The sequence below is a fragment of the Bradyrhizobium sp. S3.7.6 genome, assembly GCF_054061875.1.
The window spans coordinates 1-114,762 of sequence record NZ_JBSSEQ010000002.1 but is presented as its reverse complement, the minus strand read 5'-3'; the positions used below and the strand labels follow the sequence as shown (position 1 = coordinate 114,762).

Here is a 114,762-nt window from a genome sequence, read left to right as displayed (position 1 = left end):
CTGGTGATGATCGCCAAGATCGGTTCCGACGCCTTGCTGAACCTCGCCAACCAGACGGGCACCGGCAACGACGCCTTCGTCGGGACACTTGCGATCGGTGGCATCTCCGTCGTCGTCTTCATCATCTCGATCTATGTGCCGAACATCGTGCAAGGCGTCGTGCAGGGCGTCTCGGTCGGCAGCGGCATGGAAGTGGTGAAGCATGCGGGACAGGCGGCGAGCTTCGCGGCCGGCGGCGCCACCCTCGCCATGGGAGGCGCAAGGGCGGGCGCAGCCGGGTTCAGTGCCGCGCGTGCCGACGGCGCCTCGTTTGGCGCAGCCGCCCTCAAGGCCATGACGCAAGGCATCGGCACGGCGGGCGGCGCGCTCGCCTCCGCCGCGCGCGACCAGGCGATCGGCGCGCCCGGCTCCTTTGGCACGTCGACGCTCGGCCTCGCCAACGCCAAGCTCGACCAGCGGCGCTCGCAGCAACAATCGACTGGAAAGACTTGAGCCGATTCAACCCGACAGATGAAGAATGGAAAGACTTTCTCAAATGGCCGCGCGTAATCCGCCCGACAATCCCTATCTCGCCGCCCGTCAGGAATGGAACGAGCGCTACGGCTCATATGTGAAGGCGGCCGCGACGTGGCGCACCATCGGCCTGATCGCCATGGTGATGGCCGTGATCGGCTTTGCCTATGCGCTGTTCCAGAGCACGCGGGTCAAGCTGGTGCCGTACATCGTCGAGGTCGACAAGCTCGGCACCGCCGCGAGCGCAGGCTATCCGCAGCAGATCGAATATGCGGATCCGCGGGTGGTGCGCGCGACGCTCGGCAGCTTCGTCTCGAACTTCCGATCGGTGACGCCCGATGCGGTCGTGCAGAAGCAATATATCGATCGGACCTATGCACTGCTGCGGACCTCCGATCCCGCCACGCAAAAGATCAATGACTGGTTTCGGAGCAACTCGCCGTTCGAGCGAGCCAAGACGCTGACGGTCGGCGTCGAGGTCAACAACATCGTCGCTCTATCCAACCAGTCCTATCAGATCGACTGGACCGAATTCGAGCGTGACAGAAAAGGAAAGGAAACCGGCGAGCACCGCTTTCGCGGCATCGCCACCGTCACGCTGACTCCACCCCAGGACGAGCAGACCATCCGGCTCAATCCGATCGGCCTCTACCTGCGTGATTTCGACTGGACGGCGCAACTATGAAAGGGGCGGGGACACCGATGCACCCAAACATGATCAGACTTCATACATGCATTGTTCTAGGGGCATCCGCCTTCGGCTTGCTGCTTGCCGATGTCAGCGCGCACGCGCAGGCGATGAACGCCAAGGAGCGAAAGGGCACGAGCATCTCGAGCCAGTGGCGCGGATCGACCGGCCTTGTGACGCGCGGAGTGGACGGCAAGGTCGTCTTCCTGTTCGGTGAGGTCCAGCCCTCCGTCGTCTGCTCGCCGCTCGAGGTCTGCGACATCGAGCTCGAGGCCGGTGAGGTCGTGCGCGACGTGCTGGTTGGCGACACCGTACGCTGGAAGGTCGAACCGGCGACGTCTGGAGCGGTCGGCGGACAGGCCATCCACCTGATCGTCAAACCGTCGGAGCCAGGACTCGTCACCTCGATGGTGGTGACGACCTCGCGGCGGACCTATCATATCCAGCTCAAGTCCAATGCGACCCAATACATGGCGCGCGTCGGCTTCGAATATCCGGCGGATGTCGGCAGCCGGCTCGCGGACGTCAACGCGCGTATTGGCACTGAGGTGATTCCGGGCACCGGTGTTCCCGCCGAGCAGTTGAGCTTCGCCTATAGCGTGAGCGGCAGCGCGTCCTGGCGGCCCACGCGCGTCTACAGCGATGGCGTGAAGACCTACATCCAGTTTCCGTCGGCGCTCTCTGGGCAGGATGCGCCTGTTCTCTTCGTGGAGTCGGGTGGTCAGAACCGCATCGTCAACTACCGGCTGAAGGGCGATATGATGGTGGTCGACTATCAGATCGACACCGCCATTCTGGTCTCCGGCGTTGGCTTTTGGAACCAGGACAAGGTGACGATTCGGAGGGGAGGCTGATCATGCGGCAGGTCTCCTCGATGCCTCGGCTCGTCCTTCTCTCCGTGCTCGGCCTGCCGCTCGCCGGCTGCGCGTCGATCGGCGGCGGCGCTCTGGTGGCGAGCTCGGCGCCGGCCGATCTGTCCGGACCCGCGGCTTCTGCGATCGCCGGCGACATGGTGACGAAATTCGCCGAACAGGTCGGGCCCGGCTCTGGCACGATCATCCTGAAGCCCGACGGCACGCCCTTCGGCCAGGCGCTGGAGACGTCGCTCAAGAGCTGGGGATATGCGGTTGCGACCGATCAGAAGACCAAGGGCGAGAAGACCATTCCACTCGCCTATGTGATCGAGTCCTACAACGGCCAGGTCCTGGCACGCTTGTCGACCGGCAGTGTCGAGCTCGGCCGCGCGTATAGCGCAACCGCCGCTGGAGCATCGCCGGCCAGCCCGCTCTCCGTCATGCAGCGCGGGTAAGGGGGTCATATGGCGCAATCCCTGAAGCTTGGCGGCGCTCCGGATGAAGCGGAAGGCAGAGGAATCCGTCGCCTGAACCGGCTGCCGATCATCGTCGCCATCGTGCTGGTGATCGTGTTCTTCGCCGTCATCTTCTACGGCCTGACGTCGCGCGGACTCCGTCGCGAGGCCGGCATCGACACTGCCTCTTCCAACTCAGCTTCGACCTATGCGGATCAACTCAAGAAGGGAGTTTCCAACGGCATCATCGGCGACCAACAGGAGGCACAGACATTCCAGCCAGCGCCGGCGCAGTCCGAAACCCAAAAGCCGGCAAACAATCCTTTTTCCGGCCGTCAACACACCGAGGCACCCACCGGCTCGCAACTCGAATCCGAAGCGCTGTGGCGGGCGCGCCTCGAGCGGGAGGCACATGAGCAATATCTCCGGGAGCAGCAGCGCGAGCGCATGGCCCGCGTGCAGGCGAACGATGCGGCCTATGACTCCCCGCTCGCCATCAATCTCGGCAAGCTGCAAACATCGAGCGCACCGATGAGCAATGCAGCACCATCGAAAACGACAACACCAGGTCTTACAGGCGGTGCCTCCGACCTTTATGCGGCGGCGCTTCGCGCCGGCCTCAGTACGCAGAGCATCGATCCGAACGGTCAAATGGCGAAAGAGGATTTCTTCAACGCGGACCTCAAGAAGCTCGGCTATCTTCCCAACAAGGTGGTTGCGCCGACATCCGCCTACGAACTGAAACGCGGCTCCGTCATTCCAGCGACGCTGATCACCGGCATCAATTCCGATCTTCCCGGTCGCATCACCGCCCAGGTCAGCCAGGACGTCTATGACAGCGCCACAGGCCACCAGCTGCTGATCCCGCAGGGCGCCAAACTCTTGGGACGGTACGATTCCAAGATTTCATTCGGGCAAAGCCGCATCCTTGTCGTCTGGACTGACATCATCTTCCCGAACGGCTCGACGTTGCAGATCGGAGGCATGGCAGGCACGGACGCGGAAGGCTATGGTGGCTTCAATGATCAAGTTGATAATCATTATTTCCAGGTATTCGGCTCCGCGATCCTGATTGCCGCGATCGGCGCGGGCATCAATATGTCCGTGCCGGCGAGTTCGCCGTATGGGTATCGGCAGACACCGTCTGACGCCGCACGAAACAGCTTTGCCGAGACGTTTGGCCGAGTCGCCGAACAGACGATCGGCAAGAACCTGAACGTCCAGCCCACACTGGAGATTCGACCGGGCTATATGTTCAACGTCCTCGTCGACCAGGACATGGTCTTTCCCAGCGTCTACCGCTGATAAGGTTTCGAGGATGGACGATAAGTTACCGTCGGTACCGGAGAACAATACGGGCGGCACCTCTCGCAGTGGTTCAACATGCGTTGCAAGAATGCGGACGATCTAGCTAGCTAACTAATGCCCCTAAATACTGACATTACGAGTAAGCCGGCTTTTTCAACGAAGGACGCCCTAGCTACTTTCCGGCGCAAAATTCGGCGGCCTTGTGAGGCAGCCAGAATCGCTTGGTGTAGCGAAAACTGCAAGGTCGAACGGATTGGCGCTGACTTGAAGCGGCAGTATTGATTCCTTCTTATGAATGATTCGTAAGCGAGCCCTTCAAACGCGTGAGAAGCTTGTCGGCAAGCTGCCGGTCACCGGCGAACTGCTGCGCGGTTCGTTGCTGGAGCGCACCGTTCGTCACAAGAGCGGCTGCCCGAAATGCGCGCGCGGCGAAGGGCACCAGGTGCATGTCCTGACGGTGAGCTATGCGGGTGGACGCGTGCGCCAGTTCAGTGTGCGGCGTGAGCGCGTTGCCGAGGTGCGCCGCTGGCTGGAGAATTACCAGAAGCTGAAAGACGCGATCGAGGCGATCTGCGAGTTCAATCACGACCTGTTGCGCCCTGATGCGGCGCCGCGGGAGAGGAAGAAACGTGATTGAGATGCGCAGAGCGCAACTGAGCTTCGGCGACGGCTTGATCGCCGGGGAGGTGAGCGATCTTCGCGAAGGTTGGATGACCCATGCTGACCGGGTTCTGGCGGATGAACAGATCGTCGGTGCGGTGTACGAGGCGCTGGCGAGACGACGTCCCAAGAGCCGCAGTCGTGGTCGGCTGGGCGCGCCGGCCGAGGTGGTGTTGCGGTTGTTGATCCTCAAGCATGTTCGCAACTGGAGCTATCACGTGCTGGAACGCGAAGTGCGCGCCAATCTGGTGTATCGCGACTTCACCCGTGTGGGCGGCGGCAAGATGCCGGACGCCAAGACGATGGGGCGCTGGGGCCTGGCTGTGGATCCGGAGACAATCAGACAGATCCACGACCGGATCGTGCAAATCGCGCAGCAACAAGGGGTGACGCAGGGACGCAGAATGCGTCTGGATACGACGGTGGTGGAGACCAACATCCATTACCCGACCGACAGCACGTTGCTGGGTGACGGGGTTAGGGTGCTGATCCGCACCATGAAGAAGGTCACCGAGATCGCGGGCGCGGCCGGAACCAAGCTGCGCGACCAAACGCGAAGCGTAAAACTGCGGCTGCTCGATATCTCGCGGATTGCGCGTGCCAAAGGACCGCTCAATCACGAGAGGCTCAAGCAAGGCTACCGTAAGTTATTGAACTCAACGAGCCGAGTGGTGGGTCAAGCGAAGCGCTTCTCCCATGAGATATCCACCGGCGTGAAGCGGGCCAGGGGCATCTTGAAACGGCTGGCGCTGCAAGGCTTGCGGCAGGAGCTGGAAGCGATGATGCCGCTGGTGCGGCAGGTGATGCGGCAGACCCGGCAACGCATCTTCCACGGCAACACGCGGACAGAGGACAAGCTCGAGCCCTCGACGGGGATCATTCGCAAGGGCAAGGCCGGCAAGCCCAACGAGTTCGGCAAGATGGTCAAGCTGCAGGAAGCCGAAAACCAGATCGTGATCGACTACGAAGTCTACGATCGGCGGCCGAGCGATTCGGACCTCTTGATCCCGGCCATCGAAATCCACCAAGCCAAGCTCGGTCGCACGCCACGTCTGGTCGCGGCAGATGCCGGGTTCTATTCCGCCAGGAATGAAGCCGCCGCGAAGGCGAGCGGCGTCAAGCGCGTCTGCATCCCCAATCGTTCCACCAAGAGCGTCGCCCGCAAGCGCGAGCAGAAGAAGCGTTGGTTCCGCAACGGCCAGAGATGGCGGACCGGATGCGAGGGGCGCATCAGCGTCGCCAAACGGCGGCACGGGCTCGATCGCTGCCGCTACAAAGCCAGCGCCGGAATGAAGCGCTGGGTCGGGCTCGGCGTTGTCGCAGACAACCTCATCAGCATCGGTCGCGTGATGGAACAGCAGTCACTCCAAAGGTAGTCCACTTCCAGCGCAATCTTGGCCTCACATCGCCCCGCCGCCCCCGGCAGGGCTTCTTATTGTCTGCATGGTTGATCGCGCCCTTCAGAACCGCGATTTTTGCGCCGGAAAGTAGCTACTAGCTTAGCTATGGCTAGATGAAGGAACTCGACCGGTTCTCTACAAATTCCTGCAAGGAAATCGACAAAAACGCGCGACACCGCCTAGCCGCAAGCTATGAAGAATTGCTATCCGATTGAAATTTAAGCCTCAGCATAGGCTGCTCCTCCGAATTGGGGGAGCCTCAAACAGCGCCCGCTCCTTGGCACTCTCGTGCCCGGAGGAGCCGTCCACAGCATAGCGTGTCCCGACAGAGGAGCTTGCGGCGCTCGACCAGAAAGATCATCGCGACACACTCAAACCGCTGGAACGATCGAATTGCTCGACTCGATCGACAGCCTACCCGCTGGAAGTGCAGCCTGCCTCAATCAGGTTGAGGCAGTTACTCGACCCCGAGGAGCAGTCGCTCAGCGGCAAATGAGACTAGGATCTGGCATATCGATATCGCCTCTCAATTCGAAGATGTCACGACTGATTGGAGAATCATCGGTACGAATGCGTCACAGTGACACGATCTGTAATGGCACTGTCTCTCATGCGCTGTTGATTGCTGATAGAATCTAACCGGAAACATAGGAAATGGGCATCGCGGACGAATCATGCGGCGACTTCTCAGACGAACATTGCATCCTAATCGCCGCTCGATTGAAGAGAGGCTTCGTTGGCCGCGAATGTCGTAACGCAGTCGGCGTGCTTCAACGGAAAACTTCAAATTGTCGACCCCACAGCATCCGACCCCACCGCTTCGCTCGACGGCGCCAACCGCAAGAACTTTGGCCGGCCTCATCAACTTGGGCACAGCATCGGTACTGCGATCATCGCCTTATCAATCGCGATGAGGGTAGGAGTAATGCCGCTGACAAGCCTTTCAGCTTAAGAGACGCGCCGCAATTAAAGTACGCTTGACTGTGAGTGAGCTAGGAAGCCGTTATCTGATGTCGGATAATCCTCGGTACGCGATCTACTACACGCCGGCTCCGGAACACCCGCTAACCGTGGCGGCGAGGGCCTGGCTTGGGCGCGACGCCTTCGCTGGATGCTCGCCCATGGCGTCAGGTGGATTCGTTGCCACCGCAACGAACCAAATTCGCGGCGCTCTCACCAGAGCGCCCCGCCGCTACGGCTTCCACGCAACGCTCAAGGCGCCGTTCCGGCTCAAGAAGGAGTGTTCCGTCGAGGTACTGGAGCGGGCGCTCCGCAAGTTCGTGGCAGCTTGGCCTTCATGCCCGATCGGTCCTTTGAAAATCGATCTGCTAGGTGGCTTCTTTGCGCTGGCTCCTGTGAATCCGGCTCCCACTCTGCAGGGCCTTGCCTCGTGCATCGTTGAAGAGTTCGACCGTTTTCGAGCGCCGCTGAGCCAAGTCGAGTTTCAACGGCGTTTATGCAGTCAGCTCAACGAGATCGAGACCACCCATCTTGTGCAATGGGGCTACCCGTACGTTTTCGATTGCTTTCGCTTCCACATGACCCTGACCGATCGCCTTCCCGCCGAAGACCAACCTGTAGTGCGGCGGGACTTGGATACGGTGTTCGGGTCCTTGCTCTGTGAAGACTACAGCGTCGATGCCCTTTCCCTTTTCGTTCAAGAACATTCCGGGGCCGATTTTGTCGTGCGATCTCAGTTCGCGTTGAGGGGCCCTACCCTCCTCAGAGAGGCGGTATGAGCCGATGACCTTTGGGCGCGGCCATCTGGTTCTCGTGGTTGGACCCAGCGGTGCGGGCAAGGACACCCTGATCGACTATGCTCGCGTACAATTGCAGTCCGATCCCAGTTTTCATTTTGTCCGCCGGATCATCACCAGGCCTCCTTCCATCGGAGAGAATCACGAATCAATTGGTGTTGAGGAATTTCAACGCCGAGCCAGCGCCGGCAGGTTCGCCCTGCATTGGCACGCGCATGGGCTTTTCTACGGGATTCCTGCGGTAGTCGAAGACCACCTCGATCGCGGTATAGTCGTCGTCGCGAACGGCTCCCGAGCAGTCGTGCCCCTCGCCCGTCAGCGCTATCCGCAACTATGTGTCATCAATGTCACCGCACCTGTTGAAGTCTTGTCCGAGCGCCTTAAGGGACGCGGACGGGAAAGCGAATCCTCATTGAAGCAGCGTCTTGCGCGGGACGTTACTCCGATCGAAGGAATTAACGTTTTGCAAATAGAGAACGCCGGTTGCGTGCACGTCGCGGGCGATCGGTTCGTCGATGCGCTGCGCGCCTGCGGACAATTGAGGACCATCACGAGCAGTCCTCACGTATGACGGCACATCGATTCGTGCAGCAGAAATGAGAAACATAACTTTGAGACCGCCCGCCCATCCAGGCAGTTCATCATCCCAGATGACATAGTCATTATTGTCCTGCTTCTGCGACATCTACGATCCCCTCATTGAGCTTTGCGCTAGCCTCGATCGCGTCATGCACCTTGGTAAGCTAATTCCCAACAGCGAGAGAACCAAACATAGCGATGGAGGACACATCGATACTCATGACTCTGGACGGGCCCGCCGTTCGAAAACGTAAAGCGTTTCCCGTCACGGCGTCCGGCCAATACCGAAGGTACGAATTCCCGATTCATCTGCATGAAAATCGCACTGGCCTGCACCGCGCAAGCAATGTAGAATCGGCGTCCGTTCAACCGCGATAGAAACTGAATCCAGCCTTGGAGAACGCGGTTTGGCCTGCGGCCGGATCAGAACTGCGTGGAGCTATGCGCAGGACCATCGGGTGGGTGGAGAGATCAATAGGTAAGGGAGGTTGAATTCCAGGTCACTCGAAATTAGTCAGAAGGATGAGCGCATCGTGATGCTCGTCCGAGCATGGTCGGCAACGCGCTGACGCTCGGAATAAAGAATAAGAAGACGGGGAGATTTCTGTTGGACGGGCAGTTGCAGGGGTTGATCGACGCTATCGATCTGGCAAACGACGAGCGCTCCATTCGCAATGCGCTCAAGAAGTTTACTGTCTCCTCCGGTTTCGATCGCTATGCCTACATTCATGTTCACGCTGATGATGGGGTTGCTTTCAGCGACTATCCTGCGGAATGGCTGAACCTCTATTTTGCAAAGCGATACACGATCATCGACCCTGTCGTGACGACCGCCAAGCGCAGCATGCGGATGTTCGCCTGGTCGGAGGAGGAGCGCGGCGCGCGCAGGAGCTCGCGCGAGATCAAGCAATTCTATTCGGAGGCAACTGATTTCGGCATCCGCTCCGGCGTTTCCGTTCCGATCAGGACAAGCTATGGCCGCACCGCGATGATCACGCTCGCATCTGATCGGCGGCTGGTCGAGGTCCCGCCATGGGATCCGATGCACGCGGCATTGGCGCTCGCCTACATTCACGTTCGTCTCAGCCTGGTGTCTGGGTCGTCCTTCAAAACAGGAGATGTGACGCTGTCGACGCAGGAAGCGACCTCCCTCAGCTGGTCGTCACACGGCAAGTCGATGAACGTGATCGCGGACTTGCTTGGGATCAAGCCGCGAACAGTCCAGTTCTATCTGGATAACGCGCGCGACAAACTCGGCGCCAGCAATCTTCAGCAGGCCGTCCGCATCGCTATGGAGAAGAAGTTGATCTAGCCCAGCGTGAACGGCCGTAGGCCGCACTCACTCTCGCATTGGGCACCGCCCCGAGTGAGACAAGACGGAATCCACGACGCACAGCGCGGTGCACGCTGATCCGTGACGTCTACGAGTTGCCGCGTTGATTATCCGGCCGGGACCTTCGGAACGAAGCCGAGCCGGTTGATCAGGTTGTTCAAGACGAGCTGACGCGCCCGATGCTCGGTCTCCGCATGTGCATAGATTTGTTGGAGCTCCGCCCGGCGTTCGGGACAACAGCCTGTGTCAGCCTCTGCGGCTACCCGCTGCAATCGGGCCGTCTCGGCAAGCGCGACGCTGGCACGGTATTCGCGCATGGCGTCGATGGCCAGGCGCTCAAGCTCAGGTTGTGCCATTCCCTCGAAGATCTGCTCAAAATCGCAGTTGAGCCCAACGCCGGGCGATTCATCATCACTGTTCGATGCCACAATTCTCACACAGACTTGGTCCGCGGTGCGCCCCCGCCGACGATAATCCCTTGATCCCAAGCCGGGGGTTAGAAAACCGCGATTAGACGGTCCCTATGACCTTTAGCACCGAGGCGCCTGGACATACGTCACAGGCCCCCGGCCGTTAGGTCAGAGGATCCCGGTGCCGTCACGGCCGGCACCAACCGCTAATCGAGGGGTTTCTAAGCCCCAGGGCAGCGCGTACTGCCCTGCGGTGCCTTATAGATTGAAGAGGGATTCGACGCCAGCCGGGGAGAATGCGGCGAATTCAACCAGCTTGGTGTCGTCTGAGCGGCCAAAAGCCTAGTGACAGAGGTCGCGCGGGTGATTGGTGACGCCCGACACCTGCCAATCATGGCATTAGCGCGTCGAATATGGCTCATTCAGCTTAAAGCAATCGCCCCCGAACACGCAGCAATCCGGCGCCAAAGAGGTCCTCGTCAGTGCAATTCTGCTGCGGGTACCGGTAGCATACGTGATGAGGTAGAATCGGTCGGGCCTCGAAGGGGGCCTCCGGAAGGCAGACCGTTCGTGTGTCCAGATAATTCACTTTGTTCATTGAGCCGTCACGCCCCGGCTCCAGGTGATCCGATAGACCGGCCGAAGATGGATGGTACAGAGCCGGGCGCGCGAGACCGTGCAGGTCCCCTCGGCTCCGCCAAGGCCGATCGCATTACCGCTCCCCTGCGCCACCGCACGTTCCGGCGCATCTGGATTGCCAGCCTGGTCTCAAATCTCGGCAGTCTGGTGCAGGGAGTAGGAGTGGCGTGGGGTGACCGAAATGTCTTCATCGGTGGACAAGGTCGCGCTGGTGCAAACTGCTCTGGGATTGCCAGTGATGCTGATCGCAATTCCGGCGGGCGCGATTGCGGATCTGCATGACCGACGCATCGTGGCCTTGATTTCACTCGGCATTGCCTTGGCGGCTACTACTACGTTGACGACGCTCGCCTCGCTAGGGCTGCTCACACCGGACCTCTTGCTCGCGCTCTGCTTTGCAGCGGGCTGTGGCGCCGCGATGTGGGGCCCCGCTTGGCAGGCGGCCGTCAGCGAGCAGGTGCCAGCGCAAGCTCTGCCAGCCGCCGTCGCGCTGAATGGAATCAGCTACAACATTGCACGAAGCGTAGGTCCGGCAATCGGTGGCATCATTGTGGCCACTGCAGGGACCGTTGCGGCGTTCGCACTCAATGCGGTGTCCTATCTGCCGCTCATCGCCGCGCTCTATCTGTGGAAGCGCGCGGCCGGACGGTCGCGCCTGCCGCCGGAACGGCTCGACCGCGCGATTCTTTTAGGCGTCCGATACATCGCGAACTCACCCTCGGTCATGATCGTGTTGATCCGCACGATCATTGTGGGCTTGATCAGTGGAGTGATTCTCGCGCTCTTGCCGCTGGTGGCGCGCGATCTCCTCCTTGGTAGCGCACCAACATACGGTCTGATGCTAGGAGCCTTTGGTGTGGGAGCCGTCATCGGAGCGGCAAATATCGGGCTGGTGCGCAAGCACTTGACCGGTGAAGCAGCTATGCGCTGCTGCGCGCTCGCTATGGGCACGGGCATTGCTGTTGTGGCGTTCAGCCGAAATCCAGTGATCGCTGGACTGGGACTGGTCGACTGGTCGTGGCCGGCGCTGGGTGGACCTCTGTTGGACGTTGTTGAATATTGGCGTACAGCTTTCGGCGCCGCGCTGGGTCGCAGCACGATCTCTGGCTGCCTATCAGGCGGCCTCAGCAGGTGGGCTGGCCCTCGGCAGCTGGGGTTGGGGGCATTTGGCGGACATCGCCGGTGTTGAAATTGCCCTCCTCGTCGCAGCCGCACTGATGGTTGCATCGCCACTGGTTGGCCTATGGCTACGAATGCCTCCTGTGAGTGCGCGTGCGGAAGAGGGAAGCCTTCTCGAGGATCCAGAGGTACGGGTGCCCATCACCGGGCGCGATGGACCTGTGGTGATCGAGATCGAATATCAGGTTATGCAGAGAAACTCGCCTGGGTTTCGGGACATTATGCAGGAACTTCGGCTCATCCGGCAGCGTAACGGCGCCTACGGCTGGTCGATCGCGCGAAACATGGCGGATCCAGACATGTGGATCGAGCGCTATCACTTCCACACATGGCACGACTACCTACGCCAGCGCAACCGTTCCACTCAGGCTGAGCGAGCAATGGAAGGCCGCGTCATAAAAGAGTACCACGTCGGTCCAGGCAAGGTGCGTGTGCGCCGCACGATCGAGCGCTCGTTCGGATGAATCGCAGTGGCTCAACTAGGAGTGTCGCGCGGGCTACCGGCGACGGGGTCGCGCTGCCGCCTATCCACCAGACCCTGGCTTACGTGCCGAGGTCGTTGCAATCCGAAGGCCTATTTCGGCTTGCGGACGCCAATGCCGGTCAGATCGATCCGGATGCCGGCCCTGTTCGGATCGCCCGGCTCCTTGTCCTGCTTGGTCCCATCTTCCGGACGGCTCACAGGTCTCGCCGCGTCACCGTCCGCGGGCTTGTCGCCGGCATCCGACGCCCCCTTACGGGCTGGCAGGCTGCCAGGATCGGGCTCGTCGAACACATACTTTCCGTCGAAATAGCCGGTCTTCCAGGCGTCGATCGCATCGCCGAACACCTCGTCGACCGGCGCGCCGTACCATTTCGTGACGATACGATAGACCTTGCCGAACAGCGCCGTCCCCATCCTGATATTGGCGCAGGCGTCGACGAGATCAGGCTTGAGCTCGGCCATGTCGGTGACGCCAAGCCCGGCCGGATATTGGGTCACGCCGACGCGGACCATGGCCTGGCCGACGTAACGGCGAACCAGCTCTATGGCGGCGTCCGCGGTCTTTGGCGGCGTCACCAGGATGACGCGGTTTCCGGTCCGGACGGTGACGGCGAGCGGATCGGGTGCCCCGACCGCGCGGATGAATTTCTCGACGATCGCAGGCTTCAAGCCCGGATCGGCGCATTGATGAATGGTGGCGGCATCGATCATGATGATCCCTTCAGCTGTTGAACGCGAGCACGAGCGGCAGCCCGAACAGGCGCGCCCAGGCTTCGGTGCTGGCTCGCTGAATCGCGACGACGTTGGTTCCGGCGGTCCACCAGTCATTGCCGATCGCGACAAGCACGTCGGGCGCGTGGAGCATCGACTGCAGGACGGGCCAGACGAGCAACTGCTCGTAACAGATCAGCGGCGCGACGCGCCGGCCGGCGGACTCCACGACGGGATTGCCGAAGAAGGTGGCCCTGGCGCCTCCGCTCTGCCCCGTCCATGCGAGCCAGGGTTGCCACATCGAGACCGGGACCGGCATGCGCTCGCCATAGAGCCGGCGCGTGCGACCAGCGCTGATCTCCATCATGGCGTTGTCGTAGCTTTCGCGATCGACGATCGCCGCACCAGCGATCACCGTGATGTCGGTGTCGCGAAGGGCGTCCATCCAGAAGCCGTTCACGGTCGGCGTCCATAGCCCGACCGCACTCTCGGGAAGCACAACAACACGCGCTCCGGCCGCGCCCGCTTCGCGCACGCGCTGGAGAAGCGCCTGGGATTGATCGAGGCTAGGGGCCCGGCCCAGCGCGCTCCCAAGCGTGGTATCGAGACCAACCCATCCGTCTGGTTGCGACGGCGCGATCCAGTGTGCCGCCGACCAGGCCCAGAAGCCGGCCGCGACCATCGCCGCGATGGGCCAGTTGCTGGTCGTCATGGTCAGCAGGATGGCCGCGGTCGCGCCCAATCCCCACCACCCCCATCCGGGAAACAAAATGCCTGCCGCGGTGATCGGTTGTGCCCATCCGACGATCCCGAAGGGCGGCACGCTCATCAGGAGCGCCGCAACCCCAAAGCAAAGCGCCCTCTCCCGTCCCGGGCGCCTTCGCCACAGCACGGCGTGGACAAGGACGAAGATGGCCGCTGCGCCGATCCATAAGGCAATCCCGACGCCGAAATCAGTGCCGTAGAAATTGACGACGCCCTGCGGCAGTCCGCGCGATGCCGCGAGGAAATAGGCCGCGCTCACGCCCGCTGAGATCACCCGCGACGGCGCGAACGCCCACAGCGTCGGGAAGGCGCAGGCAAGCGGCAGGGCGAGCGCGTGACCGCACCAGGCGGCAGCCCCAACTGCGGCCGCGGCGACGACCATCGCCACGCCACGCCAGGCGCTAGGGACCGAAGGTGAACACGGGCCGGGCGAGGCCGAGAACGCCCGATGATGGAATCGGGCCGAAGTAGCGGGAATCATAGGAGCCTGCGAAATCGGAGTGGAGATAGAGCTCGCCGGCGGGAACGACGCCGCCGGCAAACGGCGTGAGAGGACGGCCGGCGGCATCGGACTGCCGGACATCGGAATCGGGGAGCGGACGGCCGTCGATCGAGACCTGATCAGTCACATCGACCTGTTGGCCGCCGATGGCGGCGACGGTCTTGATGAGCGGGCTTAAGCCCCCGGCGCAAAGTCCGCGCCGGATGTAACCGCGCGCAAACGCGCGTTCGAACTCGGCCGTGACCGGCGGGCAGATGAGGACGAGATCGCCGGCGGTGGCGGCCCGATCCAGCGGCGCGATCCGCCACAGGCCGCGCGGATAGCTCGGCGTCATGTTGATGCGCAGTCCGGCGCACCAGCCGGCGCCCGCCACGGCGGCGACGAGGCCGGCGCCAGCCACCAGGATCACCAAGGGGGAGCGCCGAATGCTCATTTCAGGGTCTGTCCCTGGCTCTGGGTCAGACGCTGCGCCTCAGCCTGCTTGAGGGCCTGCGCGGTGCGCTCCTGGGCTGCGAGTTGCTGTGCCGCACGCATGGCCGGCCAGGCTTCTTTCAGCTGCTCGCGCCGCGCGGGATCCATGCCGGCCGCTGCCTTCTCGAAGGCTTGACCATTGGGCTCCCTGGCTGCGTTCGGCAGGAATGTGCGATCGCCAAAGCGCTCGGCGATGGCCTTGTTGAAACCGTCGATCTCGGCTTTCACCATCCTGTCCGCAAGCGCGTACTCGAGCGCGCTCGGCAGGTCATTGCGGTCGATGGCACCCCGGACACGCTCGAGCACGCGACGCGCGTCGCGCGACAAAGCGGGGACGTCGATCGCGACACGATGCCGGATCGCACGTTCCTCGGCTTCATGCTTGTGCTCGGCCTCGGCGCGAAGACGTAAGTAGCGCTCGACGTCGCGCTTGAGCGCCGACACATTGGCCTCGGCGCGTTGGCGCTCCTGCTTGTCGGCCTTGCCCGCCAGCAGACCGGTCTTGCCGCGCAGCGCCCCGAAGGATCCCGGGCTCGCGGCAAGACGCGCGAGCGTCGAGCTTGCAGCGGCCGGGTCCTTCAGCATGGCGTCAATGTTTGTCACCCTGAACGCGCGCTCGGGATCGGCAAAGACGAGGCGGAAGCGGGTGGAGACATCCTCCCACTGCTTCTTGATGGCGGGGTCGGCGAGGATCCTGTCCTCGACCGTGTCGATGAGGGATTTGGGGAACGTCATCACCCCAGTGACCATGGGCTTCGCCTCCTTGTGCGCGGTGCTGATGGTGGGTTTGCGGGCATCGACGAGACCGAGTTTTGCGCCGAGCGCACGCAGTCGCCGCGCCACGTCGGCGAGGCGCTGCTTCTGGCGAACCGTCCAGCGCAGACGGTCGCTCATGAGCGTGCGCGCCACCTTGACGATATGCAGTCCACGGGTCGCGGCGAAGCGCAGCGCATCGCGATAGAGGCAGCCGCGTTCGTAGTCGAGGGTGGTCTCCTTCGCCCGCCGCTGCGACAGGATCGGAATCAGGCCCCCGGCCTTCTGGAACGAACGCCGGCCGTAATAGAGCGCCACATCCTCGCGATGGCGGGTCAGCGCGACATAGGTCAGGTGCTTGTCGAGGGACAGCGTTGCCAGCACCTTGACCCGGTCGACTGTCGCTCCTTGCGCCTTATGCACGGTCGTCGCGTAGCCGTGGTCGATATTGCGATAGAAGCGCTGATCGACCTCGACGCGGCGGCGGTCCTTGCCCTCACCGATCTCGGCGACCAGGTGCGCCGGCGCGGCTTCGACGACCTTGCCGATCATGCCGTTCTTGACGCCGAGCGAGCCCTCGTTCTTCAGGAAGACGATCTGGTCGCCGGGCGCAAACCGGCGCTCGCCGTCCTCGGTCCGGAAGGCATGTCCCGTTTCGACGAGACCGCGCTCGACGAGTTTGGCCCGCGCCATCTCATTCAGCGCGCGGACGTCCAGGCGCAGATGCGCCAGGATCAAAGTCGATTTGGACGGATCGTAGTCGCGGTTCCAATCGGCGATGAGATTGTCGATCGCCTGTGCCTTCAACTCCGAGCCGAACACACGTCCCTGATGGCGATAGGCGGACAGGGCCTGCGCCGTCCGGCCACGGGCAAGATCGAGCGAGGCGTCGCGCATCCATTGCTGACGCTGGCGATAGATCGTCTCGAGCTCGGCATAGCCCACGCGCTCGACGATCGCGCGAAACGCCGCGCCTGCTTCGATCGGCTGGAGCTGCTCCGGATCGCCGACCAGGACAAGCTTCGCTCCGGCTTTCGAGGCTGTTTCGACGAACAGCGCCGTCTGCCGTGACGCCACCATGCCGGCCTCGTCCAGGACAAAAACCGTTCTATCGTCGAGACCGTCACGGCCGCTCTTCCATCGCAATTCCCAGGAGGCGAGCGTGCGGGATTCGATGCCCGCCTCCTTCTCCAATCCCTCGGCCGCCTTGCCCGCCAAGGCGCCGCCAACCACGCGGTAGCCTGCGGCCTCCCACATATCGCGCGCGGCCCGCATCATGGTGGTCTTGCCCGCCCCGGCCCGTCCGACAACCGCGGCGATCCTTTCTCCGGACGCTAAGTGCTCGATGGCGGAGCGCTGCTCGGCCGAGAGGTTGGCGTGCCGCGCGGAGACGGCCGCGATGACCGGTGCCTTCACCGCGAAAGCCGCACTGCCCGACAGGTGGACCGCGCGGCGCGCCATCTCCGCTTCGAGCCGGATCAGCTCGCGCGTCGTGTATTTCGCGGGCGCCCGCGCGCCTGTGGCGAAATCGACCGACTCGCCTTCCAGCCGTAGCACATCGGGGCTTTGCAGCACCCGCGCCATCAAGTGCTGGAAGGCTCCACCATCGTCGACATAGCGATGCAGCAGCTTGCCGATATCCCGCTCATCGAAGACGCTCTTTTCCCGCGAAATCATGTCGAGCACGATCTCTGGACGACGCTGGATTCGTCTTAGCGTCTCGGCCCGGTTCTCGTCGAAGACACGCAGCCGTTCGAGCTCGGGATCGCGTCCCTCGCGCTCCGCCCGGCGCTGGATGGCCTTGGCCGCAACGCCGATATGGGTGGTCGGCACGACATCGATGCCGCGCTCGGCGTAGGACCGCCCATCGACGCGAATCTCGTGGCCGTTCAGGGCGAGGTGCTGATTCTGCAGGTCGAGCCAACCGTTGCGCTGCTCGAGGAACTCCTGCTTGTCGCCGGCCCAAAGCCGATAGGCGATCTTGCCGGATTTCATGCGCAGCGGCTGTCCGTCTTCGGCGACGACCGCGACCCGCTTTGGCCCGAATCCGTCCTCGGTGAGGGGCCGCAGCGTCGTCATGAGGTGGACATGCGGATTGCCCGGCTCGTCGTGATAGACCCAATCTGCGACTTGCCCGCGCGACAGCACCTGCTCGACCACGAACTGGCGCATCAGCGCGACGTTTTGTTCGGTCGTCAGCTCGACGGGCAGCGCGATGATGAACTCCTTGGCGAACTGCGCATCCGCCCGCTTCTCGAAGGCCTCGACCTTGTTCCAGAAGGCCTCCGAGGCACCCGCAACGGAGCGATCGGCGATCATGGTCCGGAGCCAGGCGGGCGCGTCGGCCGGCACCAGGAACTCCTCGTGGATCATCCCGCGCTTGTTGGAATAGTCGACGGTGCGGCCCTCGGCCTCGAACTCCATCCTCGCGCAATGCCGGTAGGCGGCAGCCAGCACGGCGCTGCGGCCATCGCCGCGTCCGATGAGCTGGGGCGTGAAATGGGTGATGGCCACGGCTGGAGCGATCCTTAAGACAGATGCACATGCTGTCCGTCTGGAACGGCCCGCCCATTCGGGGCGGAAAGCAGGACGTCGCGTCAACGACGTATTACTGCGCCCTTGGAGCCGCTCCTTCGGAACGGCGGGATGATCTTCCAAAGCGTCGGCTTCGCCGACCCCGTTAATTACCCGGGTCGCGCTTCGCGCTCACCCCGGCTTTCCTGTCGGCGCTTCGCGCAAGTCATGACAGGAAAGGTCTTCCGGAATGAAAAAGCCCTCGCGGCAGATCAGGGATGAAATCGCCCGGCTCCAGGAGCAGCTGAAGCAGGCTGAAACGCGGGAAGCCGAGCGCATCGGCCGCATCGCGCTCAAGGCCGGGATGGGAGAGATCGAGATCGACGAGGACGCGCTGCTGTCGGCCTTCGAGGAGGTCGCCAGCCGGTTTCGCAAAGGCGGGAGCCGAACCACGAAGGCGGCGGCGGGCGTCGCGTCTGGCGCGTCTTCGGGCGTGGCTGAACAGGGCTGAACGCATGCGCCGTTCTGACGCCACAGAGTCCCGCAAGAAGGACACGCGGGAGAAGATCGAGCTCGGCGGCCTGATCGCGAAGGCGGGGCTTCGCTATGAGAAGCGCGCGCTGCTGCTCGGCCTGTTGATCGATGCCGCCGACCGTTTGCGGGGCAACGAGACGGAACGCGAGCGGCTGATGGCGATCGGCGTGCAAGCGTTCGGTCATGAGAGCAAATAAGATTGCGCTGACGCTCGCGCCGGCCGTGCTGATGGCGGGCTTATGCCTTGCCCTCACCGGCGTCGAAGCGTGGCTTTCCAAGTTCGGGGCGAGCCCGAACGCGCGCCTGATGCTCGGCCGGATCGGCATCGCCCTGCCCTACCTCATGGCTGCGGCGATCGGCGTGGTCTTCCTGTTCGCGGCGGCCGGTGCGACGGCGATCCGCTTCGCCGGCTGGAGCGTCGTGTACGGTGGTTTCGTTGTGGTCGCGATCGCCACCTCGCGCGAGATCGCACGGCTCCATTCCTTCGCCAACGCCCTGCCTTCTGGAGACCGGCTTTTGAGTTATGCCGATCCCTCCACCATCATCGGAGCGACGTTCGCTGCGATCGTGGCCGTGTTCGGGTTGAGGGTGGCCATGAGGGGCAATGCCGCCTTCGCGGCCGCTGAGCCGCGCCGCATCCGGGGGCAACGCGCCATCCATGGCGAGTCCGACTGGATGGCGATGACTGCGGCTGCGCGGCTGTTTCCGGATGCAGGTGGCATCGTGGTCGGGGAGCGCTATCGCGTCGATCGGGATGCGGTCGTCGAGCAGTCCTTTCGCGCCGAAGACGACGAGACATGGGGTGCCGGGGGCAAGTCTCCTTTGCTCTGTTTCGATGCGTCCTTCGGCTCGTCGCACGGCATCGTGTTCGCCGGTTCCGGCGGCTTCAAGACGACATCCGTCACGGTGCCGACAGCGCTTAAATGGGGCAGTGGGCTGGTCGTCCTCGACCCCTCCAACGAGGTCGCGCCCATGGTGACCGCGCACCGGCACGGGGCCGGTCGGCTGGTTTTCGTGCTTGACCCGCGCTCGCCAGAGATCGGCTTCAATGTGCTCGACTGGATCGGCCAGCACGGCGCGACAAAGGAAGAGGACATTGCCGCGGTGGCGTCGTGGATCATGACCGACAATCCGCGCCAGGGTTCGGCGCGGGACGACTTCTTTCGTGCCTCGGCGTTGCAGCTGCTGACGGCGCTGATCGCCGATGTCTGCCTGTCCGGTCATACGGAAAAGAAGGACCAGCACCTGCGCCAGGTCCGCGCCAACCTGTCCGAGCCGGAGCCGAAGCTGCGCCAGCGGCTTCAGACGATCTACGACCATTCGGAGTCGGGGTTCGTGAAGGAGAATGTCGCGCCCTTCATCGCCATGACGCCGGAAACGTTCAGCGGCGTCTACGCCAATGCCGTGAAGGAAACCCACTGGCTCTCCTATGCCAACTATGCCGCGCTGGTGTCTGGGTCGAGCTTCACGACGGCCGAGATCGCGGAGGGCCGGACGGACGTCTTCATCAATCTCGACCTGAAGACGCTGGAGAACCATGCCGGCCTCGCCCGCGTCATCATCGGCTCGCTGCTCAACGCCATCTACAATCGCAATGGCGAAGTGACCGGCCGCACCCTGTTCCTGCTCGATGAGGTCGCTCGCCTCGGGTACTTGCGCATTCTCGAAACTGCACGCGATGCGGGACGCAAATACGGCATCACCCTGCTGATGCTTTACCAATCGATCGGCCAAATGCGCGAGGCCTATGGCGGACGTGACGCCACCAGCAAGTGGTTCGAGAGCGCGTCCTGGATCTCCTTCTCGGCGATCAACGATCCCGAGACGGCAGACTACATCTCAAAGCGCTGTGGCGACACGACGGTCGAGGTTGATCAACTGACCCGGTCCTCGCAGATGTCGGGTTCCTCCCGGACGAGGTCCAAGCAGCTCGCGCGCCGGCCGCTCATGCTGCCGCATGAGGTCCTGCGGATGCGGACCGACGAGCAGGTCATCTTCACGGCCGGCAACCCGCCGCTGCGGTGCGGACGGGCCATCTGGTTCCGGCGCCCCGACATGCGAGCCTGCGTCGGTGAGAACAGGTTCTACCGGAGAGAAGCTGGTGGGCGTAGCTGACGATCGTGAAACGCGGTGATGACCCGCAAGAGGATCGTCACGCGAATACTCGGGAGACCGGTCGAGGGCTCCGGAGAGCCGTTCAGCGGCACGAGGAAAGCCGTCCCCGAAGGGGCTCGCACGATCCCTCATTTGATCGCAGGAGACATTCTGTGCACCAAATTGGACAGGGGGAGCAAGCCAGCTGCTCCGCGATGTCCCCAATAAGCCGCTGGGGCGGCCTTCATTCTCATCGAGGAAGTCGAAATGGAAAATTGGGTCTAGGGCTGGCATGCCCGTGCCGATATCGGAAGAAGCTCGCAAAGTCGTCCAGCGTCTGATGTTTTCTCAATTTCTGGCCGCTGGCGGGCGTCTAGCCCGCCGTGCTGGCATGCATTCAGCGCCCAGAACCTAGCGCCGGGTTCCCTGTTGCCGTATTGTGATAGCCTTCCGGGAGCGGAATTATGATTGAACGGAAAGGGATTGCGAGAACGCCGCGCGAGCATTTCAGGCGAACCGCAGAAGACGAACTAGAGAAGTTTGTACGCAGAGAGATTGCATTTCAGCAAGCCGAGCGCATCAAGCGCGCAAGGGAGCTGCGCCTTCCTGTTCAGAAGGAGATCGTGCCTTCTTGGTCTGGGCCGAATTCGAAACCGGTTACACGGCGATTTCCCTGATTGCGTCCCAACTCAAGCGCTCGTGACGATGGGCGCCCGGCAGCGTCCGTGATCGCCGCGACACGGCGTGTCTTGCGGGTGTCGGACTCGGCCGTCGGCTGCTCAATATCGGGATAGAGCTGGCGCGGGTGGGCCATAGTGGGCCAATCAGGCTTGAGGCGGTGCCGTCGCAGGGTTGGTAGGAATTAGGGTTGGCGTAGTCTCCGGGGTGATCAACCTCGAATCGTCCGGCGTTGAAGCGTCGGACTGGAGACTACGCCATGACCAAGTTTACTACGAAGCCTGATTCCATGCAGCCTGCGACCGAAATGGCTGTTGATCTTTTCGACAACTGGTTCGATCCGATCGAGACCGAGGTGCGGGCTCGGGCGCGTCAGTTCATCGAAGAGCTGATCCGCGGCGAACTCGATACCGCGCTGGCACGGCCGCGTTACGAACGAAGCAAGATGGCCGGCAATGAAGCAGGAGCCTGCGTCAAGGCCCACCGTCATGGCAGCCGGACGCGCTCGCTGACGGGCACGTTCGGGCCGATCGAGATCGCGGTGCCGCGGGCCCGGCTGACCACGCCGGAGGGCGGGACGGCGGAATGGAAGAGCCAGGCGCTGCGGGCCTATCAACGACGCACGCTTGCCGCCGACGCGCTGATCGCCAGCAGCTATCTCGCCGGCACCAATACCAGGCGGGTGCGTCGCGCGCTGGCGGCCTTGTTCGGCGGGACGGTCGGCAAGGACACGGTGAGCCGGACCTGGCGCAAGGTAAAGGGCGACTGGGACGCCTGGAACAGCCGCTCGCTGGCCGCGGAGCCGATCGTGCGCCTGATCCTCGACGGCACCGTCGTTCGGGTGCGCCTCGACCGCAAGGCGACCTCGATTTCACTGCTCGTTGTGCTGGGCGTGCGAGCGGACGGCCAGAAGGTTCTGCTCGCGATCAAGAGCATGGGCGGCGAAAGCGCCGAGGCCTGGCGCACGGTGCTGGACGATCTCATCAAGCGCGGGCTGCGGCGTCCCGAATTCCTCATCGTCGACGGCGCACCAGGGCTCGACAAGGCCATTGCAGTCGTCTGGGACGGCGTGCCGGTGCAACGCTGCACGGTTCACAAACACAGAAACCTGCTGGCCCATGCCCCCGAGCGCCTGCACGACGAGATCACCGCAGAGTACAACGACATGATCTATGCGACGACGCCTGAGGAGATCACCGTTCGCCGCAAGGCCTTCATCCGCAAATGGCGGCTCAAGCATCGTGCCGTTGCCGACAGCCTGGAGGAAGCGGGAGACCGCTTGTTCACCTTCGCGCGCCTGCCGCCGAGCCAATGGCGCAGCCTACGCACGACCAATGCGATCGAGCGATTGCACGAGGAGTTCAAGCGCCGGATCAAAACCCAAACCGTACTGCCGTCGGCCGACACCGCCGCGATGATGTTCTGGGCGCTGCTCGCCTCGGGACAGATCAGCATGCGCAAGGTCGATGGTTGGAACACGCTCGCCACAAAACCCACCGATCAGCCAATTGACCTTGCCGCCTGAAACGATAACTTCATGTTACCCGGGAATACGCCATACCGAATTCCAACCGCATTCCGGACGGCACCCTTGAGGCGACGATTGACGCCGAAGGCTTTTACCAAAATGCGGCTTTCTAAGCGTAGGCCGAGACTTTTTCTCTCAAGCACTCGGCGGTGAGCCTATCGAGATCGTGCGGATGGAATTGTGAACTTCGACGTTCACCGGCGCAAAACCAAACGTTGAACGTAGGGGGCGACAAATCATCCCTCACGCCATCTCGGCCGTCGAGTTTGAGGGGTGACAGCCGCGCTCCGATACGACAGCCTCTGAAAGGATGAGCACTCAGACGCGCGCGTGTCTGCGGCGGCCGGTCCATAGGCCAACGAGCGCCGTGGCGATGAAGATCGTCACTCCGCAGGCCATGTAGAGGCCCGCTTCAGTCGCGTTCGGAACCAAGGTTGGCAGAAGGAAGATGAGCGCGCCGAGCGCTCCGGTCAGCAAGGTCGTGAATGCCTGGACGCGTCCGATCAGGGCCGAATCCACCACGGTCAAGAGATGTCCGTTGGCCGCGGCCCGCGACAGGTTCCAAAGCATCCCAGCAAGGGCATAGAGCACAATCGCGACCAGCGGGTTGGTCACGAAGGATAGCGCGATCAATGAGGCCGCCGCCCTGCGAGAACCGCCACTGTTGTTCGCGCCATTTTCCTGGCGAGCGCCGGTATCCCAGCGACAGCGAGGGCGGCCATGGCGGCCGTCATCTCGAGCATGCCGAAAAGATCGCTGCCTCCGCCAAGCGAATGGATGACGAAACCAGGCAACAACAGGTTTGTAATCTAGATCACGGCGAAGGCCAGTCCCGCCGTGACCGCAGCGGACAGGCTTTGTGGCTCGTTCAAAAGATAACGAAGCGCCTCACGCGAGGCGGAAAGCGGGTTGAGGCTCTTCATCGATACGTGGCCGCTTGTGGCTCCCGTCAGCCTCGCGAGCAAAGGCAGAATGGCCAACGCCATGCAGGCAGATAGGGCGGCCGTTGTAGCGCTACCGAGACGATCAATGAAGTAGCCGGCAACGCCTGTCCCGATGGCGAGACCCGCCTGATTGAAGACGGACAGGCGCAGGTTGAATGCCATGCGCTCCGTCTCGGGAACGAGCGACTGGAGCAGGCCGCTCACGGCCCCTGCCAGGAGCGCATAGCCGACGGCTCCGAGAATGGCCGATGAAAGAAGGATCGGACCGGAGAGCACGTCGGGCAGGACTTGCACGAGGGCCAACATAAACAAGCCCAAAGCCCTGATCACCTGGCCAGAAGCGGTGACTGTGAGACGGCTATGTCGGTCGACGATGTACCCGCTGAGCGGCGCGAGAACGAATCCGGCGACGCTCGAGGTCAGCAGCAGCAGGCCAACCAGGCTCGATCCGCCGGCGTGAAATGCGATCCACGCCGGCAAGACAATGCCGACACCGACAATGAAGAACGACGCCGAGGAAAACCCAATAAAGCAAAGTCGTTGTGTCGCTTGCATGTCCAATTCGTTCGCTCCCGCTGTCTGGAGGACAGCTACGCCCTTGCCTCAAGCTCGCCCCCGGGGCCCTTCCGCCGCATGATGGACGAGCCAGAATTCGAATGACATATCCGGCCGCTCCTTGTTGTCTCTCCCGGAAAGCCGATGATCGGCACGACGAACGACGCGGTCCCAATCGCTCGCTTGCCCGCGCCCGCCAGGCAGAGGATACCAGCCGCGGCCAAATTGATCGTGTGTTTAAGGGCTCTCAGTACGGAGCTTATCGTTCCGCGCCGTGACGTTTGCTCTACGGAAAGGGGCGCGCTTGCGATCAACTACTGATCGGATTGGATATTTACCAATACCTCGCCGGCAACGATTTCGGGATCGCCAAGATGGAGGTCATGTAGACTCGCTTGAACGAACTCCAAGACCTTTTTGTTCGCTGCGCTGGCGCTTTCGCGATCGTCGAATATCATCACAGCGACACCGACGCCTTCACCTCCGTCCAGCACATAATACTTCCTGAATCCATGCGATTCCCTTAGGATCTGACCGATGCCGCTTTTCGCGCGGCGGGCGGCATCCGCAACCGAACGAACCTTGGTGTACTTGCGAATGACCATGTACATTGAAGCACCACGCGTCTCATTTCCATCCTACTCATCAAAGCATATTAGGTCGGCGCTGGACTAGGTCCTAGTTCCAAGGCCGGGGCATGCTGCGGATTGGCTACGTCAAAGCCGAGCATGATGGATCCCACGTCCAGACTTGGGGAGACCTGGAGGCTCGATCTCCTGCGCCGGACGGGCGTTCTCGTCGGCGCCGCCGACTCTGAAGCATGGCTGAGCAGATAGGCTTCGCTGCGGCTGGAGCGACGCGCGATCGCTATTCGGAGGCAACCGACGTAGGTGATGCTTTTAGAGCACCACGTAATACCAAATCTGGGACTAGACACGACTTAGCTTCGTGTCCAAAAGGCAGGTATCCGAGTCTGCTGATGATGCTACTTCATCTCAGGAAACTGCTATGCGGAAACGACCGCTCGAACCCAATGTAGCGGATCTGGCTCCTGCCGATTCGATTGTGATGCCCTATGACTTCGTGCATCTTGTCACTTATTGGCGTCTGTTGGACGCGGATCGCGAGGGGGCAGACTGGCGCGAGGTCAGTCGGATTATCCTCCGCATCGATCCGGCGCGCGAACCGCACCACGCGCGGCAGGTCTATGACAGTCATCTTGCGCGCGCCAAATGGATGACCGAGGAGGGCTATAAGTATCTTCTGCGAGGCGATATCCCAGGTCTTCATTAGGACGGACGGCCGCATCTCGTTCACCTTTCACGGAAGACTTTTTTGTCCGTTAGATAGTCGTTCGTGAAGAACTGGCGGCGGCGCCCGGCTCAAGCGGTGTTTCGAGCCGGGACGGTCTCGAAGAAGGCTCGGATGATGACACGCAAGAGCTCTGCGAGCCATCGCAGCAGCAGACCGAAGTTATAGCCGGCGGCGGCGAGAACAGCGTTGATGCGGTCGCCGAGGCGTCCCTTGAGATAATTTCTGTCCATGCGGTGCTCGGCCTTGACGTGGCCGATGACAGGCTCGACAGCCGCGCGACGCTTCATCTCGCGACGGATGGAAGCTGTGACGCGGCGGACCTGACCCGAGATCCAGACCCTGAACCGATGCGGGTGGTTGTGACCGCGATATCCTTTGTCGACGTGGATACGGCGAGTCTCCACCCCGGTGAGCTTCTCCATGTCGGCGATTACGGGACCGAGCGTGTGCCCATCGAAGGGATTGCCATGCAGGGCCTTGGCATGGAGCACGAACTGGCCGCCCTTCGGAGACGTCACAGGGGTGGCGATGCTGACCTTGCAGCCGAACTCGTAGGGCGCGCGGGCTTTACCTTTGCCGATGCACTCAACCTCCGGAGCATGTAACGCATAGACCTTCGGACCGCGCTGATGCTGATCCTGGCTGCGCACCTGCTGCGCTAAACCGAGCAACGGGCCGAAGCGAGCTTCCAGCACCGTATCGCCATCAATCTTGCGGCGGATGTCGCGGATGATCCGGCCAAGCCGTGTCCGCAGGAACTTGAGCTGCCGCCGGGCGCGTTTGAACTGGTGGGCGTGGGTATAGCGGCCGGTCATGATGGCGGCGCGCTTGGCCAGGCGCAGATAGCTCTGGCGTAGCGGCACACGGTTGCACTTGGCGAGCCCGACCAGCTTGGTGATTGCTCGATGCAGCAGCCGCGCGTCGGTCGGATGTGCAACCGCCTTGGGCTGCACTGTGGTATCGACGACCACCCGTTCCAGGTCCTTGGGACCGATGGCGCCGGTCTTGTGCGCCACTGAAAGACTTTCCTGGATCAGGGCGACGAGCTGTTCCTCGCCGAGCCGCTGCCGCCAGCGTGTCATCGACGATCGATCGAACGGCAGACGGTGGCAGAAGCTCAATTCGCCGCAGAAGTATTGGTAATAGGGGTTCTCGATCCAGCGAGCGCACAGCACCTCATCTGACAGGTTGTGCATGTGCTTCAAAATGAACAGGCCGGCGACTAGCCGCGTCGGCAAGCCCGGCTGGCCCGACCCTGCTTGGCACACTGAACTGAAGCGCTCATTCAGGATGTTCCAGTCGATCAGCGCTGCCAACCGCACCAGCGGATGACCCATGTCGATGATCTGATCAAGCGCCGGAAGCAACAGGTCTTTCTGGCGATCATCCCTCGGCTTGCTCATCGCATTCCCCAATGTCGACGACGCCGTCAGGGAATCACGAATCGCCCAAAAGCAAAATCCTAAAACGCAAGAAAGCGAGGTCCAACACCCCGCTTTCCTGCAAAATCGAATACTACATCAAGACAAATTCTGCTTATTTCTCAGATCAATCCGCATTCTTCACGGACGACTAGATAGAAATGCCTGCCTACCGCGCAACGAACGGCAGTTCATTACGAAACGAGATAGCATCGTAGAATTTTAGCCTGCCTCGCAAGACCGACCCGTTAAGACCGACGGTTGGCGGCAGATGATCCGCGCGACGTTCAGGTACGGGCGACGCGAAGGTCACTAGGCCAGCATTGGGTCGGTTTCAATTGCCGTCACACGACCGCCGGATCCGACGATCTCAGCCAACACCGCCGAGTAGTATCCGGTCCCGGCACCGACCTGGAGCACGCGATCGCCGCGCGCGATGTCGAGATGCTCCAAGTTGCGTGCCCAGAAGCTGGGCAGTCCATTATTGAGGTTGCCAGGACCGCGCGCGCGGATGAGGGCAATCTTGAGCAAGACTTTGATCCGAAGATGAGCGACGAGCTGGGCGAATCCGGAGCAGGGTTGCGCCGATGCGCCGCCGCCGGTGCTGGTCGCACAATCAGCGGCATTGAGCTCAAGCACAGACGACGTCACACGCGACCGATCTGCTAGAGGCGGTCAGGCGTTTTCTCACCCGTGCTCTTCATCACCTGCGCAGCGAAATCTCGTCAGCGACTGCGCCCGCTTCGCGTACCAGCCGTCCATGCAAGGTATCGAACATGTCGAGGATGTCGTCATTAGGTTCATTCCTGTCCTGTTCGATACGCTGGATCATGCGAAAAAAGCAAACTGTGGGAGCGGCTTTCACCAACCCTCGAAATTACACAGGTTTTCCCTATCATTCGTCGCTCCGGCAGATGAATTATTCTGCCGCGCGACCTAGATGTGGTCTCTCAGGAGGTTGTCCATCTGGTCTGAACCGAGGAAGCTGAGGTTGCGAAGCTTCAGTTTTCCAAGGAGAGACCAGATGAACATCCACAAGAATGCGCCTCTGACGCCCAAAGGTCGAGAGGCGATGGTCCGAAGCGTGGTGGAAGGTGGGCTGAGCCAGGCCGACGCTGCCTACCAGTTCAACACGACGCCGAAGACCGTCGCCAAATGGGTCAAGCGGTTCCGCGGGGAAGGTGTGGATGGTTTGCGCGACCGCTCGTCGCGACCCCATTCATCGCCGAGCCAAACCCCGCCAGCCACGTGTGCAGCCATCGAGGCCTTGCGCCGGCAGCGCCACACCGGCAAGCAGATCGCGGCCGAGGTCGAGGTGTCGGCGGCCACCGTCAGCCGCGTCCTGCGCCGCTTGGGCTTGAACCGGATCCGCGATCTGGAGCCGGCCGAGCCGGAACGTCGCTATGAGCGCGAGAATCCAGGCGAAATCATTCACCTCGACATCAAAAAACTCGGGCGTTTCCAGCGTGTCGGCCACCGCATCACCGGCGATCCGAGTGGCCCGAACAAAAGCCGTGGCGCCGGTTGGGATTTCGTCCACGTCTGCATTGACGACCATTCCCGCGTCGCCTTCTCCGAGATCAAGCCCGATGAGACGGCGGAGAGTGCTGTTTCCTTCCTCAAGGCGGCTGTGGCTTATTACAAAAGCCTCCGCGTCACCGTCGCGCGCGTCATGACCGATAATGGGAGTTGCTACCAGTCCTTCGCATTCCGCGATGCTTGTCGGGATTTGGGCATCAAGCATATCCGCACCAAGCCCTACACGCCGAGAACAAACGGCAAGGCCGAACGCTTCATCCAGACCGCACTTCGGGAATGGGCTTACGCCAAAGCCTATCCAACATCAGATCGGTGCGCCCAAGAACTGCCAATCTGGCTGCACCAATACAACTGGCACAGACCACATGGTGGTATAAACTCGCAAAAGCCAATCAGCAGACTCGGTCTAACCGAGGACAACCTCTTGAGGCTCCACACCTAGATTGTATCGGCGTTGAAAGTCGGCCAGTCGACGATCCGCGAAGCAAAGATAATAGGAACGCTTCACACATTTGAGATTGTTAGCCCCCGCGCGTTTCAATATCGAACGCCAAGATCCGCCGCAGGGTGTCCCGCCTCAGGCCGGTCATCGCGGTCGCGGGAGTTCCGGACAGCATCGGCGATACCCGTCCGGAATGTCCAGAGGACATGGGCGCAGCGGAATTTTGGTTTACGCCAGGTTCATGCGCAGCGTAGGTATCCTGAACGACTCGCCGGCAAGCGCGAAAGACATATTTCGCTTCGCAACGCCCGAATGCCTGGCCAAGACATCCTTGATGACAGATACGTCGTCCGTGAAAGCCATTTTATCGAGAAATTGCCGCAATGCGGCTTCGTCGGACTATCGGCTGCAGATGCCGAACTTGAGGATTTCGGGGACGGCTTCGTCCAATTTCAAGCCGTAGCTCGTAACCTTGCCGCTCTCGTAGACCGCGGAGCGCAGCCAGTAGCCGCCCCTGTCGAAGAATATCATTGGAGTGAAATTTTCAGCGTCCTTAGCGTAGTAGTTCCTTTCCACGTCCTGGAACATCTCGCGCAGCGTTCCGCCGCCCCCTCGGCCGTAAATGATCCCAGCCCGCGAATTGTTGACGAGCACTTCCTCGCGAAGACTGTTCTGATAATATTCGGCGTAGTGCGTCGCGAACGGCATAGTGGGCTCAGCACCGTACAGCCAGGTCGGAATGGCCAGGCTGAGAGGCAGCGTCGACGGCGCGGCCGAACGCACGTCGAGTGCAGCCGCGAGCCAATCGCGGGCGGCCATCGCGTCCTTCCGCTTCGATTTCTTAAGGCTGCCGTCGTTCTCGAAGAGATCGTCCAGATTGCCGTAATCCGGGGTCGCCGCAAGCTTCGCCAAGGCCCTTTCGAGATCGTCCATTCCATTTCTGCTAAAGGCCACTCCGACGTGCGCAGCCTCCATAACGCCGGGACCACCTCCGGTCACGATGAGGTATCCGCCGAAGAGACGATCCCAATAGGCATGCAGCGCGATCGTTTCGCCGGTGGCCGGGACGACAATCTCAGCGTTGCCGCCGCGGTCGCCGTGCGGAAGCTCGGCGGTGTAGCGGGCGATCGCGTGAGGCGGTTGATGGAGATCCCCGACGAGGTGCAGCAACCAGACGAGGTCGTAAGAACGGAGTTGATCGGGGGCGCCGGAAGCTGCGGGCAGCGTAGCGATCATGATCTTCGCCATCTTCGCGGCATCGACCGGATCCGGAGTGGGCAGCGTCGTGCCGTCGGGCGAGAACAATATATCCTCATAGTGCCAATAGGTGTGCTTTAGCTTGTCGTAAGCTACGTTCTGCCCGGCGGTCGCGTCCGTAATGCGATCCTCCCGGTATTCGCTCTTCGTCTTGATGTCATCGGCCCACGTCACCGCGTGGACGAAGGCATAAGTCCTTCGGGAAGCTTCGTCTTGCGCACCACATGTCCAGACCTGATAGTCGGGATTGAGCTTGAGCAGGCCATCGATCTTGTCCTTGATCGCGGGATCGAGCCGCTTGTAGGCCAGGTAGGCAATCTGCATGTGCCCTTCGTCCCACCACGCCAACGCCCGGCCCGGCGCGAGCGCGATGAGGCACAACAACGTTATCGCGGCGGCTTTCTTCACGCGCGTTCCTCCTCAATCGTGCCTGATGTCGCGATCGTCAAAGGTTGCGAGGCAGAATATCTGACTCGGATTTCACTGGAATCGCCGGCCGCGCCTCGCCCACGACGGGCTGATCCTTGATCTCGAACGTATCGGCCGACCTGACCTGATCGCCGAAGTCAAGGCCGGCCCGGCGTTCGATCTCGGTGATGGCGACGCGCCATTGCGAGACGTCGACGAAGGCCGGCGGCTTCGGCGGAATTCCTCCCTTGCGCTGTTCGGACAGCAGTTGTCGCTGATCGACGACGAGCCCGACAGATTTCACTCCGTTCTTGCCCTTCCAGGCGATCACCTTGAAGAACGAGGACGGAATCTGGATGTCATCAGCCCAAAGATCGACCTTGTCGTCGAAAATCGGTCCCTGGAAGACGCAGATGCGGTTCGCGGTCTCTTCGGCGATGGCCCCGTTTTCGAGGACGTATTGCTCGGCGCCCTGCCAGAATTTCGTACTCTCGTTGAAGCGGAAGTGCTGCGGGGTGCAATTGGTGAAATGATAGGTGTCCGCATTCGCGCGTTCGGCTTCTTCCTTGCTTCCCCAGTCAGGATCCATCCGGCGAGTCAGATGGCCCCTATCGAAGAGATTGGACCAACCAGAATAGAAGGTCTGGTCGATGAAGAAGCTCGCGCTGATGCGGGGGTCCCCGTACCACGTCTCTCCTTCAGCGCCGTCGGTGACCTCTCCTGTGGAGCGATCAAATTTGAGGAAACTCTTGCCGTCGACGTTGGTCGCCGTGAAGAGAGCCATCTTCTTGGCCTTGTTCATCTTGATGCTGAAGTGCTCGTACTTCAGTTCACCGGCCTCGGCGTTCTGTTCGCCGGCCCTCAAGGGAGCAATCTGCTTCGCCAGTTTGCCGACCGGCGCGGGCAGCGGAAACGTCACGCCGTGCACGAACCGCGGGTCGTAGCCGTCGCGATTGGAATAGTCCTCGTCGACCGATATCTTTTCCGCCGCACGCGTGAGCGTTTTCTGGGGAGCTGGCGCTGGCCCGATCGATGCGGCGGTCGCGTAGCTTCCGCCCACCCGGACGCTCACCTCGATCGGAATCGTCACCTTGATCTCGTTTCCACCGGCTTCGCTGGCCATGACGCCCTCCTCCCCAATCACCAGACTCTCTTGTGCATCCGCGGAAGGATGCGGCGGCGAGAGTCGCTTTCCGCCCGTCTGCGCGAGAGCCGTTTTCGACAGATCGAGCGCGGCCCGCAACAGGTCGCGACGTTCCCCGTCGAGGCTCGCGAGCCTGTCCGAGAGATGTCGATAGATGGCGCTGATTCGTACGCCTTCGTTGACGTTCGTCGAAATGGGATTGCCGAGCGCGCATCGAGTGAAATCGCACTTCTAAGCGTTTCGCTGTCAGACCTTCGGAACGGTGCGCACTAGACGCGGGCTCGCTCGCGCAGTCCCTCATTCCAGTCCTCCAGTGTGGGCTGCAACCGCTCATAGTCGCAGCCCACCTCCTGGGCTAAGGCCGCGAGGCGATCGGCATAGACTTCTCCCTGCCGGTTGTTGTCGGTGGCGGCGACGAGCCGCGCGTCCGGCCGCGCGCTCAGCGCTCGAATGGCGGCGACCGTGGCCGGCGCCCAGCCGCCGCCGGTGCTCAGATAAAGACTGTCCGGCCGCTGGTCTTCGATCGCGGCCAAGCTTATGGCGTCGATCGCGGCCTCGGTGATGCAGAGCCTGCTCGCGTTTGCCGGCCCGAAACGGAATAGCACCTTGCCGCCGCCGCTGGCGAAACCGCGCCATTGCGGCCCGCGCTCCTCCCAGCCTGTGACTACGCCGTCAATGTCGAGATGCGCCGCCCACATGCTGCCGTGAGGGCCTTCGCGCAACCGGTCATGGTGAATCGCAGCGCGGATGATGGCTTCCGGGATGCCACGGTCCTCGCGCAGATAGCGCCAGGTCAGCGAATCTCGCCAAGGCTTGCGCCGCGCACGCCAGCGATCCCCGCTCGATGGCGTCCGTCAGTGTCCTCAACCGGCCGCGATCACTGCACAGCCGAAGGCGCAGCGGCGGCATGCTCGCATATACGCGAACAGATTGGTCGATGCGGCCATTCAACAACGTCTGAAGCAGGCGGAGAAATACGAGGTACTAGCTAGCTAGGGGTAATCCTAGGAGAAGCGCTATGACGATTCGAGGGCGGAGGTGATCACATCCGCGCGGCTTCATCGGCCCACAATTGCTGACGACGATTCTGTTCGACAAGTTCGGCATGCACATCCCGCTCAATCGCCAGAGTGCGCGCTTTAAGGCCGAGGGGATCGGACCTGCCATTGTCGACGCTGGCCGACCAGGTCGGCCACGGGACCTTCGCCGTGATGCCGCTCTTCCACTTGATCGAACGCCATGTGCTTGCTGCCGAGCGCCTGCATGGCGACGACACCACCATCCGCATCCTGGCCAAGGGCAAGTGCAAGACCGGTCGGATCTGGACATATGTGCGGGATGACCGGCCCTTCGCCGGGCCAGCGCCACCGGCGGCGGTCTATTACGCCTCGAGCGACCGTCGAGGCGAGCATCCACAGAAGCAACTGGCCGCCTTCGCCGGTATCCTGCAAGCTGATTGCTACAACGGCTTCGAGCCGTTGTTCGATCCGCAGAAGAAGGTGCTGCCGATTACGCCGGCGTTTTGCTTCGCCCATGCGCGGCGGGGCTTCTTCGAGCTGGCAGACATCGAGAAGAACGCCCGGGAAGGCCACAGGGGCAAACCGGTCTCGCCGATCGCGTTGGAGGCGGTCAGACGCCTCGACGCTTTGTTCGAGATCGAGCGCGCCATCAACGGCCCGCGGCGCCGACGAGCGGCGCGCCGTGCGCCAGAAGAGAAGCAAGCCGCTGCTCGACGACATGCACACCTGGCTTCTGCGCGAGCGAGAAACCCTCTCACGCTCCTCCGAGGTCCTGAAGCCCATGAATTACATGGTCAGGCGCTGGGCCGACTTTGCCCGCTTCCTCGACGATGGCAGGATCTGCTTGACCAACAATTGCGCCGAGCGCGCATTGAGAGGCATCGCAAGCCTTGAGCCATTGTGCGCCCCTTCTTTAAGTGCTTGTAAACATTGGAAGCGTGTCCGCGTCAATTTCGCGAGACGGGCGACCCTTTCGGGCAATCGCTGTTTTGACCGTCTGGGACGCCAAATCGGCAGCTCGAATCTGACAAGGCGCTCGCGGAACAACCTGCACAGCAGGAAGAACGCCGCTGGAGACAAGGCGGCGGATCATATGACTTGAGACACCGAGCGCTTTTGCGGCCTCGATCTGCGTAAGCCATTCGCCGTTTTTTTCCGCTGAACGGTAGGCATGGATGCCACGCACACGGCGAATAGAGCTGACCCGATGTGCTGTCCAGGTCTTACCCACGCCGGTGGGCAAGCCCATCCGATCGAGCGTGGCGGCGATGTGCTCGTCAGACCAGCGCCCGGCCATGCTGCGGATAACAGCCAAGGCATCTTCCGCCGTGGAGGAACCGTGTTCACCGGAGCGCGGCTTGCGGATCCGAAGCTCGGAGTGCTGCCCACCCTGCCAATGGATCGTGAGCACAACGTCGCGTACCGCATCGTCGACGTCCGCGATGATGTCGACAATCAAGGCTCGCAGCAGCTGCTGGCGCGCGCGCATCGTCACATCAGGGGATTTCCAGGCTACGGACAGGTTATCCGCCAGATCGGCAAAGGTGCCGGGATCGACCGCGTGGCCGGACGACTGATGGTCATTCTGGCGATTTTCCAGCTCGCACACACGGCGCAAAGCGTACTCCCAGTTCTTCTCCAACTGCGCAGCGATCAGGCGATTATCGGGGTCACAGGCGGCGTAGCGACGCTCAGCTAGCGTGGCATCGTACCGGGCTTGCTGGAGTTCCAGATCAAAGATCCGGCGCTTGTCGTCTTGGCGTTCCCGTTGCATGCGTTGTGCCTCGAACGCGGCCTCGATCGCCATGGGTTCTACCGCTCGTAACAGCTCGTGCAACTGCCGCGTCGATTTTTGAAGCTCCGAATATCATACAGCGAAGCCGACCTGCTAGACTACCCTTGTCACAGCGGTAGACCGGGTAGCTGATTCGACCGCCCCTATAGCTGACGCTCAGGCGCTGACCACAACGAGCGCACGTCAGAATGCCCGACAAGAGCGCCTGGCCGCCCCGGCCTGATTTTGCACCATCTGGGCGACCGTAGGCGTTAAGCGCCAATTGCTTCTGGTTGCGCTCGTAGTCATCCCAGGTGATGTACCCTTCGTGATGATCCTTTATCATCACATCCCAGGTGCCCGCCGGTTTGTAGTGCCCGTAGGTCCGCCGCGCTCTGCCTTCGATAATCGCGGCTCGCTTCTCGCTTTTGCCGTATACGTAAACACCGCATAGAACGGATTCTTCAGCACGCTGATCACATTGCGGTAGCGGATGGGCTGCCAAACGAAGTTTGCCATGCGACCTTCGTCAGCAGGTCGGGGGAAATGGATTTGCTCCGCCTTCATCGACAACAACACCGGGCGAGCGCTACCAAGTTCGCGAAAGCGAGTGAAGATAAGTCGAATCACCTCTTGCAGACGCAGGTCAGCATCCAGGCCCAGACCGGCTTCGCGATGCCAGACATAACCAAACGGCACTGATAAGCGTAGCTCACCACGTTGGGCCTTCGCCCTGGCTGCCTCTAGCATCCGTGCCCGGATTATGCCCAACTCAAACTCGCTTATGCTTCCCTTCATGCCGAGCAAGAGCCGATCGTTCGGAAGGCAAGGATTATAAACGCCGTCGTGATCAATCACCCTCGCTTCGACAAGCCCGCATAACTCAAGCAGATGATGCCAATCGCGGCCGTTGCGCGCGAGCCGCGATGCATCGAAGCAAATCACGGCGCCAACGGCTCCTGCGCACAACCATGCGACCAGCCGATCAAAGCCGGGCCGGGCCACCGTTCCACTCGCCGAACGGCCGAGGTCATCATCAATGACTTCCACGTCGGAGAAGCCGTGCCGGCGCGCAATATCCACAAGATCGTACTGTCGCCGTTGGCTCTCCAGATTGGCCATCACCTGGGATTGCGTTGACTGCCGCACATAGACGACAGCTTTGCGCTTCAAGAGCGCTTCCGGGATCTGGTCAGTGTCGGGCATCACCGAGCTCCTCGACTACCAGGCCGGCGGCCTGCATGAGGATTTGGGCGAGCGTCAGTAACGCCACTCGACCACGACCGCCGCCCGGGTCGTCGAGACCACGAGCCGCATTCGCCTTGCGTTCGCCGCGGCATGTCCCGAAGCCGACCTGATCCGCTGCTTGCCAGGCGCGCTGCTTCCGCTCGGTCCTTGACCGGCGGGGCGTGCGCCCCGTTCGCCCAACCCGTCCCTCAAGCGCGTCGCAAAGTACGGGTCGTCAGGCGGTGAAAAGCCAAAGGCAATCCTGTGCGCCCCGTCAAAGGAGGTGTCGCAGCCGCATCAATCGGACCAAAAAACCGCACTCTCACGAATAGGACGGGCTAACTCTCACGATGTCGCCCTTCTTCGCCCATGGCGACCCGGATTCGGTGAGGCTGTTCCGTGAGTTTGAAGAAAATAGCTTCCGATCGTCTCGGGCTGCGTCAAGTAAACGCTGAAGGCAGCTCAGCCGCCGCTTACTTCACGAGTGCACGAATGCACAAACAAAGGAAGGCGACAAGGCGATATATCCTGCCACCCACCCATTTATCCACCCACCCATTTATTGAAACGGACCCAGCTTACCTGGAGACGGCGCAGTCAGGCGGCCGGGCTCCTGAGAGCCGCTCGTCCGTCGTTTACAATTACTTTATTACCCACATATTCCCTCGTATTATTCAATCTCACTAACCTAAAATATTAGGATCATTTCTCTTACATTCATACATAGGCACATCAATCAAATTTTCTCGATTGAAGGTCATACGTATTCTTCCGTCGTTATTTTCTTCTTAATTTTAATGTTGCAAATCGGTTTTTATTTATTGTTAGCATTGTATAATCCATTTCTTTCATTTTTACGCTTGATTCTCACTTTGAAGCCATCTGTGGGACGAAGACTCGCATAAATTCACCGCGGCAATAATTAAACACAAACGATCATCTTATTAATTGGCCTCGACTTATTTTACACAAAATCACCACACAACAGCTGCATAATTGCAGTTTATGATACAATACAAAGGCTTACGTAGAAACAGACACATGCAACAACACCACAGGTGAACGCCAGGCCAATATACGGCGACTTCGATCATTCCTTTTTCCCGCGCCCCCATGCTACCACCTCGATCTCGCCGTTCGGGTTCACGGGTTCCTTGACAGCGATGAACCACTCGGGCGCGCCCACCTCCGTACCAATTGGGCGAGCACCTGCGTCCCAAGTTCCGACAAAACGTCGACCGGCCACAGTAGTTGCAGCGTCAACCTCACTCCCATAATAGAATTTAAGCGAGACATTGGCTTCATTAGCTGGGCCTTCATAGTTTATCCTGGCGTTCTCAAGAGCGTTCCTCAGATTAGTGGTCACACTTAGCATAGGATCGTCAAACTTCCATTGGGGACGTTCCGGCATCCTGAAACCAGCTATTCGATTTAAGTCTGTTTTGTAATGAAAAAAGGCAGTTGTGGAGATACCAAGAATTATGAGGTTATAAATAGAGGACCGATCCTGCGTCTCAAACCTCGCAAAAAATTGCGTGGCTTTTTAGGCAAGCGAAAGGGAATAATGGCTTTTTAGGCAGCGAAAGCGAATAATTGTTTTTTATAAGCGAAACGCCAAAGAATATAAATTGGGCCCTTTAGCGAGACCCAAGCATATTTTTACCGCTGGAGAACGACAGAAAGTGACATCCTCGGGTTAATCTTATTGGACCATGCTTTTAGACAGTGACATTTGATGGGTTTCACACAGCCCTCTAGTCGAGACGGAAGAAGCTTGCCCCTTTGAGCTCCAGAATGGACACACTCGGCCGCTGCCACATGTAAGTATCTTCCTGATTGGCCCACACGGACAGCGAAGGCACACGATTGACCTTTGCAGGCGGGTCCCCTCGCTCTTCCCTATTGGACCGCAATCACAACAGTGACACCAATGGACAAGCAGAACTCGACTTCACTTCCGTCCGCAATGTTAGACTCTCGTAGAGCAATAAAGAAGAAGGATGATAAGGGCCGCTCTTTATTGGACCGAAACTACGAATAAAAGCTCATCTATCATCTAGATGTAAACGTCCCGTCGGTTTTGGACGCGGCAAGTTCCGCGGAACCACACGAAAACGGAGGCCGTACGGCCTCCGTTTTCGTGTCGCGCGGAACTTGCCGCGTCCAAAACCGACGGGACGTTTACATCAGGATATATCCTGCCAAGCCACCAAGCAAAGCAAAGCAAAGCAAAGCAAGCGGGTCACGGCACATATTCAGCGGCACAGCTTTGCAACTCACCTTTACGAGTGCGCGTTTCGCGAGATCGTGAGCACGGAATTCAGAGCATCGTGAGCAGGTATTTCGTGGGATCGTGAGCAACGATTTCAGAGGATCGTGAGCAGCGATTTCAGGCGATCGTGAGCACGCTTTTGGCGGTGCCAATCGCTTCGGCCGACAACTCAACCGGGCTACGGATTTCTCATTCAACCAATGAGGAAGCCCGATGCCTACCCACAGATTGTCGATGCGCCGGGGCCTGGCTGATCTTCTCGCAATCACGGCAAGTAAACTTCTCGCGGACGTGCTGGATCACTTTCCAGGATTTCGGGATCACCTCCAGCGTCTCGGTCATGTCCTCGCCGAGTTTGGACAGCCGCGCGCCGCCACAGCAGGCGCACGCCACAGGTCCCGGCACCATCACCCGCTCGCGAGGCAGATGCTCCGGGAACGGCTGGCGTGACGACCGCTTGCGCGTGAACGACGCCACCTTCGTGGTTTTGGCCGCGGCCATTTCGGCTGCGAGCTCGTCCTCCGTCGCCGAACTCTCCAGCTCCTCCAGCGTAAGCGTAGCTCTGAGGCCCATTTGATTGGTGCTTGACGTCTATTTTGAACGCGTGGTGCGCCGGCGCGGCTTCCATATTTCCGACAATGCGTTGACTGCGGCCTCGAGCGCCTTCCGGTCGACGACGTTGGGATCAAACTGCTCGGGGCCCCAGAGGCGCATTTGTTCGTGCTCCGGATGGGTGGGGTCGCTAATGGCGTCGAGGTATTCGGCATAGCCTGACGCACCGCCGACATCTTCCGGAGGACAACGGCTCGCGGCCTCGAGCAAGAGGGGAAGTCCCTCCATTGTCGTGTTGTCGAACCACTTTTCGAGCTTGATCACGTGATCCCAGCTGTCGCCGAAGTCGTAGAGATAATGGATCGTCTTCGCGCCGGTCTCGTGAACGATATTGGAGAGCCGCGTCTTGCGAGCATCGATGGGCTGAGGGCCAAAATCTCCATCGGGATCAGGAATACCCCAACGTCCTTCGCCAGCCAGGAACTCGAAGAGATGGCTATTCGTCCAGCCAAACGCCGCCTGAAGCGTCAGATGCAGCCGATCAAGGCGCAGCGTGAGCGGCACGACAAGGCATCGCATCACCTCCGGTTTCACGTCCTCGAGGGTCACCTTGATCCGGACCGCGGTCGTGTTCAGGCTCATGCCGCCAGCCTCGGATCGTGTGCATGCATCGTGTAGATCGACGCCCAAGGGAGCAGTTCGTCCAGTCGCGCCGCAGGCCAACCATTGACGAGCTTCGCGAGAACATCAGCGAGCCAGTGCTCGGCACTGACGCCATTGAGCTTACAGGTCTCGATTAACGAAGCCAGAACTGCCCAATTCTCGGCGCCCTCGTCGCAACCGGCAAAAAGGGAGTTCTTGGCGTTGAGCTTGATCGGCCGCATCGCACGCTCGACAGCATTCGTGTCCATCTCGATGCGCCCGTCATCAAGGTAGAGCGTCAGGCCATCCCAATGACGCAGCGCGTAACGCAAGGCCTTCGCCGTGTCGCTCTTCTGTGCAAGGTGATCAAGCTTGGCCTCAAACCACTGCTTCAAGGCTGTAGCCAGAGGTCGGGCATGCGCCTGCCTGCCAGCACGGCGCTCGGCATCTGATCGGCCGCGGAGCGCTTTCTCGACCGCGTAAAGCTGGGCGATGCGCTCAAGAGCCTCGCGGGCAACCGGAGCTGGCGCCGGAGCAACCTCGCGCTCGATCTTCACAAACTGGCGCCTCAGATGCGACCAGCAGAAGGCGAGCGTCCCGGACAAGGCGTCCACACGCGTCTCTCGGGTCATGGTCTTGTAAGCCTGATAGCCGTCGCAGTGGATGATGCCGCGATAGCCCTCAAGCAGCTGCAAGCCATGAACGGCCCCACGGCCCGGTGCATAGGCGTAAACCACGCCAGGTGGGTCAGGTCCGGCCCAGGGCCTGTCATCGCGTGACAGCGCCCAGAAGTAGCCGGTTTTGGTCCTGCCGCGCCCCGGGTCCAGCACCGGCGCCGGGGTCTCATCGACACAGAGCTTCGAAGAGGCGAGCAGAAGCTGGCGCAGACGATGCCACAAGGGCTTCAATTCCTGGGCGGCATAGCCTACCCAGAAGGCGAGCGTGGAACGGTCGATGGCGATACCGTGCGTCGCCAGCATCTGCGCCTGGCGGTAAAGCGGCAAATGCCAATGATACTTGGCGTCGATCACATGCGCGACGAGCCGCTCAGTGGGCAATCCACCCCTGATCAATCGCTCGGGAGCAGCGTGCTGGAGGACGACGCCATGACAGGCGCGGCAGGCCAGTTTGGGCCGGCGGGTGACGATGACGCGATACTGCGCCGGTACGACGTCCAGCCTCTGGCTCTCATCGTGACCGATCTCGAAGAGGTCGCCCTTACAAGACGGGCAACAGGTCTCGGCCGGTATCAGGATTTCGACAATGCGCGGCAAATGTTCCGGAAGTTGACCACGGTTGGTTCTACGCTCGGCAGTTCTCTTCTCGCAGGTTCTGGGATTGGCGCGATCCTCGGCTGCTTCGAGAGCCGCGACGGCCTCTTCGATGTCCTCCAGAACAAGCTGTAACTGATCAGCGTCCAGCTTTTCCGAGGATCGACCGAACTGCGCATCTTTTGCAAGCTTGAGCAACCGCTCGAGCCTGGCGCAGCGATCCAGCAGAGCCGCGGCAAAGACGCGCAACTCGGCTGGATCGCTCGGCAGCTCATCAGGCAAATCACTCATTGGCCCGAGTCTGCCATGCTTCGCGCCCCGATGCAGCGAAGATTTATATCTTTACGCAAGCGCTTTCGGCTGCGGGATTCGAGGTGCGTGCATGCGCGTCCAATCCATGCCAGCAAGCAGCGCCGACAGCTGCGCAGCGTTCATCCGCATCACGCCGGCCACGATGGGAGGCCATTTGAAGCCGCTGCCATCGAGCCGCTTCCAGTACAGCACAAGGCCGCTGCCATCCCAGACGACAATCTTCACACGGTCAGCGCGCTTCGCACGGAAGACCACCGCCACGCCCTTCATCGGGTCATGGCCCAGCGTCTCCTTTGCCAAGAGCGCCAAGCCCTCCGCACCTTTTCTGAAGTCCACAGGTTGCGTCGCCACGTAAATCATGAGGCTCGCGGGCGGCGTCAGCATGAACGTGTCCGTCGAAGCGCCAAGAACACATCACTCAACACAGCAAGGCCAGGCGTCCCTCGCACCTCAACTCGTGCCCCCTGGAGCTCAACCGTCACAACGGCTGCTTCCGGCGACCCGGTGGGCTCTGCGGCCGCCGGTAGCGCCGATTCCGATACCACCGGCACGAACGACAGCGTGTCCGCCGAAGCCGGCAGTACCAACTGGCCCAAACGCGCCCGGCGCCGCCAGTCGTGCACCTGCTGGGGCCGGCACCCATGGCGACGCGCGACATCTGTGACAATCGCCCCCGGCTCGAGGCTTTCCGCGGCAATCTGTGCCTTCAAGTCGTCCGGCCAGCGCTTTCGACCTGCGCCTGCGTACACTTCGATACGCGATGACAACGGTCGTCTTATGTCGTCCGAATGGTCGTCCATTGTGAGCACCCTTGCAGAAGAAGACTCTTCTAGCGGTGCTCTCAGGACTGAGTACAAAAATTCTCAAGGGCCTCAACGCCACGCTTACCCTCCAGCGTCAGTTCAAGCTGATCCAATAGCCGCGCGGTACGCTCCGAGCGCGGACCATGGCGGTCGCGATTGAGTTTCTCGATCTGCAGCTTCAGATGGGCGATCAGCGCCTGGTTGTCGGACTGCTCAGCGCGGGCGGCCGCACGATCCGCAGCTTCTCGTCATCCGACCAGCACCGACGACGACCAGTCTCGACCACCTCAAGCCGTTCAAGCTGAGTACTGCGCTTATGGCTGTCCATAAGGACTGTTACGCACCAATCGGACTAATCCAACAAGGCGGCCCTCGCCGGACCTCGCCGGAGGGAGACGGAACAGCAGCAGCTCCAGCCCCTCGTCGTCCATGCCCTCCGGCAGCGGCCAGGCCAACCCGGCAAGGCGGGCGCGTCGCACGTATCCATGGACGACGCCATTGCTTAGGCGCGCCGGCGACTGTCTTCAGCATGTCCTTGAGATGCCTCTGGATGGTCACCCTAGTCTCTCCTTGAGCAAGTTGGCCGCGAGACTCGCTTCGCGCTGGTTGCCGAGCCGTATCGCGTCGACGAGAGCCAGATAGGCATAGAGGCGATCATCCCTCTCGGCGGCTTCCGGCACAGACTTGAACAGCGGCTCGACGGACTGCCCCATCTCGCGGCCGCGCGCATAAGGCCAAACGTGGATCAGGTTACCCGCGCTGTAGAGTGAGTCCTTCAGGACCGGGGCGGCGAATGCTGTTGGCAGGCCGCGCTGCATGGGACCTGGCTTTGCCGGAAAAACGAACTTCAGTCCGTATGTGATGAAGTCGCGCAGGTTCCTGCGATTGGGATCCGGACGGCTCGCCATCCGGCCCTTAATTGCCATACCCGATGCAAGGCTGCGCTTGATTGAGGCGGCGATTTCCGTTTTGCTGATGCCGAGAGAGGCCTCGAGCCCCCGCACCGAGTATGGGTCTTCGCCATCCTGGCGGAAGGGATCCATCCTGCCTGCGTGCTCATGATCCTGCAAGCACACGAGCTTCAGCAGGACGACAATATCCTGACTTTTCATGGTTTCCGCGCGATGTCCTCATATTGCAGGCCGAATGACAGCCAATGGCGATGTCGACGCGCGGCCCTGGTGCCAGGGGTTCTACGCCGCGATGCGGCTCAGGCTGCCGGCGTGGGCGCCATTACTGGACGCCAGCAACGTCAATCATCGCCTGCTGCGGCCCATCCTGCGGCACTGTCGCGACGATCAAGGCCGTCCGCTGCTCGGGCCGCCACCAAACAGCCCCGACCCCCACCGTAACGCCTACGCCGATATTCCAGCGGCTGTGGAAGCGCTGCGCCAGCACTGGATGCCGATCCGCTACCCGCGCGCCCGCTGATCACCCCGGACGTGGGAGCTCATACCGGTTACCCCGAAAGAGCGTTGCGTGGCATCGCATTGGGCAGGCGCAACTGGACCTTCGCCGGTTCCCAACGCGGCGCCGACCGCGCCGCCGTCATGCTGACGGTCATCACGACCTGTCGCCTCAACGACGTCGATCCCAAGGCCTGGCTCGCCGACGTCCTCGCCCGTATCGCCGATCTTCCCGCATCGCGTCTGCACGAACTGCTCCCCTGGGAATGGAAGCTCCTGCGCCAAGCCGATCAGCAGGCCGCCTGACCTTCACGCAACGCTATCATAGAGCTCCCCGTGCCCGCGCGCATGCGTCAATCAGGCGGTCCTCGTCGTATGCGTACCGCACTCTTCGCCCGGTCGCTGCTCAATCCGACCTGAAAACAGGAATCTTCACGGTCGACTAAACCGGAGGATCGTCGACAAGCTGCTTTCCAGCCGCGCCACAGCACTCGGGAACGCCTTCAGTACTCCAGTCCTCCGCCACGGTTCCTCTGACGCTCCCGCGGTGAACGCTGATTGCTCGACTCAGAGCGCCGCCCACGAGGAGCAATCCACCCGGTGCCTTCGTCTGGCCCCTGCACCGGCGAACGATCCGACCGACGACGGTTAGCGGCTTGCCCGTCTGCAACAAGATCTTCTTGGGCGTCGACCGCCTCGCCAGGAGGCGTCAACACGATGCTGGACGTCGAAGACTGCCCAGGTTCGCTGCGCCTTCGGTGACGTGCCGCCAGGCCGATCTGCGGCACCTCATCGCTCGAGGAGATCTCCTCATGCTTGCGCCGGCGCGACGCAATTTTCCGAGGAGAAGTCGTCACAGAAGCTGCTGGCGAGCTTGCTGGCGATGAGAACAAAGAGTCGTCCGACATGTTCGCCGCCGCTTCCAGCGCCGCTTGCACCTGTTGGTCGATCCGCGCCAGTGTCAGATCTGATGGCCTGCTGCGCACGAGTGAGTATGCCTCTTCGAGCTCTCTCTCGATCTCATCAGGAAAGCCAGAGACGCGATCACGCTCGGGCTCGGAGAAGATGAAGCCGATCGTAGCAAGCTTTCGATGTACTTTGCGGTGTAGATTGCCGAGCGAATCAGTCAACAGCCGGGCATCGTGGCCGTCCCATGGTGGATCCACGGCGTGGTACTGGTGCCGGCCGATCTCTCTGTCGAAGATGTAAGAGACCATGGACTCTCTCGCATTGAGGGCTCTTGCTATCGTCTCCTCAGGCTCAAGGGCTCTCAGAACACCCGCGGAAGAGGGGATGTAAGCCTCGGCCCTCTCAATCAACGCACGACGCTTGTTAACTCCGATCGGGCCGGACTTGACATGTCGGTCGATGATGTCGCCGACCGCCTCAAAACGCACCTGGAGTCCTGGTCTGAAGATCTGAGGCTCGATCTTATGAAGCTCTTGGGCGATGCATTCGGTAGTATAGCCAATCGCTCGTTCCTTTGCCTGTAAAGCCTCGCCGCGCCACATCAATTCTGCCGGGCCAGCATGGTTGCCCCGTCGCTGCATGAGACGGGCTATCTTTGTCAGTGCTGCGAACCGCTCCAGAACATCTTTTTGCGTCCATTCCCTGATCATGGTGTTCATCCTAAGGCTGTTTTTCGTTTCGCGATCGTCATATGGTTACGCAGGATCCGGTCTGCTGCCGGCCCTAGGCGGGTTAGGTTAAGCCTCGCCAACTCATCCAAGTTGGAATATTCTCCGCTTCTGTCAGATATACTCAATTCAGCTCGCGCGCTTTTGTATGCTTCGTTCATGGAGTTTCCGTTCGGGCGAACGGCAAGTAGATCTGCAGCACGCCGCGCCTGCCACGGCGGCGTCCCACATGGACAATCAGATCAATCGTCTTCTTCGCGTAATTGACAATCGAATTATGGGACATCCGCACACCTGACCGCATGACCATGAAGGCCAGCCTGTCGAAAGCAAGTTCAGGACTATCAGCGTGGATAGTTGTTATCGCGCCTGGGTGTCCTGTATTGATCGCCTCAAGAAAATCATAAGCCTCGACACCGCGAATTTCGCCCAGAATGATGCGGTCGGGCCGCATTCGCAGACAGCTTTCCAAGAGTTTTGACGGACTCCGAGCAGAGTTTGCCGTGCGATCGGCAATTAGGCCCACTTGATTCTTGTGCAGTGGAGAAAGCTCCTGTGTATCCTCTATGGTAATGATACGCTCGTCGGAGTGCGCCATCGCCAGCAAAGCGCGTGCCACCGTTGTCTTCCCCGACGATGTGCCCCCCGAAACCAAAATGTTGAAGTTCTCCTCAATTGCCAGTCGAAATAGACCCTGCAGGTTGCCGGCTTGAGCCATATCGGCCGCTGCCCGATGGCGCTCCTGGCGGAGGGCGTCCACGGAGATCTGCTCACCTTCGACGAACTCGATATCGGAAACGTCCAAACTCCGCGTCCGGTATTTGCGGATCGACAACGACACGCCGTGCTCAACCGCAGGCTCGCTAACTACTTGGACGCGCTGCGGGTTGCCCCAAACATTCACCCGGCCTGAAACGATCGGATGAAGCACCCCAAGAGTGTTGCGGGCCTCCCCCGCCAATTGCACTCCAAGGCGCTTGATGGCGTTGGCCGGCAATGCGACCTTGACCTTGTGCATGTGTATCGATCCGGCCTCTTCGACGAAGATGGAACTATCGGGGTTGATCACCACCTCATTGATATTATCGTTCGTGAGATATTCCTTTAGAGGGCTGAAGTACTGCTCTACATACGAGACGTCTGGACTGGACCGAAAGTCATTCATCGAAGAACAAGATCCCGATTCACGAACACCCGAACTTCTTCGCCTTGTGGAACACGAATCACCGGAGGAAGGGAGAAGTATTCGTCAACGATAGGTCGCGCCTGACCACCGATAGTCGCTGCAAGGTTGGACACCGCCTCGCCTGCAGCGTTCGACCTGTCTGGCCCGGTACCCCCAGTATGGTTTGGCAGACGACTTACATTAGACGACCTGTTGCTGCCGGCGAGAGCGGGAATGGTCGATGACACTGCGGTGACGACGCTAAATATCAGACCCGCACCTATCTTCTCGCCATAGTGGTTATCCACGCTCCCTTCGGTACCGGCTCGACCAAGGAGGTCCGCACCTGTGGAGCCGAGCTCGATTGACTTGGCGTCCGGAGTGATAGCCCGGTTCCAAGCGATTAGCACTCGTCTTTGCTCGATTTGCACTCTATCGCCGACAGTGCCAATCAGGATTGTCCCTGCGGGCAGTAGAACACGCGAGCCGTCGAGCGCGAATACGGGCTCGACGACCTGAGCTCGGACATTCCCGGGCAGTTCTGAATCGATAGCCGTTTCAAGCACGGCAGAGATTATGGTGCCCTGTACCACGGTATGCGATGGATCAGGGAGAACTCGGGACACCGAGGTTTTTACCTCCGAGCCGGACGCAAGCTGTGGCCCTGAGTCATCCAGGACTATACCCTTGGATTGCCTTTGTTTGGTGTTTATTTCCTCCAGCTCGCGGCGCCTGTCGGCCTCGCGCTGGGCCGACTTGCGCTCTTCTTCCGATCGTAGTGCCGCGGCACGAAGGCGTGCATTCTCGGTCTCCACCCTCTCACGATCCTCCTTCAGTTTCAGCAATAGTTCTTTGCTATGGTGGTCCAGCAGCTTCTGGACGTCAGCGAGTGAAACGTTCGAGCCATTGTTGGGCTGAGCGTTTGCGTCGCTTTCTTTTCTTATGTCTTGGACGTGCTTATCCATCGTTCCGTCGCGATCGGCGGCCTTTTGCTTAACTGGAGGAGCCTCCGGAACTGAAAAGTCGAGTTGCTGATGACTTCTAGGCACGTCCTCCACCTTTAGATCGACTTGTGAAGCCTTTTGGCTGTTATCTTCTGTCCGACTGATGACCTTCAAGAATTGCGTGGGGCCCATAGCAATGAGGGCTGAGATGGCACTACCTAGAAGCATGGTGGCGAAAACGGCCATCCAATTACTTTTGCGCTTAGACGTGCCCATTTGCTTGGCGCGGCGTTTGTCAAGCAGTCTCTTCCCCTCAAGATCCACAGGCACCTCTGCTACCATTGCGATCGCGCCGATGGTCAGTACCTAACGGACATGCCGTACCATCTCTCATTGGGTTGCCATGTGCACCGCACTTGCCTTGGCCACGCAGACCGCAGTATCGCCGAGTCTCATCACCCAAAAGTCGCTGATGCCGTCGACGACGACACGGTCGCCGTCAGTGCGCGAATTAATCAGCTTTTCCTGACCATCCTGACCGATCAGAAAAATGGCCGGCCGTGGCGCACCTCTTGGCAAAATAAAAGTCGTCTGCAAGGTATTGTCTGTCACACTAATCGGTCGGAACCGCGCATAACCCGAGACCGCGTACTCGTAATTTGCAGGAAGATCCCTGACGGAACCTTCATGTGGCGTTTTAATCTCGTCGGGATAGATGAAACTGGTCCGGAACGCTTCGCGCGCTCCCGCCTGCATACCCGCCTTTATTTCGCCGACCGATCGCAGCTCGAAGGTGTAACGGCGCCGATCAGTGTAGATCGTCATGTTGGTTAAAGCTTGATCAATAACAGGTTTTACACTCATCACATTGCCCACCTTCAATTTGTTCACTTCCCAGGATGCACTATCGCCAATGAGAATCGATTCGATTATCTCCCCCTGTGCGAACTGGATAGCCGTGATTGACTTCAAGTAGAGATCGAGCTTGTAGACGTTGTTCTCATCGTAAACGTAGCGTTTGATGCGCAAATCTGACGCCGCCGCTTTGGGGGATTGCTCCGCTTTCGCCGCACTTAAGAAAGCTATCAAGACAATCAAAACAAAAGGAACGAGCCCTAACCATCGCAAGTACATCGTTTAGCCCCGCACCTAGTCAGCAGTTTCCGCATCAATTCGGTAAGACGAGACGCCGAAGCCCAGCGGATTCTTCCAAACTGCCTCCAAAGAAACATTTATTTGCGGCTTGAACTGATAACCGATAGTCACCACGTAACTGCGGCGGACGGCCTCCTGTCCTTTGTGTTCCCGGTACTTGACGATGCGGACCCGAGCTAGATCCCGTGGATTGCGCCCGTCCGAAGGCATCAGGGAGACAGATTTAACTTCGACCCGCACTCGCACGTCATCACCGTAAACAACGGGTGGATATTGCGCGGAGCCCGAATGCCAAGTTTCGGCAAGGGTTTCCTGCGCGTTGCCGGACGAGCGCGTCATTACGTCAGATATCCTGGTTTTGTTGTCCGCGGTATCGTATGTTTCTCGGTCAATGACGTAGGAAGCAAGTTCCGCCTGGGCCACGGCCTCCTGTTGTTCAAGCGTTGCCGGCCTAACTTGGACGATTTTTTCAGCCTCGCCAGTTGTCTTGTCCACCAGAACCACATACGGCTTGGTCTCTTTGATGGGCAGCACGGCTATGAGAGCTCCTAATGCCAACAGACTCGCGGTAGTGGAACCCACCGCAACCTTCGCCCAATTGTTCCGTTGTGCGCGAAGACTAAAAAACATCTCGTCTTCGAATGATTGCTGGGTTGACTGTTTTGACTGTTCAGACATGCGACTCACTAGTTAGCAATGCTACCCTTGGTTGCAAGGGTAGGGAGATTGGTTCGCAAAACAAGAGCCCGGTTAAATCCGAGGGCTGCTAAGAATTTAGCAGCAGCTCATGCCTGTCCAATCAAGGGGACAATTGTTCGGCTGCGCGGCGAGCTACACGGTCATCCCAATGGCGTTGCCGCATACCAGCGCCTTGACGCATCGCGTTGATCGCCGGGGATGCAGCCATGGCCGGCGAGGCCTGAGCCTCCACTGCACGCACGGTGGCAACGTCCTGCAATCGTTGAGCCTTAGCGAAAACACTCATCGTCACACCTTTGGCCATGGAAGCTGCGGCGACGGCTGCACCAGCACCAACAGCGGCGACCGATGCACTGGCTAGGGTGTTTGCCATAGTTGGAATCTGGAACAGGAGAATGGTAGCCGCTATCATGATGAAGATGACCGCGAATGAATCGCTGGACGCCGGGCGACTCTCCTCCATTAACATACGTAGTACAACAGCCATTAGCGCTGTTGTCAGCAATGGAATAATTGCATTACCAACCGTAAAGCGTGTCCAGCTCTCGAAATATTGCTTCGTTTGGGGCATCATCAGCATGGTGATCGCCAGGGGCGCCAGACTGATCGCTACCATGAGTCCTAGTTTTCCAACTAACACAATAATGATGCACGCCGCGATAAAAAAACCCCCAACGATCAGCGCGAATGCACCAAAAAACACCTCCCGAATTGACCTTCCGACCTTGAAGATCGAGATGTTCGAAAAGTGGTCATTGGCAATTTGCCGAACGACACCTGCAGACTCGTCCATTGCAGAATACGTGTCCACTATATTTGCTGTATAGAGACTAGGATCAACGTTCGCCTCGATCGGTGCGACAACTCCGCGCACGAGTAGCGCGCCATAGTCGCTCGGCACTTGCGTGAGTATCACGTAAATGCCCGCGAAATTTTCCCACATGGTCGCGAACGAATATATGAGCACATATCGCAGCCCCCATTGCAGATATATAGAGTAGTTTACGCTTCTAAATTGCACTACATGGTTCAGCGCGATAAACAGAAGCGCGATCAAGGCTATCGCACCAAGTAGCGCTTTGATCGGGCCAGCGACGGTTTGAAATACCACTTGCACATAATTAACAAGCGTTGTGTCGATACTATGCGCGATCTTCGAAATTAGGCCCATGGCGATCACTTATTGATGTCGTTTGGCAGATCTCGCATACTGTCTTGCTCGGCGCTATCCGAGCCCATCACCATGAAGTACGATCCTGCCACTGACGCGATCGCCGCTTGGGTCCGCAACGTTTCGTTGAGCTGCTGTGCGACTTCGATCATTACGCGGGTGTTAATATCGATGCTGGTTTTTAAATCTGTACTGGCCTCAAGAGCGGTGATATAGCCATTGATCCTTTCCATGCTTGCATTGGCCCGTTTGTAAGAGTCCTCCGCGGTATAGGCGGTGACGGCGGCTTGGGCCGACAAATACGCGATCTTGTCGAGTCTCTTATCGTTGCGCAGCGCAAATGCATCATCCAAACGGTAACGGTGACGAAATCCGGAAAGCGCTTCCTGAATGTCGCCAGACCCAACCGTTGCTCCTGTCAAAGCAGCGCTCGCCATTTCCGCCGGCGTTGCGTCTCCCTTGCGGGCCGAAATATCCGCAGCGTCATTATTCACTGGGAAGGGCTTTGGACCTGATATGGCCGCAACAGCTGTGGACGCCGCCGCAAAGAGTTGCGTTATCCCGTCACTTAATGCCCGAACACTTTCAACTATGGACGCCAGCAGTTCCACAGCTCTCTTGTCGAAAGTTGGCTGTGCGCCACCCGGCTCCATGCCAGATACTCCGACTGACGGGAGCGGTATGGCACTAATCTGGCTTTCGTCAGCGCACCCCTCACAAGGCGTGAGACTGATCGCCCCAAGCATCAGGCAAGTAAACACAAGAGATCGAGAAACGACTTTCATGCGGCGGCTCGCTCGGTTTGAAGATGAAGTCGCTCCCAAGCGCAACCACAATCGTTCTTCCGTATCTCCGGAATCGATTGGCACCCAGTAAGGGAGGCAAGTACAACGGCGAGGAATATGGTGGGACCCTTCATTGCAGCATTTCCATCTGGGAGTTCGGTATGCCACGCCAGGTTAACGGCGCTTTATTTCCGGGCGCCCCACCTAAGAAATCAATTCCCTTCCCGAGCGCGCCAAGCGCGAAATCAAGAACTACGCTGTCATCGCCGGACTTGAACAGTACGAGATGGTTATCCACATTACTCATCCGAAGGAATGCGCCTTCGGTCGGTGTCAGGTTGAGCGGTGCAAGTTCCGCTTCGGTATTGGAAGTACTTGGGTACATCAACCGTGTAACTGCGCTCTCCAGAATCGCATTCCCAGCAGCGCTGTTGGCGATATGCGACACATGCTGGGTCAGGAGAATCGCTGCAACGTTCTTCTTGCGCATTGTTAGCATCCAGTCCTTCAGACGCCTTTCAAAATAAGGATCGTCAAGTAGTTTCCAGGCCTCATCAACCACTAGCAGGGTTGGCGCTTCATCTTCTACGAGCCGTTCCACGCGCCTGAAAACGTAGCTTAACCACGCCGTGCGAATGGTTTTGTTGTCGAAAAGTTCTGTGAGATCGAAAGCGGTGATCCGGCTATCAAAACAGAGGGGATCGCGGCCCTTGCCGCCAAACAACCAACCGAACTGACCAGTGCCGTCCCACTGACTAAGCCTCTGATAGAGGTCTCCATTATCATCCGTCGCCCGCAGCTGGCTGCGGAACTGTTCGAAGTTCTGTAGACGGCGATCAGCCACCGCATTTGCCTGAACGGCATCGTTAAGTGCCTGCAATTGCAACGGATTAAGTCGTTCGCCCTCGTTGTCAGCTAATGCTCTAAGCCAGTCGGAAAGCCAAGCCGAGCCGCGGTCATCCGCCTCCGCCTGCATTGGGTTGAAGCCAAGCTCCTGCCCCATACGTACGGCGGAATAGCTTCCGCCCATCGCGCGAACCGCCATTTCGAAACCGCAATCCTTATCGAATATCACAATGCGTGCGCCAAGCCGATGCGCCTGGCTTAGCAGAAAGGCAGTACCAAGGGTTTTGCCCGACCCTGTTTGGCCAAGCACAAGTGTATGGCCAGCGGTGCGCTGACCTGATTTTCCGGGCAAATGAAAGTTAAAGCGAAACGCCTCGCCGCGCGCTGTCGGAAAAATCGTCACATAGTCGCCCCACGGACATTGCTCGACCGCATTGCCTTTCGGCGAGCCGTGCATGGCGCAACATTCTCCGAAGTTCTGAGAGGAGATCATTGCCGCACGTGCGCGGTAGCTGAAATTGCCAGGATGCTGAGCGAAGTATATGGCGCGGGCGGAGAACTTTTCGCGGACGATCGAGGCGCCAGCTTCCTGCATAGCGCGAGTGACATAGGATACGGCTTCCTCAAGCTGTTGTCGGCTTTCGCAGAATATGGCGATGCTGCAATGATGGTTGCCAAAGACGACGCGGCCCGAAGCGACGTCGTCCTCAGCCTGTTCGAGCTGGACCATCAGAGAAATGGCCGCGTCCTCTGCAGCCTTCATTTGCTTCCGCACACGAGCGATCTTACCTTGGGCGGCTATATTGTCGATCGGTGTGAAGCTCTGCGAGATCACCATGTCATACGGCAGATTGAGAGTATCGAATATCCCGGGATACGTCGCAGCGGGATAATCTTTGAGGGATATAATGGTGCCGTAGCGCTTGAGATCTGGATTCGGATTGTCGCATTCGAAGACATTGCCGTGGAACGTGATCATCGAACTAGCCAAAAGATCGGCGACAGGTACGAACTTTTTCCCGGGCATGAGACGCCCACTTGACCCGTCTATCAGCGTGCGCAACAAACTGAGCCATTCACCGCCAGAAACGGTTAACCGGCGAGGCTTTGCCTCACTTACGCTGACCATGCATGTATTGATCAGCTGATCCAGCCGGGCGGCACGGGCGACGACCTCTTCCTTACTGCAGACGTCGTTACTAGCAAACAGACCGATTAGCTTGGCTATTCTTTTCGGTGGTCGAATGACGATGGTGACCATCGACACTCGGTCACGCAATCCAACAGACTGAAGATACGTTTGCCAACGCCTGTCAATTTCCTCATTAAACGGATTTCCTTCAATAGCGCGCATGGTGGGCCGGGTTTCGACTGAGATGCGATGAACATGATATCCAACGTCCTCGCGCTGCTGCGCAACAAAGCGTGAGAAAGCGCTGCTCAGCTCGATTGTCTGCCGGTTGTCGAGAGCGTCGGCGTTCGCCCCCTCGACAGCGAAGGTCGCCATTACATCGCCGTCACGCAACATTAGGGTGACATCGTCGACGATACTTAGATACGGTAATCCATCAACGAGTTGCTCGTCTTCGCGACCAGCGCGTCGCAGAGCATGTTTTAGCGATAACTCAAACACGATACACGACCCCATCGCCTTTCAACAGGGAATGGGTCAATGGTGTACTTTGCAGAGTCGCGATGATGACACCAATGAGTTTTGGATCGTAGGCGGCTAGAGTACGCAGGACGCCGTAGCAAACAGTTCCCATCACTGCCAGATAGACGAATGACTTCGTGACAACGAAGCCAAGCATAACGACCCATATGACGAAAACTAGATGCATGACAGGCAATCCTGCAAAAGTGACCTCTCGAGTTAATCCAAGAAACACCGGCGTGCGCTGCATGATGTTCTCCTTTGAAATCCGAGGCGATCCGCGATCTCTGTTGAAGGGGTCCGCGCGATCGGAGGAGATTAGTTTGGGGCCAAGGAGCGAACAAAGCTGGCTCCGCCGAAGACGATTGCTATACCCATCATGACTGAGACTGCAAAGGTCCAGTCCATCCGGCCAATCATAAACGAGAAGCCAACCGCCATGACAGCCAGAGCTGAAATTGCGACACCAAAGGGTCCGGTGATGGTCCTCACAATCGTCTCAAGGAAGGTTGTAGGCCCGTTGAAATTCTGAGCAGCACATGGAGCAGTAAGAACGGCAGTCAAGACAACGACAAGACCGACGAATGAAAGCAGCTCATCGAAAGCGATGCGAGAGAAACACTTCTTCACTGCGAGCCTCTTGAATGTTTGTTGCGGGCATTTGTACGAGCCATAAGCGCCAAGCGTTCCGTTGGCAGAAAGCTCAAGTTCGGATAGACCGACATGATAGGACAGTCAGCACGGCAGTTAGCTGCGCGTTAGAGACTTTGCGGGACTGAGAACGATTGGTAATCCGAAGCGTCAGCACGGTGTCAGGTATCAGCTAAGGGAGGCCCTACCGCCCTGGTCCCGAGACCGCGCGATGCTTGAACTTGCCTCTCCTATTGCATCATCCCGGTAAACAGATGGACGAACATAGCTAAATTTCGGTCGGCTCCGCACCGGCCTAGACTCGAGGCAGACCGGTCCGCTAGGTCGGCCCTGAGCCAGCACATTCGCTGTTGATCGAAGGGCCGTAATTGCCAGCATTTTGTAGAGCCTCGGGGCTACGGTTGGGATCGTGCTTGCCAACGTTTTGCTACTCATCCCAATTGGTGCTTTTGACGAACGCGCGTCGAGATCAGCAGTTTCACTGCTAGCTGCTTCGCCAACGATAGCCGGTCGCTTGGATGGACGTCTACGACAAAACCGTTGCGTTGGTAGCAATGCACCAAAAAAGCTTGCATCCATGCAATTGATACACCTAATGCCAAGTGACCGGCGGCCTACGACGAGGCGGGTCACTTCGTTCTCCCCCTCCCGCACTTTTCCTGCTAAGCTTAAAGTCAGGGTATCGGCTTCGCCGCTTACGTAACGACCGCCGGCAGGCCGTAACCGGCATCAGCACTCCGCCTCGCGAGCGCCCGTGTTCTGAGCGATATTGTTGATCGTTCGCTAATATCGGGAGGCGGCTCGGTGGTACCTTCCAGGATTAACGCCATGAATTGCGTCAGCCGGCGACGATGGACGGCGGAGGAGAAAGCGCGGATCGTAGCGGAGAGCCTCGAGGCGAACGCGAACCTATCGGATGTGGCACGCCGTCACGGCGTGGCCCGCGGATTGCTGACGGCCTGGCGCCGCCAGCTATCTAGCGATGGAATTAGCTACTTTCCGGCGCAAAATTCAATCTGGTTGGCCTTGGACTAGAATCGCGCGATATGCGGAAAACTGCCAGGTCGGACGGAAACAGAATTGACGTTGGTTGCTTTCGTTGATTCATTCTTGATGATTCGAGAGCGAACCCTGCGAGCGCGCCAAAAGCTGGTCGGCAAATTGCCGATTACTGGCGAAATACTCCGTGGCTCGCTGCTGGAGCGCACGATCCGGCATACCAAAGATTGCCCGAAATGCGCGCGTGGCGAAGGGCACCGGGTCTTCGTTCTGACGGTGAGCTATGCCGGCGGACGCACCCGGCAAATCAGTGTGCGTCGTGAACGGGTTCCCGAGGTTCGCCGTTGGCTCGATAATTATCAGAAACTGAAGGAGACGATCGAGACGATCTGCGAGATCAATCACGATTTGCTGCGTCCGGAGAAAACGGCGGCAAAGCGCGGGGGGAAGAGCCGTGATTAAGATGCGACGCGTGCAGCTCAGCTTCGGCGATGGATTGATCGCTGAGGAGGTGAGCGATCTCCGCGAGAGCTGGATGACACACGCCGATCAGGTGCTGGCGGACGAGCAAATAGTAGCCGCCGTGTACGAAGCGCTGATGAAACGGCATCCCAAGAGCCGCAGCCGCGGCCGGCCGGGCGCTCCGGCGGAAGTGGTGCTGCGCTTGTTGATCCTCAAGCACATCCGTAACTGGAGCTATGGCGTGCTGGAGCGCGAGGTGCGCGCCAATCTGGTGTACCGCGACTTTACCCGTGTGGGCGCCGCCAAGACGCCCGATGCCAAGACCATGGGCCGCTGGGGAGTAGCGGTGGGGCCGGACGTGGTCAAACAGATTCACGAAAGACTTGTAAGGCTCGCACGGGACGAGGGGGCGATGGAAGGGCGCAGAATGCGCGTGGATACGACGGTGGTGGAGACCAACATCCATTATCCGACCGACTCGAGCTTGTTGGGAGACGGGGTTCGGGTGCTGATCCGCACCATGAAGAAGATCACAACGATCGCTGGCGAGGCTGGAGCCAGACAGTGCGATCGTAGTCGGACGGTGAAGCTGCGGGTGCTGGATATCGCGCGCGCGGCGCGTTCCAAAGCCAAGCAGAGCCGGGAGAAGCTCACGCAGGCGTACGGCAAATTGCTCAACTCGACCAGCCGGGTGGTGGGACAGGCAAAGCGGTTCTCCAAAGAGATCGCCGCAGGAGTGAAGCGCGCTTCGAGCAATCGCAAGCCGCTGGTGCTGGAGGGCCTGGGTCAGGAACTCGATGCGATGGTGCCGCTCATCAAGCAGGTGATGAAGCAGACTAGAGCGCGCATCTTCCGCGGCGATACGCGCGCCGAAGGCAAGATCCTCAGCCTGTTCGAGCCGTCGACAGAAATCATCCGCAAGGGCAAGGCGGGCAAGCCCAACGAGTTCGGCAAGATGGTGAAACTACAGGAGGCCGAAAACCAGATTGTGATCGACTATGAAGTCTACGCTCAGCGACCGCACGATTCGGAGCTGCTGATCGCAGCTATCGAAACGCATCAAGCGATGCTCGGACGCGCACCGCGCCTGGTAGCGGCAGATGCCGCCTTCTACTCCGCAAAGAATGAGGCAGCGGCGAAAGCAAAAGGCGTCAAACGCGTTTGCATTCCCAACCGCTCAACCAAGAGCATTGAACGCAGGCGCGAGCAGAAGAAGCGCTGGTTCCGTAACGGCCAGAAATGGCGGACCGGATGCGAGGGACGCATCAGTGTGACTAAGCGGCGGCATGGGCTTAACCGTTGTCGCTACAAAGGTGACGCCGGGATGAAACGTTGGGTCGGCCTCGGCGTCATTGCCGACAACCTCATCAACATCGGCCGCGCAATGGAAAAGCGGGCTGTCCGGTAAATCCGCCCGCCCTCACCATCAGGCTTCTGTCAAAAACCCCGCCGGTCGCCCCCGGCGGGTCTTGCGTTGCTGCGCGCCCTTGAACACTCTTCCAAAAGCATCAATTTTGCGCCGGAAAGTAGCTAGGAGCCTCAACAAGGCTTTGCCGCTGTGAAGATAGATACAGTTGCCTCAGCGTCAAACGAGGCCCCGCGTTATTCGGCGGAACCGGCTGCCGTGGCGACGGCATTGGCAGCGGTGAGAGGCCGAGGACGGATCGATATCGCCGGAGCCCGGATCGGGGTTGAGAACGGCGTTGATCAGGTGACGCTGTCCATGGTGTTGGCGGCGGTACGGGGCGACAATTGATTTCGTTCCGGGCGGACCTGAAGATCATGTTGGCGGCGCAGCCCGTTGATTTCCGCAAGAGCGTCCATACGCTGTCAGCGCTGGTGAACGAAGCGCTTCGTGCGAACCCCTACTTCGGAGATATTTTTATCTTCGCTCGAAGCGATCAGATCGCATTAAACTTTTGGCGTGGGACGGCAGCGGCATGGTTCTGGTTACGAAGTGGCTTGAGGAAGGCTCGCTTTACCTGGCCGCCGATCCACGACGGCGTTGTTTGTTTGACGGCAACGCAATTGTCGATGCTGATCGATGGGTTGGATTGGTCGCGCGTGACACAGCGCGGTCGTGGCGGGGCCGGTGTCGATGGATCCGCCCGAGTGGATTTGCCCTCTGCTCGGCATCGAGGTCGACGCCTTCAATCATGGTGGCACGCCGGGTTCGCCGCAATCTCCGCCGTGGCGGTTCGTCATAATGTCATTGTTGAGACGCTCTCAAAGGCACCCAAAACCTTCGAACCGATCTTCGCGCGCAAACCAAACCGCGATATCGACGCAGGTCCGTGGTGCGAGGGCTTCTATGCCGCTATAAAGTTAACACTATCGGCGTGGGCACCGATCAGCAATCCCGCCGATATTAATCACGGTCTGTTGTTGCCGATCCTGTTCCACTGCGTCGACGATCAGGGGCGCCCGATGCTCGGCCCGCCGAAACAGGGGGCAGACACTGACCAGTTCCGGCGAACAGCCTACAAGTATATTCCGGCCGTCGTCGAAAACATGCGTCAGTACTGGATGCCGACACGCTTCAAGACCCCATCGTAGCCACCGGGCGGACGTGGAAGCTCATACCGCTTACGGCAGGCCCTCGCCGTGACTGTTCTGGTGGATTGCGATCAGCTCTTTGAGGTTCTTGATCCCGTCATCGATGAACGCCATCACCCCGTCTTCACCGACGCCGACGACCCATAGTTGGCCATCCTCGGTGTCCATTTCTTCGGCGACCTCGAACAGCCATTCCTCGTCTTCACCGAGCATCTCAGCGACATGGCTGAGAGTGAACACGCGGTTGACGTGCCTCATCAAGCCGCCTGCGCCGCAAGGACTTGCTGTTGCGCAGTCTTCCAGTTCCAGGGCAGCAGCTCATAGAGCCTGTGGGCAGCGATGCGAGCGAGTACATCGTAAGCGCGAAGCCGATACCCTTGCTTCAGAATTCGAATGAACGTGCGAAGAAGCGAAGAAGCCTGCGGCTTGGACGGAGGTTTGGGATGGGATTGGTCAGCAAAACGGACGTCCATTTGGACGGCTCATCGGTAGAGCCGGTGAGCCGGCTGGAGGTCCTTGAAGGACCGTCGGGACGCCGCGTGCGTTCGGAGGCTGAGAGAGCTCGGATCGTCGCCGAGAGTCTGCTACCCGGTGCCCAGGTGTCCGAGGTGGCGCGCAAGCACGGAGCGACGCGCTGGCAGATTTACGATTCCTTCGGAAGATACAACGCGCGATTGATGAACGCATGGCCATGACAAGAAACGTAGGCAGCGAAGACGCCGATCTGGCAGTTCGTGATCTTCCCTGCCGAACCAGTGTATTGCCGCGCCACTCCGCATGAAGCTTTGCCCTGTTTGAGAAAACCGGTCTCGTCGATCACCAGCACCGCATCGTCATCCGCCAAATGCTCGATGACATAGTCGTGCACGATATCGCGCAGGGCATCAGCGTCCCAGTCTCCACGACGCAGAATCGCCTGCTGCCGCCATGGGCCGGGATCGCCAGCCGCCTCCGCGCGCATCCAACCGGTCTTGCGCTGCTCATCTCCGAGCAGACCTTCCAGAAATAGGCCTGCATTCGTCGCAACACGCTCTTGCGTGAACAACGGACGTTTCCGTTGCTTGATCTCTCGACGCGACGCCGCCCACAACGCAAGCGTCCCCTCAAACGTGGAAGCTCATACCGTTTACGATGTATCTGGCCGGGAGTTCGGTTCGGCGAGTCGAAGATATCACCGAGGCGCTTTGGGGCATTCGGGTTCAGCCCGAAGGCAGGGTTGAACCTGAACAAGAAGATCTATGCCAAAATCGAGACTTGGCTGAATCGCAGATCGAAGGGAAGCGCTTCGCTGATCCCCTCGTGCGGAGCATGACAGAAGCGTGCAAAGCTGGCCTCGGATCAACGAGGTGGCGGTATGATTGCAGACGGCAAAATGGACGTCCCATTGGACGTCTCGAAGGCGAGCCGCGTCGAGTGCCTGGATCAGGAGGAGGCCGGTCACAGCACACACTCTTAGCAAAGTTGTGCCTTCTCCGCGCCCTTCGCCCCTCCGAATCGCGTGCCTGCGGGCCTAGCGGTTCACTTCGAGGCGCCAAGGAGTCATCGTACCCCTGCAGTGCAGCCCATCGAAGAGAGTAATACGTGAAGCAACGTTCACGCGGCACCATCCTCACCGAGATCCTCCCCGCTCGTCATCGTGCGATCGCACGATCACACGTCCGCTGCGAAGCCGCAGTGGATCATTGGGATCGAGATCGTCAGGTTCAGGCTCGCGGCGGCGATGTCGCCTCGCGCGTTCTTCCGATTCGCGCTGTTCACGGGCCGCTCGCTGGGCGCGAGTTTCGATGATGGATCGTGCGAAACGGCGGCGCTGCCGCGGGCGCTCGAGCGAAGTAGGCTGGACGTCGTCGCCTTCGAGCTCGCGGCTGCGGCGCCGCCGAGTTTCGCGCTGGAGCTCAAACCCGCCTACATCTGATGGACCGGGGGTCCGTGTCTTGTGCTTCGATTGTCATAACAATGCCATCAGTATTCGCGCGGTCAACTATTTCCGCAGTGCTTCTGGACGTTTGGATTGCCCGGCCGATTGCGGGATCTCGTGCTGCTTGAAGAGATTCGGCCATTCGTATCCTGCCGTCGCGTTCAAGGTTCGGCGGTTCGGGGTGGCTTCTGACACTAACGGGAATATCGGGTGCAGGCTCCGGCCTCGCGCGTTCTTCGGATTCGCGCTGTTCACGGGCCGCTCGCTGGGCGCGAGTTTCGATGATGGATCGCGCGAAACGGCGGCGCTGCCGCGGGCGCTCGAGCGAAGTAGGCTGGACGTCGTCGCCTTCGAGCTCGCGGCCGCGGCGCCGTCGAGTTTCGCGCTGGAGCTCAAAATCACCTACATCTGATGGACCGGGGTTCGTGCCTTGTGCTTCGATTGCCCTAACAATGCCAGCCGTATTCGCGCGGTCGACCATTTCCGCAGTGCTTCTGGATGTTTGGATTGCCCGACCAACTGCGGGACTTCGTGCTGCTTGAAGAGCTTCGGCCATTCGTATCCTGCCGTCGCATTCAAGGTTTGTCGGTCCGGGGTGACCTCTGGAACTAACAGGAATATCGGCTTCAGCTTCCGGCCGAATTGCGACGGCTTCTCTAACCCTCTGCCTGCGTCGGAATTCCGCATAAGTAATCGGACGCTCCATAATGCCTCGGTCAGCACGCCGTGTTGCATCCAATTCAATGCCATGATCATAGGCTGCATCAACCAATACGGCGCGCATATTGTCGTAGTTCTGTTGAGGATGGCGACGCGCGATCTTCAGCCAGTGGCCTTCCAGTGCCCGTCGATTAACGACTACATGCAAGTGTGGATGCTGCCGATCGACGTGGAACGCCGTGAAGTAGTCGAATGAACCGCCATTGTAACCTGAACCGAACATCGTTTCGGTCCAAGCACGGCCGGCAGCGTGCGCACGGCTGGTATCAGTGCCGGGCGGGAAGCTGACGATGATATGAGTCGTTAGGTCCTGGTTGCTTTCTGCGGCCGACTGACCGGCTTGATAGTTACCGGTCTGCTCGGCCCAACTTTGGGCAATCTCGTCGAGTCGGTCGTACGGCAGAAAAACGCCTTGATGACGTTCGGAACGTTGGAGATCAACGGCTCCGTTGCGCGAAAGGTATTTCAGCTGATCTCGAATTTGCCGGGCGGTCCGAGCGCCGCCTCGTGGCACAATTCTTACGATTGCTTGAGGATGAGGCATTTTGGGTGTCCAATGACGTCGTTTTCAAGAGCGCTCCCCCTGCATGACCTCCTGTAATCGCCTACGGCCGTCCTCTCGCCGTCGCGATACGTTCAATATTGTGCGGAGTAGGGCGTCGAGCGCGGAAAATTCCTGACCAAAGTGTTGCCTATGCCTCTCAAACCTTTCAATATCGAAGGTGGCGTCACGGTTAGCAACTCGGCTCAATTCTCTGAGTGTTTGGGCAATGTTGCCGATGTGACTGGTGATCGCCCGAAGATCATTCCGGGTCTCGGCGCCAATCTCAATAAATCCGGCGATCCTGCGGACCGCAATTCGCAGTGCCAGACTGTTGGTCATCCCGAGCACACGCAACTGCTGCGAGAACGTATCGAATTCTGCCGCGCGTAAGCGGACGCTGATTATTCTATAGCCGCTTTGGGCGGTGATAGCAGCACTTCCCCTTTTACTTGACGGCGCGTCGTCAATCGAGTGCGACACGTTACACCTCCATCATATCTAGGGTCACCATACGGTGAGAAGCGCCAAATATAATACTGTCGGTCCCGAATTGCACCAAGGACCGGTTGCTGTTGTAGCTAAGCATATCGTGGCCTACTCGATGGTGGGTTATGTTGACGCCGTTCGACCTCTGATTAGGATCAGATCGTTTTGAACTGACGTGGCCCGGCTGCCAAACCTCACGTCACATGTCGATCAAACCTGTTTGAGCACGGGGACCATCGGATATGAAGCTAGTTACTTGCTGCTCATTCAAAGGAGGGGCCGGTAAAACCACAGCCTTAATGGGTCTGTGCTCGTCATTCGCAGACAAAAAGCATAAGGTCGCTCTTTTCGAAGCTGACGAAAACCGCCCGCTTACTAAATGGAAAGAAAATGCCCTGCGTAACGGCGCTTGGGATCCTCGGTGCGAAGTATTCGTTGCGGATCAGTTGCCCCTGCTGGAGAACGCATATGCACAGGCGGAAGGTAACGGCTTCCACTATGCGCTTGCCGACACTCGCGGCGGCTTGAGCGAACTCAATGATAGTATCATCGCCAGCTCCGATTTCATTCTGGTGCCAACCATGCTGACACCTCTAGATTTCGACGAAGCACTTGCGACTTACCGATACGTTATCGAACTTCTAATAGAAGAGGAACTTCAAATCAAAACCGCGATTCTTGGCCAGCGAGTGCCTACATGCAGGCTGACCGTCTCTCAACAGGCCACGCAAGCCATGCTGGCCCTCCTGCCAATGTTCGACACGCCTATGTATGAGCGTGATGCCTTCGCTGCTATGAAAGAACGTGGTATGCTGCACATTACAGCGCAGAATATGTCACGCGCTCCCGCAATGCGGCTTATGTTGCATAACACCCGGCGCGCAATGGAGGAGCTGTCCATCATCGGCGACTTCATCGAGAACGCATTGCAGGACTGATGTGGTTTTCCGCAAGCTGACCAGTTCGCTGCAGGTGGCACGTCTCGCTTCCACGAGTTTGGAAAAGCGGAGTAGTACGACCATCTCATCTCTGTCAGCAGGGATGATGCCGCTTGAGCAGGTTGCCCCGCCAATAGTGAACGCAAAGGTCCCTGCCCCCGCTTCCTCCGAGGAGAGGACAACTATCCTTTCGAATCAGCGCGTCGGGCCAGATCCCAAACTACAGGTGTTTCTGTCAGCAGCGCTTCCCGCTCCCGGTTTCTCTCCGGGGTTTGACAGCCTGTGTGGGCAGTATCGCCCGGCGAAAGCTCTGCAGATGATTTTGCGGCGCGCGTTAGACGATTACCAGGTGATGCTGTTAAGCGCCTCATTGACCAAACCCGTGGCTCCTTATCCTGTTGAGGAGCCACTGTCGCTCGTTCTAACATCGCGGATGATGCCCCGACGGGTGGTTGAGATCGCTCTCGCGCATTTTGATCCCTTAGGGCTGGAAAGTGCGCGTGCCTTCGGTCGTAAACTGGCGAGCGCCGCGCTCGGCATGTTCTTCGAGAACGAAAGGAAAGGCATCCGTCAGCACCGCTGATCGGCGCGTGGCTCGCGGTAGTTGGGGTGCTTCTCTGTTGAGGCTCTTGCTGAACCGTAAGCGCCAAGCTGAGGCCATTCAGGCTTTGAAGTGCCAAGGCATGAGAGCTTCGATTTGAGAGATCGGCCAGCCCTGCGCGATCCGCTCGAGAGTTTGCGTGAGCCAGGCGTGCGGATCGACATCGTTCATCTTCGCGGTCTGCAGAAGCGTGGCGATGGTCGCCCAGGTCCGGCCGCCGCCATGGCTGCCCGCAAAGAGCGCATTTTTTCTTGTGATGGTTTTGCGACCGGATTGCGCGCTCGACGGTGTTGGAGTCGATCTCGAGACGACCGTCGCTTAGAAAGCGCTCGAGGGGCGGTGCGTCTGGATGTGGCATAGCAGATCGCCTCGGCGAGTTTGAATTTGCCCGACAGGCGCGGCAGCTCCTTGTTCCACAGATCGAACAGCGCCGCGACGATCGCGGCGGACTTTTCCTGGCGCGCTTTCACCCGCGTCTCAGGATCCTGCCCGCGGAGGTCGGCCTCGATCTCCCACAGCCCGGCCATGGTGGTGACGATCTGGGTCGCCAGGTGCGAGCTCTCGTTGACGTGAAGCTCGTAGAACCGTCTCCTGACGTGGGCAAATCACGCTGCCAGCGTCACGCCCTCATTGGCACCCGCTGACCTGGCGAGCCGATTGTAGGCGGCATAGCCCGTCGGCATATTTGGCCACTGCGATCTGGGCGAGAAGCGCTTCGGTCGGAAGGCCGCTCTCGATCAGATGGACGGGGCTGGGGCCTGAAGCACGCCATCGCGGTTGCGGTAGACGTATTTCGGGCGGCGCGTCACGATCACGCGGAACTTCGCCGGCGTCACGTCCAGCCGCCTCGACACATCCTCGCCGATCAGGACCTTCTCCAACCCCTCGCAACCAGGGGGCACCTCGGGCTCGACGATGATCTCGCCCCGCTCCAGATGCGCGCTGAACTCCTTGCGCGGCCGCGGCGCGCGTTTCGGCTGGTCCTGGCCGCCCGCCTTGGCCAGTTCGGCTTCAATGGCCGCCATCCCGGTGGCGATCTCGTCAAATACGAAGGCTATCTGCCCATCGCTCGGCGTGTCGCTACGCAAGCGTTCCGAGCGCGTGCCGTAAAGCGTGCGCTCCAACATCTTCACGATCGCCGTCAACTCCACGATCCGCGCGTCGGCCGTCTGGTTGACCGCGGCAAGATCGGCATTCGTCGCAGTCAGTGTTGCAATCTCGGAGGCGATCCGGCTGTTCTCGGCCTCGATCGCCGCCCGCTCTTCCGCCAAGGCGAGGATCAGCGCATAGGCTTCGGCAAGGGTCGTCGGAAGCGCTGCAACGGGCGTCGTTATCACCGCCATCACAGCAGAGTGGTCGCCAATCTCCCAAACCTTTTAGCCGCCCTGATTCAATTCGCCGCAGTTGGTCAGCCCACCGTTTGTGGGCGCTGCACAGCCACCGGCCGCACCTTCGTCCAGTCCAGCCCGTCAATGAGTGCAAGCAACTGCGCGCGGTTCAGCCGCACCCGCGTCGACGCAATCTTCGGCCAGCAGAACTGCGTTTCCTCAAGCGTCTTCGCAAACAGGCATACCCCGCTGCCATCCCACCAGACCATTTTCATCTTGTCCGATCTTTTCGAACGGAAGATATTAAGCGCTCCGCTGAACGGATCCGCGCGCCTCCATCGCGCACCAGCGCCATCAAGCCCATCGCACCCTTACGGAAGTCGACCGGCGTGCTGGCCACGTAAACCTGAACGCCTGCCGGGATCATGCCTGCCGAACCGCCCGGATCACCGCAGCGAGCCGCTCAGGGTCCACGTCGCCACCGACCCGCACCACAACATCGCCGATAACGATTTCCACCATGTCGCGCGGCACCGCATCAAACCGCGCGAACTTGACCGCTTGGCCTCGCGCCCCAGAAACCGGTGCGACCAGTCCCCAGGCCAGCGCCTTGCGTCGCCACGCAAACAACTGCGATGGATCGAGCCCGTGAGACCGCGCGATCACCGACACGTTCGCCCCCGGCAAAAACGTTTCCTTGACGATCCGTTCCTTCGCCTCCCGCGACCAAGTGCGATTGAACCGCCCCGGGATTGCCGGAGGCTGGTTAGTTTAAGTTATGCCGCCATGGCCGGAGTTTCCAGCATGGCGTAGTAGCGTTGCTCGGCCTCGGCCGGCGGGATGTTGCCGATGGGCTCCAGGAGCCTTCGGTTGTTGAACCAATCGACCCATTCCAGGGTCGCGAACTCGACGGCCTCGAAGCTGCGCCATGGTCCACGCCGGTAGATCACCTCGGCCTTGTAGAGACCGTTGACGGTTTCGGCGAGAGCATTGTCGTAGGAATCTCCGACGCTGCCGACGGAAGGCTCGACGCCTGCTTCAGCCAGGCGCTCGGTGTATTTGATAGAGACGTATTGGTCGGATTCAATCGGTCGTCGCAACACCAATTATTTTCACTCATGACAGCAGTTCGTCAAGCGCCTCCGCTGGCGTTTTCCAGCCTAGTGTCTTTCTCGGTCGGGCATTGAGGGCCGCTGCCACAGCGGATATTTCGTCGGCGCTGTGGATGCTCAGGTCTGTGCCTTTCGGGAAGTACTGCCGCAGCAACCCGTTGGTGTTCTCGTTAGTGCCGCGCTGCCAAGGGCTTTGCGGGTCGCAGAAGTAGACCTGGATACCCGCATCGATCTTGAGACGATCGTGCTGAGCCATTTCGGCTCCCTGATCCCAGGTTAGAGAGCGGCGCAGCTCTTCGGGCAAAGTGATGATGGTGCGCGTGATCGCGTCGCGCACGGCTTCGGCCCCATGTCCCGCGAGGGCGGGCCCGTTCTTCGCGCGCGGAGCTTCGCCATGCCCCGCCAACCGTGGAAGGTGCAAGAGCATCGTGAAGCGCGTCGTGCGCTCGACCAGCGTGCCGATTGCCGAGCTGCCAAGACCGAGGATAAGATCTCCCTCCCAATGTCCTGGCACTGCTCGATCGGCCGCTTCAACGGGGCGCTCACTGATCATGATCTCCGGCGAGACAAAGCCCTTACCTCGCCGGCGTACGCGCGCTCTGGGCATCCGTAACACACGCCCTGTTCGTAAGCAGGCCGTCAGCTCGCGGCGTAGCGCCCCACGGCCCTGAACGAAGAGGGCTTGATAGATAGCTTCGTGGCTGATGCGCATCGTCTTGTCGTCCGGGAAGTCGATCGGCAAGCGTCGGGCAATCTGCTCAGGGCTCCAGGCTTTGGCCCATCGCCGATCCTTGCGCGGCCCATGCCGGCGGCCCTTCCACGGAGCGGCGGGACCAGGAACGGGAGTGCCGCTCGGGCCCGGACCTCAGGCGAAAACTTGTTCGTCGTCTTGCTCGTCATGGCTCTACCTTCTCAAGAGTTGGAGCCTCCGGCAATCCCGGGGCGGTTCAAGGTCACCTAATTCCTGGCCTGTTGTGGGCCAAAGCGAACTTCAAAAACAGATCGAACCCGGCGAAGGATGCGTCACCAGAGCAACTACATCACCGTCACGAGGGAGACTTCAAGCGCGGACAGTCTGCATACTAAACAAGTAACCTACGCCACGCACAGTTTTTATCAACTGGGGAGCGCGCGCATCTCCTTCAAGCTTGCGACGCAACCGGAGGATCTGAACATCTATGCTGCGATCTAGTATTTCTCCGTGCACACGGGTGGCCCGCTGTAGGTACTCTCGCGACAACGGCCGTTGCGCTGCCTCAACAAAGGTCACTAGGAGCGAATATTCCGCCGCGGTTAAGGCTACCGACTTGCCTGAAGGATCATAGAGCTTTCGAGATTTGAGGCGCAGCTCCCACTCCCCGAAACGCCATCGTCCGTCCTGCGCTCTGCTTCGCATTCCAACAGGGAAGCTAAAACGGCGCCTGCTCAGAGCGTTGATGTGAGCCAAAAGCCGAGCCATGGACAGTGGTGTGGTTAGATACTCATCAGCACCGGAGTCAAGCCAGGTTACAGCATCGTGCTCATCCCGTCGGCTCCCAACGACAATAATGGGAACATCTCCTCGATCACGGAGATCACGCACGAGCTCGAAGCCGTTGTCTCGGACGAGGTTCATATTTATAAGGATTACCTCTGCGTTGTTGTAGCGGGTTAACTCTTCTGCGTGCGTATCAGCCAAGGCCGTACACACATTGTTATTTCTCAAATATTCGTTCATAGATTGAATAAGATTGAGACCATTATCGACGATGGTGATACATCTGATTTTGTAGGAGCGGTTCATGTATCTCCGTTCTGTGCTAGCGACCTTGTTCTTCATCTGACTGCAAATCGCTTTCCCAACATTTGTGGCCTAAGAGCCAGGCGAGAGCGTCACTAGAGCGGTGACTAGCCCAGGACTCGACTCCGGTGAATGCCAGAACCTGTTATCAGCTATTGACAGCGACTGTTTCTCGATTGTTCTTCAAGCGGACGTTGGGCCGCCGTGTGATAAATTAGGAGAACGAGTCGGACTGCTTACGTCATACGTTTTCCTAGCCTCATCCTACTTTATTTCCAGCTCGCCGTAGGTCAGTCCGTCGTTGGACCAGGTCAGCCGCTCGCGCTGCACAATGGTCATATCGCGCGCGGCAAGGTTGGTAGGACGGGAACGAAAGTCGTTGTCATGATGCCGAGTCAACCTAGGGGCCACAAAAGATCGCGCCAGATGTCCCCTGTGAGTCAAAAGGTCGCGGCTTCGCCACAAGCTTTGCGCACCATGTCCGCGCCGACGTGAAATGGACCTCGATTTTGGGACCACGTGCTTAGTCGGAAGGGGCTGTTCCGTTTGATAGACGGAGGGCATGATGACGAAGACGACGCGACGGAAGCTCGACGCTGGTGCTGAAGGCAAAGAGTACGCATCCTACGAGCGCCGTCTCGACGATCCGAGCTCTCTCAGCCTCCGAACGCACGCGGCGTCCCAACGGTCCTTCAAGGACCTCAAGTCGGCTCACCGGCCCTACCGATGAGCCGTCCAAATGGACGTCCTTTTGCTGTCCAATCCCATCCCAAACCTCCGTCCAAGCCGGAGGCTTCTTCGCACGTTCATTCGAATTCTGAAGCAAGGGTATTGGCTTCGCGCTTACCGTAAGCGTGGGGTGGCGTCCGGAATGCGGTTGGAATTCGGCTTGGCGAATTCTCCGGGAACATGAAGTTATCGTTTCAGGCGGCAAGGTCAATTGGCTGATCGATGGGTTTTGTGGCGAGGGTTTGCCAACCATCGACCTTGCGCATGCTAATCTGTCCCGAGGCGAGGAGGGCCCAGAACATCATCGCGGCGGTGTCGGCCGAGGGCGGCACGGTTTTGGTTTTGATCCGCCGCTTGAACTCCTCGTGCAACCGCTCGATCGCATTTGTAACCGGCATAAGATTCTCGGTGCTGATGTTCGGCTGCGGTTTTCAAGATCGTGGCGTATGGTGCGACCATCCGGGACAGAGGCACCGGGAGCACGAAGGTGTGGCGGAGATGTCCAGATCGCTGTTGAACTACGTCGGGCTCGTCGTTGGGGCAAGCGCCACTGAGACACCAGTCGCTGCCTATCTCACTCCGTCATCACCCACCGTCCTGCATAGCTCGACGCAGCCCAGCTACAAGTTTAACGCAAAATTGGTTCAATTGAGCGCTCCCGGCTGTTACCTCCTAGGGCTGCCGAAACGTGAGAGGTCTCATTATGGATCGCGATCATCCGCAGACCCCTGAAGGGGCAGACGACGATAGCCGCCGTGCCGAAGGAATGGGTCACTTGCCAGTTGACCCGCTGGCCGAAGTGGCGCGGCGGTTAATCACCGATGATCCTATTGAGACAGCAAAAGATCTCACGAATTTTAAACTCGTGAGCCGCTCAATGCGACAAGCAATTGACACCCCTGCCTTCGCGACTTTTGAGAGGCGGCTCGGTGACGTTGCTGAGCTGGCGCGGATTGTGAAGCGCTGGGCGATTCCCCCGGGAGGCTTATCGCAATTTGATAATGTGCAATTGACTGAAGAAGAAGCGCAAGGTTTTTCCTATCCCTCGTGTCGAGCTGACGTCGCTTCGCCTACAGTCAAATTTGAAGGGAATGCGCGAAGATCTGCTTTCGTCGATGACATTCTTAACTTGTCTCCGCGCGAGCAAGCTGAGTCGCTCCACAGCATAGCCCGCGATCTAGCTGGACTTGACCGCGTGAACACAAATCGCCTCGTCAGGAGAGCAATCGAATTGTTTGAGCAGGATGGTAATCTGCCGGTGGTCCGCAGATTTGCAGCCGCCGCTCTTGTGCGGGGGCATAAACATTTGGACGCAGATCACAAAGTGCAACTTTTCGATGCAATCGTCGCTCGTCCGGATCTGTTTTCGGTTTATGGCGATGCGGCTAGGATGCAGCATATATCCACCGGCTTGGCTTTGAGGTCAGCGGCCTCGTTTAGGAATACGGCCGAGTCGCACAATCCGGACCTGGATAGTGAAATCAGGCGAATTTATACCAGAATTCACGTTTTGGAAGATGGCCAAAACAACATGAGCGAACGTGAGCTAGTCGAGGGCCTTCGTCCGCTCGGACGCTCAATCAGCAAAGCATACGATAGCGCGCGAGCAGCCTTAATGGCGTCCGACAGAAGCAGAGAACGATCCAGCTTGGCACGATGAGTTTCGCGGGCTTTAATCCCTGAGCCTGGAACCAGGACGGAGTCCTCAGAGTGTCTGTCCGGAGAGATTATGCATGATTGCACAGTTTTCTCAGCATGAGCCTGATTGAAGCGAGGCGAAGGGTGCCGTCGCAGGGTTGGTAGGAATTAGGGTTGGCGTAGTCTCCGGGGTGATCAACCTCGAATCGTCCGGCGTTGAAGCGTCGGACTGGAGACTACGCCATGACCAAGTTTACTACGAAGCCTGATTCCATGCAGCCTGCGACCGAAATGGCTGTTGATCTTTTCGACAACTGGTTCGATCCGATCGAGACCGAGGTGCGGGCTCGGGCGCGTCAGTTCATCGAAGAGCTGATCCGCGGCGAACTCGATACCGCGCTGGCACGGCCGCGTTACGAACGAAGCAAGATGGCCGGCAATGAAGCAGGAGCCTGCGTCAAGGCCCACCGTCATGGCAGCCGGACGCGCTCGCTGACGGGCACGTTCGGGCCGATCGAGATCGCGGTGCCGCGGGCCCGGCTGACCACGCCGGAGGGCGGGACGGCGGAATGGAAGAGCCAGGCGCTGCGGGCCTATCAACGACGCACGCTTGCCGCCGACGCGCTGATCGCCAGCAGCTATCTCGCCGGCACCAATACCAGGCGGGTGCGTCGCGCGCTGGCGGCCTTGTTCGGCGGGACGGTCGGCAAGGACACGGTGAGCCGGACCTGGCGCAAGGTAAAGGGCGACTGGGACGCCTGGAACAGCCGCTCGCTGGCCGCGGAGCCGATCGTGCGCCTGATCCTCGACGGCACCGTCGTTCGGGTGCGCCTCGACCGCAAGGCGACCTCGATTTCACTGCTCGTTGTGCTGGGCGTGCGAGCGGACGGCCAGAAGGTTCTGCTCGCGATCAAGAGCATGGGCGGCGAAAGCGCCGAGGCCTGGCGCACGGTGCTGGACGATCTCATCAAGCGCGGGCTGCGGCGTCCCGAATTCCTCATCGTCGACGGCGCACCAGGGCTCGACAAGGCCATTGCAGTCGTCTGGGACGGCGTGCCGGTGCAACGCTGCACGGTTCACAAACACAGAAACCTGCTGGCCCATGCCCCCGAGCGCCTGCACGACGAGATCACCGCAGAGTACAACGACATGATCTATGCGACGACGCCTGAGGAGATCACCGTTCGCCGCAAGGCCTTCATCCGCAAATGGCGGCTCAAGCATCGTGCCGTTGCCGACAGCCTGGAGGAAGCGGGAGACCGCTTGTTCACCTTCGCGCGCCTGCCGCCGAGCCAATGGCGCAGCCTACGCACGACCAATGCGATCGAGCGATTGCACGAGGAGTTCAAGCGCCGGATCAAAACCCAAACCGTACTGCCGTCGGCCGACACCGCCGCGATGATGTTCTGGGCGCTGCTCGCCTCGGGACAGATCAGCATGCGCAAGGTCGATGGTTGGAACACGCTCGCCACAAAACCCACCGATCAGCCAATTGACCTTGCCGCCTGAAACGATAACTTCATGTTACCCGGGAATACGCCATACCGAATTCCAACCGCATTCCGGACGGCACCTTATCAGCTATTGACAGCGACTGTTTCTCGATTGTTCTTCAAGCGGACGCTGGGCCGCCGTGTGATAAATTTAGGAGAACGAGTCGGACTGCTTACGTCATACGTTTTCCTAGCCTCATCGTAGGTCAGTCCGTCGTTGGACCAGGTCAGCCGCTCGCGCTGCACAATGATCATATCGCGCGCGGCAAGGTTGGTAGGAAACGGGTACGAAAGTCGTGGTCATGATGCCGAGTCAACCTAGGGGCCACAAAAGATCTCGCCAGATGTCCCTGTGAGTCAAAAGGTCGCGGCTTCGCCACAAGCTTTGCGCACCATGTCCGCGCCGACGTGAAATGGACCTCGATTATGGGACCACGTGCTTAGCTAGTGTCTTTGAGCAATTGGCGTTGCAGCTTCAGGATTTCCCTGCTCCGCCAGCGCGCTATCGGCCACAAGCGCAAGAGCCGGAACTTGTTAGTTAGCGGCGGTGCAAAACCTTTGTGGCAAAAGTGGTCCCAACAAGAGAAACGGGGGCCACAATGTCTGGTTTCAGGGGGCAGGGGAAAGGTTTGGCGGTTACCGCCATTCTGTTTGCAACTTGCGTCTCGGCCAAGGCCGGCGACGTGCTCTACGCCAGCCTGGGTGACACCACGCGTTCGCCGATCGGCTGGGTCGAATTCTGCGCCGACAATCCGGGCGAGTGCCGCGGCGGCCCGACGCAACCACGCGACATCGTGTTGTCGCAGACCGCCTGGCGCGACCTCGTGCGGGTCAGCAAGTGGGTCAATGAGACGATCAAGCGATCAAGCCGATGACCGACATGGATCATTGGGGCGTTGTCGAGAAATGGTCGTTGCCGACTGACGGCTAGGGCGACTGCGAGGACTACGTGCTCCTGAAGCGCAAGATGCTGATGGATGCCGGCTGGCCGCGCGAGGCGCTGTTGATCACGGTGGTCCGCGACAAGAAGGGCGAAGGCCACGCGATTCTGACGGTGAAGACCGACAAGGGCGAGTTCGTGCTCGATAAGCAGAACGAGAACGTCGTCGCCTGGACTGATACTGGCTACCGCTTCGTCAGGCGGCAGTCGCAGAGCGATCCCAATGTGTGGGTCTCGCTCGGTGACAACCGCCCGGCCGTTGCAACCGCAAGCTCACGCTGAGCCAACAAGGATTTTCGAACACGCGACCGGTCACATCCCCACCCCTCCCCGTCCCAGACCGGTTCGCGCGCGGCCAGGCATCCCCCAATGCCTGGCCGCAACTTTTTTGGCGATCCGATCGCCTTCAGGACAGCGCTATTCGGCTCAGTACCGGACGCCGGCGGGAGGCTCGCCGAACTTGTAGGAGGCCTGGAGGAAACCGCCAAAGCGTTCGTAGGTGAAGGTCGTCGGAGACGCCGGCATGCCAGGGAATTTGCTCGTGCCGTTGTCCGTCTTCGCGTACCAGTAACGGCCACCCGCGCCGACGCTGAAGTTCTGCGTCACATCATAGGAGACGATGCCCTCGAGTTGGTAGCCCCAGCCATCGCCCGACTGCGGCTGCGGGTTGATGTTCGGCCGCATCCAGTGGTTATCAAAGCCACTCAAGTGGACGAAGGGCAGATAGGCGCCGTCCAATGTGAGCTTCCACTGCGGAGCCAGATTGATCACGCCGTTCAAGCCGACACGCAGCGAGTCCCAGGTTTCGGTCTTGCTGAGACCGAGCACACTCCCGGAAATCGCCGTGCAAACAGACGGACTGCCCGCAACCTGCGTGCAGCCATAGGCATTCACGTTCTCGTAGAAGCGGTTGTAGCCGAGGAAGCCGCCGACCTTGAAGGGCTGCCCTTTCCAGAAATTGTAGCCGGCATCGACGGTGCCATAGGCCTGGCTGCCGTTGTTGACGTTGTGGACGGTGTTGGAATACAGCGGCATCACCGGCGGGAAATCCTCGTCGTTGATGCTGCCGTTGATGCTGCCCGCGCCGACGAAGCCCTTGGCGAAGAATCCGGAAAGATGATCCAGCCGGGCAAAGGCTTCCCCTGCGTGGCTGCCGAGATTCTTGTACGTCAACTGCGAATTGACCTGCCCGGGCACGAACGGATCGCCCAGCGTGAAACGGGTACGCCCGGAGCTGTAGAAGTAGCGCGCGCCGACTTCAATGATCCATGGCGACAGCACAAGCGGCGGCGGCGCCTTGAGCGCCTTCACCGGCATGCCAGGCGTCGCTACCGCGACCCCGTCGGGAGCTGCGTCCCAATGATAGTTCATGCCGACGCGCGCGATGCTGCCATGCGTGGCGAAATCATACTGCGACTGGAATCCAGGCGCCATGGTCGGCGTGCCGAAGCCGGAGGTCAGCGAGTGGTTGCCGAGATCGTAGTAGAGGTATTCACCCTTGACCGTCCAGTGCGGGGCGAACCTGTACTCGACGCCCGCGCCGGCGGTCCAGCCAACCTGGAATGCGTGGCCTGACGCTCCGAAATCCCGGAAAGCGGCTGGTCTCTGAAGATGGAAGTCGCCTTGCGCGCCCACGTCACCATAAGCGAGGCCGGCGGTGCCATAGAGCAGGAGGTCGGGCCTCGCCAGGAAGCCGGCCCGGGCACGCACCGTTCCAAATGCGTCGATGGTCTGGCTCGCGGTGACGAAGTTACCCGGAAAGCTGCTGCGCCCGTTGTTCGCGGCCACCACAGGACCTGAGATTGTCTTGCGCCCGCCGATATTGGCCCAGTCGAGATCGGCCTCCAAACCCCAAACCCAGGAGTTGATCTGCCAGTTGACGCCAGCCTGGCCGCCGGCGAGGCCGCCGCTCATCGTGTGGCCAAGATCGTAGACGCCCATCGCACCGGGAAAGCCGAGTTCGGCACCTCTCATGCCGAACTCATTCGCTCCGGTCGAGCCGAAGCCACCGCCGCCGTTCAGACCCGCGTAGAAGCCGGTCCAACCGCCGACCGTTTGAACCGGGGCCGGAGCCTTATAGGGGAGGTCCGCAGCCGATACCGAACCGGGACCGACCAATGCAACTGCCGAAGCGATCGGCATCGTCCAAAGCAGGTTTCTCAAGACATCCTACCTAAAACGCCCTAGCGAGTAGCGCACGGGCAACATCGGCGATGTGTGTTGGGTACCTTGCCTCCGCAATGTCGCAGCTCTTCTTCTCATGAATTGTTGTAAATCAGCAACAAATAGGTTTTCCGGCGAAATCCACCACATCGGCAAATTCGAATCGACCGGTTCTGCTTGCGAGCCCTACTCCGCGGCCTGCGCGCGGTGCTCTTCCAACGGCACGAGCTCGGCGGAAGTCGATTTCTGCTTCTTGTGCACGAGGCTGACTAGACTAGAACGCTGAATACTGCTTTGGACGATCAAAGCGAGCGTGTCAGGCTGCGCCTGCGCAGCAGCTTGATCAGATTCTCAGCTTGGCCGCGCGCGCAATACAGGCTGTCGTAGATCCACTCGGCCGAGCCGACATCGAGGCTGGTGACGACGAAGCGGATGTCGAGACCGAGCATCGTCGCCTCTATACGGGCGACGGTGCGCCGTTCGCGATCCCAGGACTTTGCCTTGTGGCGCGTCTCGGTATAGCCGCGCAGAACAGGCAGGTTCTCGATGGCGCGTCGGGTGCGGATGTCGTCAGCGACCTCGTCGACTTTTCTGGCGAGCGGCTTGGTACCGGACAGACCGAAGATGTAGTCGATGCCGTTGTTCTCGCAGCAATTCATCGCCTCCGGCCGAGCATAGTGCCCGTCGCCACGGAACGTAATTCGCGTCTTGTGCCATCGCGTGCGGATGTGCCGTACCAGGCGGCGAAGATGGGCACGCACCTTGCCGCCCGGCGTCTTGCCGGGCCGCAGCACGACCGCCACGGGCCGGCTCGTCTCCGTGTCGTAGACGTGGATCGGCAGGAAGGTGGCCGTGGACGACATCGCAGGTGTCGTCGATGTCCAGGGTGATGGATGCGGGCTCGCACGGATAGCTATCCATCCATGCGTCGACCAAGGTGTAGGTCAGGCAGATCACGTCGCGCAGTCGCGGCGAATTCTCCAGCCGCGACAGCGTCGGTTGGGAACACAAATCCCGGCCGGTGTCCGGCAGGCGACCGCAGGCGAGCTTGAACGCCGGATCGGACCGCGGATGATCGAGGTCGTCGGCGTCCTCGTAGCCGCAGCAGATCGCGAACATCCGAGCGCGGAACAAATCGACAAGGCTGTGCACGACCCGCGTCGGATCGCGCCGATCCGGGAACACCCGGGCCAAATTGTCGGCCAAACCGAGACGCCGCTCGGCCATCGCCAGAAGCATCACGCCCCCATTCGAGGTCAGGCGCCCACCATCGAAGGCAGCTGTGACTTCCTTGGCATGAACGGCTGGAAACGAGAATGGCAGAATCGTATCATCGGTCATGGCGGGCGTGGTGTTCGCGGCTGAAGGTGATGGGGTTGGCTTTGCAACCGAACCCTACGCCGCATCAGCGCTTTACACCACGCTCGCCAGCCTCTCAGGCGCCCTCTGGCGAATAAGACGGGTTAGTCGGAAGGGGCTGTTCCGTTTGATAGACGGAGGGCATGATGACGAAGAAGACACGACGGAAGCTCGACGCAGGTGCTGAAGGCAAAGAGTGCGCATCCGACGAGCGCCGTCTCGACGATCCGAGCTCTCTCAGCCTCCGAACGCACGCGGCGTCCCGACGGTCCTTCAAGGACCTCCAGCCGGCTCACCGGCCCTACCGATGAGCCGTCCAAATGGACGTCCTTTTGCTGTCCAATCCCATCCCAAACCTCCGTCCAAGCCGGAGGCTTCTTCGCACGTTCATGCGAATTCTGAAGCAAGGGTATCGGCTTCGCGCTTACCGTAAGCGTGGGGTGCCGTCCGGAATGCGGTTGGAATTCGGCTTGGCGAATTCTCCGGGAACATGAAGTTATCGTTTCAGGCGGCAAGGTCAATTGGCTGATCGATGGGTTTTGTGGCGAGGGCTTGCCAACCATCGACCTTGCGCATGCTAATCTGTCCCGAGGCGAGCAGGGCCCAGAACATCATCGCGGCGGTGTCGGCCGAGGGCAGCACGGTTTGGGTTTTGATCCGCCGCTTGAACTCCTCGTGCAACCGCTCGATCGCATTTGTAACCGGTAAAGAGTCTCGGTGCTGATGTTCGGCTGCGGTTTTCAAGATCGTGGCGTTTGGTGCGACCATCCGGGACAGAGGCACCGGGCGCAGGAAGGTGTGGGGGAGATGTCCAGATCGCTGTTGAACTACGTCGGGTCGACGTTGGGCAAGCGCCACTGAGACACACGTCGCCGCGTATCTCACTCCGTCATCACCCACCGTCCTGCATAGCTCAACGCAGCCCAGCTACAAGTTTAACGCAATACTGGTTCAATTGAGCGCTCCCGGCTGTTACCTCCTAGGGCTGCGAAACGTGAGAGGTCTCATTATGAATCGCGATCATCCGCAGACACCTGAAGGGGCAGACGACGATAGCCGCCGTGCCGAAAGAATGGGTCACTTGCCAGTTGACCTGCTGGCCGAAGTGGCGCGGCGATTACTCACCGATGATCCTGTTGAGACAGCAAAAAATCTCACGAACTTTAAACTCGTGAGCCGCTCAATGCGACAAGCGATTGAGATTGAGACCCCTGCCTTCGCGACTTTTGAGAGGCGGCTCGGTGACGTTGCTGGGCTGGCGTCGATTTTGAAGCACCTGGCGATTCCCCCGGGAGGCTTATCGCAATTTGATAATGTGCGATTGACTGAAGAAGAAGCGCAAGGTTTTTCCTGGCCCTCGTGTCGAGCTGAGGTCGCTTCGCCTACAGTCAAATTTGAAGGGAATGCGGGACGATCTGCTTTCGTCGATGATATTCTTAACTTGTCTCCGCTCCAGCAAGCGATGTCGCTCCGCAGCATAGCCCGCGATCTAGCTGGACTTGACCGCGTGAACACAAATCGCCTCGTCAGGAGAGCGGTCGAATTGTTTGAGCAGGATGGTAATCCGCGGGCGGTCCGCAGATTTGCAGCCGCCGCTCTTGTGCGGGGGCATAAACATTTGGACGCAGATCACAAAGTGCAACTTTTCGATGCAATCGTCGCTCGTCCGGATCTGTTTTCGGACTATGGCGATATGGCTAGGATCGAGCATGCATCCACGGTAGCCAGCTTGGCTTCGAGGTCAGCGGCCTCGTCTAGGAATACGGCCGAGTCGCACAATCCGGACCTGGATAGTGAAATCAATCGAATTTATACCAGAATGCACGATTTGGCAAATGGCCCAAACACAAACAACATGAGCGAACGTGAGCTAGTCGAGGGCCTTCGTCCGCTCGGACGCTCAATCAGCAAAGCATACGATAGCGCGCGAGCAGCCTTAATGGCGTCCGACAGAAGCAGAGAACGATCCAGCTTGGCACGATGAGTTTCGCGGGCTTTAATCCCTGAGCCTGGAACCAGGACGGAGTCCTCAGAGTGTCTGTCCGGAGAGATTATGCATGATTGCACAGTTTTCTCAGCATGAGCCTGATTGAAGCGAGGCCAAGAAAAGCGACTTACGATTGAGATTTTCCCAATCTTTTGTGAGACGCCTGCAACGTCCGAGCCATGCAAACGTTCGTTCGACGACCCACCGCTTCGGGAGGACGACAAATGCCTTTGCTTGATCGGAACGTTTGAGGATCTCTATGTGCACCTGCGCCATTATTTTCGCCACGGCGCGGCGAAACAGCGGGCCTTGCCGCCATCGGCGTAGAGCTTCATCAGGAACGGATACATGCCGAACATGGTCGCCATGACGAACGCGCCGTCCCGATCCTGAATGTCAGCGGCATGAACGATGGCATGAATCAACAGGCCTTGCGTATCAACGGGAATATGCCGCTTCTTGCCCTTGATCTTCTTTCCCGCGTCGTAGCCCGGCGGATCAATCGATGCCTCCCTTTTTCAGCGCTTTTGACGCTTTGACTATCGATGACGGCGGCGGTGGGACTGGCCTCCCGGCCAATGGCTTCTCGGCATTTTACATAGAGCTTATGATGGATGAGATCGAGCGTGCCATCCCAACTCCACAGGTCGAAATAGTCATACAAGGTCGAGCGCGGCGGCAGGTCTATCGGGATGGCCCGCCACTGACGAGAGAATATACATGAGGCCGTTCACAACCTCGCGCATCATTACTGTGCGTTTGTCGCCACCGCGCTTGCCTGGCGGGATCGGCAGTCCGACCAGTTTCCATTCGTCGTCGGTGAGGTCGCTGGGATAGCGCAAATGGCTGTGGTCATACCGGGCGCGATTTTCACTCGTCCGCATCGCCGGCCCCTCCGAATCAGGCCGCATCTATTGAATCACAGTAAGCGTGTAGGTGCCCCCACGTAGCGGATGATGTTCGATTGTCAGAGAATCTCCTGGTGATTTGCTTGCCAGGCGCTCATGTGAGCGAACATAGCTCTGACACTAAGAATTTCGAAGTTATCAGGGCCACACCCGAGCGGCTTGCGGTCAGTCCGGGGCGGAGCTATCGCGACCTGGTCGCGGGAGGCGAAGGAACGGATCGTCAAGGAAACGTTTTTGCCGGGGGCGAACGTGTCGGTGATCGCGCGGTCTCACGGGCTCGATCCATCGCAGTTGTTTGCGTAGCGATAGGTCTCGATGGCGTCGAGCAGCAGAGCGCCTCCGGCCAGGGCTGAGCAACCTGCTTCAGCAGCGCGACGTCGGCCTTTGCGTAATAGGCCGTCGTGTCGATGCCGTGATGCCGAAGGACGAGGCCGATCTTGTCGAGCGGCACGCCGTGGCTCAGCATCTCGGTCGCCGCGGTGTGCCGCAGAGCGTGGGCCCCTTTGACCGGCGGCACGACTCGGCGCGCTTCATGATACGCTTCACCACCGACGAGATGCCGTCGCCTCGTCGGAATGGCCGGCACGGCGCGATCGTGCGCAGGAACAAGACATCGTTCCGGCGGGTAGACGGCCCGCATTCGAGGTAGGCGGCGATCGCATCCCCGACGTCTTGCGGTAGCGGCAGCCGGACCTCGTAGCGCGACTTGCCGCAGACCCGCAGCGATCCCGTTTGCCACTCGATATCGGTGAGACGCAGTTGCGCCACGTCACCGGCCCTCTCAGGCCGAGGCGCACCAACCAAAGTACGATCGCACGATCACGCCGGCGCACACCGGCATCGCCGTCACAGGCAGCGATCAACCGATCGACCTGCTCGGTCGATAGATACCGGGGCATGTCGGCAAGCTGCCAATGAACGTAGGCCGGAACGGCGCCGTCGAGACCTGCCGGACAACGGCCTGCGACCGCGAGATACCGCAGGAAAGCCCGCAGGCTCGTCGTAATCTTCTCGATCGTGCCACCCCCCTATTGCTCGCCCGCTCCAGGAAGTAACTGCGGACATCGTTCGGCCTCCAGCCGGCCGGGTCAGATCGAAGCGCCATCATCAGGCCCGCGGCGTCGCGGGCGTAGAGCCTGACGGTGGCATCGGATGCGCCGCGATGCTTGCGCAGCCACGTCTTGAAGTCCGCGACGAGCAGCTGCGGCTCGGCGGGGGTGCTGCCCCCACGGCCGCGGATCGGCAAAGGCCGAGCTCGACGAGGTGCCGACGAAAGAGCCTGGCACCGTAGATGGTGTGGCGGTTGCGCCGGCCGCCTTTGGCGCGTGGACACCGGCAAATGCGCAGGTGCTCGCCGAACGCGGCGAGATCAACGTCCGTCAGGCCGGCGCCTTGCTCGGCCATGACATGGCCGATGTGAGCCGCCGCTCGCAAATAGCGTACCGCTGTCTCGGGGCCATAGCCCTGCTGCCCCAGCGCCGCTGCAAACCCGTGAAGGTAAAGGCCGCTCGGCCCACTGCGCAGATGCCCCAGCATCTTCGCTGCCGAGAAGTACGTCTCCAACATGTCCGTCTCCGTATATGACCGGCCATCAGTGGCCGACCCAACAGGGCCGCACGGGCGACCTGTAATGGAGAGCTCGAGAGCGGCAATACACAGGAAAATACGGTGATCGCGATTGCCAGCTCCCCATTACCTGCCGCAACCGCCATTGCCCCAAGTGCCAGGGACTGGCACGCGCCGAAATGGCTCGCGCGTCGACAGGCCGAACTGTTACCGGTGCCGTACTTCCACGTCGTCTTCACCCTGCCGAAGCTGGCGGGCGAGATCGCGTTCCAGAACAAGGCCACCGTCTATGCGATCCTGTTCCGCGCCGTCGCCGAGACACTCACCACCATCGCCGCCGATCCAAAGCGTCTGGGCGCGCAAATCGGTGTTACCGCGGTACTCGATACCTGGGGTCAGACCCTGCAGCATCATCCGCACATTCAATGCGTGGTGCCAGGCGGCGGCCCCTCGCTCGACGGCAGGCGCTGGATCGCTTGCCGCCCCGGTTTCTTCCTGCCCGTGCGCGTGCTCTCGCGACTGTTTCGTCGCCTGTTCCTGCAGAACCTGCAGGATGCATTCGAGGCGGCAAGCTGCGCTTCTTCGGCAAACTCGCCGGTATGGCCGCGCCCACGGCCTTCGCCACCGGGCTCGACCAACTCAGGCGCATCGAATGGGTCGTCTATGCCAAGCCGCCGTTCGGTGGCCCCGAACAGGTGCTGGCCTATCTCGGCCGCTACACCCATCGCGTCGCCATCGCTAACCGCCGGCTGGTCTCGCTCTTTGACGGCAAGGTCCGCTTCGCCTGGAAAGACTATCGCCAAGACGGCAAGACCAAACTGATGACGCTCGATGCCGACGAGTTCATCCGCCGTTTCCTGCTGCATGTCCTGCCGGATGGCTTCCACCGGATTCGCTACTACGGCTTCCTCGCCAACGGCCAACGCGGCGACAATCTCGCCCTCTGTCGCCGGTTGCTCGATGCCCTTCACGTCACGACCAATTCCGAGTTGGCGGACGCTCACGCCAAAAGCGATCGACAGAGTAACGCCTGGGACTTCCTCATCTATCCCGATTGCGGCGGTACCATGCGGCGTATCGCAGCCGTTCCGCGCTCATCCACGCATCAGCCATTCTACTGTGATACGTCATGATCTCATCGCCGCCGATTTTCGTCATCACTGCCACCGAGCTTGCCGCGCGTCCTGTCAATGCCGATCGACTGCCGCAATACCGACTCCAGAGCTGGCCAACGACTGAACCTGACCTGTTGCTCGCGTTCAGTACCCAATCCGCGAGATCTTCCTCGCCAAAACGGCGCCTCGCATCAACTGCGCCGCCGTCGTCAGAGCAGCCTCGCCAGCACGCCGCGGTAACTTTCCCCATAGCGCCAAAACAACCCGCGGCGTGAGGGGTAAGGTGGCGTAGATCGCCTCCTGGCTGAGAGGATGTGGGTGTTGGAGCCCATCCCCTCAGACAGGAGTATCGAGATGGCCGATTTGAGCCCTCTTCGCCGCCGCATGATCGAAGACATGACCGTCCGCAATCTGTCGCCGGCGACGCAACGATCCTACATCAGCGCGGTTTCGAAGTTCAGCCGCTATTTTGGCCGATCGCCTGACCGGTTAGAGCTGGAAGACGTCCGCGCCTTCCAGGTGCATCTGGTCTCGACCGGCATCTCATGGCCAGCGCTGAACCAGATCGTCTGTGCGCTACGGTTTTTCTACGGCGTCACGCTCGGCGAGGCGCTCATCCCGGAGCGCATTCCCTATGCGCGAGAACCGCGCAAGCTGCCGGTCGTTCTCAGCGCCGACGAAGTGGTTCAGTTCCTCGAGGCCGTGTCCAGCCTGAAGAGCCGCGCCGCGCTCACCACGGCCTATGCGGCCGGGCTCAGGGCCTCCGAAGTCGCGGGACTGCGGATCGAAGACATCGACAGCGCCCGCGGCGTCATCCAGGTGCGCCACGGCAAGGGCGCGAAGGATCGCAACGTGATGCTGTCGCCCCAGCTGCTGGGCATCCTGCGCACCTACTGGCGGCTCGCCCGGCCGCGGCTTTATCTGTTCCCTGGTCGTGACCAAGATCATCCGATCGATCAGACCGTGTTGCACGCCGCCTGTCGGTCGGCGGTGAAGGCTGCGGGCCTGACCAAGCGCGTCACGCTCCACACGCTGCGCCACAGCTTCGCGACGCATCTTCTCGAGAACGGAACCGATATCCGGATCATCCAGGTCTTGCTCGGGCACAATAATTTGTCGTCGACAGCGCGCTACACGCAGGTCGCCACCGATACGATCCGGGCGACGCAGAGCCCGCTCGATCGCCTGTCGCTGGAGGTGACGCCACCTGGATGATCCGCGGCGGGATGCGGGTGATGATCCGCCCCGACAGCCGCGCCAACGGGCCCGCCATCGAGATTGCCGATATTCTGCGCCGGCATGGCGACACCTATCGCCGTGTACATGCCGGTCATCTCGGTCGGGTCGAGCGGCGCGTGATGAGCGCGATCGTGGCGTGCCGGACCGAGGCGCTCGGCGGCCACATGGAGGCTTGCGACGACTGCGGCACGACACGCGTCGCCTATAATTCCTGTCTTATGGGCAAAGCCGGTAATGGGGAGCTGGCGGCAACTTGATCGCACTCCTGCACTAATCACCGCCAACCCCGCTCTCCATTACGAGGTACGCCTGAGGAGTTCGATCAGCTTGTCGGTGGGCTGGAAGACGCCGCGCCGCAGGTGGGGCGGCACGATCGCCTCCATCGCATCGAGCTTCTCGGTCGGATCGCCGCGCGTGTAGACCTCGGTGGTCGTCAGCGTAGCGTGGCCCAGCCATAGCGACACCTTCCGGATGTCCCCGGTCGCTTGCAGGATGACCATCGCGCAGGTGTGCCTGAGCACACGGGGCGAGACGCGTTTCTTGGCGAGACCGGGCTGCTTGCGAGCCGCAGTCGCGGCGTGCTGCCTGAGCAGATAGGCAAAGCCCCATCGGCTCAGCGGCTCACCACGGGCGTTGACGAACACCTCAGGTGTCGCGACCTGCCCACGGATGGCGAGCCAGGCGCGCAGTGCAGCGGCCGCCGGCTTCCACAACGGCAGGGTCCGCTCCCGGCGTCCCTTGCCGAGCACGAGGATGCTCATCGAAGGCAGGTCGATGTCATCGACCTTGAGGCCCCTCAGCTCGGAGACGCGCAGCCCTGCGCAGACGGCCACGTGCAGCATTGCGCGATCGCGGATGCCATCGCGTGTCGCCGGATCGGGAGCGTCGAGCACGGCTTGGAGCTCTTCGCGCAGAAGGTTGGGCACCAGGCGCGTGTCAGTTTTCTTGAACGGGATCGCCAGTACACGGCGGATCTGCTCGAGCACTGCCGGCTGCCGGTACTCGAGGAAGCGGAAGAACGACTTGATCGCCGCCAGGCGAACGTTGCGCGTCACGGCCGCGTTTTTGCGCTCGTCCTCAAGATGCTCGAGGAAGGCGCTGACGAGCCCGGCATCGATCTGCTCGAGCGTCAGCGCCGATGGTTTGACCTTGAGCCGGTCGGCGGCGAACACGAACAGCAGCTGGAAGCTCGAGGCATAGGAGTCGCTCGTGTGCCCGGCTGGCGCCCCGCTGGCAAGCTAGTGTGTCGCGCAGGAACGTCTCGATGAGAGGAGCGATCGGCGTCATGCTGACCTCCCTTCGGACATGAACGCTTCGCCGGCCGTGGCGACATCGCGCAAGAAGTCGGGCCTGGCCTCGAGATACCAGTAGGTCGCGTAGATGTTGACGTGACCCATGTAGGTCGCGAGTGCCGCCATGTGCGCCCCGCAGCGGCCTCGGCCGGTAGGGCTGCCTTGCAGCGCGCGCACCGCAAACGTGTGCCGCAGATCGTGCAGGCGAGGACGGTGAGCCGACCTCGATCTGATGCCAGCCTTGTCGACCAGCCTGTCGAAGGTCTCCTTGACGGCAAGGTAGCGCAGCGGCCGACCGCGCTTGTCGATGAACATCGGATCATCGTCCGAGCCGGGCCCGCGACGTGCCAGGTATCGCTGCAAGCCGGCGGCTGCCGTGTCGTGCAGCGACACCAGTCGCGTCTTGCGGAACTTGGTCTCGCGGATCAGCAGACCGTCGCGGGTCACGTCAGCGATCGTCAGCTTCAGGGCTTCGGAGATCCTGAGCCCGGTGGCTGAGAGCAGCGCAATCAAGGTCGCTTGCGTGTGCGGGCGCAAGCCGTGCATTGGCCGAAGCCGCAGCGCAGCTTCAACCAGCCGACTGATCTCGTCTGTCGTGTAGATGTGCGGCGTGCGACGCTTCTTGCGGGCGCCGAAGTGATTTGCCGGCGGCAGCTCGTGCCCGACGTCCTCCACCCGGACGTGGCGTACGAAGCGACAGACGGCTCTGAGCCGTGCATCGCGTTGCGCGACGGATGGTCCGAGCGCGGCCCAGTCGATCGCTGTTTTTGTCTCGACGTACGTTTGTCCGCGCTCGGCCGCGAAGGCGGCAAAGCTCTTCAGCAGGTACTCCGCAGTCGACATCGCGAAGCCCGTGGCGCGGCGGAGCGCGAGATAGGTCTCGATCGCGTCGAGCATCAGAGCGCCTCCGGTCAGGGCTGAGCAACCTGCTTCAGCAGCGCGACGTCGGCCTTTGCGTAATAGGCCGTCGTGTCGATGCCGCGATGAGAGCTCGAGAGCGGCAATACACAGGAAAATACGGTGATCGCGATTGCCAGCTCCCCATTACCGGCTTTGCCCATAAGACAGGTAATGGGCGACGCCCATTACCTGTCGCAACCGGCACTGTCCGAAGTGTCAGGGGCCAGCCCGGGCCGCGTGGCTCGCCGCGCGAGAAGCCGACCTGCTGCCGGTTCCCTATTTCCACGTCGTCTTCACACTGCCGGCTCCGATCGCCGCGATCGCCTTTCAGAACAAGGCCATCGTTTATGCGATCCTGTTCAAAGCCGCCGCCGAGGCGATGTCGACGCTCGCCGCCAATCCACGCCGGCTCGGCGCCGGGATCGGCGTCGTGGCCGTCCTCCACACCTGGGGACAGGCGCTGACGCACCATCCCCACGTCCACTGCGTCGGCCCGGGCGGCGGCCTCTCGCCCGATAGCGCGCGCTGGATCGCCAGCCGACCAAACTTCTTCCTGGCCGTCAAACCGCTCGCCCGGCTGTTCAGACGCCTGTTCCTCGAACGTCTGACCGCCGCCTTCGACGCCGGCACCCTGAACTTCTTCGGCGATCTCGCATCTCTGGCCGAGCCTGCTGCCTTCACAGCTCACCTCGTCGCCATGCGGCGCATCAGCTGGGTCGTCTACGCCAAACGGCCGTTCGGCGGTCCCGCGCAGGTGCTGGCCTATCTCGGCCGCTATACCCGTCGCGTTGCAATAGCCAACAGCCGGCTCGTAGCCCTCGACGAGGATCACGTCGCCTTTACCTGGAAGGACTACCGCCAGAAGGGCACGACAAAGATCATGAAGCTCAAGGCCGACGAGTTCATCCGCCGCTTCCTTCTTCACACGCTGCCCGATGGCTTCCATCGCATCCGCCACTTCGGCTTCATGGCCAACGGCCATCGCGCTGCCAAACTCGCCCTTTGCCGCAAACTTCTCGATCGTGAGCGGACAGCGCCAAACGATGGCGAGCCGTCGCCTGTGGAGTCGGACGCTCTGACGTGGCCCAAGGCTCCCGCCTGTCCTGAGTGTGGTGGCGTCATGCGCATCGTCGAGCGCTTTCGACACAGCTTCAACCGCTCCAGTCCTCAAACATCCCCGTTCCGGTGCGATACATCGTGAGCCAAGTCATGCCGTGCACAACGATCACCATTCGTCATTCCGCTCCCAGCGTCTCGATCATCGTGGACGCTGTCGAATCCGTGCTGCCACACGGCGCGACAACAACCGTCCGATGCAGCAAAACGCCTATCGCGATCTCCGGCAAAGCGCGCCTGTTCTCAACTCTTCCCCGATGCACACATCTCGCAGCTCTGCCTCACGTGCCGAGCCGGCAGACCGGGCCTTGCGATCTCCAACAATCCCCATAGCTGCAAAACCGCGCATACCCGCCCGCGCCTTCGTTCAATCCGGCTTCAATGAGGTCGCGTAACTGCGCATGCCGCGCCAGCGCGTGAGCGCGACCTCACAGAACCCTCCAGATTCTCATCCGGGCTTGGTTGTGATTCAAGTTGCGGATGGACCGATTCGTTCTGACTGACGCCCAATGGCCGAAGATGGAGCCGCTTTTGTCTCGGCAAGCCGGGCGATCCCGGCCGCAGCGGCAAGGAGAACCGGCTGTTTGTCGAGGCCGTGCTGTGGATCGCCTGAACCGGCAGTCCCTGGCGGGATCTGCCGCCCTCGTTCGGCCACTGGAACAGAGTCTTCACGCGTTTCCGCGACTGGGTGAAGGCGGATATGACCGGCTGACCGAAATCGCCCGACCGCAGGGGCCGTGGACGCTCGTGCATTGCTGGATCAATTGCGCCGGCGCTTCGTCAAACTGGCCCGCAACAGCAAATCGCCGATCGCCGAGGCCGCCGTTCGGCACATCGCACAGCTTTACGCCATCGAAGCCATGGTACGCGGTTCATCGCCGGACAAGGTCATTAGGTCAAGTCAGATTGGGACGACAAGCGCTTCTGCAATGAGATAATCCGGTTGAGCAGTGCGCGCTGGCGCGCCACGGCCTCGCCTTCTTCCGGTTTCAGCACAGGTTCTGTCTGATGGCCTTTTGAGCCCTCGAACGTATGATCTTCGGCCTCGCGCTCGCGCCATTGCTTTACTGCCCCCTCATCGGCCGGCCCGTGTTGCGCTTCCTCTTCCGCAGTTGGAGTTTCTAATTCATGTCGGACCCGACACTTATCCGCATCCTGGTCGGCAAGATCGAGATATTTCTCGCCGTGACCGAGAGCGATGGGATCCGGAGCGAAAGTCTCTGCTTTATTAACGGCAAAAAGACCGCGGTCGCTTGTGCCGACGACCTCTTCTCCCTCCTGCCCGCACTGCAACGGCGTAACGGATGCGGCTACTTGCTGAGTAATCGGCTTTGGCTCCGGCAGTCGGCCGGTCTGGCTCTCGAAGATGCGCCTTAGTATGCGGTCTGAGTAGTATTTCACTTTGGGCATTTGCAGCGGTGGCTGTCCCTTGATGAGGACGATCTCCCTATTCTCAGCGATCAGGCGGACCTGCTCCGGCCGCATCAGGCTGGCTCCCTGATCCGAGACCTGGATGTTGGTGTCGAACATTCGGCTTAACATAAATGACTTCGATCTGGCGCGGAAAGTGTAATCGCCGATCGCCTTGGAAATGTAGATCGGCGTCTCGTCGTCGGCCGTGGCCATGAAGACCTGCACCCCGGTGTTGCTGAGGAACGTCTCCTTCCCCGACTGCTCATACAAGCCGGTTAGAGCCGAGAGGCTCTGTACGACGAACATGAACCGGCCCTGGTAGCCCGCGATTGTGGTGACGGCCGTCTCCACTGCCTCCAGCTTGCCGAGATGCTTGAACTCGTCGAGCAGGAACAAGACTTCAAATATCTCATCCTTGGTCGGCATAGTGCGCTGCATGACCGCCACTACCTGCTGAAAGAACAGGCGAACCAGTGGTGCGATAACTAAAAGGTCGTTCGGGCTTACGCAAAGGTAAATTGTAGTGGGGTCGCGGCGGAGATCGTAGATCGAGAAGTCGCATCGCGTCGTCGCCGCTTTGATTAGTGGGTCCGCCCAGAGGTTAAGACCACCATCTCCGAGGACCGACGTGTAGGACGTGAGAATCTTGGTGTCGTTTCCTGCCATATTATCGAAGATGCGGCGCGCTTCTTGGTTCTGACACTCCTCCGCCAACTGGGCGAAGAGCTTGTACTTTTCTCCGGGCAAGGTGAACAGGTCATAGACGGCGCCGATCGTAGGCGTGCCACGCTCGATGCAAGCGAGGACTCCGGCGGCGAACAGATCCCTTGCACCATCGATAAAGCCTTCCGCCCCTTTGCCCTTGGGCGTGAGCAGGTTGTAAGCAAGACGGCGTGCTTCGCTAAACTGCCGCTCCGACGGCATAGAGACGATGTCAGGAATTGGATTGTAGCTATGGGTGCGGCCGCCCGGGTCCATCGGGGCGAATTTGAAGATCTGGTCGCCTCGAGCTTTTCGCGCGCGCGACGTCAACTCGAACAGTTCGCCCTTAACGTCGAGCGCCAGAACCGAACCGTTGAACGTCAGCAGCGTAGGAACAACAATCCCGACTCCCTTGCCGGCGCGGGTCGGCGCTACCACTAGGCTGTGCGGCTGCTCGCCATTGCTCAGATACTGGCCCGGCCAGCCCGGACCCACCGTCTTGCCAAAGATTGGTCCGGAAACCCTGTGATACGGTAGGATATAGCGAGCCTTTTTCATCTCACCGAAGCGCGCCCAGCGGGCCGTGCCATGGTGCTGGGGCTTCAACACTATGAGCGCCAGCATGAGCGACGCGATGACAGCCGTGAAGCCGATAATCGTCAATCCGCGGTAGAAGACCTCCGTCACGTAGCCTCGGTGAAAGGGCGTCTCGTACCAAATTGCGAAAATATCGAAGCTCTGGATCGCTTGGAGAGTAACTCCATGCTGGAAGTTGGCATAGGCGCTCGCCAGAAATAGACCCACGAGCAGCGATAAAGCTGCACCGAATAGAAGCATTTCAAGTTTCCGGCTCGAACCCAATGATCGTCTGATGTCCCGAGTCAAGAGTACGGTCGCTAGCTTCGGTCACAGTCGCAATGCTGTGCCGTCTCCGTTTCAAGTCACACGATGGGCATTCGATTTCTGCAGCGATCGACATCGGGAAGGGCAACGCCGCTCTTGGCTTCGCACTCATCATCGAAAAGGAACTCGGGCCCGGCATCTATGGCAGCGTCCCGGCGCCCGGCCCGCAGGAATGCTGACTGGTCATCGCAATGACGATCCGAGATCCCTCAACTTCATCCAGTCCGACGAGATCCTAGCTCTATCCACACCTCCGCAAATGCTCCAGTCAGACGATGTCGCGAATTGCCGGTTCGACATCAGCATCTACCCATGCTCGCCACAGTCCGCGCGTCGAGGCCTGTCTCTTCGCTGCTTCGTCACGCGGCTTCCATCATAGCCATTATCCTGCCCTTTGGCGCCGCACTGGCGGCGCTACTACTTCGGTAGCGAGGGGAGGTTGCACTTTGCTGAAATCATCTTTGATCGCGTCGGATCTGCTTGCAGCATCGGAGGCGGGTACGTCTTCTGGCGCCGTGTCCGAACCTGCTATCTTGGTTGCTTCATCACCATGACTCGCCGCATGGCCTACCCCACGGTAGGCACTATGGGTATCCTGGTTATACCCGCGGCTTTCGCCGACATAGTCGCGTAAGCGGTGGGTCGCTTGATTGGGCCCAAGCGTGCGCTCGATGAAGTCGATGGTTTGGTAGCCGTGAAGTTTTGACTTCAGCCATACGTCGCCGCCAAGTTTCATCTCTAAGTCCGAAGCCGTACACTCCTCATAACCATCGTCCGGGAGGCGCGAAAGCCCCTTCATGACTCCGCCCTTCATTCGAACCATGATGTCCGGAGCCTGCTCGCCGCTAGTATGCGGATTTTTATGGGCGACCTCCCGTCGTCTGTTCCCTTGTTGCCCAACCTGGAGAGAGCCTGAAAGGCCGCTCCAGCGAAAAACGTGTATACGTTTTTCGCCGGGAGGTCTTTGGAACGATCCGAATTCAACGGCACTACGGGGATGCCGTTTTCTCTAAGTGTGGTGTCTTTGACCGCAATCAACAGGTCGTCGTTCGAGGGAAGTTTGGCGGCGTCGGTACGCCGGCTTGCCCTGAGTTCAAGCGCCGCCAATCGTCTAGCGGAGGCGTCGAGCTCTGCATGGGCTTCAGGCATGTCATTATCATCGGCCATGTAAGCGATCCTTCAAGACACTTGGATACTCAGCTGCAATTGTTTTTCGTTTGTTTTTCGTCTCGGGCCTTAACAGCTCTTAGCAACGCCATAAGCCGGCGTTCACGAGAATTCATAAATAGTTTCGGATCGTCCATCGGCGCATAGTCGTCTGCATCAATATCCAAAAGCGTACTCAGTTCAGGTGATAGCCGAACGCTGTTTCCACTTTGACTGAGCCCGGAGTGCGGTGATGGAAGTTTTACGAGCGGCAACTTGGCTTCCTTTCAATAGCGAACGCACGGGTTGGCGCGTTGGATTTCCTTTATAGAGATCTGAAATTCTGGAGCGTCAACGTCGAATCGCGCTGCACTTGTAATGTGGTTACATCGGACACGCTTGCTCTCTCGGTAAGAGAGAGAGCTCTTCTCCTGGCCAAGAAATCCCTTTCAACCGTCAACTGGCCGATCTTGGTATAGAGCTTCGCCGTCTCCACGTCGCCACCGACCCGCAACACAACATCGCCGATAACGATTTCCACCAGGTCGCTCGGCACCGCATCAAACCGCGCGAACTTGACCGCCTGGCCTTGCGCCCCAGAACCGGTGCGACCAGTCCCGAGGCCAGCGCCTTGCGTCGCCACGCAAACAACTGCGATGGATCGAGCCCGTGAGACCGCGCGATCACCGACACGTTCGCCTCCGGCAAAAACGTTTCCTTGACGATCCGTTCCTTCGCCTCCCGCGACCAAGTGCGATAGCTTCGCCCTGGACTGACCGCTCGGGTGTGGCCGTGATAACTTCGAAATTCTTGGTGTTCGCTCACATGAGCTCCTGGCAAACAAATCACCAGGAGATCCTCTGACAATCGAACGTCATCCGCTACGTGGGGGCGCCTACACGCTTACGACCGTTGATGGTTTCGGCGAGAGCGTTGTCATAGGAATCTCCGACGCTACCGACAGAAGGCTCAATGACCACGCCAGATGCCATGTAGAGAGTTGGAGAGTTGTCCATACGTACAGTTCTCAACCCCATCAGGCCAGCTCGTCGCAAGGCGTCTTTCCTCGGAGGCCTACCGAACTGCTACCCTGGGAACGGAAACGCCTGCGCCAAGCCGACGAGCCTCGCCGATCAGCTGGCCGCCTGACCTTCACGCAATGCCTCGCCATCATAGAACCCGCCGTGCCGACGCGCATGGAGCTATCGCCGAAGCTGACAGCACCAACTGGCCCAAACGCGCTCGACGCCGCCAGTCATGTACCTGCTGGGGCCGGCAGCCATGGCGGCGGGCGACATCTGTGACAATCGCGCCCGGCTCGAAGCTTTCCGCGGCAATCTGTGCCTTCAAATCGTCCGGCCAGCGCTTTCGACCTGAGCCAGTATAAACTTCGATACGCGGCGACAATGGTCGTCTTATGTCGTCCGAATGGTCGTCCATTGTGAGCACCCTTGCAGAAGTTGACTCTTCTAACGGTGCTCCCAAGACCGCGCACAAACAATCTGAACGGCCGCGGCGCTACGCTTACGCTGCAACCTTGCCCGACGCCTGAATAAGCGGCTCCGCAAACTGGCAGCGCAGATCGGGAGCGCCATGGGAGAAAGCATTCCGCTGGTGTGCCAGGACTGCGCTAATACCAAGGCCGCGTATCGTTTTTTCTGCAACGACCGGGTCAGTGAGGCGGACATTCTGGCCGGCCACTTTCAATCGACGCGTGAGCGCACGATTGCCACCGACAGGCCTATTCTAGTGCTCCACGATACGACCGAGTTCAGCTATCAAAGAGAGAACTCAGACGCGATCGGAATCACCAAGAGCATGAACAGCAGCCGGGACAAGCCGGGTCGGCTGAGACCGCACACGGTTTGCGGCATTCTGATGCACTCGAGCCTCGCGGTGACGACCGAGCTGCCGCTTGGACTGGCGGCTGTCAAATTTTGGACCCGGAAGAAATCCAAGGGGACCGCCGCGCTTAAGAAGAAGATTAATCCGACGCGTGTTCCCATCGAGAACAAGGAGAGCATTCGGTGGCTGGACCATGTCCGTCAATCCGCGGAGCTGCTGGGCGATCCGGGACGATGCGTCCATGTCGGTGGTCGCGAGAGCGACATCTATGAGCTGTTCTTCGCGGCTCGAGAAGCCGGAACGCATCTCGTGATTAGGACTTGCGTTGATCGTTTGGCTGGGAATGGAGACCACACGATCGCCGACGAAATGGACGAGGTCGCCGTCAAAGGACTGCATTGCATCAACGTCAAAAACAACAACGGCGATCCCGATGAAGCACCAGTTCGGCGGCCTGGTGCTTGTACTCCTCAGTAAACGACCGACGTTGACGTTCCATTCGACACCTCGGGGCTCAGCGAGCCTACCACAGGTGTCCACTCGTTCGAAGGAAATTCAATACCGCCCAGTACGAGTGCACAAATGTACAAACAAAGAAAGGCGACAAGGCGATATATCCTGCCAAGCCAAGCCAAGCCAAGCCAAGCCAAGCCAAGCCAAGCCAAAAGTTGGATGTGACGCGTTGTTGACTTAGCAATTCGGGAGACCCTTTAGCAGAACGCTGCTGTGCCCTTTGACGGCTACACAGAAGCTGCGACTCTACGCGACGTAAGGGACACATCCAAAAGATGTCTTACGGTGGTGTCATGGGGGAACGTAATACCAAGGATGTAGAGGCTACTTGTTGTTCGTTTTGTTCAGTCAGTTTTTTATTTTCTTTTTGGTTTGTTAGCGTTTGCTATGTTGTTCTTGTTTTCGCTAGTTATGCTTTTGCGCCCATGGTGTCATGTTGTTTAATGTTCACTGAATTCAATTGAAGGCCAGGCAAGTTTGCGCGTCTAATCCCGGGTTCGCATTGAGTCATTTTACGAACATGGATACACTTGTATGCGAAGAATAGGTTACAAACGCAAATCGAATATAATCTACTGTATGGAGCAATAAGCATACTCAAACCTATATCCTCAAAATGCGATAATTAAAAAAAATTATTGTTTAAGGGAAAGTTCACATATGGCGCTCACAAAAATAAACATTCAGTGGCAAGGTCACTTTTTGCAAAAAACAACAACTTTATTAATAGCTAAGATAGGGTTACATTTCCGGAAAGCGATGAAAATAGGAGCACCCACACGGCGATGGGCACATAACTAGAAAGCAGACCATATAACAGAAACACAGACACAGACACAGACACAGTAGCAACAAAGGACAAATAGCGAGAGGCGTTAACTTGTTCCTGGTGGCGAGCGCGTTTATTCGGGAGACACCTTCAGTCAAGGTATGTGTAGCAACTAGCTAGAACGTCAAAAGTACCAAAATAGGGGCGACTATAGAAGTGATCCCCTTCGCGCCGAAAGTCATCGGTTTTGGGAATGATCAGACACCTTCTGATATTGTGCGGCCCAACTTCGAGGCATCCCAAGCTCTGGTATTTTAGCAGTATCTCATAAGGATCGATTCCCTGGTCTTCCCAAGGTCGGAAGTCGCATGCCAGCATTCTGGGCATCCCGTTGGCGAAAAAGGTATATCGGTCATTAATTTCGTTAAGATTTTGTCGCATGATGGCACCGGTGCATGACGATGAGTCGAGCGCGACGGCGAGTAAGATAGGGTACCCATCTTGATCTCGTTCTATCTGCTCTAAGCTGCCCTCAGTCGGATCATTCATGCACGGGACGCTCCGGAATTCCGCCAGAAGTTCGTTGATCTTCTGCTCAGTGAAATTCGCGCGCCAGGTTGCACTGGTCTGTAGAAAGTCTGCATAATATCGTTGTTGCGGCAGAATATTATCAAGAAAAATGTCGTAAGCTATTCTCGTCTGCAGAACGCGAAGTGCCACAAACGCCTTAGATCGGTTGCCGCCACAAACAAAGCTCTGGTCAAATTGTGGGCGATCGAAACTTAGGAAATCTGCCATTGTGAGAGACGATGTAAGCTAAAGACAGCGTGATGAAAGAACAAGCAGTTGTGGTGATAGCTAGAATGGTGAGAGGATATAAATACCGGAGGGATTGGATTCTTCCAGCCCTTGCAAAACTTATTACGCAAGCGAACAGAACAATGGCCTTTGCATAAGCGAAACGCCAAAGAATATTAAAATTGGGGCCATTTAGCGAGAACCCAAGCATATTTTTACCGCTGGAGAACGACAGAAAGTGACATCCTCGGGTTAATCTTATTGGACCATGCTTTTAGACAGCGACATTTGATGGGTTTCACAAAGCCCTCTAGTCGAGACGGAAGAAACTTGCCCCTTTGAGCTCCAGAATGGACACACTCGGCCGGCTGCCACATGTAAGTATCTTCCTGATTGGCCCCACACGGATAACGAAGGCACACGATTGACCTTTGCTGGCGGGTCCCCTCGTTCTTCCTTATTGGACCGCAATCACAAAGAGTGACAGGCACCAATGGACGAGCAGAACTCGACTTCACTTCCATCCGCAATGTTAGACTCTCGTAGAGCAATAAAAAAGACGACGATAAGGGCCGCTCTTATTGGACCGAAACTACAGAGGTCAATGACGGGATCCAATAGGATAAAGGTCTCAAGTTTATTATACTATTCTTTTAACGATCAATAAAAGCTCATCTATCATCTAATGTAAACGTCGCGTCGGTTTTTGGGCGCGGCAACTTCACGCGCGACACGAAAACGGAGGCCGTGAGGCCTCCGTTTTCGTGTGGCTCCGCGGAAGTTGCCGCGCCCAAAAACCGACGCGACGTTTACATCAGGATATATCCTGCCGCCGCCGCCGCCCAGCCTGCTTCCGGTAAGCGAAAAGCAGGCCTTTCAATTGTAAGCGTGGCGTTGAGGCCCTTGAGAATTTTTGTACTCAGTCCTGAAAGCACCGCTAGAAGAGTCATCTTCTGCGTAAGCGTCGTTCCGGTGCCACCTTCCGGCTGATGTCCTGATCTGCGAGTCTGCGGCTTGTGCTTTGACCGTTAGGCTTAGAATGGACACAGTGGATAATGCTATCACTAAGCCAGCTCGCCGGCTGGAGGTTTTCACCGGTGCGGGACGCCGGCGGAATTGGAGCGACGAGGACAAGGCGCGGGTGGTCGCCGAGATCGAGACCAGCGGCGACACGGATTGTCGCCGCAGCAATTGTTTGGCTGGCGGCGGCAAGTCAGGGAAGCTCAGGCGGTCATTTCCAAAAACAACGAAGTGCGGTTCGTGCCGGCGGTCGTAGATGCGGCACCGCCCGGCGCCTCGGGACATTTGCAGCGCAAGGCGCGGCGACAGCATCGGGACGAACCGCTCGTCGGAACGATCGAAGTTGCGATCGACGGTGCGACGGTGCGCATCGGCGCTGGCGCCCCGGCTGATATGATCGCCGCGGTGTTGCGGGCGTTGAGAGCCGGCGCATGATAGGCCCGACCGGCGCGGTGCGGGTGATGGTGGCGACCAAGCCTGTAGACTTCCGCAAGGGCGCCGATGGACTGGCGGCACTGGTGCGCGAGAGCCTGGCGGCGGATCCGTTCTCGGGTGCGGTCTATGTGTTCCGCGCGAAACGGGCGGACCGGATCAAGCTGGTGTTCTGGGACGGCACGGGTCTGTGCCTATTCGCCAAGCGACTGGAGGACGGCATCTTCCGCTGGCCGCGGGTCGAAGACGGCGTGATCCATTTGTCGGCCGCGCAATTGTCGGCGCTGCTTGAAGGGCTCGATTGGAGGCGTGTCCATGCAGCGCGTGAGACGGTGGCGCCGGCGCAACCGGGCTGAACTTGTTGCTGCGGCGAAGTGAATCAGCCGCGTTGGGATCGTCGCAAAATGCCGGAAAACATGATCTGGTTTGATCATGCCGAGCGACGCATTGCCCGACGATCCCATGATGCTGAAAGCGATGCTGCTCGCCGAGCGGGTGCAGAACGAACGGCTGCGTCAGATCATCAGGGACCTGCAGCGCCACCAGTTTGGGCGCCGGGCGGAGACGTTGCCCGAAGACCAGATGCTGCTGGGTCTGGAAGACGTCGAGCAGACAGCTGCGAGTGATGCGGCTGGTGCGGAGCAGGCGACACCGGCCGCGCGACAGGCCGGAGCTGCGAAGCGGCGTGCCAACCGCGGCGCGCTGCCGGCGCATCTGCCGCGGATTGAGACCACCATCGACCTCGATGATAAGACCTGCCTCTGCTGCCAGGGCGCGTTGCACCGGATCGGCGAAGACAGGAGCGAACGGCTGGATATCGTGCCGGCGCAGTTCCGGGTGCTGGTTACGATCCGGCCGAAATACGCTTGCCGCACATGTGAGGATGGCGTCGCGCAGGCCTCGGCGCCAGCGCGGCTGATCGAGGGTGGGCTACCGACCGAAGCCACCATCGCGCAGGTGCTGGTCTCCAAATATGCTGACCATCTGCCTCTGTACCGCCAGGCGCAAATCTACGCCCGGCAGAGCGTCAATCTCGACCGCTCCACGCTGGCGGACTGGGTGGGACATGCCGCCTGGCATCTGCGTCCGCTGCACCAACGCCTGCTGGACAAGCTCAAGCAGCGGCCGAAACTGTTTGCCGACGAGACGAAGTTGCCGGTGCTGGATCCCGGCCGCGGTCGCACCAAGACCGGGCAGTTGTGGGCCTATGCCGCCGACGACCGACCATGGGGCGGATCCGATCCGCCGGGCGTGGCCTATGTCTACGCCTCAGACCGCAAAGCCGAGCGGCCGATTACCCATCTCGACGGCTTCAAGGGCGTCTTGCAGGTGGATGGTTATGCCGGCTACCGCAGACTGGCCGAGCGCGGCGACGTGCAGCTCGCGTTCTGCTGGGTCCATGTGCGGCGTAACTTCTACAAGCTCGCGACTCCCGGTCCTGCGCCGATTGCCAGCGAAGCGCTTCAGCGCATTGCTGCACTGTATGCGATCGAGAAGGACATCCGTGGCCGCAGCGCCGAAGAACGTTGCCTGGCGAGGCAGCACAAAAGCCGACCGCTGATCGACGCATTGGAGCAGTGGCTGCGCACAAAACTTGGTCTGATCAGCCAAAAGGGCAAACTCGCCGAGGCGATCAACTACGCCATGTCGCGCTGGGAGGGCTTAACCCGCTTCCTCGACGATGGCCGCATTGAGCTCGACAACAACACCGTCGAGCGTTCCATCCGCCCGATCACGCTGAACCGGAAAAATGCTTTGTTCGCGGGCTCTGACGGCGGCGCCGACCACTGGGCCACTATCGCAACGCTGATCGAGACCTGTAAACTCAACGACATCGATCCGCTCAGCTATCTCACGGATGTTCTCGCCAGGATCGTCAACGGTCATCCCAATCGCGATATCGACGCGCTATTGCCGTGGGCCTACCGAAAGCAAGACCTCCGAGCCGTGGCCTGACAACATCGCTTACTCTTCTGCAAGGGTGCTCACAATGGACGACCATTCGGACGACATAAGACGACCGTTGTCACCGCGTATCGAAGTGTACGCATACGACGAAGACCGCCTGATTGACGCATGCGCGCGGGCACGGCGAGCTCTATGATGGCGTTGCGCGAAGGTCAGGCGGCCTGCTGATCGGCGGGCTTGTCGGCTTGGCGCAGGAGCTTCCATTCCCAGGGCAGCAGTTCGTGCAGACGCGAAGCGGGAAGATCGGCGATACGGGCGAGGACGTCGGCGAGCCACGCCTTGGGATCGACGTCGTTGAGGCGACAGGTCGTGATCATCGTCAGCATGATGGCGGCACGGTCGGCACCGCGCTGGCTGCCGGCGAAGGTCCAGTTGCGCCTTCCCAATGCGATGCCCCTCAATGCGCGCTCGGCGCAATTGTTGGTCAAGCAGATCCTGCCATCGTCGAGGAAGCGGGCGAAGTCGTCCCAGCGCCTGAGCATGTAATTCATAGGCTTCAGGACCTCGGAGGAGCGCGAGAGGGTTTCGCGATCACGCAGCAACCAGGCGTGCATGTCCTCGAGAAGCGGCTTGCTCTTTTCCTGGCGCACGGCGCGCCGCTCGTCGGCGCCGCAGCCGTTAATGGCGCGCTCGATCTCGAACAACGCATCGAGGCGTCTGACCGCCTCCAGCGCGATCGGAGAGACCGGTTTGCCCTTCTTACCTTCCCGAGCATTTTTCTCGATGTCAGCCAGCTCGAAGAAGCCCCGCCGCGCATGGGCAAAGCAAAACGCCGGCGTAATCGGCAGCACCTTCCTCTGCGGGTCGAACAGCGGCTCGAAGCCGTTGTAGCAATCGGCTTGCAGGATGCCGGCGAAGGCGGCCAGATGCTTCTGGGGATGCGCGCCTCGTCGGTCGCTCGAGGCGTAATAGACCGCCGCCGGCGGCGCAGGCCCGGCGAAGGGCCGGTCATCCCGCACATAAATCCAGATCCGCCCGGTCGTGCACTTGCCCTTCGCCAGGATACGGATGGTGGTGTCATCGCCATGAAGGCGCTCGGCAGCGAGCACATGGCGCTCGATCAAGTGGGAAGAGCGGCATGACGGCGAAGGTCCCGTGGCCTACCTGGTCGGCCAGCGTCGACAACGGCAGGTCGATCCCCTCGGCCTTAAAGCGCGCACTCTGGCGGTTGAGCGGGATATGCATGCCGAACTTATCGAACAGGATCGTCGTCAGCAATTGTGGGCCGATGAAGCCGCGCGGCGTGGCATGGAACGGCGCGGGCGGCTGGCTGATCTTCTCGCAATCGCGGCAGGTGAACTTCTCGCGTACCGTCTCGATCACCTTGAAGCGGCGCGGGATCTCCTCCAGCGTCTTGGTCACATCCTCGCCGATCTTCGCCAGCCGCGATCCGCCGCAACAGGCGCAACTCGTCGGAGCCTCGATGACGACGCGCTCGTGTTCGATGTCGTCCGGCCAGGGCTTGCGAACCGGCCGCTTGCGCATGAAGGCGCGCACGCTCTGCGCCTTTGCCGCCGCGGCCTGTGCGGCAAGCTCATCCTCGCTCGCCGTGTTGACGAGGTCTTCAAGTTCCAATTCCAGCTGCTCGATCAGCCGCGCCGTGCGCTCGGAGCGCGGCCCGTACAGTTCGCGTTTGAGCTTCTCGATCCGCAGCTCGAGATGCGCGATCAGCGCGTCGCTGTCCGACAGCTTCGCCCGCGCGTTGGCCGCTTCGGCTTGCCAATTGATGGCTTCGGCCTGTATCCGGGTGACCTTCGCCGCGGCCGCATCGCGTTCGACCTCGACCCTCAGCCGCGTTTCGCGTTCAGCCCGCAACGCCTCACGTTCGATCAACAGCGCCGCCTGGGCGCTGGCAAGATCCGAAGGAAGATCATCCGGCTTCAAACTCATGAAGCCAGTGAATCAGATTTCCCGGTAGGTTCAATTGCAGAATGCTATCCAACTCGCGTTGGACGCAAAGTTTCTTGAGGATTCCGCCAGTCGATCCCAGACAGTAGGTAAGAAAGCTGGGCCGGAGAGATCGTCACTGCTTCACCGGCAGCCGAAGGCCAGATGAATCTTCCTCTTTCGAGTCTTTTTGTAAACAGGCACGCTCCCTGAGAATCGTGCCAAATGATTTTTATCAGATCTGAACGGCGCCCCCTGAAGCAAAACAAATGACCCCCCAGCGGGTCATGCTTCAAGACCTCCTGTACCTGCAAAGCCAAGCTCGGAAAGCCGCGCCGCATATCGGTATGGCCCGTCGCCAGCCATACCCGCACGCCAGAGGGGATCGGAATCATCGCAGCGCCTTCAACACCGCCGACACCAGCAAGGGCGGCGCCGACCCGCAAATCCTGATCCGCCCGCTCCCTGTCAATTCCACCACGATCACTTCACCGGACGGCGCCGCTTCCTTGATCGGCTCCGCTTTCATCGCCGCTTCCACAAAGCCCTGTTCAGCAAGGTCCTGGCGAAGCCGGCGACGCCAAGTGTAAATCAGACCCGTCGAAATATCGTGATCCCGCGCAACCTGCGCGTAAGCGCTAATTTCTCCGCACCTTTTGCTTTTGAGTGCCCTGATGCATGAGGTGTCCACCAAAATAGGTGGACACCTTGTGATGAGCGACGATGATCAGAAACTGCGGGTCAGGCTTGTCGGCCGGAACGGTCGCCGGCGCTACGAGGCGGCATCGAAAGAGCGTCTTGTCACGGCCTGCCTCGAGCCTGGGGTTTCGGTATCGAGGCTTGCACTCGAACATGGGGTCAACGCGAACCTCCTTCGGAAGTGGATCAAGAAGCACAGCGCGACCAGGTCGCTGCCGCCGTCCTCACGCCCGGCGTTCATCCCGGTTCAGCTTGAGGGGAAGGCCGAGCGGGACCTGTCGCGAAAAGACAGCGTGGCGACGGTTGATTTGCCGGCTTGCGATGAAGTGCGTGGTTCGAAACCCAAAGGGACTCCAGCTTTTTGTTCTCCGGCCAAAGTGAGCGTGTCGCTGCCGAACGGCGTGAAGCTCGCGCTGGAATGCGGCGATGTGGATGCATTAACGGCGATTATCGGAGCGCTGGGCGATGTTTAGACTGGGCGGTGACCTGCAGGTCTATCTGCACCGTGAGCCGATCGACTTCCGGGCTGGCATCAACAGCCTTGCGGTCCTGGTCCAGGAGACGATGGCGCTCGATCCATTCACTCCGGCGGTTTTTGCGTTCTGCAATCGCCGTTGCGACCGGATGAAGCTTCTGTTCTTCGATCGGTCCGGCTTTGTACTGGTCCTGAAGCGGCTGACCGAGGACAGGTTCCGATGGCCGCGCCGCCAGGAGGCGATCGTCACGCTGACGACGGAGCAATTGCACTGGATCCTTGACGGCATCGATATCGATGCGATGGTCCGCCATCCGGTGCGGCAATATCAGGTTGCCGGCTGAGCTCTCGAGTTGAGCGGTTGACGCGTCGGTACGGTTCAGATTCAAGAATCCGATGAATCGAACCGGCGATCCGAGTGTTGAAGTGCTGTTGGCACGCATTGCTGCGCTGCAGGCGGAGAACCATCAACTCGCCGACCGCGTCGCCAAGCTCGAGGAAGAACTGGCGCTGGCACGCCTGCATCGTTTTGCGCCGCGCAGCGAAAAGCATGTTGATCGTCTCTTCAATGAAGCCGAGCATGCCTCCGATGAGGATGACGCCGGCAGTGAAACGAACAATATCGCCGAACTTCCGGACACGGGCTTGCCGCCCGTCGAAAACACAACGGGAAAGAAGCGCGGCCGGAGGCCGCTGCCGGGGAACCTACCTCGTGAGCGCGTCGAGTATGACCTGTCCGACGATCAGAAGGCGTGTCCTTGCTGCCGTGGCCAGATGCATCGCATGGGCGAGGCTGTCACCGAGCAACTTCATATCGAGGTGAAGGCGAAGGTTTTACAGAATGTGCGCTTCAAATATGCGTGCCGCCATTGCGATCGCACCGGGATCCACGCCCGTGTTGTGACCGCGCCGATGCCGACGCAACCGTTGCCGGGCAGCGTTGCCACGCCCTCGACGCTGGCGTTCGCGCTGGTTCACAAATATGTCGATGGCACGCCGCTCTACCGCCTGGCGCAGGCCTTCGAACGTGCAGGTGTTCCTGTCAGCCGCGGCGCTTTGGGCCACTGGGTGATTGGCTCGAGCGAGAAGCATCTGCGTCGCATCTACGACGCCCTGAAGCTGCGGCTCAGATCACAACCTCTCATCCATGGCGACGAGACGACGGTTCAGGTCCTCAAGGAGAAGGACAAAAAGGCCACCAGCACATCGTACATGTGGGCTTATCGTAGCGGCAAGGGCAGCCACGAGCCGATCGTTCTTCTGGATTATCAGCCAGGCCGCGGCCAAATCCACCCGCAAGCCTTCCTCGGCGATTACCGTGGCATTGTGATGAGTGACGGCTATACCGCATGGCGCACGCTGGAAGGGGCCACCCACATTGGATGCATGGCCCACTCCCGGCGGCGCTTTGTCGATGCCCTCAAAGCCAGGAAGAAGGGCGGCGGTCCGCCCGAGCAAGCGCTGCGGTTCTTTGAACAGCTCTACCGGGTTGAAAGGCAGGCGCGGGACGGAACACCGGAGAAGGGTGAAACACAGGCCGACTGCATTCGCCGCTTCCGCCAGCAACATAGTGTCCCCATCCTCAATGCTCTCAAAGTATGGCTCGATGACATGGCCCCGAAGGTCTTGCCTGACAGCAAGCTCGGCGATGCCGTATCCTACACCCAGAACCAATGGGAATATCTGACGCGCTACACCGGGGACGGCAGCATGCCGATTGACAACAATCTTCTGGAGCGCGACATCAGGGTTTTTGCAACTGGCAGGAAGAGTTGGTTGTTCAGCGATACTGTGGACGGAGCCAAGGCCAGTGCCGTCGTCTATAGCCTGATGCTGTCCTGCCGCGCCTCACGTGTCGAGCCGTTAGCGTGGTTGCGCCACGTCCTCACCGAATTGCCTCAGCGCGCCGGCGACGGCCGATATTACAGACCTGCTGCCCTTCAACTTCCACAAAGCCGCCACTGCCTGAACGGCCCGGTATCGCGCGATACCAGGGCAATCCATCAAAACCGCCGGCGTGCGAAGAAAATCGCGCTTACACCTGCGCCACACACGATCCCGGCGCAAAGGCCTCCGCAACGATCCGGCACCGTTCATCCTCGCTCCAACGCCGCCGGCGTTCCGGCCCCGTAAGCACCGAAATCTGACCCATCAACCGCTCTTAAGCTCGCTCTTAAACACGTGCTTATGAGTGCTCAATCCGCCTCTCTCAGAACAAGGCGGTCTTCATCGTAGGCGTACCAAGCACGTGACGCTGTCGATCCTGTGGGAGGAGTACATTGCCGCCGAGCCCGGCGGATACCGGTACTCGCGCTTCTGCGAGCTCTACCGCGCCTGGGAGGGTCGCCTGTCGGTGACGATGCGCCAGTCGCACGCGGCCAGCGACAAATTGTTCGTCGACTACGCGGGCGACGGCGTGCCGGTGGTGGTCGACCGCGGGGTCGCGAGCTGGATCGCCTTCTACCTTCTACAACGATCGTCGCCTTCATCAGGCGCAGGGCTATCGCACGCCGATGGCGGTCTGGCGCGAACGGATGCAGGCCACGAAGGCTGTGGACATGGTGGACAACGCTGACGCGTTGACCACATGCCCACAGCAACTGCAGCAGACCGAGTCTCTGGCAGCGTGATAGAAAGGGATCAGGAGCGGTCAGTTTCCAACTAACAAACCTGGTTCAAGCGGTCCCGCTCCGCGGGTTCATTTCAATTGCACCGGAAGATCGGTCAGGAGTTTCCATTTGCAAATGCTCCAGTCAGGACGGATCGACATCAGCATCTACCTATGCTCGCCACAGGTCGCATGTCGAGGCCAGCTCTCTCCGCTGCTTCGTCACGACGCCTTGCGGCTTCCATCATAGCCATTCTCCTACCGTTCGGAGCCGCGCTGGCGGCGGCGCTCCTACTTCGGCAGTTAGGAGGTTGCGCCTTGCTAAAATCATCTTTGATCGCTTCGAGTCTGATTGCAACATCGAAGGTCGGTAAGACCTCTGGCGTCGTGTCCGCACTTGCTGGTTTGGTTGCTTCATTACCATGACTCGCTGCTTTCCACGGTGGCATGCCGAAGTCGACTTGAAGCGCTCCGGATTTGTTCGCAGAACCGGAAGCAAGTGGGATCTCCCGCGCCGCCGTGGCCCGTGACTGCACCGCCAACATTATTTTGTCGATGTTTCTGGGAGAAATGCTGTTCGAATGGTGATCGTCGTCCACGCGACTCTCTTTATTCGAAGGAGCGTCAAAACGAGCGGTATTTTCCCAAGCCGCCTTATGCTGCATTGCTTCTGCAGCTCTCATTTTCTGGGCATTTTGCTCATGCTCTTGGAGGCCCTTTAGGCGCGTCTTCAGTTTTATTCCCAACACTTTCGTTGTAACGACCTTCGCATCGCTGCCCACATATTTCGTTTGACGTTTGTACAACTTGCCAAGGGTCTGTTTGGTTTCGGTTAATTGATAGGTGCTTTCGTCGAACGTGGCCGACCTTTTGGTCCAAAGCCTTCGATGGGACGTAATGTTTCTGCCCAGCTCGTTTCCCTGCGGATCCAGTAGAGATGTATATGACTTGACACCAAAGAGCGTTTTGGTTTCGGTTACCTCAGTTCTCCTGTCTTGCGATTTTCTCGAATACTTCGAGAAGCCGCGATTTTCGCGACCGATCAGTTCCAGATTGCCGTCTTCGTCTCGCTCGAAAACTTCTTTTCTGGAGCCTTTGATACGCGTTAGGATTCGATATTTCTTGTTATCGGCCCCGCTTTCGTAAGGGGCGCTAATCTCCTCAGAAATCGCCCTGAAGAGCCGACCGTCCCGAAGCCTGTCCGTGTAGTAGCTGGTGCGAATCAGTTGGCCTTTTTCGTCCCGTTCCCATTTTTCACGGTACCTGCCATCTTTGAATTCGAGGCTGTGGGAGCGAAGTTCTCCCTTCGCGTCAAAGTCGTAACGCGCCTTTTTCCGCCAATCCTCCCTTTCAAGCTGGCTGATGTAAACAGCGTCTGACTGCGGCCCACGTTTGAGGACCTCCGTGGTCTTCCTGACCACGCCCCTCTTGCGCGTGCGCTCGCCATTCTTATCGACTGCTAGCTTCTTGTTGCCGAGGAGCTCGTAGCCGATCTCCCCGTGATAGCCCTCTTTCACTTTGTCAAAGAGTTCCATCTCGTTGGCATATGTCGCTTGTTTGCTCGGTCTCCTAAGCCCGCGATCTATTCTGCGAGCTTTGTCGGCCGTTTCCCGCGCTCGAAGATGCTGCTCTGCTTCGCGCCTAACGGAACGCGCGTTCTTATAGACAGGATCTCTCAGCTTGATCGGTTTTTTTTGAATGTTGACCATGAGTTGGATCTTCTGCAAAGCTTTTCGATCGAAAGGGAACATGGAAGGCAGCAAAACTCATGTACAGCGTCGCGCGGAAGGGCGTTGCCGGCTGTCCTTTGACAACCGGCTTTCGCCACTGACACGCGGCTGCGTGCGCACGATTGTCAGGTTCCCCAACTACGGGCAACGTCGCGTGATCTGTCGTTCCGATCGTCGTATCTGCTGCCTGGCGGCCGCTGCGGCTTGCTCATATCGCTGGTGTTGCCCGACTCGGCCTCCTGACGCGACAGAAGCCTATCCGTTACGCTCGTTGGAAGATCCAGCGCTTTATCCTTATTCCTCTCTTGGTGAGCCCTCTGCAGAGTTTGAGCAAGCGACGTAAATGAGGGTTTCGTGTAACTTACACCTCTAGCCTCTCCATCGTCGGCATAGAATATCTCTTCTGGCGTGTACATGTCGATTATGGATTTGCCCTTCGGCAATTCGATTGAATGACCTTCAACAAGGGTCTCATCTACCGCCACGAGTACGCGATCATGGGATGCATACTTATCGAGCATCTTATCCCAATTTGGTTTGAACGTGCCCCATTGCGGATTGATACCATGCTCTTCGCACACCTCCTGAAAGTACTTAGGAAAGCGCGTTGGGCCTCCAAGAAAATCCGGCGTGACGAACGTATTGCCCTCCGGCATCCTGATTATGATCCGATGGTCCATTGCATCCATGGAGGGTGATCCCTGGACGGCTTGTACCGCTGCGTCGTCGGGTAGGTTCCCGACAACATCTTTTATCGGGAAGTATGTCGTATCGATCTTCACATAGGCACTATGGGTATCCTGGTTATACCCGCGGCTTTCGCCGACATAGTCGCGTAAGCGGTGGGTCGCTTGATTGGGCCCAAGCGTGCGCTCGATGAAGTCGATGGTTTGGTAGCCGTGAAGTTTTGACTTCAGCCATACGTCGCCGCCAAGTTTCATCTCTAAGTCCGAAGCCGTACACTCCTCATAACCATCGTCCGGGAGGCGCGAAAGCCCCTTCATGACTCCGCCCTTCATTCGAACCATGATGTCCGGAGCCTGCTCGCCGCTAGTATGCGGATTTTTATGGGCGACCTCCCGTCGTCTGTTCCCGGCTGGAGTCTCGTAAATTTGCGCTTCGCCATCGAGTTTGAAAGTCGGAACGATTTCTCGTTTCCCGTCCTTAAACACTACTTTGTCGACTTGGAAAAGGTCGTTATCACGCTCCGCTGTGAGCCCAAGTGATGTCGTGATTTTCCTGAACTCAGAATTTTTGTATTCTACCGTGGTTTTTTGGCCGTCTGGAGCCTTGATGGCAGTCCAAAGTCCATTCTTGGTATAGTAGTTGTCTCCGTACCTGATGTAGACAAGCTCCTCGTCCATCTGTTTGACGGTTTTGTTGCCCAACCTGGAGAGAGCCTGAAAGGCCGCTCCAGCGAAAAACGTGTATACGTTTTTCGCCGGGAGGTCTTTGGAACGATCCGAATTCAACGGCACTACGGGGATGCCGTTTTCTCTAAGTGTGGTGTCTTTGACCGCAATCAACAGGTCGTCGTTCGAGGGAAGTTTGGCGGCGTCGGTACGCCGGCTTGCCCTGAGTTCAAGCGCCGCCAATCGTCTAGCGGAGGCGTCGAGCTCTTCGGCTTCAGGCATGTCATTATCATCGGCCATGTAAGCGATCCTTCAAGACACTTGGATACTCAGCTGCAATTGTTTTTCGTTTGTTTTTCGTCTCGGGCCTTAACAGCTCTTAGCAACGCCATAAGCCGGCGTTCACGAGAATTCATAAATAGTTTCGGATCGTCCATCGGCGCATAGTCGTCTGCATCAATATCCAAAAGCGTACTCAGTTCAGGTGATAGCCGAACGCTGTTTCCACTTTGACTAAGCCCGGAGTGCGGTGATGGAAGTTTTACGAGCGGCAACTTGGCTTCCTTTCAATAGCGAACGCACGGGTTGGCGCGTTGGATTTCCTTTATAGAGATCTGAAATTCTGGAGCGTCAACGTCGAATCGCGCTGCACTTGTAATGTGGTTACATCGGACACGCTTGCTCTCTCGGTAAGAGAGAGAGCTCTTCTCCTCCTGGCCAAGAAATCCCTTTCAACCGTCAACTGGCCGATCTTGGTATAGAGCTTCGCCGTCTCGTGCTCATGCTCCCTCCTCGCCATCCCCCAAGACACCCAAGACACTCGCGCCACGCGCGAAAAGGCTCGCCACGTTGTCGAGAACCTGCTTCTTCCAGCCATAGATCTGGTTCGGGTGAGCGCCATGCCGCTTCGCCAACTCCGGCACCGTCGCTGCCTCGCGTAGTGCCTCCAGGGCAATTTTGGCCTTGAACGCGGCATCAAACTTCTTGCGTGACTTGGTCATATCCGTACTCCATCGGTTGAGACAGAGCAGGACGCTTCACACCTTAACGTTTGGTCCGATTTTCAGCGTCACACTCGGTTGATGACGTGCCGTTAAGTAAAAGGGGAAGTCTTCATGGCGACGACACCACCATCCGCATCCTGGCGAAGGGCAAGTGCAAGACCGGTCGGATCTGGACATATGTGCGGGATGACCGGCCCTTCACCGGACCTGCGCCGCCGGCGGCGGTCTGTTACGCCTCGAGCGACCGACGCGGCGAGCATCCACAGAAGCATCTGGCCGCCTTCGCCGGTATCCTGCAAGCCGATTGCTGCAACGGCTTCGAGCCGCTGTTCGATCCGCAGAAGAAGGTGCTGCCGATTACGCCGGCGTTTTGCTTCGCCCATGCGCGGCGGGGCTTCTTCGAGCTGGCCGACATCGAGAAGAACGCCCGGGAAGGCCACAGGGGCAAACCGGTCTCTCCGATCGCGTTGGAGGCGGTCACCCTCGGCCACAACTGCCCTGACAAAGCCAGCCTCGGATTTGGTCCGGTTCGCCGCGAAGGCTTTTCGCCAAGTCACCAGCAGAGAACGCGACAAGCCGTCTCGCCGCGCTGTCGCCGCAACCAGGCGCGGCTCAGACAGGCTCTCCAAAACAATCCGCGCCTTCTGCTCCTCAGACCAACGCCGCCGCCAGCCTGTCTCCACCACTTCCAGTCGATCCAGCGCACGGATCGTATGGCTGTCCATACGTACAGTTCTCAACCATCAGGCCAGCTCGTCGCAAGGCGTCTTTCCTCGGAGGCTTACCGAACTGCTACCCTGGGAACGGAAACGCCTGCGCCAAGCCGACGAGCCTCGCCGATCAGCTGGCCGCCTGACCTTCACGCAATGCCTCGCCATCATAGAACCCGCCGTGCCCACGCGCATGCGTCAATCAGCGGTCTGATCCTGAAGTCAGGGTATCGGCTTCGCCGCATACGTCACGAGTGCACGAATGCACAAACAAAGAAAGGCGACAAAGCCATATATCCTGCCCAGCCCAGCCAGCCAGCCAGCCAAAAGTTGGATGTGACGCGTTGTTGACTTAGCAATCCGGGCGACCCTTTGCAGAACGCCAAAGTTGTGCCCTTTGACGGCTTCACAGAAGCTGCGACTCTACGCGACCTAAGGGACACATCCAAAAGATGCCCCTTTATTACACCGCAACGGCAACAACTGTGCCGGTTGGAGATTACAAAACCCATCACCTCGTGGACAAGCCTCTATATAAACGAGTCACTCTTATAGTTCGCCACGCAGCGAGCCCTCTTATAGTATCTGTCGTAGACGTCATACCTTCACCATGGCAGACAATTATCCAACCTACGAGCGCCCCCAATTTGACAGCGTCTGCCTAACGGGTACGACCAGAAACAATCTGTGCAATGGCCTCAAGATGGCAGTCGAAGCCTACCGTGAGCACTTCCTCAAGCAGGTCCAGCGAGCTCAGGGCGAGTGGGTGGCTGCGGCGCGGGCGTACGAACAGGCTGCGGGCCATCCTCCACGGGATTTTGGGGCGTTCGAAACCCAGCCCTGTATGACCGAGTCTCCATCCGGTGGCATCAATGAGGCCATCGATGTTGACGCCCTCTCGCTTGATGCTTCACATCCCCCCCTCTTGTATGTTTATTTGCCTACCACCCTTGCACTATCCTGTGTTGCAACCAGGAGTTTCGAAGAAGTCCCAACTAAATATTGCCCTGGGGTGGTGATAGCAATGAACTGCAGGCCATACGATGACAACATCTCTACTAAATCTTTATCGAAAAGGTACCACGACCGATGGTGCACTAACGTCCAGCGCGAGGAGATGCAGTATTTCCTCGCTATCGTTCAGACCGACCTCTTCAGTTTCCAAGAGAACCAAATATGGACGCGCGATACGACGACAGGGCGATTCGACATCGTGGCCCATGGACAGATGATTTGGCCCCCCTCTATGCCCGCCTCCAACTGGCCGAGGGCGACCGGTTGGGATTAGTGGTGCCACTCTCGCTACGCCAATGTTGGTCCTGGCCCCTCGTAGAAATACATCCTGTTTTTTAATTTCCATTTGCGTCAGTCGTGTTTGTTGGTTGTATTATTGTTGTTTCCGTTTTCGCTAGTTATGCTTTTGCGCCCATGGCGTCATGTTGTTGTACTGTTCACTGAATTCAATTAAAAGGCCAGGCAAGTTTGCACGTCTAGACTGTCATATGCGATAAGAGACCATCTCTGGCGCAAAACGTCGCATTAAAAGCACAATGGCAACAATCAAACACATAATGGCCTCTTCATAAGCGAAACGCTAAGAATAATTAAAGTGGGCCCTTAGCGAGACCCAAGCATATTTTACTATTGGAGAACGACAGAAAGTGACATCCCTGATGTAAATGTCGCCTCGGTTTTGGACCGCAACTTCCGGGCTCGCGCTTTGCGCGAGCCCGGAAGTTCCTGTCGCGTCCAAAACCGAGGCGACATTTACATCAGGATATATCCTGCCGCCGCCGCCGCCGGGATGGCTCAAGGAACCGTTGCGGAAGGAGATATCTGAACCGCCCCGGGTTTGCCGGAGGCTCCAACTCCTGAGAGGATGGAGCCGTGACAAGCAAGACGACGAACAAGTTTTCGCCTGAGGTCCGGGATCGCGCGGTTCGGATGGGTCACGCCAGCGGGCACCCGTCGCGCTGGGCGGCGGTGACATCGATTGCGGCCAAGGTCGGCTGCACACCGCAAACGCTTCATGACTGGGTCAAGAAGGCCGAGATCGACTGCGGGCAGCGGACCGGCGTTCCGACTGAGATGGCCGAGAAGCTGAAGGCCCTGGAACGGGAGAACCGTGAGCTTCGACAGGCCAACGAGATCCTGCGCAAGGCGAGCGCTTATTTTGCGATGGCGGAGCTCGACCGCCGGTCCAAGCCATGATCGCCTTCATCGACGATCATCGTGGGCGCATGGGGTCGAGCCGATCTGCAAAGTCTTGCCGATCGCCCCCTCGACCTACCACGCCCATGTGGCCAAGCGGCGCGATCCGGCCAGGCTGTCGGCGCGCGCCAGGCAGGATGTCAGGCTGAAGATCGAGGTTCGGCGCGTGCTCGATGAGAACTTCTCCGTCTACGGCGTGCGCAAGGTCTGGCGGCAGCTCAAGCGCGAAGGCTTCGATGTTGCCCGTTGCACGGTGTCGCGACTGATGCGGGACATGGGTTTGCAAGGGGTGATCCGCGGCAAACCGGTCAAGACCACGATCAGCGACAAGGCCGCGCCCTGCCCGCTGGATCACGTCACAGGCGCCACCCGACCGAACGTTCTCTGGCTCTCCGACTTCACCTATGGCGCGACCTAGACCGGCTTTGTCTACGTCGCCTTTGTGATCGACGCCTATGCTCGCAGGATCGTGGGCTGGCGAGCCTCGCGCACGGCACATGCAGGCTTCGTCCTCGATGCGCTGGAGCAAGCACTGCATGATCGACGACCGGTCCATCGCGGCGGGCTCGTGCACCACAGCGACAGGGGCAGCCCAAGGCGTCTCTATCAAATACACCGAGCGCCTGGCTGAAGCCGGAGCTATCGCCGAAAGTTGGTGACGGCGGGAATCGGGAAGGCGGCATATCGTGGGGGTGCTTGACGCCTCCACTTCTCCACCAAAGGAGCGATATGCCGTGCCCAACGATAACGTCACCAGACTGATTCAGCCAGGATTCTTCGACGATCAACTCACCGAAATCTTACGCAATGGAGCCCGTGCGCTGCTTGCCAAGGCGGTCGAGGCCGAGGTCGCGGACTTCCTCGACAAGCATGCCGATTTAAAGACCCAGGACGGTCAGCAGCGCGTCGTCCGCCACGGTCACCTGCCGGAACGCGAGGTGATGACCGGTATCGGTCCGGTCACCGTTCACCAGCCGCGTGTGCGCGACCGCACGGCCGCCGCCGGCGATCCCGGCCGCATCCGGTTCTCACCGTCGATCCTGCCGCCCTACATGCGCCGGTCGAAGTCGATCGAGACGCTGCTGCCGATCCTTTATCTGAAGGGTATCTCGACCGGCGATTTCTCCGAGGCGCTGGCGGCGCTGCTCGGCAAGGATGCTGCCGGGTTGTCGGCATCCGCCATCGGCCGCCTGAAGGACGGCTGGTTCGACGAGCACGCCGCGTGGCAGAAGCGCGATCTGTCGGCGAAACGCTACGTCTACATCTGGGCCGACGGCATCCATCTCGAAGCCCGCCTCGAGGACGAAAAGCAGTGCATCCTGGTGCTGATCGGCGCGACGCCGGAAGGCCGCAAGGAACTGGTCGGCTTCACCGATGGCGCCCGCGAGAGCGCGCACGACTGGCGCGATCTGCTGCTCGATCTGAAGCGGCGCGGGCTCGCCGTGCCGCCGCGGCTCGTCATCGCCGACGGCGCACTCGGGTTCTGGAAGGCCGCCGGTGAGGTCTGGCCGAAAACGCGCGAGCAGCGCTGCTGGGTGCACAAGACCGCCAACGTACTTGCCAAGCTGCCGAAGAGCCAGCACCCGAGAGCCAAACGCGCGTTGCAGGAGATCTGGATGGCCGAAACCAAGGCCACAGCCGAGCTGGCGTTCGACGCCTTCATCGAGAGCTACACGCTGAAATACGAGAAGGCGGCCGACTGCCTGCGCAAAGATCGAGACACGCTGCTGGCTTTCTACGACTTCCCGGCCGAGCATTGAAAACACCTGCGCACGACCAACCCCATCGAAAGCACCTTCGCCACCGTGCGCCACCGCACGATCCGATCGAAGGGCTGTCTATCCAACAAGACCGCGCTCGCGATGGTCTTCAAACTGGTCGAGGGCGCCCAGAAAAATTGGCGTCGTCTCGATGGCCACAACCAGTTGCCAAAACTCGTTCTCGGTGTGACATTCAACAACGGGATCGAGGTCATCGCAAAGCCGACCGACCGTCAGCCCACAACCGAAGCCGCCTGACCGGCCCCGGCCGTCACCAAAATTTGGCGATAGCTCCTGAAGCCGGCGTGGAGCCCTCTGTCGGGAGCGTCGGAGATTCGTGAGCGTCATGTAGGGACCACGCTCTGAGGGCTGATCTGGTCGGCTAGGAAGATCTTGCGGAATGGTTTGTCGCGAGGTCACAATGTCGAAGGATAGTCGTAAGGATAGCGATAAGGATAGGCATACGCCTATCCTCGAACACGGCACCGACACGCTTCAGCGTGTCGAGATCATCACCGGGACGGGCCGGCGTCGGCGCTGGTCGACCGATGCGAAGGCGGCGATTGTTGCGGAGAGTTTTGTGCCAGGTGCAAGCGTGTCCGCGGTAGCGCGGCGACACGACATCAGTCCAAGTCTGTTGTTTCTCTGGCGTCGCCAGGCCACGCGGGCGCAGGTCGGGGCGCCCGGGGACAGAGGCATGCCACCTGGCTTTGTGCCGGTCGCGATCACTGGCTGCGGCGGCGAATTGTCGTCGCGCGAAGAGCAGGCAGCAATTGAGATCCAAGTCGGCGCGGTTCGCATCCATGTCAGGGGAACAGTCGACCGGCGGGCACTGCGCGAGGTGCTCGCGGCAGTCGGGACGGCTGGTCGATGATCGGGCTTCGACCTGGGTTGTCGATCTGGATTGCGACGCAGCCGGTCGATTTCCGTCGCGGCATGGACTCGCTGGCGATGCTGGTGAGCGAGGCCTTTGGAGCCGATCCGTTCGACGGCGGACTTTACGTCTTCCGCTCCAAGCGCCGAGATCGCGTGAATATCCTGACCTTGGGATGGAAGCGGTCTTGTCCTTTACTACAAAAGAATCGAGGGGCAGTTCACCTGGCCGCCGATCAGGAAGGCGTCATGCCGCTATCTCATGCTCAGCTCTCGGTGCTGCTCGATGGCTCGGACTTGAAGCGAGTGCCGATGCGAATTGTGGGTCAGCCAGCGCTGAGCTGGTTGATCCGTATCAAGAGTCGTTCGTCACTCATGCGGAGTTGTTGTAAAATCACTCTGCATGAGTGATTTGCCTTCCGATCCAGGGTGCCGTCCGGAATGCGGTTGGAATTCGGTATGGCGTATTCCCGGGTAACATGAAGTTATCGTTTCAGGCGGCAAGGTCAATTGGCTGATCGGTGGGTTTTGTGGCGAGCGTGTTCCAACCATCGACCTTGCGCATGCTGATCTGTCCCGAGGCGAGCAGCGCCCAGAACATCATCGCGGCGGTGTCGGCCGACGGCAGTACGGTTTGGGTTTTGATCCGGCGCTTGAACTCCTCGTGCAATCGCTCGATCGCATTGGTCGTGCGTAGGCTGCGCCATTGGCTCGGCGGCAGGCGCGCGAAGGTGAACAAGCGGTCTCCCGCTTCCTCCAGGCTGTCGGCAACGGCACGATGCTTGAGCCGCCATTTGCGGATGAAGGCCTTGCGGCGAACGGTGATCTCCTCAGGCGTCGTCGCATAGATCATGTCGTTGTACTCTGCGGTGATCTCGTCGTGCAGGCGCTCGGGGGCATGGGCCAGCAGGTTTCTGTGTTTGTGAACCGTGCAGCGTTGCACCGGCACGCCGTCCCAGACGACTGCAATGGCCTTGTCGAGCCCTGGTGCGCCGTCGACGATGAGGAATTCGGGACGCCGCAGCCCGCGCTTGATGAGATCGTCCAGCACCGTGCGCCAGGCCTCGGCGCTTTCGCCGCCCATGCTCTTGATCGCGAGCAGAACCTTCTGGCCGTCCGCTCGCACGCCCAGCACAACGAGCAGTGAAATCGAGGTCGCCTTGCGGTCGAGGCGCACCCGAACGACGGTGCCGTCGAGGATCAGGCGCACGATCGGCTCCGCGGCCAGCGAGCGGCTGTTCCAGGCGTCCCAGTCGCCCTTTACCTTGCGCCAGGTCCGGCTCACCGTGTCCTTGCCGACCGTCCCGCCGAACAAGGCCGCCAGCGCGCGACGCACCCGCCTGGTATTGGTGCCGGCGAGATAGCTGCTGGCGATCAGCGCGTCGGCGGCAAGCGTGCGTCGTTGATAGGCCCGCAGCGCCTGGCTCTTCCATTCCGCCGTCCCGCCCTCCGGCGTGGTCAGCCGGGCCCGCGGCACCGCGATCTCGATCGGCCCGAACGTGCCCGTCAGCGAGCGCGTCCGGCTGCCATGACGGTGGGCCTTGACGCAGGCTCCTGCTTCATTGCCGGCCATCTTGCTTCGTTCGTAACGCGGCCGTGCCAGCGCGGTATCGAGTTCGCCGCGGATCAGCTCTTCGATGAACTGACGCGCCCGAGCCCGCACCTCGGTCTCGATCGGATCGAACCAGTTGTCGAAAAGATCAACAGCCATTTCGGTCGCAGGCTGCATGGAATCAGGCTTCGTAGTAAACTTGGTCATGGCGTAGTCTCCAGTCCGACGCTTCAACGCCGGACGATTCGAGGTTGATCACCCCGGAGACTACGCCAACCCTAATTCCTACCAACCCTGCGACGGCACCCGATCCAGCATTGCTCCGACACACCGTGATGGCGCTGTCGTCAAGGCTTGCGGCGTTGTCGGCGGAATGCAGCACGCTTTCGGCCGAGCGTGATGGCTCACGCAAACTCTCGAGCGGATCGCGCAGGGCTGGCCGATCTCTCAAATCGAAGCTCTCATGCCCTGGCACTTCAAAGCCTGAACGGCCTCAGCTTGGCGCTCACGGGACTGGCGCCGAGCAACAAGGTCTCCGGCGGCAAAATGCTTTCCTCCCGAACACGCCGATCCGGCGGCCGGGCGGCGGCCTTCTGCGCCTCATTGCCGTGACCGTGGGTCGTACAGACACCGCGCTCGGCGCCTTTTATAGACGGCTCTCAGCGCGCATCGGCTAGGCCAAGAC

Annotated in this window: 88 protein-coding genes, 33 pseudogenes and 1 other annotated feature (1 of these 122 only partly in view); of the genes and pseudogenes, 56 read left to right on the top strand and 65 right to left on the bottom strand. The window is 59.7% G+C overall.

Features of this window, described 5'->3' with window-relative positions; genetic code table 11:
• From trbL to ACVJ5M_RS43275, 10 genes are all read left to right on the top strand, one after another.
• Positions 1–492, top strand: partial view of a P-type conjugative transfer protein TrbL gene (gene trbL / locus ACVJ5M_RS43320; RefSeq protein ID WP_456679702.1) — the 3' end only. The gene continues 669 nt to the left of window position 1, outside the view; 492 of the gene's 1,161 nt are visible here — the last part of the coding sequence; its start codon lies off the left edge, out of view; it ends in the stop codon at positions 490–492.
• A 43-nt stretch (positions 493–535) separates the two neighbouring features.
• Entirely contained in the window at positions 536–1,198 is a 663-nt protein-coding gene (locus ACVJ5M_RS43315) for a conjugal transfer protein TrbF (RefSeq protein ID WP_456679701.1), read from the top strand.
• A 29-nt stretch (positions 1,199–1,227) separates the two neighbouring features.
• Positions 1,228–2,055 (top strand): P-type conjugative transfer protein TrbG, encoded by an 828-nt coding sequence (gene trbG / locus ACVJ5M_RS43310; protein ID WP_456679700.1) that lies wholly within the window; start codon positions 1,228–1,230, stop codon positions 2,053–2,055.
• Between the two features lie 2 nt (positions 2,056–2,057).
• Positions 2,058–2,510, top strand: a complete 453-nt coding sequence (gene trbH, locus ACVJ5M_RS43305; RefSeq protein WP_456679699.1) for a conjugal transfer protein TrbH — start codon at positions 2,058–2,060, stop codon at positions 2,508–2,510.
• 9 nt (positions 2,511–2,519) lie between these two features.
• Positions 2,520–3,815 (top strand): IncP-type conjugal transfer protein TrbI, encoded by a 1,296-nt coding sequence (trbI, locus tag ACVJ5M_RS43300; protein ID WP_456679698.1) that lies wholly within the window; start codon positions 2,520–2,522, stop codon positions 3,813–3,815.
• A gap of 298 nt (positions 3,816–4,113) precedes the next feature.
• Complete coding sequence (locus ACVJ5M_RS43295; RefSeq protein WP_456679697.1) at positions 4,114–4,455, top strand: DUF6788 family protein; 342 nt, start codon at positions 4,114–4,116, stop codon at positions 4,453–4,455.
• Position 4,456: 1 nt separating this feature from the next.
• Positions 4,457–5,854 carry an ISNCY family transposase gene (locus ACVJ5M_RS43290; RefSeq protein ID WP_456679731.1) on the top strand — a complete coding sequence of 466 codons (1,398 nt, stop codon included), beginning with the start codon at positions 4,457–4,459 and terminating at the stop codon, positions 5,852–5,854.
• Positions 5,855–6,888: 1,034 nt separating this feature from the next.
• Positions 6,889–7,617, top strand: a complete 729-nt coding sequence (locus ACVJ5M_RS43285; RefSeq protein ID WP_456679696.1) for a DUF1045 domain-containing protein — start codon at positions 6,889–6,891, stop codon at positions 7,615–7,617.
• A gap of 4 nt (positions 7,618–7,621) precedes the next feature.
• Positions 7,622–8,206 carry a phosphonate metabolism protein/1,5-bisphosphokinase (PRPP-forming) PhnN gene (gene phnN / locus ACVJ5M_RS43280; RefSeq protein WP_456679695.1) on the top strand — a complete coding sequence of 195 codons (585 nt, stop codon included), beginning with the start codon at positions 7,622–7,624 and terminating at the stop codon, positions 8,204–8,206.
• Between the two features lie 615 nt (positions 8,207–8,821).
• Positions 8,822–9,526: an autoinducer binding domain-containing protein gene (locus tag ACVJ5M_RS43275; protein ID WP_456679730.1), complete on the top strand. Its 705-nt coding sequence runs from the start codon at positions 8,822–8,824 to the stop codon at positions 9,524–9,526.
• 128 nt (positions 9,527–9,654) lie between these two features.
• On the opposite strand, the gene ACVJ5M_RS43270 is transcribed toward ACVJ5M_RS43275, so the two are convergent.
• Entirely contained in the window at positions 9,655–9,975 is a 321-nt protein-coding gene (locus tag ACVJ5M_RS43270; RefSeq protein ID WP_456679694.1) for a transcriptional repressor TraM, read from the bottom strand.
• Between the two features lie 627 nt (positions 9,976–10,602).
• Between ACVJ5M_RS43270 and ACVJ5M_RS43265 the strand changes: the two are divergent.
• Positions 10,603–12,236: pseudogene (locus ACVJ5M_RS43265) on the top strand (MFS transporter); the annotation flags it as partial.
• Between the two features lie 113 nt (positions 12,237–12,349).
• Here ACVJ5M_RS43265 and ACVJ5M_RS43260 read toward each other — a convergent pair.
• The 4 genes from ACVJ5M_RS43260 to traA are packed head-to-tail and all read right to left on the bottom strand — an operon-like array spanning position 12,350 to position 17,975.
• Positions 12,350–12,970 (bottom strand): TraH family protein, encoded by a 621-nt coding sequence (locus tag ACVJ5M_RS43260; RefSeq protein ID WP_456679693.1) that lies wholly within the window; start codon positions 12,968–12,970, stop codon positions 12,350–12,352.
• 10 nt (positions 12,971–12,980) lie between these two features.
• Positions 12,981–14,216 carry a conjugal transfer protein TraB gene (locus ACVJ5M_RS43255; protein WP_456679692.1) on the bottom strand — a complete coding sequence of 412 codons (1,236 nt, stop codon included), beginning with the start codon at positions 14,214–14,216 and terminating at the stop codon, positions 12,981–12,983.
• A complete protein-coding gene (gene traF / locus ACVJ5M_RS43250) occupies positions 14,137–14,670 on the bottom strand; it encodes a conjugative transfer signal peptidase TraF (RefSeq protein ID WP_456679691.1) in 534 nt (177 codons plus the stop codon). The genes ACVJ5M_RS43255 and traF overlap by 80 nt, the downstream gene beginning before the upstream one ends.
• A complete protein-coding gene (gene traA, locus ACVJ5M_RS43245) occupies positions 14,667–17,975 on the bottom strand; it encodes a Ti-type conjugative transfer relaxase TraA (RefSeq protein ID WP_456679690.1) in 3,309 nt (1,102 codons plus the stop codon). Before traA ends, traF begins: the two co-directional genes overlap by 4 nt.
• Before the next feature lie 250 nt (positions 17,976–18,225).
• Here traA and traC point away from each other — a divergent pair, with 250 nt between their 5' ends.
• The 4 genes from traC (at position 18,226) to ACVJ5M_RS43225 (ending at position 22,806) form a co-directional block, all read left to right on the top strand.
• On the top strand, positions 18,226–18,486 hold the full coding sequence (gene traC / locus ACVJ5M_RS43240) for a conjugal transfer protein TraC (protein WP_456679689.1): 261 nt from the start codon (positions 18,226–18,228) through the stop codon (positions 18,484–18,486).
• A 4-nt stretch (positions 18,487–18,490) separates the two neighbouring features.
• A complete protein-coding gene (gene traD, locus ACVJ5M_RS43235) occupies positions 18,491–18,706 on the top strand; it encodes a type IV conjugative transfer system coupling protein TraD (RefSeq protein ID WP_456679688.1) in 216 nt (71 codons plus the stop codon).
• Positions 18,693–20,624, top strand: coding sequence for a Ti-type conjugative transfer system protein TraG (gene traG, locus ACVJ5M_RS43230; RefSeq protein WP_456679687.1), 1,932 nt, complete (start codon positions 18,693–18,695; stop codon positions 20,622–20,624). The genes traD and traG overlap by 14 nt, the downstream gene beginning before the upstream one ends.
• A 946-nt stretch (positions 20,625–21,570) precedes the next feature.
• A complete protein-coding gene (locus tag ACVJ5M_RS43225) occupies positions 21,571–22,806 on the top strand; it encodes an IS256 family transposase (RefSeq protein ID WP_456679629.1) in 1,236 nt (411 codons plus the stop codon).
• A 321-nt stretch (positions 22,807–23,127) separates the two neighbouring features.
• On the opposite strand, the gene ACVJ5M_RS43220 is transcribed toward ACVJ5M_RS43225, so the two are convergent.
• The 3 genes from ACVJ5M_RS43220 to ACVJ5M_RS43210 form a co-directional block, all read right to left on the bottom strand.
• Positions 23,128–23,424, bottom strand: coding sequence for a hypothetical protein (locus ACVJ5M_RS43220; RefSeq protein WP_456679686.1), 297 nt, complete (start codon positions 23,422–23,424; stop codon positions 23,128–23,130).
• Positions 23,425–23,618: 194 nt separating this feature from the next.
• Positions 23,619–24,308, bottom strand: a complete 690-nt coding sequence (locus ACVJ5M_RS43215) for an MFS transporter (protein WP_456679729.1) — start codon at positions 24,306–24,308, stop codon at positions 23,619–23,621.
• 314 nt (positions 24,309–24,622) lie between these two features.
• Positions 24,623–24,919: a hypothetical protein gene (locus ACVJ5M_RS43210; protein ID WP_456679685.1), complete on the bottom strand. Its 297-nt coding sequence runs from the start codon at positions 24,917–24,919 to the stop codon at positions 24,623–24,625.
• Positions 24,920–25,316: 397 nt separating this feature from the next.
• Between ACVJ5M_RS43210 and ACVJ5M_RS43205 the strand changes: the two genes are divergently transcribed.
• Positions 25,317–25,601: a DUF2285 domain-containing protein gene (locus ACVJ5M_RS43205; RefSeq protein ID WP_456679684.1), complete on the top strand. Its 285-nt coding sequence runs from the start codon at positions 25,317–25,319 to the stop codon at positions 25,599–25,601.
• 89 nt (positions 25,602–25,690) lie between these two features.
• On the opposite strand, the gene ACVJ5M_RS43200 is transcribed toward ACVJ5M_RS43205, so the two are convergent.
• From ACVJ5M_RS43200 to ACVJ5M_RS43190, 3 genes are all read right to left on the bottom strand, one after another.
• The gene (locus ACVJ5M_RS43200) at positions 25,691–27,025 is read right to left on the bottom strand and encodes an IS5 family transposase (protein ID WP_063982113.1); all 1,335 of its coding nucleotides are present in this window, start codon (positions 27,023–27,025) and stop codon (positions 25,691–25,693) included.
• A 330-nt stretch (positions 27,026–27,355) separates the two neighbouring features.
• Complete coding sequence (locus ACVJ5M_RS43195; RefSeq protein WP_456679683.1) at positions 27,356–27,682, bottom strand: hypothetical protein; 327 nt, start codon at positions 27,680–27,682, stop codon at positions 27,356–27,358.
• Between the two features lie 64 nt (positions 27,683–27,746).
• The gene (locus ACVJ5M_RS43190) at positions 27,747–27,875 is read right to left on the bottom strand and encodes a hypothetical protein (protein ID WP_456679682.1); all 129 of its coding nucleotides are present in this window, start codon (positions 27,873–27,875) and stop codon (positions 27,747–27,749) included.
• Positions 27,876–28,067: 192 nt separating this feature from the next.
• On the opposite strand from ACVJ5M_RS43190, the gene ACVJ5M_RS43185 reads away from it, so the two are divergent.
• A complete protein-coding gene (locus ACVJ5M_RS43185) occupies positions 28,068–29,024 on the top strand; it encodes an IS481 family transposase (protein ID WP_456679681.1) in 957 nt (318 codons plus the stop codon).
• A 399-nt stretch (positions 29,025–29,423) separates the two neighbouring features.
• Here ACVJ5M_RS43185 and ACVJ5M_RS43180 read toward each other — a convergent pair whose 3' ends face one another.
• The 3 genes and pseudogenes from ACVJ5M_RS43180 to ACVJ5M_RS43170 form a co-directional block, all read right to left on the bottom strand.
• A complete protein-coding gene (locus ACVJ5M_RS43180; RefSeq protein WP_456679680.1) occupies positions 29,424–30,689 on the bottom strand; it encodes a S1/P1 nuclease in 1,266 nt (421 codons plus the stop codon).
• Between the two features lie 37 nt (positions 30,690–30,726).
• Positions 30,727–31,932 carry a DNA/RNA non-specific endonuclease gene (locus tag ACVJ5M_RS43175; protein WP_456679679.1) on the bottom strand — a complete coding sequence of 402 codons (1,206 nt, stop codon included), beginning with the start codon at positions 31,930–31,932 and terminating at the stop codon, positions 30,727–30,729.
• 170 nt (positions 31,933–32,102) lie between these two features.
• Positions 32,103–32,669, bottom strand: a pseudogene (locus tag ACVJ5M_RS43170) (DUF3991 and toprim domain-containing protein); the annotation flags it as partial.
• 294 nt (positions 32,670–32,963) lie between these two features.
• Between ACVJ5M_RS43170 and ACVJ5M_RS43165 the strand changes: the two are divergent.
• Both ACVJ5M_RS43165 and ACVJ5M_RS43160 read left to right on the top strand, forming a co-directional pair.
• Positions 32,964–33,533, top strand: a pseudogene (locus tag ACVJ5M_RS43165) (IS66 family transposase); the annotation flags it as partial.
• A gap of 37 nt (positions 33,534–33,570) precedes the next feature.
• A pseudogene (locus tag ACVJ5M_RS43160) lies at positions 33,571–33,678 on the top strand (hypothetical protein); the annotation flags it as partial.
• 87 nt (positions 33,679–33,765) lie between these two features.
• Here ACVJ5M_RS43160 and ACVJ5M_RS43155 read toward each other — a convergent pair.
• From ACVJ5M_RS43155 to ACVJ5M_RS43120, 8 genes and pseudogenes are all read right to left on the bottom strand, one after another.
• Positions 33,766–35,832, bottom strand: a pseudogene (locus tag ACVJ5M_RS43155) (recombinase family protein).
• A 2,530-nt stretch (positions 35,833–38,362) separates the two neighbouring features.
• Positions 38,363–38,698: pseudogene (locus ACVJ5M_RS43150) on the bottom strand (IS66 family transposase zinc-finger binding domain-containing protein); the annotation flags it as partial.
• An 18-nt stretch (positions 38,699–38,716) separates the two neighbouring features.
• Positions 38,717–39,319, bottom strand: a complete 603-nt coding sequence (locus ACVJ5M_RS43145; protein ID WP_231142011.1) for a plasmid pRiA4b ORF-3 family protein — start codon at positions 39,317–39,319, stop codon at positions 38,717–38,719.
• Positions 39,316–40,881 carry an IS66 family transposase gene (tnpC, locus tag ACVJ5M_RS43140; RefSeq protein ID WP_231142010.1) on the bottom strand — a complete coding sequence of 522 codons (1,566 nt, stop codon included), beginning with the start codon at positions 40,879–40,881 and terminating at the stop codon, positions 39,316–39,318. Before tnpC (ACVJ5M_RS43140) ends, ACVJ5M_RS43145 begins: the two co-directional genes overlap by 4 nt.
• 51 nt (positions 40,882–40,932) lie before the next feature.
• The gene (gene tnpB, locus ACVJ5M_RS43135; protein WP_231142412.1) at positions 40,933–41,286 is read right to left on the bottom strand and encodes an IS66 family insertion sequence element accessory protein TnpB; all 354 of its coding nucleotides are present in this window, start codon (positions 41,284–41,286) and stop codon (positions 40,933–40,935) included.
• Complete coding sequence (tnpA, locus tag ACVJ5M_RS43130; protein ID WP_231142008.1) at positions 41,280–41,702, bottom strand: IS66-like element accessory protein TnpA; 423 nt, start codon at positions 41,700–41,702, stop codon at positions 41,280–41,282. Before tnpA (ACVJ5M_RS43130) ends, tnpB (ACVJ5M_RS43135) begins: the two co-directional genes overlap by 7 nt.
• An 89-nt stretch (positions 41,703–41,791) precedes the next feature.
• A pseudogene (locus ACVJ5M_RS43125) lies at positions 41,792–41,944 on the bottom strand (IS66 family transposase); the annotation flags it as partial.
• A 315-nt stretch (positions 41,945–42,259) separates the two neighbouring features.
• Positions 42,260–42,817, bottom strand: a complete 558-nt coding sequence (locus ACVJ5M_RS43120; protein ID WP_456679678.1) for a hypothetical protein — start codon at positions 42,815–42,817, stop codon at positions 42,260–42,262.
• A gap of 34 nt (positions 42,818–42,851) precedes the next feature.
• Between ACVJ5M_RS43120 and ACVJ5M_RS43115 the strand changes: the two genes are divergently transcribed.
• On the top strand, positions 42,852–43,136 hold the full coding sequence (locus ACVJ5M_RS43115; protein ID WP_456679677.1) for a UPF0149 family protein: 285 nt from the start codon (positions 42,852–42,854) through the stop codon (positions 43,134–43,136).
• A gap of 35 nt (positions 43,137–43,171) precedes the next feature.
• Positions 43,172–43,417, top strand: a pseudogene (locus tag ACVJ5M_RS43110) (transposase domain-containing protein); the annotation flags it as partial.
• A gap of 197 nt (positions 43,418–43,614) precedes the next feature.
• Here the strand turns inward: ACVJ5M_RS43110 and ACVJ5M_RS43105 are convergent.
• The 10 genes from ACVJ5M_RS43105 to ACVJ5M_RS43060 all read right to left on the bottom strand — a co-directional run bounded on the left by ACVJ5M_RS43105 (position 43,615) and on the right by ACVJ5M_RS43060 (position 53,797).
• Complete coding sequence (locus ACVJ5M_RS43105; RefSeq protein ID WP_456679676.1) at positions 43,615–44,739, bottom strand: hypothetical protein; 1,125 nt, start codon at positions 44,737–44,739, stop codon at positions 43,615–43,617.
• Positions 44,740–44,905: 166 nt separating this feature from the next.
• Positions 44,906–45,913, bottom strand: a complete 1,008-nt coding sequence (gene virB11, locus ACVJ5M_RS43100; RefSeq protein ID WP_314963787.1) for a P-type DNA transfer ATPase VirB11 — start codon at positions 45,911–45,913, stop codon at positions 44,906–44,908.
• On the bottom strand, positions 45,910–47,103 hold the full coding sequence (locus tag ACVJ5M_RS43095) for a TrbI/VirB10 family protein (RefSeq protein ID WP_456679675.1): 1,194 nt from the start codon (positions 47,101–47,103) through the stop codon (positions 45,910–45,912). Before ACVJ5M_RS43095 ends, virB11 begins: the two co-directional genes overlap by 4 nt.
• 144 nt (positions 47,104–47,247) lie before the next feature.
• Positions 47,248–47,991, bottom strand: a complete 744-nt coding sequence (locus ACVJ5M_RS43090; protein WP_456679674.1) for a TrbG/VirB9 family P-type conjugative transfer protein — start codon at positions 47,989–47,991, stop codon at positions 47,248–47,250.
• 15 nt (positions 47,992–48,006) lie between these two features.
• Positions 48,007–48,690 (bottom strand): virB8 family protein, encoded by a 684-nt coding sequence (locus tag ACVJ5M_RS43085; protein WP_456679673.1) that lies wholly within the window; start codon positions 48,688–48,690, stop codon positions 48,007–48,009.
• Positions 48,691–48,811: 121 nt separating this feature from the next.
• A complete protein-coding gene (locus ACVJ5M_RS43080) occupies positions 48,812–49,882 on the bottom strand; it encodes a type IV secretion system protein (RefSeq protein WP_456679728.1) in 1,071 nt (356 codons plus the stop codon).
• 5 nt (positions 49,883–49,887) lie between these two features.
• The gene (locus tag ACVJ5M_RS43075) at positions 49,888–50,535 is read right to left on the bottom strand and encodes a type IV secretion system protein (protein WP_456679672.1); all 648 of its coding nucleotides are present in this window, start codon (positions 50,533–50,535) and stop codon (positions 49,888–49,890) included.
• Between the two features lie 262 nt (positions 50,536–50,797).
• The gene (locus ACVJ5M_RS43070) at positions 50,798–53,146 is read right to left on the bottom strand and encodes a VirB4 family type IV secretion/conjugal transfer ATPase (protein WP_456679671.1); all 2,349 of its coding nucleotides are present in this window, start codon (positions 53,144–53,146) and stop codon (positions 50,798–50,800) included.
• The gene (locus ACVJ5M_RS43065; protein ID WP_314963774.1) at positions 53,139–53,417 is read right to left on the bottom strand and encodes a VirB3 family type IV secretion system protein; all 279 of its coding nucleotides are present in this window, start codon (positions 53,415–53,417) and stop codon (positions 53,139–53,141) included. Before ACVJ5M_RS43065 ends, ACVJ5M_RS43070 begins: the two co-directional genes overlap by 8 nt.
• Positions 53,418–53,485: 68 nt before the next feature.
• On the bottom strand, positions 53,486–53,797 hold the full coding sequence (locus ACVJ5M_RS43060) for a TrbC/VirB2 family protein (RefSeq protein WP_314963771.1): 312 nt from the start codon (positions 53,795–53,797) through the stop codon (positions 53,486–53,488).
• Between the two features lie 849 nt (positions 53,798–54,646).
• Between ACVJ5M_RS43060 and ACVJ5M_RS43055 the strand changes: the two genes are divergently transcribed.
• The 4 genes from ACVJ5M_RS43055 to tnpB (ACVJ5M_RS43040) all read left to right on the top strand — a co-directional run bounded on the left by ACVJ5M_RS43055 (position 54,647) and on the right by tnpB (ACVJ5M_RS43040) (position 57,835).
• On the top strand, positions 54,647–54,853 hold the full coding sequence (locus tag ACVJ5M_RS43055) for a transposase (protein ID WP_314963768.1): 207 nt from the start codon (positions 54,647–54,649) through the stop codon (positions 54,851–54,853).
• Positions 54,854–54,898: 45 nt separating this feature from the next.
• Positions 54,899–55,279 carry a DUF6788 family protein gene (locus ACVJ5M_RS43050; protein ID WP_456679670.1) on the top strand — a complete coding sequence of 127 codons (381 nt, stop codon included), beginning with the start codon at positions 54,899–54,901 and terminating at the stop codon, positions 55,277–55,279.
• 1 nt (position 55,280) lies between these two features.
• On the top strand, positions 55,281–56,687 hold the full coding sequence (locus ACVJ5M_RS43045; protein ID WP_456679669.1) for an ISNCY family transposase: 1,407 nt from the start codon (positions 55,281–55,283) through the stop codon (positions 56,685–56,687).
• Between the two features lie 344 nt (positions 56,688–57,031).
• Positions 57,032–57,835 (top strand): IS66 family insertion sequence element accessory protein TnpB, encoded by an 804-nt coding sequence (tnpB, locus tag ACVJ5M_RS43040; protein WP_456679668.1) that lies wholly within the window; start codon positions 57,032–57,034, stop codon positions 57,833–57,835.
• 30 nt (positions 57,836–57,865) lie between these two features.
• Here the strand turns inward: tnpB (ACVJ5M_RS43040) and ACVJ5M_RS43035 are convergent, their stop codons facing one another.
• Complete coding sequence (locus ACVJ5M_RS43035) at positions 57,866–58,093, bottom strand: hypothetical protein (protein WP_456679667.1); 228 nt, start codon at positions 58,091–58,093, stop codon at positions 57,866–57,868.
• A gap of 185 nt (positions 58,094–58,278) precedes the next feature.
• On the opposite strand from ACVJ5M_RS43035, the gene ACVJ5M_RS43030 reads away from it, so the two are divergent.
• Entirely contained in the window at positions 58,279–58,530 is a 252-nt protein-coding gene (locus ACVJ5M_RS43030; protein WP_314963758.1) for a transposase, read from the top strand.
• Here the strand turns inward: ACVJ5M_RS43030 and ACVJ5M_RS43025 are convergent.
• A pseudogene (locus ACVJ5M_RS43025) lies at positions 58,488–58,925 on the bottom strand (IS701 family transposase); the annotation flags it as partial. The gene ACVJ5M_RS43030 and the pseudogene ACVJ5M_RS43025 overlap by 43 nt on opposite strands.
• 41 nt (positions 58,926–58,966) lie before the next feature.
• On the opposite strand from ACVJ5M_RS43025, the pseudogene ACVJ5M_RS43020 reads away from it, so the two are divergent.
• Positions 58,967–59,102, top strand: a pseudogene (locus ACVJ5M_RS43020) (transposase); the annotation flags it as partial.
• 369 nt (positions 59,103–59,471) lie between these two features.
• Positions 59,472–59,750 (top strand): hypothetical protein, encoded by a 279-nt coding sequence (locus tag ACVJ5M_RS43015; RefSeq protein WP_456679666.1) that lies wholly within the window; start codon positions 59,472–59,474, stop codon positions 59,748–59,750.
• Here the strand turns inward: ACVJ5M_RS43015 and ACVJ5M_RS43010 are convergent.
• Both ACVJ5M_RS43010 and virD1 read right to left on the bottom strand, forming a co-directional pair.
• Positions 59,731–61,017 (bottom strand): relaxase/mobilization nuclease domain-containing protein, encoded by a 1,287-nt coding sequence (locus tag ACVJ5M_RS43010; RefSeq protein WP_456679665.1) that lies wholly within the window; start codon positions 61,015–61,017, stop codon positions 59,731–59,733. The genes ACVJ5M_RS43015 and ACVJ5M_RS43010 overlap by 20 nt on opposite strands.
• A gap of 24 nt (positions 61,018–61,041) precedes the next feature.
• Entirely contained in the window at positions 61,042–61,497 is a 456-nt protein-coding gene (virD1, locus tag ACVJ5M_RS43005; protein WP_456679664.1) for a T-DNA border endonuclease subunit VirD1, read from the bottom strand.
• A 248-nt stretch (positions 61,498–61,745) separates the two neighbouring features.
• Here virD1 and ACVJ5M_RS43000 point away from each other — a divergent pair, with 248 nt between their 5' ends.
• Together ACVJ5M_RS43000 and ACVJ5M_RS42995 are read left to right on the top strand one after the other, a co-directional pair.
• On the top strand, positions 61,746–62,441 hold the full coding sequence (locus tag ACVJ5M_RS43000) for a conjugal transfer ATPase VirC1 (RefSeq protein WP_108523382.1): 696 nt from the start codon (positions 61,746–61,748) through the stop codon (positions 62,439–62,441).
• 1 nt (position 62,442) lies between these two features.
• Positions 62,443–63,024 carry a VirC2 family conjugal transfer protein gene (locus tag ACVJ5M_RS42995; protein ID WP_314963919.1) on the top strand — a complete coding sequence of 194 codons (582 nt, stop codon included), beginning with the start codon at positions 62,443–62,445 and terminating at the stop codon, positions 63,022–63,024.
• 78 nt (positions 63,025–63,102) lie between these two features.
• Here ACVJ5M_RS42995 and ACVJ5M_RS42990 read toward each other — a convergent pair.
• From ACVJ5M_RS42990 to ACVJ5M_RS42960, 7 genes and pseudogenes are all read right to left on the bottom strand, one after another.
• A pseudogene (locus ACVJ5M_RS42990) lies at positions 63,103–64,208 on the bottom strand (IS66 family transposase); the annotation flags it as partial.
• A 242-nt stretch (positions 64,209–64,450) separates the two neighbouring features.
• Positions 64,451–64,702, bottom strand: a pseudogene (tnpB, locus tag ACVJ5M_RS42985) (IS66 family insertion sequence element accessory protein TnpB); the annotation flags it as partial.
• Between the two features lie 91 nt (positions 64,703–64,793).
• Positions 64,794–65,123, bottom strand: a complete 330-nt coding sequence (locus tag ACVJ5M_RS42980) for a transposase (protein ID WP_456679727.1) — start codon at positions 65,121–65,123, stop codon at positions 64,794–64,796.
• A gap of 23 nt (positions 65,124–65,146) precedes the next feature.
• Positions 65,147–65,446, bottom strand: a pseudogene (locus tag ACVJ5M_RS42975) (integrase core domain-containing protein); the annotation flags it as partial.
• A 40-nt stretch (positions 65,447–65,486) separates the two neighbouring features.
• Positions 65,487–66,338: pseudogene (locus ACVJ5M_RS42970) on the bottom strand (IS30 family transposase); the annotation flags it as partial.
• Between the two features lie 204 nt (positions 66,339–66,542).
• Positions 66,543–67,265 carry a winged helix-turn-helix domain-containing protein gene (locus ACVJ5M_RS42965; protein ID WP_314963916.1) on the bottom strand — a complete coding sequence of 241 codons (723 nt, stop codon included), beginning with the start codon at positions 67,263–67,265 and terminating at the stop codon, positions 66,543–66,545.
• Positions 67,266–68,185: 920 nt separating this feature from the next.
• Positions 68,186–68,380 (bottom strand): annotated as a pseudogene (locus ACVJ5M_RS42960) (IS256 family transposase); the annotation flags it as partial.
• 314 nt (positions 68,381–68,694) lie between these two features.
• Between ACVJ5M_RS42960 and ACVJ5M_RS42955 the strand changes: the two are divergent.
• The 3 genes and pseudogenes from ACVJ5M_RS42955 to ACVJ5M_RS42945 all read left to right on the top strand — a co-directional run bounded on the left by ACVJ5M_RS42955 (position 68,695) and on the right by ACVJ5M_RS42945 (position 72,344).
• A complete protein-coding gene (locus ACVJ5M_RS42955; protein WP_456679663.1) occupies positions 68,695–69,651 on the top strand; it encodes an F-box protein in 957 nt (318 codons plus the stop codon).
• Positions 69,652–69,902: 251 nt separating this feature from the next.
• A complete protein-coding gene (locus tag ACVJ5M_RS42950) occupies positions 69,903–71,138 on the top strand; it encodes an IS256 family transposase (protein ID WP_456679629.1) in 1,236 nt (411 codons plus the stop codon).
• Positions 71,139–71,721: 583 nt separating this feature from the next.
• A pseudogene (locus ACVJ5M_RS42945) lies at positions 71,722–72,344 on the top strand (transglutaminase-like cysteine peptidase).
• A 144-nt stretch (positions 72,345–72,488) separates the two neighbouring features.
• Here the strand turns inward: ACVJ5M_RS42945 and ACVJ5M_RS42940 are convergent.
• The 3 genes and pseudogenes from ACVJ5M_RS42940 to ACVJ5M_RS42930 all read right to left on the bottom strand — a co-directional run.
• A complete protein-coding gene (locus ACVJ5M_RS42940) occupies positions 72,489–74,225 on the bottom strand; it encodes an outer membrane beta-barrel protein (protein ID WP_456679662.1) in 1,737 nt (578 codons plus the stop codon).
• Between the two features lie 335 nt (positions 74,226–74,560).
• A pseudogene (locus tag ACVJ5M_RS42935) lies at positions 74,561–75,566 on the bottom strand (IS1380 family transposase); the annotation flags it as partial.
• Between the two features lie 522 nt (positions 75,567–76,088).
• Positions 76,089–76,295, bottom strand: a pseudogene (locus ACVJ5M_RS42930) (IS256 family transposase); the annotation flags it as partial.
• A 298-nt stretch (positions 76,296–76,593) separates the two neighbouring features.
• On the opposite strand from ACVJ5M_RS42930, the gene ACVJ5M_RS42925 reads away from it, so the two are divergent.
• On the top strand, positions 76,594–77,568 hold the full coding sequence (locus ACVJ5M_RS42925) for a hypothetical protein (RefSeq protein WP_456679661.1): 975 nt from the start codon (positions 76,594–76,596) through the stop codon (positions 77,566–77,568).
• 67 nt (positions 77,569–77,635) lie between these two features.
• On the opposite strand, the pseudogene ACVJ5M_RS42920 reads toward ACVJ5M_RS42925, so the two are convergent.
• Positions 77,636–78,455, bottom strand: a pseudogene (locus tag ACVJ5M_RS42920) (IS5 family transposase).
• A gap of 183 nt (positions 78,456–78,638) precedes the next feature.
• Between ACVJ5M_RS42920 and ACVJ5M_RS42915 the strand changes: the two are divergent.
• Positions 78,639–78,728 (top strand): annotated as a pseudogene (locus ACVJ5M_RS42915) (hypothetical protein); the annotation flags it as partial.
• On the opposite strand, the gene ACVJ5M_RS42910 reads toward ACVJ5M_RS42915, so the two are convergent.
• Together ACVJ5M_RS42910 and ACVJ5M_RS42905 are read right to left on the bottom strand one after the other, a co-directional pair.
• Positions 78,700–79,119: a tyrosine-type recombinase/integrase gene (locus tag ACVJ5M_RS42910; RefSeq protein ID WP_456679660.1), complete on the bottom strand. Its 420-nt coding sequence runs from the start codon at positions 79,117–79,119 to the stop codon at positions 78,700–78,702. The pseudogene ACVJ5M_RS42915 and the gene ACVJ5M_RS42910 sit on opposite strands and share 29 nt — an antisense overlap.
• Before the next feature lie 467 nt (positions 79,120–79,586).
• Positions 79,587–80,045 carry a hypothetical protein gene (locus ACVJ5M_RS42905; RefSeq protein WP_456679659.1) on the bottom strand — a complete coding sequence of 153 codons (459 nt, stop codon included), beginning with the start codon at positions 80,043–80,045 and terminating at the stop codon, positions 79,587–79,589.
• Positions 80,046–80,173: 128 nt separating this feature from the next.
• On the opposite strand from ACVJ5M_RS42905, the pseudogene ACVJ5M_RS42900 reads away from it, so the two are divergent.
• The 3 genes and pseudogenes from ACVJ5M_RS42900 to ACVJ5M_RS42890 all read left to right on the top strand — a co-directional run.
• Positions 80,174–81,178: pseudogene (locus ACVJ5M_RS42900) on the top strand (IS91 family transposase); the annotation flags it as partial.
• Positions 81,179–81,514: 336 nt separating this feature from the next.
• Positions 81,515–82,375: a tyrosine-type recombinase/integrase gene (locus ACVJ5M_RS42895; protein ID WP_456679658.1), complete on the top strand. Its 861-nt coding sequence runs from the start codon at positions 81,515–81,517 to the stop codon at positions 82,373–82,375.
• A 20-nt stretch (positions 82,376–82,395) separates the two neighbouring features.
• Positions 82,396–82,614 (top strand): annotated as a pseudogene (locus ACVJ5M_RS42890) (transposase zinc-binding domain-containing protein); the annotation flags it as partial.
• Between the two features lie 81 nt (positions 82,615–82,695).
• Here the strand turns inward: ACVJ5M_RS42890 and ACVJ5M_RS42885 are convergent.
• Positions 82,696–83,571 carry a tyrosine-type recombinase/integrase gene (locus ACVJ5M_RS42885; RefSeq protein ID WP_456679657.1) on the bottom strand — a complete coding sequence of 292 codons (876 nt, stop codon included), beginning with the start codon at positions 83,569–83,571 and terminating at the stop codon, positions 82,696–82,698.
• 111 nt (positions 83,572–83,682) lie between these two features.
• Positions 83,683–84,588 (bottom strand): tyrosine-type recombinase/integrase, encoded by a 906-nt coding sequence (locus ACVJ5M_RS42880; protein WP_456679656.1) that lies wholly within the window; start codon positions 84,586–84,588, stop codon positions 83,683–83,685.
• A gap of 190 nt (positions 84,589–84,778) precedes the next feature.
• Here ACVJ5M_RS42880 and ACVJ5M_RS42875 point away from each other — a divergent pair.
• Positions 84,779–85,792 (top strand): annotated as a pseudogene (locus ACVJ5M_RS42875) (IS91 family transposase); the annotation flags it as partial.
• A gap of 395 nt (positions 85,793–86,187) precedes the next feature.
• Positions 86,188–86,404, top strand: a pseudogene (locus ACVJ5M_RS42870) (transposase); the annotation flags it as partial.
• 194 nt (positions 86,405–86,598) lie between these two features.
• Here ACVJ5M_RS42870 and virD4 read toward each other — a convergent pair.
• The 5 genes and pseudogenes from virD4 to ACVJ5M_RS42845 all read right to left on the bottom strand — a co-directional run bounded on the left by virD4 (position 86,599) and on the right by ACVJ5M_RS42845 (position 91,311).
• Complete coding sequence (gene virD4, locus ACVJ5M_RS42865; RefSeq protein ID WP_456679655.1) at positions 86,599–88,659, bottom strand: type IV secretion system ATPase VirD4; 2,061 nt, start codon at positions 88,657–88,659, stop codon at positions 86,599–86,601.
• Between the two features lie 448 nt (positions 88,660–89,107).
• Positions 89,108–89,668 carry a VirE2 family protein gene (locus ACVJ5M_RS42860; RefSeq protein ID WP_456679726.1) on the bottom strand — a complete coding sequence of 187 codons (561 nt, stop codon included), beginning with the start codon at positions 89,666–89,668 and terminating at the stop codon, positions 89,108–89,110.
• 528 nt (positions 89,669–90,196) lie between these two features.
• A complete protein-coding gene (locus ACVJ5M_RS42855; RefSeq protein ID WP_456679732.1) occupies positions 90,197–90,514 on the bottom strand; it encodes a hypothetical protein in 318 nt (105 codons plus the stop codon).
• Between the two features lie 26 nt (positions 90,515–90,540).
• Positions 90,541–90,696, bottom strand: a pseudogene (locus tag ACVJ5M_RS42850) (hypothetical protein); the annotation flags it as partial.
• 345 nt (positions 90,697–91,041) lie between these two features.
• Positions 91,042–91,311, bottom strand: coding sequence for a transposase (locus ACVJ5M_RS42845; protein WP_456679654.1), 270 nt, complete (start codon positions 91,309–91,311; stop codon positions 91,042–91,044).
• Between the two features lie 108 nt (positions 91,312–91,419).
• Here ACVJ5M_RS42845 and ACVJ5M_RS42840 point away from each other — a divergent pair, with 108 nt between their 5' ends.
• Positions 91,420–92,193: an IS4/Tn5 family transposase DNA-binding protein gene (locus ACVJ5M_RS42840; RefSeq protein ID WP_456679725.1), complete on the top strand. Its 774-nt coding sequence runs from the start codon at positions 91,420–91,422 to the stop codon at positions 92,191–92,193.
• Between the two features lie 955 nt (positions 92,194–93,148).
• Here the strand turns inward: ACVJ5M_RS42840 and ACVJ5M_RS42835 are convergent.
• The gene (locus ACVJ5M_RS42835; RefSeq protein WP_456679653.1) at positions 93,149–93,796 is read right to left on the bottom strand and encodes a hypothetical protein; all 648 of its coding nucleotides are present in this window, start codon (positions 93,794–93,796) and stop codon (positions 93,149–93,151) included.
• Between the two features lie 1,176 nt (positions 93,797–94,972).
• Between ACVJ5M_RS42835 and ACVJ5M_RS42830 the strand changes: the two genes are divergently transcribed.
• The 3 genes from ACVJ5M_RS42830 (at position 94,973) to tnpC (ACVJ5M_RS42820) (ending at position 97,204) form a co-directional block, all read left to right on the top strand.
• The gene (locus tag ACVJ5M_RS42830; protein WP_456679652.1) at positions 94,973–95,251 is read left to right on the top strand and encodes a hypothetical protein; all 279 of its coding nucleotides are present in this window, start codon (positions 94,973–94,975) and stop codon (positions 95,249–95,251) included.
• Entirely contained in the window at positions 95,248–95,604 is a 357-nt protein-coding gene (gene tnpB / locus ACVJ5M_RS42825; RefSeq protein ID WP_456679651.1) for an IS66 family insertion sequence element accessory protein TnpB, read from the top strand. The genes ACVJ5M_RS42830 and tnpB (ACVJ5M_RS42825) overlap by 4 nt, the downstream gene beginning before the upstream one ends.
• Before the next feature lie 76 nt (positions 95,605–95,680).
• Positions 95,681–97,204 (top strand): IS66 family transposase, encoded by a 1,524-nt coding sequence (tnpC, locus tag ACVJ5M_RS42820; RefSeq protein WP_456679650.1) that lies wholly within the window; start codon positions 95,681–95,683, stop codon positions 97,202–97,204.
• A 164-nt stretch (positions 97,205–97,368) separates the two neighbouring features.
• Here the strand turns inward: tnpC (ACVJ5M_RS42820) and tnpC (ACVJ5M_RS42815) are convergent.
• From tnpC (ACVJ5M_RS42815) to ACVJ5M_RS42805, 3 genes are all read right to left on the bottom strand, one after another.
• Positions 97,369–99,106 (bottom strand): IS66 family transposase gene (gene tnpC, locus ACVJ5M_RS42815; RefSeq protein ID WP_456679649.1). Its coding sequence is split into 2 segments (ribosomal slippage): positions 97,369–98,283 and positions 98,285–99,106, totalling 1,737 coding nucleotides; the frame shifts between segments, so codons are not numbered across the junction.
• A gap of 44 nt (positions 99,107–99,150) precedes the next feature.
• A complete protein-coding gene (tnpB, locus tag ACVJ5M_RS42810; RefSeq protein ID WP_082758020.1) occupies positions 99,151–99,498 on the bottom strand; it encodes an IS66 family insertion sequence element accessory protein TnpB in 348 nt (115 codons plus the stop codon).
• Entirely contained in the window at positions 99,495–99,632 is a 138-nt protein-coding gene (locus ACVJ5M_RS42805) for a hypothetical protein (protein WP_456679648.1), read from the bottom strand. The genes tnpB (ACVJ5M_RS42810) and ACVJ5M_RS42805 overlap by 4 nt, the downstream gene beginning before the upstream one ends.
• A 184-nt stretch (positions 99,633–99,816) precedes the next feature.
• On the opposite strand from ACVJ5M_RS42805, the gene tnpA (ACVJ5M_RS42800) reads away from it, so the two are divergent.
• The 4 genes and pseudogenes from tnpA (ACVJ5M_RS42800) to ACVJ5M_RS42785 form a co-directional block, all read left to right on the top strand.
• On the top strand, positions 99,817–100,275 hold the full coding sequence (gene tnpA / locus ACVJ5M_RS42800) for an IS66-like element accessory protein TnpA (protein WP_027515863.1): 459 nt from the start codon (positions 99,817–99,819) through the stop codon (positions 100,273–100,275).
• Complete coding sequence (gene tnpB / locus ACVJ5M_RS42795) at positions 100,268–100,621, top strand: IS66 family insertion sequence element accessory protein TnpB (RefSeq protein WP_027515864.1); 354 nt, start codon at positions 100,268–100,270, stop codon at positions 100,619–100,621. Before tnpA (ACVJ5M_RS42800) ends, tnpB (ACVJ5M_RS42795) begins: the two co-directional genes overlap by 8 nt.
• A 52-nt stretch (positions 100,622–100,673) precedes the next feature.
• Positions 100,674–102,246 (top strand): annotated as a pseudogene (tnpC, locus tag ACVJ5M_RS42790) (IS66 family transposase).
• A gap of 267 nt (positions 102,247–102,513) precedes the next feature.
• Positions 102,514–102,714, top strand: a pseudogene (locus ACVJ5M_RS42785) (IS21 family transposase); the annotation flags it as partial.
• Between the two features lie 332 nt (positions 102,715–103,046).
• Here ACVJ5M_RS42785 and ACVJ5M_RS42780 read toward each other — a convergent pair.
• From ACVJ5M_RS42780 to ACVJ5M_RS42770, 3 genes are all read right to left on the bottom strand, one after another.
• Complete coding sequence (locus ACVJ5M_RS42780) at positions 103,047–104,594, bottom strand: effector protein (RefSeq protein ID WP_456679647.1); 1,548 nt, start codon at positions 104,592–104,594, stop codon at positions 103,047–103,049.
• Between the two features lie 146 nt (positions 104,595–104,740).
• Entirely contained in the window at positions 104,741–106,267 is a 1,527-nt protein-coding gene (locus ACVJ5M_RS42775; protein WP_456679646.1) for a VirE2 family protein, read from the bottom strand.
• Between the two features lie 479 nt (positions 106,268–106,746).
• Positions 106,747–106,968 carry a transposase gene (locus ACVJ5M_RS42770; RefSeq protein WP_314963965.1) on the bottom strand — a complete coding sequence of 74 codons (222 nt, stop codon included), beginning with the start codon at positions 106,966–106,968 and terminating at the stop codon, positions 106,747–106,749.
• 110 nt (positions 106,969–107,078) lie between these two features.
• Here ACVJ5M_RS42770 and ACVJ5M_RS42765 point away from each other — a divergent pair.
• A pseudogene (locus ACVJ5M_RS42765) lies at positions 107,079–107,450 on the top strand (IS66 family transposase); the annotation flags it as partial.
• A gap of 63 nt (positions 107,451–107,513) precedes the next feature.
• On the opposite strand, the pseudogene ACVJ5M_RS42760 reads toward ACVJ5M_RS42765, so the two are convergent.
• A pseudogene (locus ACVJ5M_RS42760) lies at positions 107,514–107,696 on the bottom strand (transposase); the annotation flags it as partial.
• 595 nt (positions 107,697–108,291) lie between these two features.
• On the opposite strand from ACVJ5M_RS42760, the gene ACVJ5M_RS42755 reads away from it, so the two are divergent.
• From ACVJ5M_RS42755 to tnpB (ACVJ5M_RS42735), 5 genes and pseudogenes are all read left to right on the top strand, one after another.
• Complete coding sequence (locus ACVJ5M_RS42755) at positions 108,292–108,969, top strand: RolB family protein (protein ID WP_108523226.1); 678 nt, start codon at positions 108,292–108,294, stop codon at positions 108,967–108,969.
• A gap of 656 nt (positions 108,970–109,625) precedes the next feature.
• Positions 109,626–110,530 (top strand): annotated as a pseudogene (locus tag ACVJ5M_RS42750) (IS3 family transposase); the annotation flags it as partial.
• Positions 109,847–109,962 (top strand) — a sequence feature (AL1L pseudoknot). It overlaps the preceding pseudogene by 116 nt.
• Positions 110,531–110,626: 96 nt before the next feature.
• A pseudogene (locus ACVJ5M_RS42745) lies at positions 110,627–111,910 on the top strand (IS256 family transposase).
• Positions 111,911–112,073: 163 nt separating this feature from the next.
• Positions 112,074–112,526, top strand: coding sequence for an IS66-like element accessory protein TnpA (gene tnpA, locus ACVJ5M_RS42740; protein ID WP_456679645.1), 453 nt, complete (start codon positions 112,074–112,076; stop codon positions 112,524–112,526).
• Positions 112,523–112,936 carry an IS66 family insertion sequence element accessory protein TnpB gene (gene tnpB / locus ACVJ5M_RS42735; RefSeq protein ID WP_456679644.1) on the top strand — a complete coding sequence of 138 codons (414 nt, stop codon included), beginning with the start codon at positions 112,523–112,525 and terminating at the stop codon, positions 112,934–112,936. The genes tnpA (ACVJ5M_RS42740) and tnpB (ACVJ5M_RS42735) overlap by 4 nt, the downstream gene beginning before the upstream one ends.
• Positions 112,937–113,018: 82 nt before the next feature.
• On the opposite strand, the gene ACVJ5M_RS42730 is transcribed toward tnpB (ACVJ5M_RS42735), so the two are convergent.
• Complete coding sequence (locus ACVJ5M_RS42730; protein ID WP_456679629.1) at positions 113,019–114,254, bottom strand: IS256 family transposase; 1,236 nt, start codon at positions 114,252–114,254, stop codon at positions 113,019–113,021.
• Between the two features lie 223 nt (positions 114,255–114,477).
• Between ACVJ5M_RS42730 and ACVJ5M_RS42725 the strand changes: the two are divergent.
• Positions 114,478–114,564, top strand: a pseudogene (locus ACVJ5M_RS42725) (transposase domain-containing protein); the annotation flags it as partial.
• A 26-nt stretch (positions 114,565–114,590) separates the two neighbouring features.
• A pseudogene (locus ACVJ5M_RS42720) lies at positions 114,591–114,751 on the top strand (IS110 family transposase); the annotation flags it as partial.
• Positions 114,752–114,762 lie beyond the last annotated feature (11 nt).

What these genes read in the sequence shown, in the direction of transcription:
- ACVJ5M_RS43315 (WP_456679701.1), top strand. Translation starts at nt 536, where the DNA reads ATGGCCGCGCGTAATCCGCCCGACAATCCCTATCTCGCCGCCCGTCAG.
- trbG (WP_456679700.1), top strand. Translation starts at nt 1,228, where the DNA reads ATGATCAGACTTCATACATGCATTGTTCTAGGGGCATCCGCCTTCGGC.
- trbH (WP_456679699.1), top strand. Translation starts at nt 2,058, where the DNA reads ATGCGGCAGGTCTCCTCGATGCCTCGGCTCGTCCTTCTCTCCGTGCTC.
- trbI (WP_456679698.1), top strand. Translation starts at nt 2,520, where the DNA reads ATGGCGCAATCCCTGAAGCTTGGCGGCGCTCCGGATGAAGCGGAAGGC.
- ACVJ5M_RS43295 (WP_456679697.1), top strand. Translation starts at nt 4,114, where the DNA reads ATGATTCGTAAGCGAGCCCTTCAAACGCGTGAGAAGCTTGTCGGCAAG.
- ACVJ5M_RS43290 (WP_456679731.1), top strand. Translation starts at nt 4,457, where the DNA reads ATGCGCAGAGCGCAACTGAGCTTCGGCGACGGCTTGATCGCCGGGGAG.
- ACVJ5M_RS43285 (WP_456679696.1), top strand. Translation starts at nt 6,889, where the DNA reads ATGTCGGATAATCCTCGGTACGCGATCTACTACACGCCGGCTCCGGAA.
- phnN (WP_456679695.1), top strand. Translation starts at nt 7,622, where the DNA reads ATGACCTTTGGGCGCGGCCATCTGGTTCTCGTGGTTGGACCCAGCGGT.
- ACVJ5M_RS43260 (WP_456679693.1), bottom strand. Translation starts at nt 12,970, where the DNA reads ATGATCGATGCCGCCACCATTCATCAATGCGCCGATCCGGGCTTGAAG.
- ACVJ5M_RS43255 (WP_456679692.1), bottom strand. Translation starts at nt 14,216, where the DNA reads ATGATTCCCGCTACTTCGGCCCGATTCCATCATCGGGCGTTCTCGGCC.
- traF (WP_456679691.1), bottom strand. Translation starts at nt 14,670, where the DNA reads ATGAGCATTCGGCGCTCCCCCTTGGTGATCCTGGTGGCTGGCGCCGGC.
- traC (WP_456679689.1), top strand. Translation starts at nt 18,226, where the DNA reads ATGAAAAAGCCCTCGCGGCAGATCAGGGATGAAATCGCCCGGCTCCAG.
- traD (WP_456679688.1), top strand. Translation starts at nt 18,491, where the DNA reads ATGCGCCGTTCTGACGCCACAGAGTCCCGCAAGAAGGACACGCGGGAG.
- traG (WP_456679687.1), top strand. Translation starts at nt 18,693, where the DNA reads ATGAGAGCAAATAAGATTGCGCTGACGCTCGCGCCGGCCGTGCTGATG.
- ACVJ5M_RS43225 (WP_456679629.1), top strand. Translation starts at nt 21,571, where the DNA reads ATGCAGCCTGCGACCGAAATGGCTGTTGATCTTTTCGACAACTGGTTC.
- ACVJ5M_RS43215 (WP_456679729.1), bottom strand. Translation starts at nt 24,308, where the DNA reads ATGCAAGCGACACAACGACTTTGCTTTATTGGGTTTTCCTCGGCGTCG.
- ACVJ5M_RS43210 (WP_456679685.1), bottom strand. Translation starts at nt 24,919, where the DNA reads ATGTACATGGTCATTCGCAAGTACACCAAGGTTCGTTCGGTTGCGGAT.
- ACVJ5M_RS43205 (WP_456679684.1), top strand. Translation starts at nt 25,317, where the DNA reads ATGCGGAAACGACCGCTCGAACCCAATGTAGCGGATCTGGCTCCTGCC.
- ACVJ5M_RS43200 (WP_063982113.1), bottom strand. Translation starts at nt 27,025, where the DNA reads ATGAGCAAGCCGAGGGATGATCGCCAGAAAGACCTGTTGCTTCCGGCG.
- ACVJ5M_RS43190 (WP_456679682.1), bottom strand. Translation starts at nt 27,875, where the DNA reads ATGATCCAGCGTATCGAACAGGACAGGAATGAACCTAATGACGACATC.
- ACVJ5M_RS43185 (WP_456679681.1), top strand. Translation starts at nt 28,068, where the DNA reads ATGAACATCCACAAGAATGCGCCTCTGACGCCCAAAGGTCGAGAGGCG.
- ACVJ5M_RS43145 (WP_231142011.1), bottom strand. Translation starts at nt 39,319, where the DNA reads ATGAGCCTGAACACGACCGCGGTCCGGATCAAGGTGACCCTCGAGGAC.
- tnpC (WP_231142010.1), bottom strand. Translation starts at nt 40,881, where the DNA reads ATGAGTGATTTGCCTGATGAGCTGCCGAGCGATCCAGCCGAGTTGCGC.
- tnpB (WP_231142412.1), bottom strand. Translation starts at nt 41,286, where the DNA reads ATGCTGACGCCGCCCGCGAGCCTCATGATTTACGTGGCGACGCAACCT.
- tnpA (WP_231142008.1), bottom strand. Translation starts at nt 41,702, where the DNA reads ATGGACGACCATTCGGACGACATAAGACGACCGTTGTCATCGCGTATC.
- ACVJ5M_RS43120 (WP_456679678.1), bottom strand. Translation starts at nt 42,817, where the DNA reads ATGAAAAGTCAGGATATTGTCGTCCTGCTGAAGCTCGTGTGCTTGCAG.
- ACVJ5M_RS43115 (WP_456679677.1), top strand. Translation starts at nt 42,852, where the DNA reads ATGACAGCCAATGGCGATGTCGACGCGCGGCCCTGGTGCCAGGGGTTC.
- ACVJ5M_RS43105 (WP_456679676.1), bottom strand. Translation starts at nt 44,739, where the DNA reads ATGAACACCATGATCAGGGAATGGACGCAAAAAGATGTTCTGGAGCGG.
- virB11 (WP_314963787.1), bottom strand. Translation starts at nt 45,913, where the DNA reads ATGAATGACTTTCGGTCCAGTCCAGACGTCTCGTATGTAGAGCAGTAC.
- ACVJ5M_RS43095 (WP_456679675.1), bottom strand. Translation starts at nt 47,103, where the DNA reads ATGGCCGTTTTCGCCACCATGCTTCTAGGTAGTGCCATCTCAGCCCTC.
- ACVJ5M_RS43090 (WP_456679674.1), bottom strand. Translation starts at nt 47,991, where the DNA reads ATGTACTTGCGATGGTTAGGGCTCGTTCCTTTTGTTTTGATTGTCTTG.
- ACVJ5M_RS43085 (WP_456679673.1), bottom strand. Translation starts at nt 48,690, where the DNA reads ATGTCTGAACAGTCAAAACAGTCAACCCAGCAATCATTCGAAGACGAG.
- ACVJ5M_RS43080 (WP_456679728.1), bottom strand. Translation starts at nt 49,882, where the DNA reads ATGGGCCTAATTTCGAAGATCGCGCATAGTATCGACACAACGCTTGTT.
- ACVJ5M_RS43075 (WP_456679672.1), bottom strand. Translation starts at nt 50,535, where the DNA reads ATGGAGCCGGGTGGCGCACAGCCAACTTTCGACAAGAGAGCTGTGGAA.
- ACVJ5M_RS43065 (WP_314963774.1), bottom strand. Translation starts at nt 53,417, where the DNA reads ATGCAGCGCACGCCGGTGTTTCTTGGATTAACTCGAGAGGTCACTTTT.
- ACVJ5M_RS43055 (WP_314963768.1), top strand. Translation starts at nt 54,647, where the DNA reads ATGAATTGCGTCAGCCGGCGACGATGGACGGCGGAGGAGAAAGCGCGG.
- ACVJ5M_RS43045 (WP_456679669.1), top strand. Translation starts at nt 55,281, where the DNA reads ATGCGACGCGTGCAGCTCAGCTTCGGCGATGGATTGATCGCTGAGGAG.
- ACVJ5M_RS43035 (WP_456679667.1), bottom strand. Translation starts at nt 58,093, where the DNA reads ATGAGGCACGTCAACCGCGTGTTCACTCTCAGCCATGTCGCTGAGATG.
- ACVJ5M_RS43030 (WP_314963758.1), top strand. Translation starts at nt 58,279, where the DNA reads ATGGGATTGGTCAGCAAAACGGACGTCCATTTGGACGGCTCATCGGTA.
- ACVJ5M_RS43010 (WP_456679665.1), bottom strand. Translation starts at nt 61,017, where the DNA reads ATGCCTCATCCTCAAGCAATCGTAAGAATTGTGCCACGAGGCGGCGCT.
- ACVJ5M_RS43000 (WP_108523382.1), top strand. Translation starts at nt 61,746, where the DNA reads ATGAAGCTAGTTACTTGCTGCTCATTCAAAGGAGGGGCCGGTAAAACC.
- ACVJ5M_RS42965 (WP_314963916.1), bottom strand. Translation starts at nt 67,265, where the DNA reads ATGAACCGCTCCTACAAAATCAGATGTATCACCATCGTCGATAATGGT.
- ACVJ5M_RS42955 (WP_456679663.1), top strand. Translation starts at nt 68,695, where the DNA reads ATGGATCGCGATCATCCGCAGACCCCTGAAGGGGCAGACGACGATAGC.
- ACVJ5M_RS42950 (WP_456679629.1), top strand. Translation starts at nt 69,903, where the DNA reads ATGCAGCCTGCGACCGAAATGGCTGTTGATCTTTTCGACAACTGGTTC.
- ACVJ5M_RS42925 (WP_456679661.1), top strand. Translation starts at nt 76,594, where the DNA reads ATGAATCGCGATCATCCGCAGACACCTGAAGGGGCAGACGACGATAGC.
- ACVJ5M_RS42910 (WP_456679660.1), bottom strand. Translation starts at nt 79,119, where the DNA reads ATGCGGGCCGTCTACCCGCCGGAACGATGTCTTGTTCCTGCGCACGAT.
- ACVJ5M_RS42905 (WP_456679659.1), bottom strand. Translation starts at nt 80,045, where the DNA reads ATGTTGGAGACGTACTTCTCGGCAGCGAAGATGCTGGGGCATCTGCGC.
- ACVJ5M_RS42895 (WP_456679658.1), top strand. Translation starts at nt 81,515, where the DNA reads ATGGCCGATTTGAGCCCTCTTCGCCGCCGCATGATCGAAGACATGACC.
- ACVJ5M_RS42880 (WP_456679656.1), bottom strand. Translation starts at nt 84,588, where the DNA reads ATGCTCGACGCGATCGAGACCTATCTCGCGCTCCGCCGCGCCACGGGC.
- virD4 (WP_456679655.1), bottom strand. Translation starts at nt 88,659, where the DNA reads ATGCTTCTATTCGGTGCAGCTTTATCGCTGCTCGTGGGTCTATTTCTG.
- ACVJ5M_RS42845 (WP_456679654.1), bottom strand. Translation starts at nt 91,311, where the DNA reads ATGGACGACCATTCGGACGACATAAGACGACCATTGTCGCCGCGTATC.
- ACVJ5M_RS42835 (WP_456679653.1), bottom strand. Translation starts at nt 93,796, where the DNA reads ATGGCAGATTTCCTAAGTTTCGATCGCCCACAATTTGACCAGAGCTTT.
- tnpB (WP_456679651.1), top strand. Translation starts at nt 95,248, where the DNA reads ATGATAGGCCCGACCGGCGCGGTGCGGGTGATGGTGGCGACCAAGCCT.
- tnpC (WP_456679650.1), top strand. Translation starts at nt 95,681, where the DNA reads ATGCCGAGCGACGCATTGCCCGACGATCCCATGATGCTGAAAGCGATG.
- tnpB (WP_082758020.1), bottom strand. Translation starts at nt 99,498, where the DNA reads ATGATTCCGATCCCCTCTGGCGTGCGGGTATGGCTGGCGACGGGCCAT.
- ACVJ5M_RS42805 (WP_456679648.1), bottom strand. Translation starts at nt 99,632, where the DNA reads ATGAAAGCGGAGCCGATCAAGGAAGCGGCGCCGTCCGGTGAAGTGATC.
- tnpA (WP_027515863.1), top strand. Translation starts at nt 99,817, where the DNA reads ATGAGCGACGATGATCAGAAACTGCGGGTCAGGCTTGTCGGCCGGAAC.
- tnpB (WP_027515864.1), top strand. Translation starts at nt 100,268, where the DNA reads ATGTTTAGACTGGGCGGTGACCTGCAGGTCTATCTGCACCGTGAGCCG.
- ACVJ5M_RS42780 (WP_456679647.1), bottom strand. Translation starts at nt 104,594, where the DNA reads ATGGTCAACATTCAAAAAAAACCGATCAAGCTGAGAGATCCTGTCTAT.
- ACVJ5M_RS42775 (WP_456679646.1), bottom strand. Translation starts at nt 106,267, where the DNA reads ATGGCCGATGATAATGACATGCCTGAAGCCGAAGAGCTCGACGCCTCC.
- ACVJ5M_RS42770 (WP_314963965.1), bottom strand. Translation starts at nt 106,968, where the DNA reads ATGACCAAGTCACGCAAGAAGTTTGATGCCGCGTTCAAGGCCAAAATT.
- ACVJ5M_RS42755 (WP_108523226.1), top strand. Translation starts at nt 108,292, where the DNA reads ATGGCAGACAATTATCCAACCTACGAGCGCCCCCAATTTGACAGCGTC.
- tnpA (WP_456679645.1), top strand. Translation starts at nt 112,074, where the DNA reads ATGTCGAAGGATAGTCGTAAGGATAGCGATAAGGATAGGCATACGCCT.
- tnpB (WP_456679644.1), top strand. Translation starts at nt 112,523, where the DNA reads ATGATCGGGCTTCGACCTGGGTTGTCGATCTGGATTGCGACGCAGCCG.
- ACVJ5M_RS42730 (WP_456679629.1), bottom strand. Translation starts at nt 114,254, where the DNA reads ATGCAGCCTGCGACCGAAATGGCTGTTGATCTTTTCGACAACTGGTTC.